The sequence below is a fragment of the Rhodopseudomonas sp. NSM genome, assembly GCF_052445935.1.
In the GTDB taxonomy this organism is placed as follows: Bacteria; Pseudomonadota; Alphaproteobacteria; order Rhizobiales; family Xanthobacteraceae; genus Rhodopseudomonas.
In genome coordinates this window covers 114,321-227,764 of sequence record NZ_JBQTCH010000009.1, presented here as the reverse complement: position 1 = coordinate 227,764, position 113,444 = coordinate 114,321, and the positions used below count along the sequence as shown (strand labels likewise).

Below are 113,444 nucleotides of genomic sequence, written 5' to 3'. Positions count from 1 at the left end.
GATATCCTGGCCGCCTGCGGCCAGTTGAAGTCGGAGACCGAAAAGCTCTCGGTCCGCGAACGCGACGCGCTCCGCGCCATGGCGATGACGGATTGATGCGGGCGCGCCCTGACCAGCGTCATCCTGAGGTGCGCGCCGCGCTTGCGGTGCGCCTCGAAGGATGCGCGTGCGAAGTCATCCTTCGAGGCTCGCAAGAGCTCGCACCTCAGGATGACGGCGAAGCCTCGTGGAGATCGTGGTGTCGCTGATCGGCCGGCTGTTCGCCATCGCCTTCGGCTTCCTGTTCGCCAGCCTCGCGGCCGGGCTCGTGGTGGTCGGCACGATGCTGTTTCCCGAACTGAGCGACCTCGCCGGCGGCCCGCTCGATCCCGATGCGCTCAATATCGTCATGGGGTTCGGCTTCATCTTCGTATCCGGATTCGCATTGCTGCCGGCGCTGATCGTCGTGCTGGTGACCGAAGCGTTTTCGATCCGCAGCGCACTGGCCTATGCGATCGGCGGCGGCCTGGTCGGCGTCGGCTGCTATCTCGGGCTGGTGCCGTTCGACCCCGGCACGCTGCAGTTCGACGGCATCGTGCGGCGGCATCTCGAAATCATGACCGGCGCCGGCATCATCGGCGGGCTGGTCTACTGGCTGATCGCCGGCCGCAATGCCGGCCTGTGGCGCGACCCGCCGCGGCGGCCGCTGCCGCAGCATGACCGTCCGCCGGCCCCACCGGCTCCGGCGCCGCAAGTCCCGCCATCTCCACCGGCGCCCTGAGACCGCGAGCCGCAGCCGCAGCTTCGCGAACGCCGGCCGCCCGCCTTTTCATCCCCCGCCGCCTCGGTTAAACCCCCGCCATGAACCGTACGGGACTTGTCATCGCGCTGGCGCTGTTCGCTGCGATCGGATTGGTGTTCGGGCTTTTCCCGGGGCTGGATTTGTGGCTGGCCGGGCTGTTCTACGATCCCGCCGCCAAGACTTTCCCGATGCGTCTGGACCAGGATCTCGAATTCTTGCGCAATCTGGCGATGTGGATCGCCTGGGCGATCGCCGCGCCGTCGATCTTCGCGCTGGTGTTCAAGATGGTGCGCCCGGACCGGCCGCTGGTGATGCCGGGCCGCACCGTCGCGTTCCTGCTGATCTCGATCACGCTGTCGGCCGGCATCCTCACCAATCTGACCTTCAAGACCCATTGGGGCCGGCCGCGCCCCGCCGCGGTCGCCGAATTCAACGGCCCGTGGCAGTTCAAGGCGTGGTGGGACCCGCGCGGCGCCTGCCCGAAGAACTGTTCGTTCTTCTCCGGCGAGGGCGCGACGGCGTACTGGACCTTCGCGCCCGCGGCGCTGACGCCGCCCGCGGTGCGGCCCTACGCCTATGCGGCCGCCTTCGTGTTCGGCACCGTCACCAGCGGATTGCGCATCGCGTTCGGCGGGCATTTCTTCACCGACGTGGCGATCGCGGGCCTCGTCACATTCCTGGTGATCTGGCTGCTCTACGCGCTGATCTATCGCTGGGCCTGGAGCCGGACCACCGATGCCGGTGTCGACGCGGCGCTGACCCGGGCGTTCTGGCCGCTGTATCGGTGGCGGCAGAAGCGCCGCGGCCGCGATGTCGGGCCGGCACCGACGCCCGCGCCCGCGGTCTGAGCGACATTCACCAGGCCCGTCGCAATGAAAACGCGTGCCCGTCGGCACGAAGTTTGATATTCGCGCCGCAAACCGCCCCAGCCGATTGGAAGTCCCATGAGTACGATTCTGAAAAGCCTGCCCAAAGGTGAAAACGTCGGCATCGCGTTTTCGGGCGGGCTCGACACCAGCGCGGCGCTGCTGTGGATGAAGCAGAAGGGCGCCCGTGTGTTCGCCTATACGGCGAATCTCGGACAGCCCGACGAGGCCGACTACGACGAGATTCCGCGCAAGGCGATGGAGTTCGGCGCCGAGAAGGCCCGTCTGGTCGATTGCCGCTCCCAGCTCGTGCACGAGGGCATCGCCGCGATCCAGGCCGGCGCCTTCCATGTCTCGACCGGCGGCATCGCTTATTTCAACACCACGCCGCTCGGCCGCGCCGTCACCGGCACGATGCTGGTGTCGGCCATGAAGGAAGACGGCGTCAACATCTGGGGCGACGGCTCGACCTACAAGGGCAACGACATCGAGCGGTTCTACCGCTACGGGCTGCTGACCAACCCGGAGCTGCGGATCTACAAGCCCTGGCTCGATCAGCAGTTCATCGACGAACTCGGCGGCCGCGCCGAGATGTCGGCGTTCATGACCGCCGCCGGCTTCGCCTACAAGATGAGTTCGGAAAAGGCGTATTCGACCGACAGCAATCTGCTCGGCGCCACCCATGAGGCGAAGGATCTCGAACACCTCGACAGCGGCATCAGGATCGTCAATCCGATCATGGGCGTGCCGTTCTGGCGCGACGATTGCGCCGTCAAGGCCGAGACCGTCAGCGTGCGGTTCGAGGAGGGCCAGCCGGTGGCGCTCAACGGCCAGACCTTCGCCGATCCGGTCGCGCTGTTCCTCGAGGCCAATGCGATCGGCGGCCGCCACGGCCTCGGCATGAGCGACCAGATCGAGAACCGCATCATCGAGGCCAAAAGCCGCGGCATCTACGAGGCGCCCGGCATGGCGCTGCTGCACATCGCCTATGAGCGCCTCGTCACCGGCATCCACAACGAAGACACCATCGAGCAGTACCGCATCAGCGGCATGAAGCTGGGCCGGCTGCTGTATCAGGGCCGCTGGTTCGATTCCCAGGCGCTGATGCTGCGCGAGACCGCGCAGCGCTGGGTGGCGCGCGCCATCACCGGCGAGGTGACGCTGGAACTGCGCCGCGGCAACGACTACTCGATCCTGAATACGCAGAGCCCGAACCTGACCTATGCGCCCGAGCGGCTCAGCATGGAGAAGGTTGAGGACGCGCCGTTCACGCCTGCCGATCGCATCGGCCAGCTGACGATGCGCAACCTCGACATCGCCGACACCCGCGCCAAGCTGGATATCTTCGCCAAAGCCGGCCTGCTGTCGGCCGGCGAGGGCTCGCACATCCCGAAGCTCGAGAACGACAAGGGCTGAGGGCCTTCACAGTCATTCCGGGGTCGCGCTGCGCGCGTCCCGGAATGACTGCCGCTGCTAAACACCGTCATCGAACCGTCATTTGCCGCCCATACGGTCCGCGCTCCGATCCGGAGCCGTTCCCATGATGCGTTTCGTCGCCCCCTTTGTTGCCTTGCTGGTGCTGATTTCGTCCGCCTCGGCGCAGACGATCTATCCGATCGACCGCGCCGAAATTCTCGCCGGCGCGCGGTTCGACCTCAAGGTCGAGTTCCGCGGCGAGGTCGCGCCCGACAAGGCGACGCTCACGATCAACGGCGCGGATGCAGCCACCGTGTTCGGCAAGGCGCCGGAGCTGATCGCGCGCGAGGACGGCCGGCCGCAATCGGCGCTGCTGCTGCGCGATGTCGTGCTGGAGAAGCCCGGCGCCTACACGATCGAGGCCGGCGACGGCGCCAGCCGCCGCAGCGTCGGCTGGACGGTGTACGACACCGGGCCGCGCAAGGCCAAGAACGTCATCCTGTTCATCGGCGACGGGCTGTCGCCGGCGCATCGCGTCGCGGCGCGGCTGCTGTCGAAGGGAATCAAGGAAGGCCGCGCCGGCGGCAAGCTGGCGATCGACGACATGCCGCAGATGGCGCTGGTGTCGACCGCCGGCAGCGATTCGATCATCACCGATTCCGCCAATGCCGCCAGCGCCTATGCGACCGGCCACAAGGCCGCGGTCAATGCGATGGGCGTCTATGCCGACCGCACCGCCAGCCCGCTCGACGATCCCAGGGTCGAGACGCTGGCCTCGCTGGCCAAGCGGCGGCTCGGGCTGTCGATCGGCATCGTCACCAACACCGAGGTCGAAGACGCGACGCCGGCGGCGGTGATCGCCCATACCCGCCGCCGCGCCGCCTACGACGACATCGTCGCGCAATTCCTCGATGCCAAGCCGGAGGTGCTGATGGGCGGCGGCGCCGCGTATTTCCTGCCGAAGAGCGCGCAGGGCAAGCGCAAGGACGACGTCGACTATCTGGCGAAGTTCCGCGACGCCGGCTACGCGGTCGCCACCAGTGCGACCGAGCTGGCCGCGGCCGGCAAGCCCGACACGCGAAAACTGCTCGGCCTGTTCGCGCCCGGCAATATGGACGGCGTGCTCGATCGCCGCTTCCTGAAAGGCGGCGGCGTCGCGAAGAATCCGGATCAGCCCGATCTGACAGAGCAGGTCGCGGTCGCGCTCGATGTGCTGTCGAAGAACGAAGCCGGCTTCTTCCTGATGGTCGAATCCGGCATGATCGACAAATACGCCCACGCGCTCGACATGGAGCGCGCGGTCTACGACACCATCATGCTCGACAATGCGGTGCGGCAAACGCGTGACTGGGCCCGGGCACGCGGCGACGACACGCTGATCCTGGTGGTCGCCGATCACAACCATCCCAACGCGCTGGTCGGCACCGTGCGCGACGACCTCGCCGAGGGCGAGAACGTGCCGCTGCGCGAGCGCATCGGCGTGTATCAGAGGGCCGGGTTCCCGAACTACCCGGCGCCCGACAAGGACGGCTATCCGGACCGCGTCGACGTCAGTCGCCGCTTGGCGATCTTCTCGGCTAGCCTGCCCGATCACTACGAGACGCTGCGGCCGAAGCTCGACGGCCCGAACCAGCCGACCGAAGCCGGCGACAAGCCCGGCACCTTCAAGGCCAACGAGAAGTACAAGGCCGTGCCGGGGGCGGTGCTGCGGCTCGGCAATCTGCCGGCGATGATGAACGCCAGCGTGCATTCCGGCGAGGACGTGATCCTCACCGCGGCGGGGCCGGGCAGCGACCGGGTTCGCGGCTCGATGGAGAACACCGATGTGTTCCGGGTGATGGCCGAAGCGCTCGGGCTCGGCGCGGAACCGGAGCAAAGCCGCTAGTCAGTTGATCGGCGGCGCGAAGATCAGCTTCACGCAGATCCTGAAGGTCAGGATCTGTCGCTCCAGCCGGCGCGGATCGTTCAGTGTCTTCGACATTATGATGCCGCCATCGACCACGCAGGACAGCATGTCGGCGAGGTCGCCGAGCTCGACCGGCTCGCGCGGCGGATGCACCGCGGCGATGCCGTCGAGGATCGCGCGGAAGCGCGCATTCCAGCTCAGCACCGATTGCGCCGTCAGTTCGCGGACCTCGCGGTCGAACAGCCGCTCCTGATAGCAGATGCTGGCGATCAGGCATCCGGGATGGCCGCTCGGCAGATCGGCCATCACTTCGGCGAGCAGCTTCAGCGAGATAAGAAACGCCTGCAGCGGATCGTCGGACAATTGCCGGCCCCGTGCGAACACGTCGTCGAACAGCCGGTCGTTGCTCTCGACATAGCGCCGCAGCATTTCCCGCGCGAGTTCGTTCTTGTCGCGGAAGTGATAGAAGAAGCCGCTCTTGGTGAGCCCGGCTTCGGCGATCACTTCCTCGATCGAGGTCGCGCCGAAGCCCTTGGCGAGCACGGCGGCTTCGGCGATTTCCAGGATGCGCTCGCGAGTGACTGCGCCTTTCGCCATCGCGTCCTCCAGAAAACTTGACCGGCGGTGCGGTTTTCGTGCCGGGCGCTGCGGCCAGTGCCGGCATCGCCGCCGCGGCGTTGGCCCAAGCCTTTGTTCTATGTCGCGTTTCAAGGGCAGCGGTTCAGTGCACCGCGAGTCGGCTGGTTCGCTGCGGCTGATTGCGGCACCAATCCGGTCATTCGAGCCGCGCGCGCCCCGTCGCGCAACTCGGAAATTCACATCCCGGAGGATGCCCATGGCCAAGTATCGACACCGCCTGCCGCAATGTCGCGACGGATTGTTTCTCACCGACGGCGGCATGGAAACCACACTGATCTTCCAGGAGGGGATCGACCTGCCGCATTTCGCCTCTTTCGTCCTGCTCGGTTCGGCCGACGGTCGCGCCCGGCTCGAGCGCTACTACGAGACCTATCTGACGATCGCTCGCGAGCAGCGCACAGGCTTCGTGCTGGACACCCCGACCTGGCGTGCCAATGCCGATTGGGGCGCCCGTCTCGGCTACGACGCCGCCGCGCTGCGCGCCGTCAACCTCGCCGCTGTCGAACTGCTGGCGCCGCTGCGCGCGCGTTGGGAAAGCCCGGACATGCCGTGCGTGTTCAACGGCGCGATCGGCCCGCGCGGCGACGGCTACAAGTCGAGCGCCATCGACGCCGACGAGGCCGAGGCGTATCACCGGCCGCAGATCGAGGCGTTCGCCGCCTCGGAGGTCGACATGGTGACTGCCTACACGCTGACAAGCGTCGGCGAGGCCACCGGCATCGCCCGTGCCGCCAAGGCGGCCGCGATGCCCTGCGTGATTTCCTTCACCGTGGAGACCGACGGCCGGCTGGCCAGCGGGGGCGTGCTCGGCGATGCGATCGAGGCGGTCGACGCCGCCACCGATGCGTCGCCGGCCTACTACATGATCAACTGCGCCCATCCGGCGCACTTCGAACACGCGCTGTCGGCCGACGCGCCGTGGATGCGGCGGGTTCAGGGCGTCCGCGCCAACGCCTCGACCAAAAGCCACGCCGAGCTCGACGATTCGACCACGCTCGATGCCGGCGATCCGGCGGATCTCGGCCGGCGCTACCGGGCGCTGCGGCAGAACTATCCGACCATGCGGGTCCTCGGCGGCTGCTGCGGCACCGATCACCGCCACGTCGCCGAGATCGGCAGGGCCTGCGTCGGCTTTGCGGCCGTCGCCGTCTGAGCGGCCGCGATCGGCGGCGCGTCAGCGCCCGCTGCACCAGCCGTTGCGATGTCCGCCGCCATAGGCGCGGGCGTAACCGGCCTCGATCAGCGCGGCGGAGACATTGGGTGTGCGCCTGGTGGCGACGTCGGCGACGACGCGGCCTTGATATTTGTCGGGACCGATATTGTAGATCGCGACCTCGCCCTGGCGCAGCACCTCGCGCAGCGCGCCGGCCGCGGCCTCGGCCAGCTTCAGCTCCTGCGCGCATTGCGCCTTGAGTTCAGGCGCATCGATGCCGCGCAGCCGGACCCGGGTCGCGAGGTCCGTCCCCGGCCACAGATGCACCCGCGCCTCGAACGTGTCGCCGTCGATCGTGTAGAGCACGTCGACCGGATGCCGCACGCTGGGATTCCCGGCCCGCCGCCACACCGTCTCGCTGTCGTTCCTGATCGCCTGCAAATCGGTCGTCGACCACGGCCACTGCACCCAATGCCGCGCCGGCAGCATCGTCCCGGCCGCGACGCCGAGCACGAACACCCAGGGCCAGATCGACCGCAGCCGCCCGCGCCAGGGCAGTCGCGCGATTCGTGCCGGGTTTGTTCTAAATCGTGGGGACATATTCCTACGATAACGCGAGTCGTCTCGCCCAGCAAGTCACGATCGACAGATCACCGCGATCGGAGATGTGCGACAGCAATGCCGGGTGAATTTGCCCGCGTCAGAAATCCGACGCGATGCCTTTGACTTCCCAGTCGCCGTAGCGGGTCGGCTCGGGGCCCTTCGGACCCTGATACTCCTTCGCGCGCGCCGCGGCGTGTTGCGCGGCTTCGACGCGTCGCGCCTCGGCTTCGGCCAGCGCGCGCTTCGCTGCGTCGGGAAGTTCCTTGCGCGGCGGTTCGGTCGGCGCGGCCGGCATGGTCTGCAGATCAGATTTCGTCATCGGCCTGGCCTTTCATTGCGCGCGGTTCGATCGTTTGGTCTATGTCAGCACAACGCGGCGGCGTCGCGGCGATTCTTAGAATCGGCATATTCACCTGCCATCCATCGCTGGATTCGCGCCGCCTCGCGCGCGGCATCATCCCCTCCAATGTGATACCCTCAATCCATGCCTGCTCCAAGATTCGCACAGCCGTCGGAGGTGCCCGGATTGGCAGCGCGCCGGATCGCCGCCGACATCCTGGACGGCGTCCTGCAGAAGCGCCGGATGCTCGACGACCAGCTCGAAGGTCCCGCCGCACATCCCGGGCTCAAGACGTTGCCGGATCGCGACCGCGCGCTGATGCGCCGGCTGGTGGCGACGATCCTGCGCCGGCTCGGCACGCTCGAACACCTTTTGGCGCGGATGCTCGATCGCGGCGTCCCGACCGATGCGCCGCGCGCCAAGAGCGCGCTCCTGATCGGCGCCGCGCAGATTCTGTGGATGGACGTGCCGGATCACGCCGCCGTCGATCTGTCGGTGCGGCTGGTACAATCCGACCGTCGTGCTGCGAAATATGCCGGCCTCGTCAACGCGGTGCTGCGGCGCTGCGCGCGTGAAGGGCAGCCTTTGATCGACGCCGCGGCCGGTCAGGCGCTCGATGTGCCGGAATGGCTGATGGCGCGGTGGCGCGCGCATTATGGCGAGGACGCCGCCAAGGCGATCGCGCTGGCGATCAGCCACGAACCCTCGCTCGACATCACGGTGAAATCCGATGCCGAGCATTGGGCGGGGCGATTGTATGGCGAAAGGCTGCCGACCGGCACGGTGAGGACGCTGCTGCAGGGCTCGGTGAAGATGCTGCCGGGCTTCGAGGACGGGCAATGGTGGGTACAGGACGCCGCCGCCGCGTTGCCGGTGCGGCTGTTCGGCGATCTTGCCGGCAAATCGGTCGCCGACCTCTGCGCTGCGCCCGGCGGCAAGACCGCCCAACTGGCGCAGGCCGGCGCGCGGGTCAGCGCGATCGACCGCTCGCCGGCGCGGGTGGCGCGGCTGCGGGAGAATCTGGCGCGGCTGGCGCTCGAAGCGGAGACCAGCGTCGCCGACGCCACCGAATGGCGCAGTGATGCGCCCGGCAGTTTCGACGGCGTGCTGATCGACGCGCCCTGCGCCTCGACCGGCACCATCCGCCGCCATCCCGATGTCGCCTGGCTGAAGCAGGAGAGCGACATCGGCGCGTTGTCGGCGGTGCAGGGCCGGCTGCTGCAGAAGGCGGTCGCGCTGCTCAAGCCCGGCGGCACCTTGGTCTATTGCACCTGTTCGCTGGAGCCCGAGGAGGGTGAGCAGGTGGTCGGCGCGCTGCTCGATGCCGAGCCCGGGATGCGACGCGTCCCGGTGGAGCCCGCCGAGGTCGCCGGCCTGGCTGAGATCGTCACCGCGGATGGCGACGTCCGGACGCTGCCGTCGCATCTGCCCCATGCCGATCCGAGGCTCGCGGGGTTCGACGGGTTCTACGCCGCACGTCTGACGAAGTCCCTGTAATCGCTTTGAAATTCGATGCCGGGCGCCCGTCTGGGTGCGCGGAAGGTCGCTCGTCCACACCCCGCCCAACAGCAGGGTGTGTGCATGGTCAATTCCGGATTAAAAGGATTTGAAACGAATTTTCGTTAATCCGAGGTTGCTTTGGTTCACAACACCCTTTCGCCTCCGCCGCGCAGATGCCCGCAGAGCTGTTTCAGACAAAGCCGCTTTGGACCGCGAAGGTCGCGGACGTCTTGCTGAATCTGAAACCCGCAGCCCGACGGCCGCAGCAGGCCGTCGATGCGCTGTATGACCCCGGGGCATTAGCACGCGTGTCACCCGCCCACCGCAGACGGATCTCGAGCCTGATCGTGGGCCGCTTCGCGCGGAACATGGTGGCGCGCGCCTCCGGCGGATCGGTGGCGCTGTCCCGGCTGTGGCCCGGCCGCACCGACCGGCTGATCATCGCCCCGCACGATCTGCGCACCGCCGACGCCACCCGGGCCGCCGAGATCTATGCCGGGCGCTTCGTGTTCGCCGGCAAGATCGTCACCTGCCACGGCCGCTCGATCTTCGATCTGGAGCCGCCGTCGGACGATTGGGAAGCCGCTTTGTTCGGCTTCGGCTGGCTACGCCATCTGCGCGCCGCCGACACCGCGATCACCCGCGCCAACGCCCGCTCGCTGGTCGACGACTGGCTCGGCAACATGGCGCGCAACCGCACCGTCGGCCGCCGCCCGGACGTGATGGCGCGGCGGGTGATCTCGCTGCTGTCGCAGGCGCCGCTGGTGCTCGGCGACACCGACGGCAAATTCTATCGCCGCTATCTGCGCGGCCTGACCCGCGAGATCCGCGCGCTGCGCTACGCGCTGCTCGACGTGCCGGACGGCGTGGCGCGGCTGCAGGTGATGATCGCGCTGTGCTACGCGGCGCTCTGCCTCGCCAATCAGGCGCGCAACATCCGCGCCGCGACCAAGCGGTTGTCCGACGAATTGCAGCGCCAGATCCTGCCGGACGGCGGGCACTTCTCGCGCAATCCCGGCGCGCTGATCGAACTGCTGATCGACCTGTTGCCGTTGCGCCAGACGTTTGCCGCGCGAAACATCGCGCCGCCGCCGGCGCTCCTGAACGCGATCGATCGGATGATGCCGATGCTGCGGTTCTTCCGCCACGGCGACGGCAACATCGCGCTGTTCAACGGCATGAGCGGCACGCCGTCGGATCTGCTGGCGACGCTGCTCGCCTATGACGACAGCCACGGCATTCCGATGCCGAGCATGCCGCATTCCGGCTATCAGCGCATCGACGCCGGTTCGACGCTGGTGATCGCCGACGCCGGACTGCCGCCGCCGGCCAATGTCAGCCAGGACGCCCATGCCGGCTGCCTGTCGTTCGAACTGTCGTCGGGGCAGTGCCGGATCGTCACCAATTGCGGGATGCCGGGCACCAACCGCGAGAGCTGGCGCGGCTTCGCGCGCTCGACCGCGGCGCATTCCACCGTCACCTGCCACGACACCTCGTCCTGCCAATTCGTCGAGCGCTCGTCGATGAAGCGACTGCTGCAGGGCGCACCGATCGTCAGCGGTCCGACGCGGGTCGACAACCGCCGCGAGGCGGTCGCCAACGGGGTTCTGCTGACCACTTCGCATGACGGCTATCGCGACAGGTTCGGAGTGATCCATCAGCGCGTCATCATGGTGAAGCACGACGGCTCCAGGGTCGACGGCGAGGACACGCTGTCGCCGGCGCAGGGCGGCCGCCATCGCGCCGGGCAGGCCGACTACGCGATCCGCTTCCATCTGCACCCGTCGATCAAGGCGAGCCGGCTCGGCGACGCGCATGGCGTGATGCTGGTGCTGCCCAATCGCGAGGTCTGGACCTTCGAGGCGCTCGACGACAAGGTCGATCTCGAAGACAGCGTCTTCCTGGCCGGCAATGACGGGCCGCGCCGCACCACCCAGATCGTGATCCGGCAGAATTCGATCGAGGCGCCGAACATCCGCTGGAGCTTCATCCGCTCCAATACTTCGCCGCAGCAGACTTCCGCCCGTCGCGCCGCCCGCCGCGAGCCGGAATTGCCGCTGTAGCGTCGAATGCCGCAGGCGGGCCCCAGACCCGCCGTTTTGGCCGGTTTCATCGCGCGGAAAACCGTGCTAGGCGGGCGTTTTCCCGCCACAGGACGTTTCCCATGACCGATCTTCCGCGCCGCGTGACCCGCGCTCTGTTGTCCGTTTCCGACAAATCGGGGCTGATCGATTTCGCCCGCGCGCTGGCCGGACATGGTGTCGAGCTGGTTTCGACCGGCGGCACCGCCAAGGCGATCGCGGCGGCCGGGCTGCCCGTCAAGGACGTCTCCGAGATCACCGGCTTTCCCGAGATGATGGACGGCCGGGTCAAGACGCTGCACCCGAAGGTGCATGGCGGCCTGCTCGCGGTCCGCGACAATGACGAGCACAAGCAGGCGATGGCGGCGCACGGCATCGCCCAGATCGACCTGCTGGTGGTCAATCTGTATCCGTTCGAGGCCACCGTCGACAAAGGCGGCTCCTACGAGGACTGCATCGAGAATATCGACATCGGCGGCCCGGCGATGATCCGCGCGGCGGCGAAGAACCACGACGACGTCGCCGTGGTGGTGGAGTCCTCCGACTATCAGGCGGTGCTCGACGAGCTCGCGGCCAATGGCGGCGCCACCTCGCACGGCTTGCGCAAGCGGCTCGCCGCCAAGGCCTATGCCCGCACCGCGGCCTATGACGCCGCGATCTCCAACTGGTTCGCGCAGCAATTGAAGACCGACGCGCCGGATTTCCGCGCCGTCGGCGGCCGGCTGATCCAGAGCCTGCGCTACGGCGAGAACCCGCATCAGACCGCGGCGTTCTACGCCACGCCGGAGAAGCGCCCGGGCGTCGCCACCGCGCGGCAGGTGCAGGGCAAGGAACTGTCCTACAACAACATCAACGACACCGACGCGGCCTATGAATGCGTCGGCGAATTCGACGCCAAGCGCACCGCAGCCTGCGTCATCGTCAAGCACGCCAATCCCTGCGGCGTCGCCGAAGGCTCAAACCTGCTCGACGCCTATCGCAAGGCGCTGGCCTGCGATTCGACGTCGGCGTTCGGCGGCATCGTCGCGCTGAACCGCACGCTCGACGCCGAAGCCGCGCGCGCGATTGTCGAGATATTCACCGAAGTGATCATCGCGCCCGAGGCGACCGAGGAAGCGATCGCGATCGTCGCGGCGAAGAAGAATCTGCGGCTGCTGCTGGCCGGCAGCCTGCCGAATCCGCGCGCCGCCGGCCTGACCTACAAGAGCGTATCCGGCGGGCTGCTGGTGCAGTCGCGCGACAATGCCGTGGTCGACGACATGGCGCTCAAGGTCGTCACCAAACGGCAGCCGACCGAGGCCGAGCTGCGCGACCTGAAATTCGCGTTCCGGGTCGCCAAGCACGTCAAGTCCAACACCATCATCTACGCCAAGGATCTCGCCACCGTCGGCATCGGCGCCGGCCAGATGAGCCGTGTCGATTCCGCCCGCATCGCCGCGCGTAAAGCCCAGGATGCAGCCGCCGAGCTGAAGCTGGCCGCGCCGATGACCAAGGGGTCGGTGGTGGCCTCGGACGCGTTCTTCCCGTTCGCGGACGGCATGCTGGCCTGCATCGAAGCCGGCGCCACCGCGGTGATCCAGCCCGGCGGCTCGGTGCGCGACGACGAAGTGATCAAGGCCGCGGACGAAGCCGGCATCGCGATGGTGTTCACCGGGACCAGGCATTTCCGGCACTGAGCATCCTTCACCTCTCCCCGCGCGCGGGGAGAGGTCGGCCGGCGAAGCGCAGCGTAGCCGGTCGGGTGAGGGGGCGTCTCCGCGCAGCCGAGCCTCAGTGCCCGCGTCGCCCCTCACCCCAGCCCTCTCCCCGCAAGCGCGGGGCGAGGGAGCAGGCTGCGGGTGTTGTTAGTTCATCAACTCAACCACCGTCATCGCCCGCGCATGCGGGCGACCCAGTATTCCAGGGCGGTTGCGGTGAATATCGGCGGCGCGCCGCCGGACTGGATCACCAGCCTGCGCGGGTGACGACGATTGTTGTGGGAGAGGCGGTGCCCCTAACTAATCCCGCACCCTCGTCAGCAGCGTCAGGCCGCCGACGAAGAACAGCACCAGTACCGCCATGCCGGCCTTCTGGCTGGCGGTGATGGCGGTGACGGTGGCGATCAGCAAGGGGCCGACGAACGACGTGACTTTTCCGGTCAGCGCGAACAGGCCGAAATATTGCGCGATCCGGTCGCGCGGCGCGATCCGGATCAGCAGCGTGCGCGATGCCGCCTGCAGCGGCCCGCCGGCGATGCCGATCAGGCAGCCGAGCAGCAAATAAGCGCGCTCGGCGGGTGCGGCGAACAGCGCGCCGCCGGGCTGCGGCGGCGTCACCTCGACGAACAGGATGTGCGACGGATCGATCAGCAGGATGCCGCAGATCGCGATCAGCAGCAGCACGATGGATCCGGCGATCACGCGCTTCGATCCGAGCGCGTCGTCGAGCCGGCCGCCGATGAAGGCGCCGAAGGTCGCGGCGATCGCCAGAATCACGCCGAAGCTGCCGATCTGGATAGTGCCCCAGCCGAACGTGCCGGTGGCGTAGATGCCGCCGAACGCGAACAGCGAGACCAGGCCGTCGGTGTAGATCATGTTGGCGAGCAGGAAGGAGGCGAGCGAGCGCCGGTGCGGCAGGTCGCGCAGCGTCTCGCCCAATTCGCGCAGGCCCTCGCGCACCGCCGCCTTCACAGACAGCTTGGCGGGAAAATCCGGCGTCAGCAGAAACATCGGCAGCACGAACACCATGAACCACAGCCCGGTGAGCGGGCCGGTGATGCGGTCGCCCTCGTGGCTCGCGGCGTCGAGCCCGAACAGCGGTGTGACGCCGATCAGGGTCTTGCCGGTCTGCGGATTGGCGGCGAGGAAGCCGAGCACGAGAATCAGCGCGAGAATGCCACCGACATAGCCGGTGGCCCAGCCGGTGCCGGACAGGCGGCCGATCTTCTCCGGCGGCACCAGATTGGGCATCATCGCATTGTTGAACACGGTGGCGAATTCGACCCCGATGGTCGCGATCGCGTAGGCGATCAGCAGCGGCAGGATCACGTCGGCATCGCCCGGCCGGCCGAACCACATCAGTGACGAACCAATCACCAGCATCGCGCCGAACACCGCGATCCAAGGCTTGCGTCGGCCGCTCGCATCAGCGACCGCGCCGAGGATCGGCGAGGCCAAGGCGATCAGGAGGCCGCTCGCCGCCGTCGCGAAGCCCCACAGCGATTGCCCGGTGGCCGGGTCGGGCGCGACGTAAGTGGCGAAATAGGGCGCGAAGATGAAGGTGGTGATCAGCGTGAAATAGGGCTGCGCCGCCCAGTCGAACAGGATCCAGCCGGTGACCGCGGCGCGCGACGGATAGGTCCGCGGCACACTGTCCCGCGAGAGGTGCGAGCCGATCGATGACGTCATGTTGTGTTCCCTGACCCGGCCGGGATTTGGCGGGTCGCGCCGAAACCACTATAGGATTCCGGCATGCAGGACAGCACAACACTTGCCCCGCCACTTACTCCGCCGGAACCCCCGCTCCGCACGATGGCGATGCTTCGTCGCAAGGCTGTGACAGCGCTGGTCGTGATCGTCGCGCTGGTCGTGACGCCGATCGCGACATCGGCGCAGGACATGCGCGGCGGCGCGGCGCGGGCGCCGGGCGTCGCCTCGGCCGTCGTCGCCCGACACGGCATGGTGGTGGCGCAGGAGCGGCTCTCGGCCGAGATCGGCGCGCAGTTTCTCGCGCGCGGCGGCAACGCGATCGATGCCGCCGTGGCGACCGGCTTTGCGATGGCGGTGACCTATCCGCGCGCCGGCAATCTCGGCGGCGGCGGCTTCATGCTGATCCACGCCGCCAAGACCAACGAAGACATCGCGATCGACTATCGCGAGACCGCGCCGCAGGCCGCAACCCGCGAGATGTTCCTCACCGACGGCAAGCCCGATCCGGACAAGTCGCGCCGATCCGCGCTCGGCATCGGCGTGCCCGGTACGGTCGCGGGTCTGGCGCTGGCGCTTCAGAAATACGGCTCCGGCAAGTTCTCGCTCGCCGAGATCGTGCAGCCGGCGATCGCGCTAGCGCGCGATGGCGTCACCATCGCCGCCGACACCGCCGACACGCTGCCGGACTGGCATCCCTGGCTGTCGCGTTGGCCGTCGACGCGGAAGATCTTCGCCCGCCCCGACGGCTCGCCGCTACGCGAGGGTGACCGGCTGGTGCAGCCCGATCTCGCCGCGACCCTGCAGGCGATCGCCGACAAGGGCCCGGACGGTTTCTATCGCGGCGAGGTCGCCGACAAATTGGCGCGCGGCATTCGGGACGCCGGCGGAATCGTCACCACGGACGATCTGGCGAACTATCAGGCGGTCGTCCGCGCGCCGGTCCGTGGAACCTATCGCGGCTACGACATCGTGGCGATGCCGCAGCCGTCGTCGGGCGGCGTGGTGCTGATCGAGACGCTGAACATCCTCGAAGGCTATCCGATGCCGTCGCTGGCGCAGGGCAGCGCGCCATCGCTGCATCTGCTGATCGAGGCGATGAAGCGCGCCTATGCCGATCGTGCCCGCTATCTCGGCGATCCGGCCTATGTCGACGCGCCACTGTCGACGCTGCTGTCGAAGGACTATGCGGCGACACTGCGGGCGGGCATCGACGCCGACCGGGCGACCCCCGCGACGCAGGCGCTGCCGCAGCCGAAGGAGGGCGAGAACACCACGCACTATTCGGTGGCCGACGATCAGGGCAATGCCGTCAGCAACACCTATACGCTGAATTTCTCCTACGGCGTCGGGCTGGTCGCCGACGGCACCGGCGTGCTGCTCAACAACGAACTCGACGATTTCACCGCCGCGCCGGGCGCGTCGAACGCCTACGGGCTGGTCGGCTTCGGCGCCAACCTGCCGGCGCCCGGCAAGCGGCCATTGTCGTCGATGTCGCCGACCATCGTGCTGAAGGACGGCCGCCCGGTGCTGGTCACCGGCTCGCCGGGCGGCAGCCGGATCATCTCGGCGGTGCTGCAGGTGATCGTCGATGTGCTCGATTATCGCATGAACGTCGCCGCCGCCGTCGGCGCGCCGCGGCTGCATCATCAATGGCTGCCGGACGAAGTCCGCGTCGAGCACGGCTTTCCGGACGCGACGCTGAATGCGTTGCGCGCGATGGGGCACCGCATCGCCACCCCGCTCGGCCAGACTTCGGCGAACAGCATCGTCATCGATGCGGTGGGCTTCCACGGCGCCCCCGACCCCCGCACCCGCGGCGCGACGGCGGCGGGGAACTAGAGCAGTTCTGATTTTGATGGAATCACAGCTTGCTATCCGATTGCCGCCGTCATCCTGAGGTGCCCGCCGGGCCGCGCTGTACGCGGCGCGGCGGGCCTCGAAGATGGGCCGCAGGCACCTCGGGCCGCATCCTTCGAGGCGCGCTACGCGCGCACCTCAGGATGACGACTCTGCACGCGAGAAGGCCGCATTGCTTGAATCAGTCGAGTTTCGCCGGCGCGGCGCGCCCGGGTCACGCCGCGACCAGCAGCGCGACGCCGAGCACGATCAGCGCGATGCCGCCGAGTTCGCGGGCCGACATCGGCTGCTTGAACGAGTAGTACGCGACGGCCTGCGCGAACAGCACTTCGACCAGCGCCAGGGTGCGGACATTGGCGGCGGCGGTGAGCGCGAAGGCGAGGAACCAGAACTGCGACGCCGCGGCGCCGACGAAGCCCGCCAACATCGACGGCTTCCACAGATGCAGGATGTCGCGCAGCACCTGCGGCGCGCGCGCCAGCAGATAGATCGTCAGCACCAGCGTCTGGACGCCGAGGGCGAAGACGAGGGTGAACGTCGCCGCGGTGACGAAGCTGACGCCCGGCACCACGATGATCGCGCCGCGAAACCCGACCGCCGACAGCGCGAAACCGGCGGCGGCGGCCAGCCCGAGCGCCGTCGGCCGCAGGCTGGCGAGGCTGCGCGCGCTGCCGGGCCGCAATGCGGTGATCACCACGCCGAAGGTGGCGATCAGGATCGCGCCGACTTTCAGCACGGTCAGACGATCGCCGAGGAACACGAAGCCGAAGACCGCGGTCTGGATCGCCTCGGTCTTCAGATAGGCGGTGGTGACGACGAAGGAGCGCTCGTTCATCGCCGCGAGCATCAGGCCGGTGGCGGCGATCTGCGACAGCGCGCCGAGCAGCAGCCACGGCCAGAAATCGAGGCCCGGCCAAGGCAGCGCATCGCCGGTGGCGGCGATCACCACGATCAGGAACAGGATCGAGAATGGAAACCCGAACAGGAAGCGGATGTTGGTCGCGCCCCAGGTGCCGAGCGGCCCGGTCAGCGAGCGCTGCATCGCATTGCGCGCGACCTGACCGAGGGCGGCGACGAGCGCGAACGGAATCCAGAGCGAGGCGGTGCTGAGCATGAAATGATCGGGGCTGGAAGGGCGCGGCACCGTGGCCGCCCGGGTCGCCGCGGTCAACCGGAACCGGATCATGCCAGCGTTGCGCGGTGGCGTCGCGCTGGCGTCGGCGCGATTCGGCGCTAAACTCCCCGCCGGAGCCCGACCGGGAGTGACGCCATGCTGCGCTGCCTTGCCGCCTTCGTCGCGCTGTTCGCCGCGCTGCTGTCGCCGGCGCAGGCCGAGGACGGCTTCCGCGGCAGCGAGTGTCTGGCGATGGCGCAAGCGCCGCCGCGCGCGATTCCGGTCAGTCTGCGGCGGACGGCTGCGGCCGAGCAGGTGCTGATCACCTATCGCGGGCACTCGACCTATACGATCGAAACCCCCGGCGGCGTGATGGTCGCGACCGACTACAACGGCGCCTACGACACCGGCCGCGTGCCGGACATCGTCACCATGAACCGCGCGCATTCGACGCACTACACGCTGGCGCCCGATCCGAAGATCGCCCACGTGCTGCACGGCTGGGGCGACGACGGCCAGCCGGCGCATGTCCGGCTGCGGGTCGGCGACGTGATGATCCGCAATGTCACCACCGACATCCGCCGCTATATGTTCGACGACGGCAATGCCGGCATGATCAAGGACGGCAATTCGATCTTCATCTTCGAGGTCGCCGGCCTGTGCATCGGCCATCTCGGCCATCTGCACACCACGCTCGACGACAGCCATTTCGCCGCGATCGGCCGGATCGACATTCTGATGGTGCCGATCGACGGCAGCTACACGATGTCGCTCGACGGCATCTCGCAGATCACCAAGCGGCTGCGCGCCTCGGTGGTGCTGCCGATGCACCGCTTCATGACGCCGCTCGACGAGTTCATGCGCCGCATCGGCGGTTCGTTCGCGATCGACCAGCGCGGCGACAGCGCGCTCCGCATCTCGCGCGACGCGCTACCGGGCGCGCCGACGGTGATCATCCTGAGAGGCGTGTGACGTTGCGGCAGAGGCGCAAAATGCCGTGCCCACGCATCAAACGTTTCGACCTTGGGCACGGCGCGCTTGCCCACTCGGCGAGGTCGCGCCCCGGAATGGCAGTCCCGTCTCAGCTCTGGAACGGCGGCTTGTCGAGTTGCTTCGGCGACAGCGTGAAGATCTCGCAGCCGTCCTTGGTGACGCCGATCGAGTGCTCGAACTGCGCCGACAGCGAGCGGTCGCGGGTCACCGCGGTCCAGCCGTCGGACAGGATCTTCACATAAGGTTTGCCGAGATTGATCATCGGCTCGATGGTGAAGAACATCCCGGGCTTCAGCACCGCGCCCTGGCCCGGGCTGCCGACATGGATGATGTTCGGCTCGTCGTGGAACAGCCGGCCGAGACCATGTCCGCAGAAATCCCGCACCACGCTCATCTGCTGCGGCTCGACGAAGCTCTGGATCGCGTGGCCGATGTCGCCGGTGGTGGCGCCGGGCTTGACCGCGGCGATGCCGCGCAGCAGCGACTCGTAGGTGACGTCGATCAGCCGCTCGGCTTTGCGCGCGATCGGGCCGATCGGATACATCCGGCTGGAATCGCCGTACCAGCCGTCGACGATCATGGTGACGTCGACATTGACGATGTCGCCTTCCTTCAGCGGCCGGTCGCCCGGCATGCCGTGGCAGACCACGTGGTTGATCGAGGTGCAGGTCGAATAGCGATAGCCGCGATACATCAGCGTCGCCGGGAAGGCGCCGTGGCTGAAGGCGAAGTCGCGGACGAAGTCGTCGATCCGCGAGGTCGGCACCCCGGGTTTGACGATGTCGACCAGTTCGTCGAGGCATTGCGCCACGATTTGCCCGGCCTTGCGCATGCCGGCGAAACCGGCGGCGCCGTGCAATTTGATCTGCCCGGTCTTGCGCAGGGCGGTGTCGGAGGCGTCCACGTAGCTCATCGGGCCGGTCTGGTTCGGGAAAACGGAGGATGTGTGGCCAATCTAGTCATCGCAGCGGTTCGCGCAAGCGAAAGCCCGCCATGCGGGCATGGAACGGCTCGACGCGGCTCTCGAACGCTTCTCCGTGCACGGCGCGCTCCCGCAAGCGGGCGAGGGAGCGCGCCGTGCACGGATTGAGCGCCCCCCTCTCCCGCCCTTGCACCCTTGCGGGGGAGGGTCGGGTGGGGCTCCCGGGCCGGGTTGAACCCTCCGGCAAACAACGAGCAGCGCACGCGTCAATTTGATCACCCGGCGAGAATGCAGGTGGCGATGCAGCAATCGCGGCGCTAAGGATGCGACAGCGGTGATTTGCTCGTCTAAACAGAGGCAATGGACTCTCTCGACACGGTCAGCATAGCCATCCTGCTTGGCGCCGTTCTGGTGATGGCAGGCATTCTGTCGAGCCTGCTAGCGCTGCGGTTCGGCGCGCCTTTGCTGCTGGTCTTTCTCGTGCTCGGCATGCTGGCCGGCGAGGCCGGGCCGGGCGGCCTGAAATTCGACGATCTCTCCACCACCTATCTGGTCGGCTCGGTGGCGCTGGCGCTGATCCTGTTCGACGGCGGGCTGCGGACGCGGTTCTCGACCATCAAGGCCGTGCTGGCGCCGTCGATGGGGCTGGCGACGGTCGGCGTGCTGCTGACCGCGCTGATCACCGCCCCGGTCGCGTTCTACGTGCTCGACCTGAACTGGACCGAGGCGCTGTTGGCCGGCGCCGTGATTGCCTCCACCGACGCCGCCGCGGTGTTCCTGCTGGTGCATTCGCAGGGACTGCGGCTGAGGCCGCGCGTCGGCGCGACGCTGGAGGTCGAATCCGGCACCAACGATCCGTTCGCGGTGTTCCTGACGCTGATGCTGGTCGGGCTGATTACCCGCGGCGAGGCCTCGACCTGGTACGTGGTGTTCGAATTCCTCTGGGAGGCCACGCTCGGCACCGCGATCGGCGTCGTCGGCGGCCGCGTCGTGGTGATGGCGCTGAATCGGGTGGCGCTGCCGCAGGGGCTGCATGCGCCGTTCGTCGCCACCGCGGCGCTGGTGGTGTTCGGCGCCGCGCAGATCTCGCACGCTTCGGGCTTCCTCGCCGTCTATCTCGCAGGCATGATCATCGGCAACCAGCCCACCCGCGCGCATAATTCGGTGGTGGCGTTTCTCGATGCCGCGACCTGGCTGGCGCAGATCGTGATGTTCGTGCTGCTCGGCCTCCTGGTGTCGCCGCAGCGGCTGATGTCGAGCATCGGGCCCGCGGTGGTGGTGGCGCTGGCGCTGATGCTGGTGGCGCGGCCGCTCGCCGTGTTCCTGTGCCTGGCGCCGTTCCGCTTCAACTGGCGGGAGCGGCTGTTCATCGCCTGGGTCGGCCTGCGCGGCGCGGTCGCGATCTTCCTGGCCTCGATCCCGATGCTGGTCGGGCTGCCGAAGGCGTATCTGTATTTCGACGTCGCCTTCGTCGTGGTGATCATCTCGCTGCTGCTGCAGGGCTGGACGCTGGGGCCGGCGGCGCGGAAGCTGCACGTCGCCCTGCAGCGCACCGATCGCGGCCCGCGCCGGATCGAGCTAGATCTGCCCGGCCAGCTCGAGCAGCAACTGGTCGGTTACGCGGTGCGGCCGAAGAGCCTGTTCCTGCGCCGCGGGCTGATCCCGTCCTGGTCGAAGCCGACGCTGGTGATCCGCGACGAGCGCATCCTGACGCCGGAGGAGGCCGATCCGGTCGCGCCCGGCGACTATCTCTATCTGCTGGCGCCGCCCGAAAAGGCCGAGGTGCTCGATCGCTTCTTCGTCGACATGCCGCCCTCGACCGCGCCCGACCCGCATCTGCTCGGCGACTTCATCGTGCCGGGCGAGACCACGCTCGGCGATCTTGCCGCCGCCTACGGCGTCAACGTGCCGACCGGCGAGGAAGCGCTGACGCTGGCGGACTATTTCGATATCCATCTGGACCGCGCGCCGACCCTCAATGCCACGGTTCAGCTCGATAGCATCGTGCTGGTGGCGCGCAGCCTCGGCGGCGGTCGGGTCAATGTCGTTGGCCTGCGGCTGCCGGAAGAGGAAGACGACGCCCCGCCATCGACGCGTCGGCAGAGAGCCAAGCGCAAGCTGTCGAAGATCTGGTCGCAATTGTCGGGGGTCTGATCAGTCCGGCTTGCGGTCCGGCGCGTTCAGCACGGCGCGGCATTCCGCCGGCAGCTCGGCGAGGGTGAGCTGGCGCTTCGGCTTCGGCGGCACTTTCGGCGGCTTCGGATGCAGCACCGCGTCGGAGAACCAGTAAGCGAGGTCGGCGGGCGCGCAGCCCTCGGCTTGCTGCGGTTCCGGCTGCGCCTCGCAGCCGATGCTGCCGGGCGGGCATTTGATCCGGATGTGGAAGTGATAATCGTGGCCGTACATCGGCCGGACCTTATTCAGCCAGCTGCGGTCGCCTTTGGCCTCGCGGCACAGCGCCTTCTTGATGGCGGCGTTGACGAAGATCCGCTCGACCGCCGGCTCCTGCGCGGCGGCGCGGATCACTTTCCAATGCGTCGGCGTCCAGGCGGCGGGGTCGATATCGAGCCGGTCGCGGCGCACCATCATCACCGCCGACATCTCCTCGCGCTCGTTGCGCGACAATTGCCGGTTCGGCATCGGCGTCAGCCAGATGTCGGCGTCGAGCCCGACCTGATGGCTGGCATGGCCGGTCAGCATCGGTCCGCCGCGCGGCTGCGACATGTCACCGACCAGAATGCCGGGCCAGCCGGCCTCGTTGTGCGCCCGTTTCGACAGCCGCTCGACCAGATCGACCAATGACGGATAGGCATAGAAGCGGTTGCGCGACAGCCGCATCACCTGCCAGGTCTTTCCGGTGATCGGCAGCGCCTCGCCGCCGGCGAGGCAGCCGCGGGCGTAGAATCCGACCGGCCGCGGCGGCAGCGCCGCGGGGAGATACCGGCGGCCGAACAGTTCACGCGCGGCGAGCTCGGGATCGTCGGGATTGCCGAGCGGCGGCAGCGGCTTCGGATGGACCGTGCCCTTGTCCTGCGTCCACGCAAATGTCGCCGAAGCGCTGAGCAGCGCGGCGGCGAGCAGCCATCGGGCGGGAATCGATCGGCGACGCATATTCACCTTATATAGCCGACTCGGGAAGCCGGTGAAATCGGCGGCGCCGCGACCGCGCCATTTCGGATCGATCCGGCGGCCGCGGGTCGCGATGTTAACGCCATACTAACCCTCCGTGTAGTTGGCGCGAATTCGAGCCGACGATTCGTCTCCGCACAAGCCTTGTGCAGATCGCGCCGAAACGGCAACGGGATGCCGTATTCCGGTTCCCGGCGGCGTTGATCGGGCGCTCCGCGCGATTCGCGCGTGCCTCATCAACGGGCACCTTGCGGCGATCCTACCTGCCGGCTGCAAATGCCGCTGAAACCGTTACACTTTTTTTTCAGACACATCTTGCACAACCGGTTCGCAGATTGGGTGTGGGGCGTGGGAATGCCGCAGTTTCGGCTGAAGACGAGCAAGACATCGAAAAGATGCGCGGTCAAACGTGAGCCGAAGCAGAGCCGCTCCGGCACGACAGGCCACAAGCCATCGCCATGTCCGAAGCGGCCGTCGCGCGCGGCGGCGCTGGCCGAACGCGAGCGCGCCGTCGCCGATGCGCTGGCCGAAGCCCGCAAGTCGCACGAGCGGCTGCGCGAGGCGATCGACATCCTGCCGCAGGGCATCGTGTTTCTCGACTCCGAGGGCCGTTACATCCTCTGGAACAAGCGCTATGCCGAGATCTACAAGGCCAGCGCCGATCTGTTCAAACCCGGCGCCAGGATTCAGGACACGATGCGCGTCGGCGTCGCGCGCGGCGACTATCCCGAGGCCATCGGCCGCGAGGACGAATGGATCGCCGAGCGGATGCAGCGGTTGTTCGACCCCGGCCACAGCCACGAGCAGTTTCTCGCCGACGGCCGCTGCATCCGGATCGAGGAACGCACCACCTCCGACGGCGGCGTGATCGGCCTGCGCGTCGACATCACCGAATTGAAGCAGCGCGAGGCGTCGTTCCGGCTGATGTTCGAAGGCAATCCGGTGCCGATGATCGTATGCTCGTTGCGGGACGAGCGCATCGCCGCGGTCAATGATGCCGCCGTGGCGCATTACGGCTACTCGCCATCCGAATTCGCCGCGCTGACGATCCGCCGGCTGCAGGCGTTCGAGACCGATCTGCCATGGGGCGGCAATGCCACCAGCGAGGAGCGCGCGGCGCGGACCTGGACGCACGTCAAGGCCGATGGCTCGCTGATCGATCTGGCGATCTATGCGCGGCAGCTCAGCTATGATGGCGAGCCGGCGGTGCTGCTGGCGCTGATGGACATCACCGAACGCAAGCGCGCCGAGATGCGACTGGCCTTCATGGCGCATCATGACGGACTGACCGGGCTGCCGAACCGCAGCCTGCTGCGCAAACGGCTCGACGAGCTGCTGAGCCAGACCCGGCGCACCGGCGAGAAGATCGCGGTGCTGTTCGTCGGTGTCGATCACTTCAAGGCGGTCAACGACACGCTCGGCCACGCCGTCGGCGACAAGCTGCTTCGCGCCATCGCCCGCCGGCTGCGCTCCACGCTGCGCGAGGAAGACCCGCTGGCGCGGCTCAACTCCGACGAATTCGCGGTGGTCCAGACCGGGATCAAGCGGCCCGAGGACGTCACGCTGCTGGCCAAGCGGCTGCTCAATGCGATCGCCGAGCCGTTTCTGCTCGAGGGCCATTCGGTGGTGGCCGGCGCCAGCATCGGCATCGCGGTGGCGCCGCTCGACGGCGACGATTCCGAAAAGCTGTTGATGAACGCCGACATGGCGCTGTCGCGCGCCAAGAAAGATGCACGTGGCAGCTTCAGCTTCTTCGAGCCGGGCATGGATGCCCGCGCCCAGGCGCGGCGCAAGATCGAGACCGAGCTGCGCGCGGCGCTGCGCAACGATGTGTTGCAGCCCTACTACCAGCCGCTGATGTGCCTCGGGAACGGCAGGATCGCCGGCTGCGAGGCGCTGGTGCGCTGGCCGCATCCGGAGCGCGGCATGGTCTCGCCGGCGGAATTCATCCCGGTCGCCGAGGACACCGGCCTGATCAACGCGATCGGCGCGCAGGTGCTGCGTCAGGCCTGCCGCGACGCCGCGCGCTGGCCCGGCGACATCGGCGTCGCGGTCAATCTGTCGCCGCTGCAATTCCGGGTCGGCAATCTGCTGGCGACGGTGATGGATGCGCTGAAGCAGTCCGGCCTGCCGGCGCGCCGGCTTGAGCTCGAGATCACCGAGACGCTGCTGCTGGAAAAGAGCAGCCAGGTGATCGCCACGCTGCACGCGCTGCGCGCGCTCGGCGTGCGGATCTCGATGGACGATTTCGGCACCGGCTATTCGAGCCTCAGCTATCTGCGCAGTTTTCCGTTCGACAAGATCAAGATCGACCAGTCGTTCGTGCGCGGCGTCGGCGACAATCGCGAGGCCCAGGCGATCGTCCGCGCCATCATCAGCCTCGGCATGGGCCTCGGCGTCACCATCACGGCCGAAGGCGTCGAGACCGAAGCCGAGCTGAACTGGCTGCGCGCCGAAGGCTGCCACGAGGCGCAGGGCTTTCTGTTCAGCCCGGCGCGGCCGAACGACGAGATCAGGGGCCTGCTCGACCTGCAAGGCGCCGCCGATGGCGCCGCAGCCTCCCGCTCGACTCGATGCGCGTAGCGTAGCGGGCAGGCTCGCCTGTCGTCGCCGTCGCCATCCTTCGAGGCGCGCGCCTCGAAGGATGACGTCAGTGCATATAGCCGACGCGCGTCACTTCTGAATGAGGCGCCGCCGCTTGCGCGTCAGCCGGCGCAGGAACGAGCGGCGGCGTCTGGTCCAGCCCGTCCTGAAACGTACTGAACGGGCCCGCTACCTCCGCGAGCGGCTTCTGTTTGTCGGCCCAGTGCAGCGCGGTGTAGTCGAAGCCGCTGACGATGGTCGGCTTCACCACTTCGAAATACGGCGAGATGTCGAAGTCGCGCGGCATGTACAGCGACGAATCGCGGATGTGCAGGATCTCGCGGCGCGCCGCGCGGCTGCCGGCCCTGGTGATCTTCGGCAGGATCGGATAGCGCACCGCGTCGAAGGCCTGCGCGATCAGCGCGGAGCAGATGATCTTGGTCGGATCGCCGGAGCCGAGCGCGATCATCCGCCGCCGCCAGCGTTGCGGCACCGGCATCGGCACCAGATAGCGCATCAGGTCGATGATGTTCTTGGTGTCGTAGCCGAAGCCGATGCGGTTGATGGCGTAGCGGCACACGGTGTGGCGGTCCTCGAACGACAGGCCGACCGGGCGGCAGATCCGGGTGTGATAGCTGAGATGCCGCGACAGCGGCGACGACGAGACGCCCTCGCCGATATTGGCCTCGATCAGCACGTGCGGCTCGCCGTCGGGCTCGGCGGCGCCGTCGATCGGCCCGACATAGAGCGCGGCGTGCGACCAGGTCGATTGCGTCAGGTATTTGATGATGCCGGAGATCCGCGCATTGCCCTCGACCAGCAGCACGTCGCCGGGCTGCATGATGTGGCGCAGATGGTCGGGATCGCTCGGCGTGAAAGGCTCGTAGCCAGGCTCCTCCTTCTGCAGATAGCCGGCGATGACCTTGCCGATGGCATCGAACACAATGCCCATCCGTTCACTCCCGCGACGTCGTCACGTTGCTCTTGGCCGACTCATCATCGTCGAGAGCCGTTGCAATTTAGTTCATCGGTTCCGCGCCGCGGACACTGTTCGTTCACCATGACCGTTGCCGCAGTGCAGCGATTGAGGCAGGTTGCTAGGCGAAGATGGGCATTCTGCGGCGTCGCGACGCAACCGGGCGCCGCCCGGAAATCGGGCGAAGTCCGAGGTTTTTGACGGCGTTTGCGTTAGACTGGCGATGGCGCCCCGGCGCGTGACAACGCGGGGTCGTTCGGCCTTCGTCGCGGCCCGGCGCAGACATTTTCGGAAACCATGACATGACAATCTCCCGACGCCGCTTTCTCGGAGCCACCGCCGGCCTCGCCGTCGCGCCGATGTTCGGGACAAGCGTCGCCTGGGCGGCGCTGCCGCGCGAGGTCGATATCGTCGTGGTCGGCGCCGGTGCGGCCGGGATCGCCGCGGCGCGGCGGATCGCGGCGGCAGGTCGCAAGGTGATGGTGGTCGAGGCCGCGGCGCAGATCGGCGGCCGCTGCCTCACCGACACCACCAGCTTCGATGCGCCGTTCGATCGCGGCGCGCGGTTTCTGCACAATCCGGACAGCAATCCGCTGGTCCGGCTGGCGCGCAGCGAAGGCCTCGACATCGCGCCGACGCCGCCGGGTCAGAAGATCCGGATCGGCCGCCGCAACGCCCGGGCGCGCGAAACCGAGGATTTCCTCGCCACGCTGGTGCGCGCCGGCCGCGCCATCGGCGATGCGTCGCGCGGCCGGGTCGACGTCTCCTGCGCGGCGGCGCTGCCGAAGGATCTCGGCGACTGGACCGCGACCACCGAATTCGTGATCGGCCCGGTCGCCACCGGCAAGGACGTCAGGGGCCTGTCGGCGGTCGACGGCTTCCGCGCCCAGGACCGCATCGCCGTCATCGGCTGCCGGCAGGGGCTGGGCGTGCTGCTGACCAGGCTCGCAGCGGCGCTGCCGGTGACGCTGTCGACGCCGGTGACGCGCATCGTCTGGAGCGGCCGCGACATCGGCGTGGAGACCGCGGCCGGCAAGATCGCGGCGCGCGCGATCATCCTCACCGCCTCGACCAATGTGCTGACCTCGGGCGCGATCGCGTTTTCGCCGGAACTGCCGAAGCGCCAGCTCGACGCGGCATCCAGGCTCGGGCTCGGGAGCTACGACCGGATCGCGCTGCAGTTCAAGGGCAACCCGCTCGGCCTGTCGCGCGACGAGATGATGATCGAGCAGAGCAGCGACGCTCGCACCGCGGTGCTGTCCGCCAACGTCAACGGCTCGTCGCTGTGCACGGTGGACGTCGCCGGAAGCTTCGGCCGTGAATTGTCGGCGCAGGGCGAGGCGGCGATGCAGGCGTTCGCGGTCGAGTGGCTCGGCAAGCTGTTCGGCAGCGATATCGCCGCCGCGGTCGAACGCAAGGCGGCGACGCGGTGGAACGCGGCGCCCTTCGTGCAGGGCGCGATGTCGGCGGCGTCGCCCGGCGGCGCTCCGTCGCGCAAGGTGCTGGCCGAGCCGCTCGGCAATCTGTTCATCGCCGGCGAAGCCACCAGCGAATTGATGTGGGGCACCGTGCTGGGCGCATGGGAATCCGGCGAGGCCGCAGCCGACGCTGCGCTGAAACGGATCGGCCCGGCAAAGCCCGCGGCCGCCGCGGAGAAGCCGCAGCGCAAGCCGAAGCAGCGCCGCCGCAACCAGGAAGCCTCCGGCTCCGCCGATCGCTGGCCGGGCAGCCGATGATCACAAGCACGGCGTCACCCTGAGGTGCCCGTTTGTCCGCGCGCAGCGCGGGCGAACGGGCCTCGAAGGATGGCCGCAGGCACCCGTTGCGCATCCTTCGAGGCGCGCAACAGCGCGCACCTCAGGATGACGGCCGTGCGTGCGGCATCGGACGGAGCGGAATGAGCGACTTCGTAGGGTGGGCAAAAGGCGCGAAGCACCGAGCCCACGCGTGGCGCGATGCGCTCATATGGGTGGGCGCACGCCTCGCTTTGCCCACCCTACTGATTGATGCTACCCGCGCAGCGTGCCGCCGGTCTTCTTGGTGACTTCGGCGACGATTTTCTCGCCGACGGCGTCGATTTCCTGGTCGGTCATGGTCTTGTCGCGCGGCTGCAGCGTCACCGCGATCGCGATCGACTTCTTGTCCGGGTCGATGCCCTTGCCCTCGTAGACGTCGAACACGCCCACTGACGTGATCAGCTTCTTGTCGATTCCCTGCGCGGCGCGGACGAGGTCGGCGGCCGCGACCTTGCGGTCGACGATGAAGGCGAAGTCGCGCGACACCGGCTGGAACGCCGACAATTCCAGCGCCGGCTTGGCGCGGGTCGGGCGCTGCTTGGCGTCGGGGATCCGGTCGAGGATCACCTCGAATGCAACCAGCGGGCCGTCGGCGTGCAACTGTTCGAGCACGCGCGGATGCAGCTCGCCGAAGTGACCCAGCACGTTCTGCGGCCCGATCTGGATCGCGCCGGAGCGGCCGGGATGCAGCCAGGCCGGCAGCTTGTTGGTTGCGATCTGCAGCCCCGCCATCGGCGCGCCGGCGGCGGCCAGCACCGCGAAGGCATCGGCCTTGGCGTCGAGCGCGCTCGCCTGCGCCGAGCCCGACCAGTGCCGGCCGAGGCCCTGCGCGGAGGCGACGCCGCGGCGCACGCCGCTGGCGGCGATGAACTGATCCTGCGGCTGGTCGCCCTTGAAGATCTGCCCGACCTCGAACAGCGCCAGATCGGGCGTGCCGCGATCGGCATTGGCCTGCGCGGCGGCGATCAGGCCCGGCAGCAGGCTCGGCCGCATGTCGGACAGATCCGACGCGATCGGATTGGCCAGCGCCAGCTCCGGCTGGCCGCCGCCGAAGGCTTCGGCGCTGGGTTTGGAAATGAACGACCAGGTCACCGCCTCGGTCAGGCCGCGCGCGGCCAGCGCGCGCTTGGCGCGGCGGGTGCGGGTCTGGATCTGGGTCAGCACCGGCTTGCGCGGGGCGTCGCCGCGTTCGAACGGCGTCATCGGCACCTTGTCGACGCCGACGATGCGGACGATTTCCTCGACGATGTCGGCCTTGCCGTGGACGTCGCTGCGCCACGACGGCACCGCAACCTTCACCACCGCGCCGGACCCTGCGACCATGAAGCCGAGATGCGTCAGGATGCGGCGGACCTCGGTGAACGGCACTTCGATGCCGGCGAGCCGCTTCACCTCGCTGAGCGGGAAATCGATGACGCGGTCTTCGCCGAACGCATTGCCGACGACGATCGCCTCCGACGGCGTGCCGCCGCAGAATTGCATCACCAGATGCGTCGCGAGGTCGAGCCCCGGCAGCATGAAGGCGGGATCGACGCCGCGCTCGAAGCGATAGCGCGCGTCGGTGTTGATGCCGAGCCTGCGGCCGGACTGCGCGATATTGATCTCGTTCCACAGCGCGGATTCGATCAGCACGTCGGTGGTGTCGTCCGAGCAGCCGGAGGCTTCGCCGCCCATGATGCCGGCGAGCGATTCGACGCCGTGCGCATCGGCGATCACGCAGACGTTGCTGTCGAGCGTGTAGGTACGGCCGTCGAGCGCCAGCAGCGTCTCGCCGTCTTTGGCACGGCGCACGACGAGATCGCCCTCGACCTTCGCGGCGTCGAACACGTGCAGCGGGCGCGAGCGATCGAAGGTGAGGAAGTTGGTGATGTCGACCAGCGCGTTGATCGGGCGCAGGCCGATGGCCGTGAGCCGCTGCTGCAGCCAGTCCGGCGACGGCCCGTTCTTGACGCCGCGCACCAGCCGCAGCGCGAAGCCGGGGCACAGCTTGTCGTCTTCGACGCTGACCTTCACCGGGCAGGGGAAGTCGCCCTTGACCGGCTTGATCGACGGGTTCTTGAATTTGCCCATGCCGGCGGCGGCGAGATCGCGCGCGATGCCGGAAATGCCGGCGCAGTCCTGCCGGTTCGGCGTCAGATTGATGTCGAGCACCGGATCGCCGAGCCCGGCCCATTCCGCAAAGCCCTGGCCGACCGGCGCGTCCGCCGGCAGCTCGATGATGCCGTCGTGGTCCTCGGAGAGCTCCAGCTCGGCGGCCGAGCACAGCATGCCGCGGCTCTCGACGCCGCGGATATTGCCGATTCCGAGCGTGATGTTCTTGGCCGGAATGAAGGTGCCGGGCGGTGCGAACACGGTGACGAGGCCGGCGCGCGCATTCGGCGCGCCGCACACCACCTGCACCGGCGCGCCGTTTCCGACATCGACGCTGCAGACCTGCAGCTTGTCGGCGTTGGGATGCTTCTCGGCGCTGATCACGCGGGCGATGGTGAACGGCGCCAGCGCCTTGGCCTTGTCCTCGATGCCCTCGACCTCGAGCCCGATCATGGTGAGCTTGTCGGCGAGTGCGTCGAGCGGCTCGTCGGTGTCGAGATGGTCTTTCAGCCAGGAGAGGGTGAGTTTCATGGGTTGTTACTTCCGTCTGGCGCAGTGCGTGGATCGTTCTTTGTCGAGAAGCTGTGCCGCGCGTCGCCCTCACCCCACCCCTCTCCCGCAAGCGGGAGAGGGAGCCGGCCGTGCCGGATGGAGGGGTTGCGGGTCATGCTGTTAGTCCGAACTATCTGGTGTAGGCCGCTGCTTGGCCGCACGCTCGGCGCGCTCCCTCTCCCGCTTGCGGGAGAGGGTTGGGGTGAGGGCCCTTGCGGCAAGCTCGGCCGCGATGCTCTGCAGCACCCCGTCGCGATTACTCATCACGTCGTGATTGCCGAAGCGCAGGATGCGAAAGCCCCGAGCCTCGATCGCCGCCGCCCGCGACGCATCGGTGCGTTCGCCGTCGTCGGAAAAATGCTGGCCGCCGTCGATCTCGACCACCAGCTTCACCGAGTGGCAGGCGAAGTCGGCGATGAACGGGCCGATCGGCACCTGGCGGCGAAACGAGAATCCATTGAGCTGCTTGTCGCGCAGCGCCGCCCACATCAGCCGCTCGGCGTCGGTGGATGCCTTCCGCGGCTCGCGCGCATTGCGGCGCAGGCTGGGAGAGACCTTCCAGGTCGGCTGCTTCGGATCGTTCATCGCCAGCTCCGTGCCCGTGTCGCCCTCACCCCGGCCCTCTCCCGCAGGCGGGAGAGGGAGTTCGCCGTGCGGCGTTGCGAGGCTTTGAATCATCTCATTACAAATCTGCTTCAACTAACGACGCCCGTTCTTCGGCTAACGACGGCTGCGTTCAGGCGATGCGCTCCCGCAAGCCGCGGCCTGCTCCCTCTCCCGCTTGCGGGAGAGGGCTGGGGTGAGGGCTCTTGCCCCACGCACCGCGCCTGCCACGTCGCGCCTCACGAACTCAATCCCCCCGCCAACGTCGGAACGTCGAGCGGCTTGAAGCCGTAATGCGACAGCCACCTTGCGTCGGCCTCGAACAACTGGCGCAGATCGCTCATGCCGTATTTCAGCATCGCGATGCGGTCGATGCCCATGCCCCAGGCGAAGCCCTGATACACGTCCGGATCGAGGCCGCAGGCGGTGAGCACGTTGGGGTGCACCATGCCGCAGCCGAGAATCTCCAGCCAGTCCTCGCCCTCGCCGAAGCGGATTTCGTCCTTGCCGCGGCGGCACTGGATGTCGACTTCCAGCGACGGCTCGGTGAACGGGAAGAACGACGGCCGGAATCGCATGTTGATGTTGTCGACCTCGAAGAACGCCTTGCAGAATTCGTGCAGGATCCACTTCAGGTGGCCGAGATGCGACCCCTTGTCGATGACGAGGCCCTCGACCTGATGGAATTGCGGCGTATGCGTCGCATCCGAATCGATCCGGTAAGTACGTCCAGGACAGATCACCCTGATCGGCGGCTTCTGGCTCAGCATGGTCCGCACCTGCACCGGCGAGGTGTGGGTGCGCAGCAGCATCCGCGAGCCGTCTTCCTTCGGATTGAAGAAGAACGTGTCGTGCATCTCGCGGGCCGGATGGCCCTCGGGGAAGTTCAGCTTGGTGAAATTGTAGTCGTCGGTCTCGATGTCCGGACCTTCGGCGATGGCGAAGCCCATGTCGGCGAAGATCGCGGTGAGTTCATCCCAGACCTGGCTGAGCGGATGAATCCGCCCCTGCTCGGCCAAAGGCTCGCGCAGCGGCAGGGTGACGTCGATGGTCTCGGACGCGAGTCTCGCATCGAGCGCTGCGGCCTTGAGCACGTCGCGGCGCGCGGTCAGCGCTTGCGTGACGGCCTCCTTGGCGAGGTTGATCGCCGCGCCCTCGGTCTTGCGGCTCTCGGGGTCCATCTTGCCGAGCGTGGCGAGCAGCGCCGAGATCGAGCCCTTCTTGCCGAGCGCGCCGACGCGCACCGCTTCGAGCGCGGCCTCGTCGGAGGCGGCGGCGATGTCGGCGAGGATTTGGGTTTGCAGGTTTTCGAGATTGGTCATGAGCCGCCGTTCCCCTCAAGAAGTCATGCCCGGGCTTGACCCGGGCATCCATCGCTTCTCGAAATGATGGATCGCCGGGTCAAGCCCGGCGATGACGGTCAACCCGGTGGCAGGTCGGGCCGCGGACGCGGCCTCGACTGAACCTCAGGCCGCGAGAGCGGCCTTGGCCTTCTCGGCAATCGCCTGAAACGCCGCCGGTTCGGTGATCGCGAGGTCCGACAGCACCTTGCGGTCGACGATCACGCCCGATTTGGCGAGGCCGTTGATGAACACGCTGTAGGTCATGCCGAGCGGGCGCACCGCGGCGTTGATGCGCTGGATCCACAGCGCGCGGAACGTCCGCTTCTTGCGCTTGCGATCGCGGAAGGCGTATTGGCCGGCCTTGTCGACCGCGGCCTTGGCGGCGCGGATGGTGTTCTTGCGGCGGCCGCGGAAACCCTTGGCTGCCTTGTAGACCTTCTTATGCTTGGCGTGAGCCGTCACACCGCGTTTGACGCGAGCCATGACTGATCTCCTTCATCTGAAATTGGTTTGCTTGGCCGCGCGGACGCGGCCCGATGAGGCTGCCGCGCAAAGGCGCGGCGTGAACGGTCAGGCGTTCGGCAAGAAATACTTCTTGATGTTGTCGCCGTCGGTCTTGAAGATCACGCGGGTGCCGCGAAGCTGACGGATCTGCTTCTTGGTGCGCTTGATCATGCCGTGGCGCTTGCCGCGCTGGGCGGACATCACCTTGCCGGTGGCGGTGACTTTGAAGCGCTTTTTGGCGCCCGATTTGGTCTTCAGCTTGGGCATTTGGCTCTCCTATGCCACGCGCAAAATGCGCCGATGAGGCGCTGCGCAGGCTCAAAATGCTCGTTAGAGCGTTGAAGTTGCTCGGTTTATTCCCTTGCGGGAAAAACCGGCAGGCTCATCGCCACGGCAGCCCTTGATCAGCCGGGCGACGAAGGTTGCGCTTATGGCAGAGCGCGGCCGGATTGGCAACGCATAACGCCGCGCAGCGGGCGACCCGCCCGGCCGGGATCGCCCTCGGCGGGCGAAATGGCCCCGGCGGCCGAACCTTTCGGCGCGCAGCCTCGTCGCATACTCGGTAGACACACTTTTGGGCGATACTTGGCAGGATATCTTGGCAGGATATGCGCCGGGGCCGGCCGTTCGCATCCCCGGTCGCCGCTTCATTGTCGGAGACTCCCATGACGTGCTCTGTCAGTTCACCTTCCGGACGGTTCGTCGGCATCGCCCGGACCGGCCTCGTTGCCGCCGCCGCTCTGGGTCTGGGGCTGGTCGCGGCCGCCGGCGACGCCGAGGCGGCGAAACGGCGTGCCGGCCAATTCGACGGCATCTGGAACGTTGTGTTTGCAACCAGGGCCGGCAATTGCAGCCCGACCTACAACGCGCCGTTCGCCGTGCAGGGCCGCCGCGTTTCCTCTGCCGGCGGCGGCAAGGTCACGGGCGGGATCACCGGCGGCGGCAATGTCGCGGTTAAGATCTCGGTCGGCGCCTCGGTCGCCAGAGGCCGCGGCCGGCTGTCGGGCAATTCCGGCTCCGGCATCTGGAGCGGCCTGATCCAGGGCGACCGCTGCCGCGGCGTCTGGCAGGCGACGCGGAGCTGAGGTCCCAACGCGGTCGTCGCGAGCATCAACCCTCCCCTCCAGGGAAGGGTGAAGAGAGCGCCGCCGCAATCCTCGATATCAGGTTGAGGGTCGGGGCTCGCGGGCACTGCGTCCGACCTTGGGTGACCGAGGCTATCGTCCGAACAGCCGGTCCATCAGCCAGCCGTCGAGGCCGCTGTCGGCTTCGGGGCGGACATTGGCGCGGGCGGGTTGCGGGCGGGCGGCGGAGGCTGCCGGGACGTTGACGATCTGGGTCTCGCCGCGCGGGCCGGCCTGCGCGATCGTGCCGCCGGGCGATGCCGCGCCGGCGACCAGCGGGCCGCCGCTCCAGCCGCCGCCGGGCAGCGGCTGCGGCGCGGTGCCCTGCAGCGCGGCGCGCATGAAGCGGGTCCAGACGTCGACCGGCAGGCCGCCGCCGGTCGCCTTCCGGGTCGGCGAATTGTCGTCATTGCCGAGCCAGACGCCGGTGACCAGCGCCCCGGTGTAGCCGATGAACCAGGCGTCGCGGAAATCCTGGCTGGTGCCGGTCTTGCCGGCGGCGATCCAGCCCGGCAGGTCGGCCTTCTTGGCGGTGCCGGATTGCAGCGTCTCCCGCATCATGGTGTTCATCATCGCCACCGCACGCGGATCGACGATGCGGTTCGGCGGATCGTTCGGCCGCGCATACAGCAGCTTGTTGCCGCTCGCGGTGCGGATGCGGTCGACGACATGCGGCGACGCCGCCAGCCCGCCATTGGCGAACGGCGCGTAGGCGCCGACCAACTCCAGCACCGACACTTCCGAGGTGCCGAGCGCGATCGAGGCGTTGGCCTCGAGCTTGGAGGCGATGCCGAGCCGATGCGCGGTGCGCACTACGTTCTTCGGTCCGACCTCGAGGCCGAGCCGCACCGCCACGGTGTTGAGCGACATCGACAGCGCCTGGGTCAGCGTCACCGACCCGAAATATTCGTGGGTGTAGTTCTCCGGACGCCAGCCCTTGACGTCGAGCGGCGCGTCCTGCCGGATCGTCTCCGGCGTCAGCCCGGCCTCGATCGCCGTGAGATACACGAACGGCTTGAACGCCGAGCCCGGCTGCCGCTTGGCGGTGACGGCGCGATTGAACTGGCTGTCGGCGTAGTTGCGGCCGCCGATCATCGCCCGCACCGCGCCGTCCGGCGTCATCGCCACCAGCGCGCCCTGCGAGACCTTGAACTTCACGCTCTTGGCCGCGAGTTCATCGATGATCGCGGCTTCCGCCTCGGATTGCAGCTTCGGATCGATCGAGGTCTCGACCACGATCGACTGGTCGATCTGTCCGACCAGATCGTCGAGCACCTCGCCGATCCAGTCGGCGACGTAGTTGATGGTGCCGGCGCCGGTCGGCTTGACGGTGTAGACCGGATTGGCGATCGCGGTGCGGGCCTGCTTGTCGTTGATGAAGCCGGCGTCGGCCATCGCCGCGAGTACGAGCTGGGCGCGCTTCTCGGCGCCCTCCGGATTGCGGTTCGGCGCCAGCCGCGACGGCGATTTGACCAGACCCGCGAGCATCGCCGCCTCGACCAGCGTCACCTCCCTGGCCGATTTGCCGAAATATCTCTGTGACGCCGCCTCGACGCCATAGGCGCCGGAGCCGAAATACACCCGGTTGAGATACAGTTCGAGAATCTCGGTCTTGGAATGCTTGCGCTCCAGCCACAGCGCCAGCTCGACCTCCTGCAGCTTGCGCATCAGGGTGCGGTCCTGGGTCAGGAACAGGTTCTTGGCGAGCTGCTGGGTCAGCGTCGAGCCGCCCTGCGACACGCCGCGATGCAGCACGTTGGCGACCGCGGCGCGCGCGATGCCGATCGGGTCGACGCCGAAATGCTGATAGAAGCGCCGGTCCTCGATGGCGATGAACGCCTTCGGCAGATAAGGCGGCAATTCCTTCAGCGCCACATTGGTGCCGGCCATCTCGCCGCGCACCGCGAGCTGACTGCCGTCGGCGCCGACGATGGTGATGGTCGGCGGCCGCTTCGGAACCGCCAGCGACTGGATCGGCGGCAGGTGCGCGCCGACCCACACCATCAGGCCGACCACCGCCAGCACCGCCCAGATGCCGGCGACCGCGGTCCAGTACACGGTGCGGGCGACGAGCCGGCGCAGCCCGCCTTTGCGGCGGGATTTGCCGCGCGGCTTGCGCGACCCGCCGCCGCCGGTTCTGGCGGCCTGCGGTTTGGCCTGAGTTTTGGGCTTTTTCGGACGGTCGTCGTCGGCCACGCTGACCCGATCCTGCGGACTGAGGCGCAGGCCGGACAGCGATTCGGCAAAGCCGAATTTCGGCTCCCGCCGTTCGCCGGCTTTGTTCTTGCCCACCGCCATTCGCAACGCCCACGCCGACCGATGCGGGACCGTAGCGGAGCGGGTTTAAGGCCCGGTAAAGCCATGGTTAAGGTCGGGTTCCGGGGTTCCGGCGAAGTCGTCGACATTCGGTCGGGCCCCGCTTGAGGCATCTCAAACGGCCTTTCCGGCGGCCTGCGATAGATCGGCCGCCAGCGAGCAACATGAGAGCGATGGATGACCCGGGTGCTGAAGACCGCCGATGAGATCGAAACCCTGCTGCTGCGGGACGTCCGCCAGCAGCGCCATTGCGACAAGGTCGAGGCGATCAGGATTCGCCCGTGCCCGCCCGATGACGACAGCAACGGCGCCAACTGGAAGGTGGCCTCGGTCGATCCCGGCCAGGCAAGCCGGGAATTCGCCGGCGCCGCCGTGATGATCGCAATGGACCGGCTGCAGCGCGAGGTCAGCGTCGTTTCCGGCGAATGAGGTCTGCCCGGGGAACGGGCCGCGGTCGCGGCGGCCTCAGTGGTAATCGCGCCGAGGCGGGGTGATGCCGATCTCGCCCATCAGCCAGCTCTTCATCTTCGCACGACTGGCGAAGCGCTTGGCTTCCTGGAGCAGTTCTTCGCGCTCGTCGCCCTCCGGCGTCAGCGCCGCCTCGATGTATTTGGCGACCGCGAGTTCTTCGAGTTGTTCGACGGTGAAATAACGATTGGATTCTGCTCTCATCGTGATCTCGCCGCGCAAGCGGCGCTCCCGGAATCGTCCGTGTCCAGCGATGGTCGCCGCGATCAAATTCGATGATTCGGCGGAACCTGTCTGTCACGTTTTGACCGACATCGGGACGATCGGCGGGAACCAGCGATCAAGATCACTGATTGGGTTACCGATTAGTTGTGCGTAGTTCTACGGTGCCTGTGAATTTACCGGCGCCGGAAAGAGTCCGCGCGTCGTCCCGGGCGGCGATCTGCATCGCGCCCGGGACGACGTTCAGGTCGCGCCGCTTCACATCGCGGCGTCGTCCTCGAGGATCGGGCCGAACAGCTCCCAGCGCTCGCCGTTGAACTTCATCATCCGCAACTGCTTGTTGACGCGGAAGTCGGTCGGCGAGGTATTGATCGACATGCCCGGCAGCGACAAATCGAGCGTGACGTTCTTCAGATTGGCGGCCTGCTTCATGATGTTGTCGCGGGTGAGATTGTCGCCGCACTGCTTCAGGATGGTGATCAGCAGTTCCGCGGTGGAATAGCCGTAGCTGTTGACGGTGTTCATTTTGTCGCCTTCCGGATAGTACTTGTCCATGAAGGCGAAGTACTTCTTGACGCCGGGGTCGTCGGCCCATTGCGGGTCGGCAGGGTCCTTGCCGTAATTGACGCTGATGATGCCCTTGGAGATGTCGAGGCCGGCGGGCTTCAGCGTCGCCGACACCGGGCTGGCGTTGATGTCGAGGATGTGCACCGGGTTCCAGCCGAGATCCGCGACCTTCTTGATCGCCTGCGCGGCGAAGCGCGGCGTCGATGCGTCGTACAGCAGCGTGGCGCCGGCGGATTTCAGCTTGACGATCTGCGAGTCGACGGTCGGGTCGGTGAGTTCGTAGGACGTCTCCGCCACGATCATCTTGTCGGCCTTGTCGCCGAGGCCCGCCCTGAGCCCGGTGACGTAGTCGCGCCCGAGATCGTCGTTCTGGAACAGCACGCCGATCTTGGCGTCGGGGTGGTTCTTCAGAATGTAGCGCGCGTAGATCCGGCCCTCGGTCTGGTAGTTCGGGTTGTAGCCCATCGTCCAGGGGAAATTCTTCGGATCGGTGAACCGCGTCGCGCCGGTCGCCGCGAGCAGTTGCGGCACCTTCTTGGCGTTGAGATATTTCTGCACCGCGGCGTTGGACGGCGTGCCGATGATCTGGAAGGTCAGCAGCACCTCGTCGCTCTCGACCAGCTTGCGGACCTGCTCGACCGCCTTCGGGGGCGAATAGGCGTCGTCGTACTGGATCAGGTTGACCTTGCGGCCGTTGATGCCGCCCTGGTCGTTGATCATCCGCATATAGGCGGCCTGGGTCTTGCCGATGCCGGCATAGGCCGAGGCGGGACCGGAGAACGGCACGGTCTGGCCGATCTTGATCTCGATATCGGTGGCGCCGGTGTCGTATTTCTTCTGTGCCGCAGCCGGGGCGGCAGTGAGCACAATCGCAGCAACAGCCGCCGTGGCGGCCTGAAACAGGCTCTTCATCGGTCGTCGACTCCCTGTGGCTCGTGACCGGCGGTCTTCTGTGAAGCCGCCGTTAGCAGGGAGTGTGGATCAGCACCGCAACTCTGGCAATGGCGCCGTGACTTGCGAATCGGCGCGGGGCACGCGCGTGCGGTGCAACTAAGCCTTCGCCAGCCAGGCCAGGATCAGCGCCAGCGCCGCCGGCGCGGCCTGCACATAGAGGATGCGCCGGCTGACGCTCCAGCCGCCGTACAGGCCGGCGACGATCACGCAGCCCAGGAAGAACGTCGCGAGCTGCAGCGCGACGGCGGGATCGGGTTGCAGCAGACTCCAGATCAGGCCGGCGGCGAGAAAGCCGTTGTAGAGGCCCTGATTGGCGGCGAGCACGGCGGAGCCGGCCGCCTTCTCGGGCGTGTTGCGGAAGGTCTTCAGCCCGAGCGGCCGGGTCCAGAGAAACATCTCGACGATCAGGAAATAGACGTGCAGCGCCGCGACCAGCGCGATCAGGGTGTTGGCGACAGCGATCACGGCAGCCCTCCGAAATGCAGACAACAGCGCCGACGGCGTGATAGTAGCACAGCCAAACGAGGCCGGCGCAATGGGGAGGGATGAATGACCGGGCATATCGATCCGACCAAGGAAGTGTTTGCGCAGTTTCGCGAGAACGATCGCGACGGCCCGATCCACATGCTCAATCTGGTGCGGCTGAAGCCGCGCGCCGCCTATCGCGACGGCCGCGAGGCGAGCGGGGCGGAGGCCTATGCGGCCTATGGCCGTGAGTCGCAGCCGGTGTTTTCGCGGCTCGGCGGCAAGGTGGTCTGGCAGGGCGCGTTCGAGCTGATGCTGATCGGTCCGCAGCAGGAGCACTGGGACCACGTCTTCATCGCCGAATATCCGAACGTGGCGGCGTTCGTCGAGATGATCCGCGATCCGGCCTATCGCGAGGCGGTCAAGCATCGTCAGGCGGCGGTCGAGGATTCCCGGCTGATCCGCCTGAAGCCACTGCCGGCGGGTGAGGGGTTCGGCCAGATCCCGGAGTAGTTTCGAAGCACGGCGCGGCTGCAAGGCGTTGCGCCGCCGCAGAGGCAATACCACCATCGGCTAAAGCGGCTCGATTCGGTGGCGCTCGGGGCGCCCATCGGATAGCGTGCCGTGCGCCGATTGCAATTCCATCGGCAGGAGAAGCGGCGCGTGCGTTTGTCGGTGCGTCTGACGTTGGCGATGACGGCGCTGGTGCTGTGTGCAGTGGCGGCGGTCGGCGTCCTGGCTTACTACAATATCGGTCGCGCCGTGGTGCCGGCCGAGCTCGCGCGCCTCGCCGGTCAGGCCAAGGCGCGGCTGGGCGGGTTCGATGCAATCCTGCGGTCGCTGCATAATGAAATTCTCGCCGCGCGGACCCTGCCGGCGCATCAGGGCGTCGTCCGTGCCGTCCTCAATAACGGCGTCGATCCGCAGGACGGACTGACCGAGGCGAAGTGGCTGCGGCATCTCGGCGAAGTCTATGCCGGCCAGATGCGGGTGAAGCCGGGCATCGTCCATTTCAGTCTGATCGGCATTGCCGATGGCGGTCGCGAATTGCTGCGCGTCGATCGCGGCGGACCTGCAGGCGAGGCCCGCATCGTGCCGGCCGGGGAACTGGGGCGGTTCGACGATCGCGAGTTGTTCGAGCGGACGATGGCGCTGTCCGACCAGCAGATCTACGCCTCGCCGATCCGGGCCGGGCCGGACCGCCATGGTGACGCGACGCCGACGCCGATGATCTCGATCTCGACCCAATTGCGGACGCCGGCGGGCGAGCCGTTCGGCATGATCGTGCTCGACTTCGACCTGCGACCGACCTTCGAGCGGATCCGCGCCGCGCTCGACAACAACACCAAGGTGTATTTCGTCGACTCCCGCGGGGGCTATCTGCTGGATCTGCTCGACGGGCGGGTGATGCCGTCGGGCAAGACCGGCCGCTGGCAGGACGATTATCCCGATCTGGCGAAGGCACTGGGCGACAGGCCCGGCACCGCCACGGTGCTCACCGCGCCCGATGGCGAGCGGGTCGCGGCGGCGATCGTAACCGCGAAGCTGGTCGGCGGCCTGGGCGTCGGGGTGATCGAGACCGAGGATTTCGAGCGCATCATCGCGCCGGCGACGGCGCTGCAGACCACCAGCGTCACGGTCGCGCTGGTCGCCGCGGTGGTGGCGGTGCTGCTGTCGGCGCTGCTGTCGCGCTCGCTGGCCCATCCCGTGGCGCAGATCACCGCCGCGGTCGCAGGCTTCACCCGGACCGGACGGCTGGCATTGCCGACCGGGCTGAAAGGCGAGCCCAGGATCCTGGCCGCCGCGTTCGCGCAGATGGTCGACGAGATCGACGAGGCCACCGCGGCGCTGCGCGCCAAGTCGGAGGTGCTCGATAAAACCATCGCCAGCATGGCCGATGCGGTGCTGGTGATCGACGCCGAAGGGCGCCGGGTCTTCGCCAATCCCCCCGCCAATGCGATCTTCGGTGATTTCCGGGACATCGGATCGGAGGCCTGGAGACGCGAGTATCAGCGCTTTCGCGCCGACGGCGTCACGCCGATGCCGGAGACGGAATGCCCGGCGCGCCGCGCCTCCATGGGCGAGAGCTTCGACAATGTCGAGATCGGGATCAGGCGCGGCGGCGGGCCGCTGCTGCAGCTCGCCGCCAGCGCCCGCACCATGCACAAGGCCGACGGCGCGTTCGACGGCGCTGTGATCGTCTATCGCAACGTCACCGCGCTGAAGGAGACCGAACGGCAACTGCGGCAGGCGCAGAAGATGCAGGTGATCGGCCAGCTCACCGGCGGCGTCGCGCACGATCTCAACAACATCCTCACCGTGCTGACCGGCGGCGTCGAGATCCTCGCCGACGGCGTCAGCGACCGTCCCGCCCTCAAGGACGTGGCGCTGATGGTCGATCAGGCGGTGACCCGCGCCAGCGACCTGACTCACGGACTGCTGTCGTTCGCGCGCAAGCAGCCGCTGCAGCCGCGCAGCATCGACGTCAACGCGCTGATGCAGGAAACCGCGCGGCTGCTGCGCTCGACCCTCGGCGGCGACATCGAGGTCGAATTCGATCCCGCGCCCGGCGTGCGCCCGGCGCTGGCAGACCCGTCGCAGCTTTCCAGCGCCCTGATCAATCTGGCGATCAACGCCCGCGATGCGATGCCGAACGGCGGCAGGTTGCGGCTCGCTTCCGGCAATGCCGATCTCGACCAGCGCTATGCCGATCAGCACGACGAGGTCAGTCCCGGCCGCTACGTGGTGCTGGCGGTGACCGACACCGGGACCGGCATCCCGGCCGCGATCCGCGACCGGGTGTTCGAGCCGTTCTTCACGACGAAGGCGGTCGGCGAAGGCACCGGGCTCGGGCTCAGCATGGTGTACGGCTTCGTCAAGCAGTCCAACGGCCACATCGAGATCTGCAGCGACGAGGGCGCCGGCACCACGATCCGGTTGTATCTGCCCTGCGCCGCTGCGCAGGACGATGCCGGCGATGCCGGCACCCCGCGGCAGGCGGAAGGCGGTCGCGAGACCATCCTGGTAGTCGAGGACGATCTGCTGGTGCGCAGCTATGTGATGACCGATCTGGCGGCGCTCGGCTACACCGCGCATGCCGCCGCGACCGCCGCACAGGCGATGGCGCTGGTGTATGACGATCTCGAATTCGATCTGCTGTTCACCGACGTGAAGCTGTCGGGCGGTATCGACGGCCGTCAACTCGCCGATGCGTTGCGCAAACACAGACCCCGTCTCAAGGTGCTGTTCACGTCCGGTTACACCGACGACACGCCGGGGCAGTCGGGGGGATCCGCCGACGCGGAACTGCTGTTGGAGAAGCCCTATCGCCGCGCCGAACTGGCGCGGATGCTGCGGCTCGCGCTCGGCGGCGAGGCGGCATCCGCGCAGGCTGGCGACGGCGAGGTCCGCTTGCGCGGCACGTAGTTATCGCGTCAAGCCCGCGCCGGCGCGAAGCGGCGGGTCAGTCTGAAGCCGTCGCGGATGTTGAGGCCGAGCAGCGCGAGGTTGACCGCGCCTGCCACGAGTTCGAGCGCCTGCACCGCGGTGAAGGTCTGGTCGAACAGCCCGGCGCTCGCCCGCTGCTGCAGAAAGATCGCGCACGGCACCAGCACGACGACGCCGTTGAGGGCGATGAAAGGCATCCGCTTGCGCTTCCCCACGACGTCGGGGTGTTGCGACTTGCCGCCGAGCCTGAAGCCGCTGGCGCCGGCGAGCGCGATCGACGGCACCAGCAGCAGCAGGCCCCACAGGATCGCCAGCTTGACGGCGGCGATGCTCTCCGGATCGCCGCCGAGTTCGACGGCGACGGTCGACAGCCAGAAGCAGAGGATGGTGAGAAAGGCGATGATCCCGGCGACCGGGTGAAGCGTCCTGATCATTCTGAACTCCCGTTCTCGGTGTGTTGTTCGAGCCGGCCCCGCAGGGCCGCGAGGTTGTCGGTGGTCTTGCGGAGTTCGCGGAGCGCCAGCGCCGAGGCCATCGCGTCGGCGACCGGATGCCACAGCTCGGTAGCGCGGGCGAAGGCGCGCCGGCCGCGCGGCGTCATCACCACGAGCCTGGCGCGCTTGTGCGCAGGGTTGGGCTCGAAGCCGACCAGGCCGGCCTCGGCCAGTTCGTCGACGATGCGCTGCACCGACTGGCGGGCGAGCCCCATATTGTCGGCGAGCCGGGCGACCGAAAACGCACCTCGGCCGTGCGCGATCGATCCCAGCACCTGCCAGCGCGCACTGGTGAGGCCGAGCGGCTTCACCAGCGCATCGCCGAACCGGATCAGCGCACCGTTGAGCCGGAACACTTCCAGCACCAGCGCATTGGCGGGATGATCGAAAGGTGCTTGGGGCTCGTCTTTCATGACATCATACTGCCATATTGGCAGCATGCTGTCAAATAATTTCGGTCTTGCGGCCCCGCGGATTGGCCTTGTGGGGCTCGAGAGATCGGGTAAAACGCCGCTAACACAGGACCTTTGGAGTTCCGTTGGAACCGCCGGACTACACCTTCGACCGCGACAGGCTGACGGCTCTTTCCCGGTTCGCCATCCTCGACACGCCCCCCGAGCGCGGCTTCGACGATATCGTCGAACTGGCGACGCTGATCTGCGAGACGCCGGTCGCTCTGGTCAGCCTGGTGTTGGAGGATCGCCAATGGTTCAAGGCGCGGATCGGGTTCGACGCCTGCCAGACCGATCTGAACAGTTCGGTGTGCGCCCACGCGCTGATCGAGCCCGATCTCCTCGTGGTTCCCGATCTCACTTGCGACGCGCGTACACGGAATAATCCGCTGGTCACCGGCGATCCGCTCATCCGGTTCTACGCGGGCGCGCCGCTGCGCACGGCGGATGGTCATGTGCTGGGCAGCCTCTGCGTGATCGATACCAGAATCCGGCCCGGCGGCCTCACCGATGCCCAGGCCAACGCGTTGCGCAACCTGGCGCGCCAGGTCGTGGCGCAACTCGAACTCCGCCTTGCGGTCGCGCAGCGCGATGCGCTGCTGGCCGAGCAGAAGGATGCGGAGATCCGCCGCAACGGCCTGCTCGAAATCGGCGACCGGCTGCGCGACGCCACCACGGTCGGCGAGGTGACCCGCGCCGCCGCCAAGGTCGTCGGCGAAACGCTGCAGGTCGCGCGCGCCGCGTTCGGCCGGTTCGACGAATCCGGCGAGGGCGTCGAGATCGAACCGGACTGGACCGCCGACGGCGTGGTGTCCGCGGCCGGCCGGCACCGGCTCGCCGATTACGGCGACAATCTGCTGGCGGGTGTGCTGAAGGGGCAGCCGCTGGTCATCACCGACGTCACCACCGATTCCGCCACGGCCGGGCACATCGAGGCGCTGCTGGCGCTCGATGTCCGGTCGCTGGTCAACGTGCCGGTGATCGAACACGGCCGCACCGTGGCGATGCTGATCGTCCACGCCAGCGAGCCACGGGTGTGGTCGCCGGAAGTGCTGGCCTATCTCGGCAACATCGCCGACCGGATCGAGACCGCCGTCGCCCGGCTGCGCGCCGAGGCGCAGCAGCGCCTGCTGAACGACGAACTCAGCCATCGCATGAAGAACACCATGGCGCTGGTGCAGGCGGTCGCGTCGCAGACGCTGAAGAACGTTCCCGACAAGGCGCCCGTCAAGGCGTTTTCCGACCGGCTGCTCGCGCTCAGCATGGCCCACGACGTGTTGCTGCAGCAGGACTGGCGCGCCGCCCCGGTGCGGAGCATCGTCGAAACGGCGATCTGCATCTTCGACGATGTCGGCCGGTTCGACGTCTCGGGGGGCAGCGTCCCGCTGGGATCGCGGTCGGCGCTTTCGCTCGCGCTGCTGCTGCACGAGCTGACCACCAACGCCGTGAAATACGGCGCGCTGGCCAACGACAGCGGGCGCGTGCAGATTGCCTGGACGATCGAAGACGCGGACGGCGAAGCCGAGCTTCGGCTGCGGTGGCGTGAGTCCGGCGGCCCCGCCGTCGCTCCGCCGTCGCGCCAGGGTTTCGGCTCGCGACTGCTGAAGATGGGGCTGGCGGGCACCGGCGGCGCGCAGCTTCATTATCATCCGGCGGGCGTCGAGGCGGAATTCAGGGTTTCGCTCGCCGAATTGCAGACCTAGCCGGGGCAGGACCAATGCTGGATCGAGAAACTGTCGTACTGGTCGTCGAGGACGAGCCCGTTCTGCGCATGAACGTGGTCGACCTCGTCGAAGATGCCGGCTTCGTCGCCGTCGAGGCGGCGAACGCCACGCAGGCCCTCGGCGTGCTCGAAAGCCGCTCCGACATTGGCATCATCCTGAGCGACATCGACATGCCGCCCGGCATCGACGGCACGGCGCTGGCCGCCATCGTCCACGATCGATGGCCACCGATCGCGATCATTCTGGTGTCCGGGCACGCCGCCGCCGAAGACGTCCGGATTCCGGGCGGCGGCGAGTTCTTCAGCAAGCCCTATCGTGGGGCCGATATCGTCGATGCGCTCAACCGGCTGGCGGCCTGAACTATCGCGCCGCGCCGCGGCGTCGTCACGCCGCCGGCTGCTGCTCGGCGTCGCCATTGGCGAGCAGGTGCACCAGCGCGCGCTTGATCGCGGCCTGCCGGGTCGGCGCGGTGATCTGGGCGCCGAGCAGATCGGTGACGTAGAACACGTCGCGGGCGCGTTCGCCGAAGGTGGCGACATGGGCCGAGGCGATGTTGAGGTTCAGCTTCGAGATCGCGGTAGTGAGCTGATACAACAGGCCGGGGCGGTCGAGGCCCGAGACCTCGATCACGGTGTAGCGGTCCGACCAGTTGTTGTTGATCGAGACTTCCGGCTCGACCACGAAGGCGCGCAGCTTGGTCCGGCCGTTGGTGGCGCGGCGGGCGACCGCTTCGGGCAGCCGCAGCTTGCCTTCCAGCACGTCCTCGATCATCTCGCCGATCCGGGTGGCTCTGCGGCCCTCGTCCTCGTCGCGGTCGTATTCGCGGCGGATCGAGATCGTGTCCAGCGCGCGGCCGTCGGTGGTGGTGTAGATCTGGGCGTCGACGATGTTGGCGCCGGCCGAGGCGCAGGCTCCGGCGATGATCGACAGCAGCCAGGGATGGTCGACCGCCAGGATGGTCAGTTCGGTGACACCGCGCGCCTCGTCGAAGCCGACATTGACCGCGAGCTTGTGGCCGGCCTGTTCGGAGGCGCGCAGGAAGCGAGCGTGGCGGATCTTGCGCGCCAGCTCGACCTTGAGCCAGTAGGCCGGATAGTGCCGCGCCACATAGGCGTCGAGTTCGGCCTCCGGCCATTCGGTGAAACTGGCGCGGAATTCCGCCTGCGCGGCGCGGATGCGCTCGGCGCGGTTGACCTCGGAGAAGCCGCCGGTCAGCACCGGCTCGGTCTCGTAATACAGCGTGCGGATCAGCTGCGCCTTCCAGCCGTTCCAGACGCCGGGGCCGACGCCGCGGATGTCGGCGGTGGTGAGGATGGTCAGGAGCTTCATCTGCTCGACCGATTCGACCACGGCGGCGAAATTCTCGATCGTCTTGCGGTCCGATAGATCGCGCGACTGCGCCACCGTCGACATCACCAGGTGCTTGTCGATCAGCCAGGCGATCAGTTCGGTGTCGGCGGCGTTGAAGCCGAACCGCGGACACAGCCGCCGCGCCACCTTGGCGCCGGCGGTGGAGTGATCCTCGGGCTGGCCCTTGGCGATGTCGTGCAGCAGCACCGCGACGTACAGCACCGCGCGATGGTCGGGCCGGATTTTGCGGATGAGGTCGGACGACAGGATGAATTCGTCGTTGCCGCCGCGCTCGATCTCCTGGAGATTGCCGACGCAGCGCAGCAGGTGCTCGTCCACCGTGTAGCTGTGATACATGTTGAACTGCATCATCGAGACGATGCGGCCGAAGGCGCGGATGAAGCGGCCGAGCACGCCGGTCTCGTTCATCCGCCGCAGCACCGGCTCGGCATTGTCCGAGGTCAGGATCTCGATGAACAGCCGGTTGGCCTCGGGATCGTCGCGGAGCTGGGCGTTGATCAGTTGCAGCGAGCGCGTCACCGTCCGCATCGCGTCGGGATGGAAGGCGAGGCTGTTCTTCTGCGCCAGCCGGAAGATCCGGATCAGATTGACCGGGTCGTGCTTGAACACGTCCGGCATCGCGCAATTGATGCGGTTGTTGTCGATGACGAAGTCGTCGCTCTCGGGCACCCGGCGGCGCGTCGTGCCGGGCCGCAGCCGCGCCATCATCCGCGACAGCGCCGGCGCCGGCTTGGCCTGCTGGTCCTCGAGCTTGGCGCACAGGATCGCGGTCAGATTGCCGACCTTCTTGGCGATCAGGAAGTAGTGCTTCATGAAGCGCTCGACGTCCTGCATCCCGGGATGCGAGGTGTAGCCGAGCCGCACCCCGATCTCGCGCTGCAGGTCGAACGACAGCCGCTCCTCGGCGCGCCGCGTCAGGAAGTGCAGGTTGCAGCGCACCGACCAGAGGAAATCCTCGCAGCGGCGGAAGGTGCGGAATTCGATCTGGTCGAACACGCCGTGTTCGAGCAGTTCGCTGGTGCCGCGGACGCGGTAGACGTATTTGGCGATCCAGAACAGCGTGTGCAGGTCGCGCAAGCCGCCCTTGCCGTCCTTGACGTTGGGCTCGACCAGATAGCGCGACTGGCCGGAGCGGCGGTGGCGCTCCTCGCGCTCGGCGAGCTTGGCGGTGACGAATTCGGCGGCGGTGCCCTCGACCACTTCCTTGTCGAAGCGGTCGACCAGTTCCTGATACAGCGCCTTGTCGCCGGTCAGGAACCGGGTCTCCAGAATCGCGGTCCGGATCGTCATGTCGGCGCGCGCCTGGCGGATCGATTCGTCGACCGAGCGTGTGGCGTGGCCGACCTTGAGGCCGATGTCCCACAGGCAATACAGGATCACCTCGGCGACCTGCTCGCCCCAGGCGGTCTGCTTGTAGGGCAGGATGAACAACAGATCGATGTCGGATTCCGGCGCCATGAGCCCGCGGCCGTAGCCGCCGGTGGCGACCACCGACATCCGCTCCGAACTCGACGGCGTCGGCGAATTGTAAAGATACTGCGTCGCCGCCATGAACAGCAGGCGGATGATCTCGTCCTGGACGAAGCACAGCCGCTCTGCGCAGCGCCGGCCGTGGCGGTCGCGCAGCAACTGTGCCTCGGCCTCGGCGCGCGATTTCGCCAGCTCGGCCTTCATCAGCATCGCCAGCGCGGTGCGGAAGCCCTGGCCGTTGCCGGCGTGCTGCCCGGCCAGCACCGCGATCTCGGCGGTGATCCGCGGGGTATCGAACCGCTCGTCGGCGGCCGGCCGTTGAGGTGTCACGACTTTGTCCATGCGACTCCGGATATCGGACGCCGCCTGCGCTGTCACGAAATTCCGCGTGAACAGCCGCCCCGGCCGATCGCCCGCCGGTCGACTTTGGTTCCGGCCGACGGCCGCCGGCGAGGTGACAGCCGTCGAATTCCGGCATTAGATACCAAAAACAAGGGAGGGAGAGAACCATGGATGCCGCCACGCTGCGCGCCACCCAGGCGCCGCTCAAGGAGCGCTTCAAGTCCGACCCGGACGCCGCGCTGATCACGCTGACGGCCAAAGGTGCGGTCGACGGCCCGGGCATCGCCTGCCGGCTTGAGACCGGCCGCGGGCTGGCGCAGGCCGGGCTGCATCCGTCGGCCGGCGGCTCCGGGCTCGATCTGTGCTCCGGCGACATGCTGCTGGAGGCGCTGGTGGCCTGTGCGGGGGTGACGCTGAAGACGGTCGCCACCGCGATCGAGCTGCCGCTGAGCGATGGCCGCGTAACCGCCGAGGGCGATCTCGACGTGCGCGGCGCGCTCGGCATCGACAAGGATGCGCCGGTCGGCTTCCGCGAAATCCGCCTCCGCTTCGAGGTCGGCACCGACGCGCCGCAGGACAGGCTCGATCTGCTGCTCAAGCTCACCGAGCGCTATTGCGTGGTGTACCAGACCATCAGGAACGGCCCGAAGGTCTCGGTGTCGCTGCAGCGGGTGTGAGCGGCTCCGGGCTTTTCCGCCGCCAGCGGGGCGGAAGTCCCGCAAGCGATCGATGAGCGATCCGGCGTTGCCTATCCAGATGTCGTCCCCGCGCAGGCGGGGACCCATACGCCGCAGCAGTTCGTTTGAAGTGCTGTGGCAGAGGCATCCCTCAACTTGAAGCTCCAGGGGCTATGGGTCCCCGCCTGCGCGGGGACGACTCTGCGCGGCCGGAATTTTTCTTCTCAACGCCATGCGCTTGTGAGACAGGGGTGAGGCTCCCGCGTCGCGGGGGTCGCCTCACATGCCGAAAGCGTCCCGATGTCCACTTCCGTCTCTCCGCTCGCGCCGACCAACGTTCCCACGCTGCCGGAGCTCGCCGGCGTCCGCCTCGCCACCGCCGCCGCCGGCATCCGCTACAAGAACCGCACCGACGTCCTGCTGGTGGCGCTCGACCCCGGCACCACGGTGGCGGGCGTGTTCACGACGTCGAAGTGCCCGTCGGCGCCGGTCGAATGGTGCCGCGACAACCTCAAGGGCGGCACCGCGCGGGTGCTGGTGGTCAATTCCGGCAACGCCAATGCCTTCACCGGCAAGACCGGCCGCAAGGCGACGACGCTGACCGCGTCGATCGCCGCCAAGGCGATCGGCTGCAAGCCGGCCGAGGTGTTCCTCGCCTCCACCGGCGTGATCGGCGAGCCGCTCGACGCCACCAAATTCGACGGCGTGCTGGGCACGCTCGCCGAGACCGCCGCGCCCGGCGGCTGGCTGGACGCCGCCAAGGCGATCATGACCACCGATACGTTCCCGAAGGTCGCGACCAAGACCGTGAAGCTCGGCAACGCCAAGGTGACGATCAACGGCATGGCCAAGGGCGCCGGCATGATCGCGCCCGACATGGCGACGATGCTGTCCTTCGTCTTCACCGACGCGCCGCTGTCGGCGTCGTGCCTGCAGGCGCTGCTCAAGGCCGGCGTCGCCGACACCTTCAACGCGGTGACGATCGACGGCGATACCTCGACCTCCGATACGCTGCTGGCATTCGCCACCGGCGCGGCGGCGAAAAACGGCGCGCCGAAAATTTCGCGCGCCTCCGATCCGCGGCTGAAGGCATTCGTCAAAGCCTTCAATGCGGTGCTGGCCGATCTCGCCGAGCAGGTCGCGCGCGACGGCGAGGGCGCCCGCAAGCTGGTCGAGATCATCGTCGACGGCGCGACTTCGAAAGCCAGCGCGCGGAAAATCGCGATGTCGATCGCCAATTCGCCGCTGGTGAAGACCGCGATCGCCGGCGAGGACGCCAATTGGGGCCGCGTGGTGATGGCGGTCGGCAAGGCCGGCGAGCCGGCCGATCGCGACAAGCTCTCGATCGCGTTCAACGGCATCCGCGTCGCCAAGAGCGGCGCGCGCGATCCGTCCTACGACGAGAAGGAAGTCTCGGCGGCGATGAAGAAGCCGGAGATCCAGATCAAGGTCGGCCTCGGCCTCGGCAAGGGCCGCGACCGCGTGCTGACCTGCGATCTCACCAAGGAATACGTCGCGATCAACGGCGACTATCGGTCGTGATCTCCCACCCTCCCCTGGAGGGGGAGGGTCGGACGGCGTAGCCGTCCGGGGTGGGGTGGCGTCAAGTTGGAACGCAGCGCTCATCACACCCGCTTTCACCCCACCCCGACCGCGCCTGACGGCGCGCTCGACCCTCCCCCTCCAGGGGAGGGTGAAGAAAGCGCTGACGGCCATGGCTGATATCAACCTCCTCCTCGTCGTCGCCGTCGCACTGATCGACGCCGACAACCGCGTGCTGATCGCGCAGCGGCCGAAGCACAAGCAGCTCGGCGGGCTGTGGGAGTTTCCCGGCGGCAAGGTCGATCCCGGCGAGCGGCCGGAGGGCGCGCTGATCCGCGAACTGCACGAGGAGCTCGGCATCGCGGTGAAGGAAGCCTGCCTCGCCCCGCTGACCTTCGCCAGCCACGCCTATGAGGACTTCCATCTGCTGATGCCGCTGTATGTCTGCCGGCGCTGGGGGGGGCAGGTGATGCCGCGCGAGGGCCAGGAACTGGCCTGGGTCCGCGCCAACAAGCTGCGCGACTACCCGATGCCGCCCGCCGACATCCCGCTGATCCCGCCGCTGATCGAGCTGCTGATGTAGAGCACGGCGTGGCAACAGATATCGTCGTCATGCGCGGGCTTGACCCGCGCATCCATCACCCTTTCGAAGAAGATGGATTGCCGGGTCGAGCCCGGCAATGACGATGAGTTGCGAACCGCGCAGCGTCCGGAACACGAGGCTTCGCTATTCCGGCGTCTTCCCCTTCACCGCCTCCGCCAAACTGGCTTTCGCCGAGCCGGGCTTCAACGGCTGCTGCTGGCTTTCGTGCGGGGACCAGCCGGACAGCCAGATGATTTCGAAGGTGGCGCGGATGCGGCCGTCGGGGTCACTGAAGCGTTCGGCGTAGATGTTCGCCATCCGCAGAAGTGTGGCGCGGCGCAGCGGCGTGCGGCGGCGCTCGACCAGCACATTGCCGGCGCCCATCCGCCGCAGGTCCTGCATCAGCGCGAAGGCGTGGTCGTAGCGCACCACCACGCGGTCGACGTCGGTGACCGGCAGCGCGAAGCCGGCGCGTTGCAGCAGCGCGCCGAGGTCGCGCAGATCGGCGGTGGGCGCGACCCGCGGCGACACGCCGCCCTCGATCTCGGCCTCGGCGGCGGCGAAGGCCTGGCGCAATTCGGTCAGCGTGTCGCCGCCGGTCAGCGCCGCGAGCAGCAGCCCGTCCGGCTTCAGCGCGCGGCGGATCTGCGCCAGTACGCCGGGCAGATCATTGGCAAACTGCAGCGCCAGCGCCGATACCGCGAGATCGAGCGAGCCGGGCGCGAGATTCAGCGCCTCGTCGCCGGAAGGATCGATCCCGACATGCGCGACGCCCGGAAAGCGCTCGGGCGGCAGCGCCGCGCCGGGCGTCCAGATATCGGCGATCGCATTGAACTCGCGCAGCACCGCGTGCAGCCGCTCGGCCATCTCCTCCTTGACGCGGTCGAGCAGGAACGGCGCGGGGCCGAGCGTGCCGGCGCGGGCGAGCCTTGCTGCGAGCAGGCGGCGATCGAACAGGATGGGCGTGGGCTCGGTCATGCGCGGCAGCTAGCGACACGGACGCCGCCGGGCAAGCGCCGCGCCGGCATCGTTGCCATGCTCAGTTCAGCTTCGAGGCCGCGGCCGGGCTCTGCTGCGAGGCCTCGAACATCTTCAGCACCGCGTCGAGCGCGTTGCGCAGATGCAGCGCGCCGGCCTGGCTGCAACGCAGCCGCGCGGTGGTGACGAACTTCACCTCGACCGAGCCGTCGGCGAGCGGGTTCAGCGTCCGCGCCGCGAGTTCGACTTCGACATTGTTGGCGATCACGCCATGCGCCGGCGCGATGTCGAAATAGACGTGCGACGCGGTCGGGATGTCGACATAGGTGATGGTGTCGGCGGATTTGTCGTCTGGCTCGGACACGGCGATCTCCTGAAGTTGCGCGGCGCGAGCCGCCCTTGTGCGCCATTCCCGCGCCGGACACTACCCGGTAGTTGCCCTTGACGCCGGTCGGGGTCGCGCTAGCCTTCCGGGATGCAGTCAGAGGCGATGACAGCTTCGGATGCGACAGCGGACGGTAGCGGCGTTTCCAGGGTGATGGGCGCGCTGCGTCGGCTGTGGTCGCGTGCCGCGCATCTGGCGCTCGACATCGCGCTGCCGACGCTGTGCGTCGCCTGCCGCGAGCCGGTGTCGGGCGAGGGGCTGTGCCCGCAATGCTGGTCGCAATTGTCGTTCATCGCGCCGCCTTATTGCGAGAAGCTCGGCATCCCTTTCGTCTATGATCCCGGTCCCGGCATCCTGTCGATGCAGGCGATCGCCGATCCGCCGGCCTATGCGCGCGCCCGCGCCGCGGTGCGCTACGACGAGGTCGCCAAGACGCTGGTGCATGCGCTGAAGTTCCATGACGGCGTCGATCTGGCGCCCACCATGGGGCGGTGGATGGCGCATGCCGGCGAGCCGCTGCTGCGCGATGCGGATCTGCTGATCCCGGTGCCGCTGCATTGGCGGCGCGGCTTTTCCCGGCGCTATAATCAGTCCGGCGCGCTGGCCCGGGCGATCGGCAGGCAGACGAAATTGCCGGTGGCGATCGAGGCGCTGAAGCGGGTGCGGCCGACCGCGCACCAGATCGGGCTGTCGCGGGCGGAGCGCGCCGCCAATGTGCAGGGCGCCTTCAAGGTTCCGCCGGACCGCAGGGCGGAGGTGCAGGGCCGGCGCATCGTCTTGATCGACGACGTGCTGACCTCGGGCGCCACGGTCGACGCCTGCGCCCGGGCGCTGCTGCGGGCGAAGGCCCGCTCGGTCGATGTGCTGGTCTTCGCCCGGGTTGTGGATACCCTGAAATCTCCCATATAATCCGGGTCTTGCTTCCACCGCCCAGCTTTGGAGCTGCGATGTCCGCTGCGATCGAAATCTTCACGCGCCCCGGCTGCGGTTATTGCAGCGCCGCCAAGTCGCTGCTGAACCGCAAGAAGGCGGCGTTCACCGAATACGACGTCGCGGTCGATCGGGATTTTCAGGCGAAGATGGACGCGCGCGTCGGCCGCGGCGCGACCTATCCGCAGATCTTCATCGGCGGCACCCACGTCGGCGGCTGCGACGACCTCTATGCGCTCGACCGCGAAGGCAAGCTCGACGCGCTGCTGGCCGTCGAGAAAGCCACGTCATGACCGAAGCCGCGCCGTTCAACGCCGCACTGGTCCAGATGCGCACCGGGCTGTTGCCCGGGCCGAGCCTCGAACAGGGCACGAAGCTGATCCGCGAGGCGGCGGCGGCCGGCGCCGACTACGTGCTCACCCCGGAGGTGAGCAACATGATGCAGCTCAACCGCGAGGCGCTGTTCGAACAGCTCGCCGACGAGGACAGCGACGCCTCGCTGAAGGCCTATCGGGCTCTGGCGCGCGAACTGAAGATCCATCTGCATATCGGCTCGCTGGCGCTGCGCGCGAGCCCGGACCGCGCGGTCAACCGCTCTTTCCTGATCGATCCGTCGGGCACGATTCTGGCGAGCTACGACAAGATCCACATGTTCGACATCGATCTCGGCAATGGCGAGAGCTATCGCGAATCGGCCAACTACCAGCCCGGCGAGACCGCGGTGATCTCCGATCTGCCGTGGGGACGGATCGGGCTGACGATCTGCTACGATGTGCGCTTCCCGGCGCTGTATCGCGCGCTGGCCGAGGCCGGCGCGTCGTTCATCACCGTGCCGGCGGCCTTCACCAGACCGACCGGCGAGGCGCATTGGCACGTGCTGCTGCGCGCCCGCGCCATCGAGAACGGCTGCTTCGTGTTCGCCGCCGCGCAAGGCGGGCTGCACGAGAACAAGCGCGAGACCTACGGCCATTCGCTGATCGTCGATCCTTGGGGCGTGGTGCTGGCGGAAGGCGGCGTCGATCCGGGCTTCGTGATGGCGCGGATCGATCCGGCCGAGGTCGGCAAGGCGCGCGGCAAGATTCCGTCGTTGCAGCACGGCCGTCGCTTCACCGTCGTCGACGCCAAACATACCCCGGACTATCTGCATCTCGTGCGGGAGCAGACATGATCCGCTACACCCTGCGCTGCGAACGCGGTCACTCCTTCGAGAGCTGGTTCCAGAGCTCGTCGGCTTACGATTCGCAGGTGCGGCGCAAGCTTGTGGAGTGCCCGTCCTGCGGCTCGGTGAAGGTCGAGAAGGCGATCATGGCGCCGCAGATCGTCGGCAAGAAGGGCCGCGGCCGGGCGCCGGAGCCGGCGACCAACGAGGCCGCCGCGAGCGACGCGCCGGCGGCGGCGCCGGACAATTCGGCGACTGAGAATTCGGCGCCGCCTTTGCTGATGGCGCAGGAGCGCGAACTGCGCGCCAAGCTCAAGGAATTGCGCGACCACATCGTCAAGACCGCCGACAATGTCGGCGAACGCTTCCCCAACGAAGCCCGCAAGATGCATTACGGCGATATCGAACACCGCCCGATCTTCGGCGAAGCCTCGCCCGCCGAGGCCAAGGCGCTGATCGAGGAGGGCATCGACGTCGCCCCGCTCCCGATGCTGCCGGAAGACCGGAATTAGCGCCTCCTCCGAAGTCGCTTCGATCCGGTCGCGTCCCGCGCTACAACGGGACCAAGGGCCGGTCGGCGCAAAGGGAGGGAATTCATGTCGTCACTCGCGGGCAAGACGCTATTCATCACCGGGGCCAGCCGCGGCATCGGGCTGGCGATCGCGCTGCGGGCGGCGCGCGACGGTGCGAATATTGCGATCGCCGCCAAGACTGCCGAGCCGCATCCGAAGCTGCAGGGCACCATCTACACCGCGGCCGACGAGATCCGCGCCGCCGGCGGGCAGGCGCTGCCGCTGATCTGCGACATCCGCGACGAGGCGCAGGTGATCGACGCGATCGACAGGACGGTGGCCGAATTCGGCGGCATCGACATCTGCGTCAACAATGCCAGCGCGATCAGCCTGACCAATTCGCAGGCGACCGACATGAAGCGCTACGACCTGATGATGGGGATCAACAGCCGCGGCACCTTCATGGTGTCGAAATATTGCATCCCGCATCTGAAGAAGGCGCAGAACCCGCACATCCTGATGCTGTCGCCGCCGCTCGACATGAAGGCGAAATGGTTCGCGGCCTCCACCGCCTACACGATGGCGAAATTCGGCATGAGCATGGTGGTGCTCGGGCTGTCGGGCGAACTGAAGGGCGCCGGCATCGCCGTCAACGCGCTGTGGCCGCGCACCACCATCGCCACCGCGGCGGTCGGCAATCTGCTCGGCGGCGACGCGATGATGCGCGCCAGCCGCACGCCGGAGATCATGGGCGACGCCGCGCATGCGATCCTGACCAAGCCGTCGCGCGACTTCACCGGGCAATTCTGCATCGACGACAAGGTGCTGTTCGAGTCCGGCGTTACTGACTTCGAACGCTACCGCGTCGACCCGAGCGTGCAACTGATGTCGGACTTCTTCGTGCCGGATGACGACGTGCCCCCGCCCGGCGTCACCGTCGCGTCGCTGCCGGGCGCGAAGGGGTAGCGCTTCATTTTGAGGTGCGCTGCCTGTTCCAGGCACAGCGAACTCCCTCTCCCGCGTGCGGGAGAGGGTTGGGGTGAGGGCGACGCGAGCGATCACCTCTCGGTGTCGTTCAGGGGAGTTGTAACAAGCGCTGTGCTTGGGGCGCCCTCACCCCCGCCCTCTCCCGCAAGCGGGAGAGGGGCTGCCGTGCTCTACGTATGCGATCATTGCTTGAAGCGAGGCTGTCCGACGCTATGGAGCCTGTTACCTACGCCTTGCCGATCTCGTACGGCCCGCCCTTTTCCAAGGCACGCTTGTAGGCCGGACGGGCGTGGATGCGGGCGAGCCAGGCTTGCGCGTTCGGATAGCTCTGGTCGAGCCCGGCGCGCGAGGAGGCGGCCTCCAGCGGGAAGCTCATCTGGATGTCGGCGGCGGTGAAGTCGGCGCCGGCGAAGTAATCGCTCTTCGCCAGCTCGCTGTCCCAGAACGCCATGTGCTGCTTGAGTTGCGGGTCGACGAAGCCGGTCAGCGCGCCGCCGGCGACCAGCTTCACCAGCGGCCGCAGCAGCGCCGGCGCGCGCTGCGGCATCATGGTGAACAGCAGCTTCAGCAGCAGCGGCGGCATCGCCGAGCCTTCGGCGTAGTGCAGCCAGTAGGTGTAGCGCAGCCGCTCCGGCGTCTTCGGGGGCGGGATCAGGCGGCCGTCGCCATAGGTGTCGATGATGTACTCGACGATCGCGCCGGATTCGGCGATGGTGGCGCCGTTGTCGGTGATCACCGGCGATTTGCCGAGCGGATGCACGGCGCGCAATTCCTTCGGCGCCATCATGTCGGGCTGGCGCTGGTAGCGCCTGATCTCGTAGGGCAGGCCGAGCTCCTCGAGCAGCCACAGCACCCGTTGCGAACGCGAATTGTTGAGATGGTGGACGGTGATCATGTCTCGAAATGTCCGTTTTTGCGCGACGGCGCGCCGCCGCAGGGCAGGCCACCCGCCCATAGCAGACTTCGTGCCGGTTCGGGCATCACAGTTCCGAAGCCGATCCCGCCGCCGGCCGGGTACCGGCCCCGGCGCTGCTGCCCGGTCGCCGTCGCGCGCCGGTTGATTGCCCGCCGCCGACCGGCTAGGCTGCGATGGCATGACGATAATCATATAAGGCGCGCCGCACGCGCCGCGACCGGGAGAGACCATGACCCAGCCCGCCCCGCAATTCCTGTTCGATTTCGGCAGTCCCAACGCGTTTCTCAGCCACCGGGCGATCCCGGCGATCGAGCGGCGCATCGGCGTCAAGTTCGACTACGTCCCGGTGCTGCTCGGCGGCATCTTCAAGGCCACCAACAACCGATCGCCGGCCGAGACGCTGGCCGGCATCCGGAACAAGAGCGAATTCATGGCGCTGGAGACCGAGCGCTTCCTGAAGCGGTTCGACGTCGCGCCCTATGTGTGGAATCCGAACTTTCCGGTCAACACGCTCAACCTGATGCGCGCGGCGGTGGCGGCGCAGCTCGAGGGCGTGTTCGCGCAATATGCCGAGGCCGCCTTCCATCACATGTGGGTCGAGCCCAAGAAGATGGACGATCCGCAGATCGCAGCCCAGGCGCTGGCGTCGTCGGGGCTCGATGCGGCAAAGCTGTTCGCCCGCGCGCAGGAGCCGGAGGTCAAGGCGAAGCTGATCGCCAATACCGAGGACGCCGTCGCCCGCGGCGCGTTCGGCTCCCCGACCTTCTTCGTGGGCTCCGAGATGTTCTTCGGCAAGGAGCAACTCCGCGACGTCGAGGAGATGTACGGCTGAGTCCGCGATCTCAACGAGCCCGACACCTCCGTCATGGCCGGGCTCGTCCCGGCCATCCACGGCACGGGCGCAGCGGTTGCGTCATCGTGGATGCCCGGGACGAGCCCGGGCATGACGAACTCATAACGCGGTTCAATTCGGAGACGCCAGCATGACGCCACGCAACGCAACGGTCGCGGTGATCGGCGCCGGCGACTACATCGGCGCCGAGATTGCCAAGAAATTCGCCGCCGAAGGCTTCACGGTGTTCGCTGGCCGGCGCGACGGCGCCAAGCTGGAGCCGCTGGTGCGGGAGATCGAGGCCGCCGGTGGCCGCATCGTCGCGCGCACGCTGGATGCCCGCAAGGAGGACGAGGTCGCGGCGTTTCTCGACGCCGCCGACGCCCATGCGCCGCTCGAAGTGACGATCTTCAACGTCGGCGCCAACGTCAATTTCCCGATTCTGGAGACCACTGACCGGGTGTTTCGCAAGGTCTGGGAGATGGCGTGCTGGGCCGGCTTCCTCGCCGGCCGCGAATCGGCGCGGCTGATGCTGCCGCGCGGACGGGGCAACATCTTCTTCACCGGCGCGACCGCGTCGCTCCGCGGCGGCTCGGGTTTCGCGGCCTTCGCCAGCGCCAAATTCGGGCTGCGCGCGGTGGCGCAATCGATGGCGCGCGAACTGATGCCGCAGAACATCCACGTCGCGCATCTGATCATCGATTCCGGCGTCGACACCGCCTGGGTCCGCGAGCGCCGCGAGCAGCTCTGGGGCAAGGATGCGCTCGACAATCCCGACCTCTTGATGCCGCCGGCCTCGGTCGCCGGCGCCTATTGGCAGCTCTATCAGCAGCCGAAAAGCGCCTGGACCTTCGAGATGGAGATTCGTCCGTTCGGGGAGAAGTGGTAGCAAGAACACCAGGTTCGTCGTGCCCGGGCTTGTCCCGGGCATCCACGAATCGGGTCGAAGATCCAAGGAAGACGTGGATGGCCGGGACAAGCCCGGCCACGACGACAATAATGCCGTCGCTGTCGGATCGGCCGAGCCTCCGTCTGTCGCTGGACTGAAGCAGAAACGGGAGTGAAAAATGCGGATTCTGATCGTCGGCGCCGGTGCGATCGGTGGCTATTTCGGCGGCCGGCTGCTGCAGATCGGCCGCGACGTCACCTTCCTGGTGCGGCCCAAGCGCGCCGACGAGCTGGCGCGCGACGGGCTGGTGATCAAAAGCCCGCATGGCGACCTCACGATTCCGAACCCGCCGGTGGTGCAGGCCGCCGATCTCGGGCCGGTCTACGATCTGGTGCTGCTGAGCTGCAAGGCGTTCGACCTCGACGATGCCATCGCCTCGTTCGCCGCCGCGGTCGGGCCGCAGACCGCGGTGCTGCCGCTGCTCAACGGAATGAAGCATCTCGACGTGCTCGACGCGGCGTTCGGCCGCGACCGGGTGCTCGGCGGCCAGTGCGTGATCGCGGCGACGCTGGACGCGCAGCGCCACGTCGTGCAGCTCGCACCGATGAATGCGATCACCTTCGGCGAGCGCGCCGGCGGCATCTCGGACCGCGTCGGCGCGATCGCGCAAGCGCTCGGCGGCTCCTCCTTCGAGGTCAACCCGACCGCCGAGATCATGCAGGAGATGTGGGAGAAGTGGGTGTTTCTCGCCTCGCTCGCCGGCTCCACCTGCCTGATGCGCGCGCCGGTCGGCGATATTCTGGCGGCGCCGGGCGGCGCCGATTTCATGCTCGGCGTCGTCGACGAGATCTCGTCGATCGCCGCCGTGGCGGGCCATCCGCCGCGCGAGGCGTTCGTCGATCGCGCCCGCGGCACGCTGCTGGCGGAAGGCTCGAAGCTCACCGCCTCGATGTTTCGCGACATCCAGGCCGGCGCCAGGATCGAGGCCGACCACGTCATCGGTGACCTGATCGCGCGCGGCGATGCCGCCAAGCGCCCGGTGGCACGGCTGCGGGTGATCTACACCCACCTCAAAGCCTACGAGCGGCAGCGCGGCTGAGGCGGATCCGGCGCGGGCCGGCATCTGTCCGGTCTTGCATCGTTCGCGCGCCGGGCACGCGCGCGGCGCCCAGGCGGCATGTCCTTGCGTCCAAGCTGCGGTTTCGCGGAGCCTCCTCCAGGCGGCGAGCAGGCCCGAATATCATTCATAAAAGCGAATGAATCGCATTCGCACTCAAAGCCCTCATCCTTTCGTCTAGCGGCATCCCAAATCGCAATGAAAATGCCTCGTAGTCGTCCGAGTTCGACGCCGCGAAGCCGTTTGAATCTTGCACATTTGACGCGTTTCAATGACAACCGCGGCGACGCGACCCGAGGTGCCGCAAATTTATGCAATTTGATTTCGATCAAATGGCCTTTTTGGTTTCCGGGTTTGGTGCGACCAACTGCCCCGCCGAGAAAAGATTGATCAGATGAATCAAGCTCTCACAACCAAACGGATCACCTTCGGCGAGGGTGGTCTGACGCTCGTGTTCACGCTGACCACGGTGCTCTGCATCTACGCGTCGATCTTCGCCAAGGATGCGCCGTTCGCCTTCCATGCCGCTCTCGGCGCTGCATTCAGCGCCTGGGCCGTGTTCGCGATCATCACGCGCTACAGCCGCCGCAACGGCGTTGCGCCGCAGGAAATCAACGGCGTGCCGAACTACAATCTCGGCCCGATCAAGTTTCTGTCGTTCATGGCGATGTTCTGGGGCATCGCCGGCTTCTCGGTGGGCCTCTACATCGCGCTAGAGCTGGCCTATCCGGGGCTCAACGTCGCGCAATGGGTCAATTTCGGCCGGCTGCGGCCGCTGCACACCTCCGCGGTGGTGTTCGCGTTCGGCGGCAACGTACTGCTGGCGACCTCGTTCTACGTGGTGCAGCGGACGACGCGGGCGCGCCTCGCGGGCGATCTGGCTCCGTGGTTCGTGGCGATCGGCTACAACTTCTTCATCGTCATCGCCGGCACCGGCTATCTGCTCGGTGTGACGCAGTCGAAAGAATACGCAGAGCCCGAGTGGTACGCCGATCTGTGGCTGACCATCGTCTGGGTCACCTATCTGCTGGTGTTCGTCGCGACATTGATGAAGCGCAAAGAGCCGCACATCTACGTGGCGAACTGGTTCTACCTCGCCTTCATCCTGACCATCGCGGTGCTGCACCTCGGCAACAACCCGACGCTGCCGGTCTCGCTGCTCGGCTCGAAATCCTACATCGCCTGGGCCGGCGTGCAGGACGCGATGTTCCAGTGGTGGTACGGCCACAACGCGGTCGGCTTCTTCCTCACCGCCGGCTTCCTCGCGATCATGTACTACTTCATTCCGAAGCGCGCGGAACGGCCGGTGTATTCGTACCGGCTGTCGATCATCCACTTCTGGGCGCTGATCTTCCTCTACATCTGGGCCGGCCCGCACCATCTGCACTACACCGCGCTGCCGGACTGGACGCAGACGCTGGGCATGACGTTCTCGATCATGCTGTGGATGCCGTCCTGGGGCGGCATGATCAACGGCCTGATGACGCTGTCGGGCGCCTGGGACAAGCTGCGCACCGACCCGGTGCTCCGCATGATGGTGGTGTCGGTCGCGTTCTACGGCATGTCGACCTTCGAAGGCCCGATGATGGCCATCAAGGCCGTCAACTCGCTCAGCCACTACACCGACTGGACCGTCGGCCACGTCCACTCCGGCGCGCTCGGCTGGGTCGGCTTCGTCTCGTTCGGCGCGCTGTACTGCCTGGTGCCGTGGATCTGGGGCCGCAAGGAGCTCTACAGCCTCCGGTTGGTGAACTGGCACTTCTGGATCGCGACGCTCGGCATCGTGCTCTACATCTCGGCGATGTGGGTGTCGGGAATCCTGCAGGGCCTGATGTGGCGTGCCTACACCTCGCTCGGCTTCCTCGAATACTCGTTCATCGAATCCGTAGAGGCGATGCATCCCTTCTATGCCATCCGCGCCGCGGGCGGCGGACTGTTCCTGATCGGCGCCCTGATCATGGCCTACAACCTCTGGATGACGGTTCGCGTCGGCGAATCGTCGGAGGCCCAGCCGCGCGTCGCCCTGCAGGCCGCCGAGTAAGGAACCGACCGATGTCTTTCTGGAATCGTCACAAGATCTTCGAGACGAACTCGATCGTCCTGATCGTCGGCATCCTGCTCGTGATCTCGATCGGCGGCCTGGTCGAGATCCTGCCGCTGTTCTACCTCAAGAGCACGATCGAGAAGGTCGACGGGATGCGTCCCTATACGCCGCTCGAACTGGCCGGCCGCAACGTCTACATCCGCGAGGGCTGCTACCTCTGCCACTCGCAGATGATCCGCCCGCTGCGCGACGAGATCGAGCGCTACGGCCACTACTCGCTCGCCGCCGAAAGCATGTACGACCATCCGTTCCAGTGGGGCTCCAAGCGCACCGGTCCGGACCTGGCGCGGGTCGGCGGCAAGTACTCCGACGACTGGCACGTCGCGCATCTGAAGGACCCGCGATCGATCGTGCCGCAGTCGGTGATGCCGGGTTATGCGTTCCTCGCCAGCACCACGGTCGACGCCGCGAGCCTGTCAGACCACCTGCGCACCAATCGCACCCTAGGCGTGCCCTACAGCGAAGAAGACGTCGCCAAGGCCGCCGAGGACCTCAGGACCCAGGTCGATCCCGACAGCGCCGCCGCGGCCGACCTGCTGAAGCGCTATCCGAAGGCCGTGCTGCGCAATTTCGACGGCCAGGACGGCGCTCCGACCGAGCTCGACGCGCTGGTCGCCTATCTGCAGATGCTCGGCACGCTCGTCGACTTCAAACTCTACAACGAAAAAGCCAATTTGCGCTGAGGCCGGGACATGAAAGCGATCCTCTCCGTCGAGAACTTCGTCTCCAGCTTCGTCACCATGTGGTGGACGCCGCTGTTCGTGGTGATCTTCCTCGCCATCGTGGCCTACGCGTTGTGGCCGCAAAACAAAGCGACGTTCGACGACGCCGCCCGCATGCCGCTGCGAGAGGATTGATACGACCATGGCTGACCACGCACATCACGCCGAGATCGACAAGGTCACCGGCACCAGCACCACCGGCCATGAATGGGACGGCATCAAGGAACTGAACACGCCGCTGCCGCGGTGGTGGATCTGGACCTTCTATGCCTGCATCGTCTGGTCGCTCGGCTACTTCCTGGTCTATCCGGCCTGGCCGTTGGTCAACGGCTACACCACCGGGTTCTTCAACTACTCCTCGCGCGCCGAGCTCGCGGTCGACCTCGCCAAGCTCGACGTGGTCCGCGGCGACAAGATGGCGGCGCTCGCCGCGGCGCCGCTCGGCGACATCGAGAAGGATCCGGCGCTGCTGGCGCTCGCCCGCGCCAAGGGCAAGGTGGTGTTCGGCGACAATTGCGCGGCCTGCCACGGCTCCGGCGGCGCCGGCGCCAAGGGCTACCCCAACCTCAACGACGACGACTGGCTGTGGGGCGGCACCCTCGAGCAGATCGAGAAGACCATCCTGTACGGCGCCCGCTCCGGCCACGACGACGCCCATCTGGGCAATATGCCGGCGTTCGGCAAGGACGGCCTGCTGGAGAAGGACCAGATCCCGCTGCTCGCGAATTACGTGCGCTCGCTGGCCGGTCTGTCGGTCCGTCCCGGCACCGATCTCGTCGCCGCCAAGCAGTTGTTCGCCGACAATTGCTCGTCCTGTCACGGCGACGATGCCAAGGGCAATCCCGAGCTCGGCGCGCCCAATCTGACCGACCGGATATGGCTCTATGGCTCGGATGAGGCTACTCTGATCGAGACCCTGACCAACGGCCGCGGCGGCGTGATGCCGGCCTGGAACGAGCGTCTCGATCCGGCCACCATCAAGGCGATGGCGGTGTACGTGCACTCGCTCGGCGGCGGCAAATAGCCGCCGTCCGCCGGACGGGATCCTCGACGTGTTGGGGGGCACGCGAGGTTCGACAGAAGCGCCGGACGCAGAGCCGCGGCGCAGCGACGGAACGAAGAAGAACCCCGATATGAACAAGCCCCTGCGCGACACCGATCTGGTTCCGGACGACGACGGAGGCCCGCTCTACGCCGCCGGGAAGAAGATCTATCCGCAGCGGGTGTCGGGATCGTTCCGCCGCATCAAATGGATCCTGATGGCGGTGTGCCTCGGGATCTACTACTTCCTGCCGTTCGTGCGCTGGAACCGCGGCCTCGGCGCGCCCGACCAGGCGGTGCTGATCGATCTGGCCAACAACCGGTTCTACTTCTTCTTCATCGAGCTGTGGCCGCAGGAGATCTATTACTTCACCGGCCTGCTGATCGTCGCCGCGATCACGCTGTTTCTGATGAATGCGCTCGGCGGCCGGGTGTGGTGCGGCTATCTCTGCCCGCAGACGGTGTGGACCGATTTGTTCTTCGCGGTCGAGAGGCTGATCGAGGGCGACCGTCGCGAGCGGATGCGCAAGGCGGGAGAAGGCTGGTCGCTGCAGCGCGGCGCCGAGCTGGTGCTGAAGCACTCGATCTGGCTGATGATCGCGTGGTGGACCGGCGGCGCCTGGGTGCTGTATTTCGCCGACGCGCCGACGCTGATCAAGGAGCTCGTCACCTTCCAGGCGCCGATGGTCGCCTATATCTGGATCGGCATCCTGACCTTCACCACCTACACGCTCGCCGGCTTCATGCGCGAGCAGGTCTGCGTCTACATGTGCCCGTGGCCGCGGATCCAGGCGGCGCTGACCGACGAATGGGCCCTCAACGTCACCTACAAATACGATCGCGGCGAGACCCGCACGTCGCTGAAGAAGGCCGCGCAGGCGCGCGCGCTCGGCGAGCAGGTCGGCGACTGCGTCGACTGCAACCAGTGCGTCGCGGTGTGCCCGACCGGGATCGACATCCGCAACGGGCCGCAGCTCGACTGCATCCAGTGCGGCCTGTGCATCGACGCCTGCGACAACGTCATGACCAAGATCGGCCGCCCGACCCGGCTGATCGGCTACGACAACGACATCAACATCCATCGCCGGATGGAGGGCAAGCCGGAGGTCTTCAAGCCGCTGCGCGCCCGCACCGTGGTGTATTCGGCGCTGATCGCCGGCATCGGCGCGATCATGCTTTACGCATTGCTGAACCGCAGCCTGCTCGACCTCAACGTGCTGCACGACCGCAATCCGGTCGCGGTGCGGCTCAGCGACGGCTCGATCCGCAACGGCTACACCATCCGCTTCCTCAACAAGCGCGGCTTCGACCGCGTCGTCGCGGTCGATGTCGACGGGCCGCCGAACGCGGTGATCCACGTCGTCGGCGCGGATTCGATCACGCCCGACCGGCCGATGATCATCCTGGCCCGCGACGCCACCACCGAACTGCGCGTGCTGGTGGATTCCCGGCCGTCTTCAGAGGACGATCTCGCCCCGTCGACGCCCGTGAAGTTTCACGTCACCGATATCGGCCTCGGCGAAGTCGCATCCGCCAAGGACGTCTTCGTCAAGCCCTGAACCGCCACCGGAGCCGTTCCATGAATCGTCCAATCTCCAAGCCTCGGCAACTCACCGGCAAGGTCGTGTTCGTCTCGCTGATCGCCTTCTTCGGCGTGGTGTTCGGCGTCAACGGGCTGATGATGACGCTGGCGATCAAGACGCTGCCGGGCACCGAGGTCGACAGTGCCTATGCGGCGAGCCTCGCTTACGAAAACGAGATCGTCGCGGCGCGCGATCAGGAGAAGCGCGGCTGGAAGGTGGACGCCAGGGTCGAGCGCCGGCCCGACGGCCGCGCGACGCTGCGGGTCGAGGCGCGCGACCGCGCCGGCCTGCCGCTGTCCGGGCTGAAATTCTTCGGCCGGCTCGAGCGCCCGGCCGACAAGGCCGGGGACCACGAACTGGTGCTCGCCGAGATCGACAGCGGGGTGTTTCAGGGCGATGCCGACGGCGTCTTGCCCGGGCGCTGGGATCTGGTGCTGGAAGGCGATCAGGACGGCAACCGCATGTTCCTGTCCAAGAACCGCCTGATGCTGAACTGATGATTGGTCCGGACGAGGACCAAGAGGTCGCCTGATGTTGATGACCCGGGACTACTCGCATTACGTCAAGGACGTCGATCCGCAGATCGCGCATCTCGACCTCGCGGTCGAAGGCGTGAGCTGCGCCGGCTGCATGGCCAAGATCGAGCGCGGCCTGTCCGCGATCCCGGACGTGACGCTGGCCCGCGTCAACCTCACCGACCGCCGCCTCGCGGTGGAGTGGAAGAAGGGCGCGCTGGAGCCGGCGCTGTTCATCGATCGGCTCGCCGAGCTCGGCTACAAGGCCTATCCGTACGAGCCGGTCCGCGCTGAGGTCGAAGAGGCCGAGCGCAGCAAGTTCCTGCTGCGCTGTCTCGGCGTCGCCGCCTTCGCGACGATGAACGTGATGATGCTGTCGGTGCCGGTGTGGTTCGGCGGCGATCTCAGCCCCGAAGCGCGCGATTTCTTCCACTGGCTGTCGGCGCTGGTGGTGCTGCCCTGCGCCGCCTATGCGGGCCAGCCGTTCTTCCAGTCCGCCTGGCGTGCGCTGAAGGCCAAGAGCGTCAATATGGACGTGCCGATCACGATCGGTGTGGTGCTGGCGCTCGGCATGTCGCTGGTGGAGACCATCCATCACGCCGAGCACACTTACTTCGACGCCGCGATCATGTTGATCACCTTCCTCCTGGCGGGGCGCTTCCTCGACCAGAAGATGCGGCAGCGGACCCGTGCGGTCGCCGGCAATCTCGCCGCGCTGAAGGCCGAGACCGCGACCAAATTCGTCGGGCCCGACGAGATCAGCGAAGTGCCGATCGCCGCGGTGCGGACGGGTGACCTCGTGCTGCTGCGGCCCGGCGAGCGCTGCGCGGTCGACGGCAGCGTGGTCGAAGGCCGCTCCGAGATCGATCAGAGCCTGATCACCGGCGAGACGCTGTATGTGAAGGCCGAGCGCGGCACCCAGGTCTATGCCGGCACGCTGAACATCTCCGGCACGCTGCGCGTCCGCGTCGCCGCGGCCGCCGAAGGCACGCTGCTCGCCGAGATCACCCGGCTGCTCGACCACGCCCTGCAGGCGCGCTCGCGCTACGTCCGGCTCGCCGACCGCGCCTCGCAATACTATGCGCCGGTGGTGCACGCCACCGCGCTGCTCACCATGATCGGCTGGGTGCTGGCCGGGGCGAGCTGGCACGACGCCATCGTCATCGGCATCGCGGTGCTGATCATCACCTGTCCCTGCGCGCTCGGGCTGGCGATCCCCGCGGTGCAGACCGTGGCGTCGGGCGCGATGTTCCGCGCCGGCGTGCTGCTCAATGCCGGCGACGCGATCGAGCGCGCCGCCGCGGTCGACACCATCGTGTTCGACAAGACCGGCACGCTGACGCTGCCGGAGCTCGACGTCGTCAACGGCGCCGGCGTGCCCGACGAGGTCTTCCAGCTCGCCGGGCGCCTCGCGCTCGCCAGCCATCATCCGGTCGCCGCCGCGGTGGCGCGCGCCGCCCAGGCCAAGGCGCCGCTCCCCGGCGTCACCGAGGAGCCCGGCCGCGGCGTCCGCGCGCTGTTCGAGGGCGAGGAGCTGCGGCTCGGCAGCCCGGCCTTCTGCGGCGCCGATGTCGAGGCCAATGCCATTCTCAGCGCCGATCCCGAAGTCTCGGTGGTCGCCTTCAGCCGCGGCAATCAGCACACGGTGTTGGCGGTCCGGCAGCTGCTGCGGCCGGACGCCGCCCGGACGATCGACGCGCTGGTCAATCGCGGCATCAGCGTCGAATTGCTGTCGGGCGACCGCGAGCCGGCGGTGCGGCATGCCGCCGATGCGCTCGGCGTCAGCGCCTGGCGCGCCGGCGTCACTCCGGCGGAGAAGATCGCGCATATCGAGGCGCTGAAGGCGCAGGGGCGCGTGGTGATGATGGTCGGCGACGGCATGAACGACGCGCCGTCGCTCGCCGCGGCGCATGTGTCGATGTCGCCGATCAGCGCCACCCATCTCAGCCAGGCCACCGCCGATCTGGTGTTTCTTGGCAAGGAACTTGCACCGGTATTGGCCGCGATCGACTATTCGCGCAAGGCGATGGCGGTGATGCGGCAGAACCTGACGCTGGCGATCGGCTACAATGTTCTCGCGGTGCCGATTGCGATCGCGGGTCTCGCTACGCCATTGATCGCGGCGCTGGCGATGTCCGGCTCGTCGATCCTGGTGATGCTGAATGCGATGCGCGCCCGTCGGGTCCGCCTGGGGAGCGCGTCATGGAAGTGATGGTCATTCTGGTGCCGCTGGCGCTGATGCTGGGGCTGCTCGGCCTGGCGGCGTTCCTGTGGTCGCTGAAGAGCGGCCAGTACGAGGATCTGGACGGCGCCGCCTGGCGCGCGATTTCCGACGACGACCAATCGCCGCCGGCGAAGGAACGAAGCTGACGGACGCGAGGCCGGAGAGAGGCAGGCTGATATGGCGATGCTCACTTACCACGACCCGGATGCGCTGATCGCGCCGAAGTCTGCGCCGGTCGATCCGCGACCCGAAAGCGCCACGGACGACGATGTCGACGCGCGCTGGCTGCAGTCGCTGTCGCTGCCGCACCGGCTGTTCGTGCGGTTCTACCGGGCGCTGCGCAAGCTGCAGCCGATGTTCCCGCCGCTGTCCTGCTGCTGAGTGGCCGCAGGGCAAAGCGTCGCGCCACCAAAGCGTTAAGTCGATTTCATCCGGCTGATACAGACCGCGGCTATCAGGCCGGCGTACCGTTGACGCGAATCGCCCGCCTCGAATCAAAGAGCCGTCATGCCCCAAGCCAACGCGTCCCAAGCCACTGCGTCCAAAGCGTTCATCATCGAAGTGAATTCGCGCGCCGCCGGCATTGTCGTCCGTGATGGCCGCGGCTTCCGTTTTCATGCCGCGACCGACGACTTCACCGGGCTGGAGGGCCGCGGCTTCCGCTCGCCGGGCGATGCCCACAAGGCGGCGCTGCGGCTGTTCGAAAGCCTGCGCGTCGGCCGAAACCTCAAGCTGGGAGCGGCCTGACCGGACCGCCGTCGGCCCGTCTCCTCCGCTCCGGGCGGAGGGGACGCTTGCATGAAAAAATCTTCCAACTAGAATGGTTGAAATCGTTCGATTTGGAAGAATGTTCTATCATGACTGATGTTGAGATTCCCGTCGCCGAGCCGGCCCGCCGGCTCGATGCGATCGACCGCAAGATTCTGACCGTGCTGCAACAGGATGCCTCGCTGTCGGTGGCCGAGATCGGCGACCGCGTCGGGCTGTCGTCGACGCCGTGCTGGAAGCGGATCCAGCGGCTCGAAGCCGACGGCGTCATCACCCGCCGGGTGGCGCTGGTCGATCAGGACAAGATCGGGCTCGGCCTCTCGGTGTTCGTCTCGATCGAGAGCGGCGATCATTCCGAGGCCTGGCTGAAGACCTTCGCCGACGCCGTCAGCGCGATGCCGGAAGTGATCGAGTTCTACCGGATGGCCGGCGACGTCGACTACATGCTGCGCGTCGTCGTCGCCGACATGCGCGCCTACGACATCTTCTACAAGCGGCTGATCGGGACGGTGCCGCTGAAGAACGTCACCTCGCGATTCGCGATGGAGAAGATCAAGTCGGTCACCGCGCTCCCGGTGCCGCCGATGAGCGCGGCCTGAGAGCTCCAGTCGGATCGTCCCGAGGGCTGGTCGCCCCGCCGAACGTAGCCGGCGGAGTATCGATCCGACGGAACCGGGACACGCGCCTAATCAGCAGATCGCAATCCCGCAATGCAAAATGCGATCATAATTGATCATCTGCACAAACTAACAGCGGCTCGCGCCGGCCTAAATTCCGAACTCCCCGACTTTAGTTTAGTCCTAATTAGGAAAAATCACGCAGATTCCTTCCCGGCGCGTGCGACGCCGGGGCGGAAGCAGAATGCAGACAGTGGTCATTCGAAAAGACGGGTCGGCTGATCATGCCGCTCCCGCGGATCACGACGATATCTCGGCACTGGTGGCGCGGCTGACTTCCGAGGTCAACGAGATCGCCTGCGGCAAGACCCGGTCGATCCAGAAGATCACCAGCCAGATGAAGATCCTGGCGCTCAACGCGCTGATCGAAAGCGCCCGTGCCGGCAAGCAGGGCGCCGGCTTCGCGATCGTGGCTCAGGAGGTGCGCAATGTCGGCGCCCAGATCGAGGAGATCGCGCGCGACCTCGAAAGCCAGCTCACCCGCCGCACCGGGGACCTGATCAGTTCGATCGGCAGCATGACCGCGCGTTCGCGCGGCGACAGGCTGGTCGATCTGTCGCTCAACGCCGTCGAACTGATCGACCGCAATCTTTACGAGCGCACCTGCGACGTGCGCTGGTGGGCGACCGATTCCGCGGTGGTCGATTGCGCCGCGAATCCCGATGCCGCCTCGACCTCCTACGCCGCCGAGCGGCTCGCGGTGATCCTCGGCGCCTACACCGTGTATCTCGATCTGTGGCTGTGCAGCCTCGACGGCACCGTGCTGGCCAATGGTCGGCCGGACCGGTTCGGCGTGGTCGGCAGCAGCGTCGCCGGCTGCGACTGGTTCAAGGACGCGCTGCGGCTGCGGTCGGGCGACGACTACGTCGCCGGCAATGTCGAGCGAATGCCGCAACTCGGCAATGCGCAGGTCGCGACCTATTGCGCCAGCGTGCGTAGCAACGGCCGCAGCAACGGCGCGCCGATCGGCATCCTGGCGATTCATTTCGATTGGGAGGCGCAGGCCCGGGCGATCGTGCAGGGGGTGCGGCTCGATCCGCAGGACAACGCCCGCGTGCTGCTGATCGACTCCCGCTTCCGGGTGATCGCCGCCTCCGACGGTCGCGGCCTGCTCGAAGAGCGCTTCCCTCTGAAGGTCGCCGGCCGGCGCAGCGGCACCTACCAGGACACGTCGGGCGCGCTGGTCGGCTTTCATCTGACGCCGGGATACGAGACCTATCAGGGGCTCGGCTGGTACGGCGTCATCGTGAGCCGCGCCGAGTAGCGCCTTCGATCGCGCCGCGCGTCGCTCTCATATCATTTGATATCAATAATGCGGCAATTTCGCGCACGTCTGCTTGACGCCGCCCCCTTGGAATCGTGACGCGTATAACGCAGGTCGTCTTTGCGAGTTCCGGCGCGGCGCAGAATCATTTTCCTGCGAGGTCCCCTAGCCAGCCGGTTCCTGTTCAAATACAAAGTCCGAGTAACGTAACTCGGATTGATATGACCGACGGTATTGCCAAGTCGCGCACCGGCATTGACGGCTTCGACGAACTCACGCTCGGCGGATTGCCCACCGGGCGTCCGAGTCTGATCTGCGGCTCGGCCGGCTGTGGCAAGACATTGTTCGCCTCCACCTTTCTGATCAACGGTGCGCGCCATTACGGCGAGCCCGGCGTGTTCGTCACGTTCGAGGAGCGAGCGGTCGATATCGTCGACAACGTCGAGTCGCTCGGCTTCGGCCTGCAGCAATTGATCGACGATTCGCGCGTCCTGATCGAGCACATCGCGATCGATCCCAGCGAAGTCGCCGAGGTCGGCGATTACGATCTCGAGGCGTTGTTCCTCCGGCTGGAATATGCGGTCGACCAGATCGGCGCCAAGCGGATCGTGCTCGACACCATCGAGAGCCTGTTCTCGGCGTTCCAGAATCCGGCGGTGTTGCGCGCGGAAATCCGCCGGCTGTTCGACTGGCTGAAGCAGAAAGGCCTGACCGCCGTCATCACCGGAGAGCGCGGCGACGGCACGCTGACCCGCCAGGGGCTCGAGGAATACGTCTCCGATTGCGTGATCCTGCTCGACCATCGCGTCGACCAGCAGATTTCCACCCGGCGGCTGCGGATCGTCAAGTATCGTGGTACCGCGCACGGCACCAACGAATATCCGTTCCTGATCGACGAGGACGGCTTCAGCGTGCTGCCGGTGTCGTCGCTCGGCCTCGGCCACATGGTGTTCGAGGATCGCATCTCGACCGGCGTGGCGGACCTCGACGCGATGCTGAGCGGCGGCGGTTTCTATCGCGGCAACAGCATTCTGGTCTCGGGCGTCGCGGGCTCCGGCAAGAGTTCGCTCGCCTGCATGATGGCCGACGCGGCCTGCCGTCGCGGCGAGAAGGCGCTGTATCTGTCGTTCGAGGAATCCGAGGCGCAGGCCGTCCGCAACATGAAGTCGATCGGCACCGATCTCGGCCGATGGCTGACGAGCCGCCAGTTGCGCTATATCGCCGCAAGGCCGACCTTCTACAGCCTGGAAATGCATCTGGCCGTGATCCTGCGCGAGGTCGGCCGGTTCAGGCCCGACGTCGTGGTGCTCGATCCGATTTCGGCCTTCCTCGGCAACGGCCAGCTCGGCGAAGTGCAGTCGATGCTGTTGCGGATCGTCGACTATCTGAAATCGACCGGCATCACCGGCGTCTTCACCCATCTCGCCCACGGCCAGGAAACCCAGACCGACGCCGGGCTGTCGTCGTTGATGGACGCCTGGATCCTGCTGTTGAACCGGGAGGCCCATGGCGAGTTCAATCGTGAGCTCTATCTTCTGAAGGCGCGGGGCATATCCCACTCCAATCAGGTCCGGGAATTCGTGATGTCGAACGACGGCATTCATCTGCTCGCGCCCTATCTCGGCGCCAACGGAGCCTTGACCGGGTCGGCGCGGCGAAGCGAAGAGGCGCGGCTGCGCCGCGCCGAGAGCGAGCGCAGGGTCGAGGTGGCGCGGCTGCAAGGCGAGATCGCACAACGCCGGGCGCGGGCGCTGGCGCAGATCGAGGCGCTCCGCGCCGAGATCGACGCCGACGCCTCCGAACTGCAGCGGCTGGCCGACGTTGAGAACGACTACCTCCGGCAGGCCGCGATCGACGCGGAAGCGATGGCGCAGAGCAGGGGCATCGACCACGCTCCCGGCATCACCAAGTAGGAAGCTGACATGGCCGAGCCGATCAAGCTGGTTCTCTACGTCGCCGGCGAAACGCCGAAGTCACTCGCCGCGATTCGCAACCTGGAGAAGATCTGCGCCGATCATCTCGCCGGCAAGTACAAGGTCGAGGTGGTCGATCTGAAGAAGTCGCCGCAGCTCGCGCGCGAGCACGGCATCGTCGCGATCCCGACGCTGGTGAAGGAGCTGCCGGTGCCGATCCGCAAGATCATCGGCGATCTGTCCGACACCCCGAAGGTCCTGGTGCATCTGTCGGTCGAAGGGGCCTGAAAGTGGGCTCGGCGGTCGCAGCGCTGAGCAGGCAGGAGCTGGAAGCCAGGCTCGAAGAGGCCGAAGACACGTTGCGGGCGATCCGCGAAGGCGAGATCGACGCGCTGGTCGTCAAGGGCGGCGGCGACGAGAAGGTGTTCACGCTCGAAGGCGGCGGCCATTCCTACCGCACCTTCATGGAAGCGATGGATGTCGGCGCCGCGGCGTACGATTCGGACGGGCAGTTGCTGTACGCCAATCAGGCGCTGTGCTCCCTGCTCGGTCGGGCGCCCGGCTCGTTGACCGGTCCCGTGCTGGTCGGGCTGCTCGACGCCGTCAACCAGGCCAAGTTTCGCCGGCTGCTGGCGCAGGCGATGCGGGAGCGGCAGTCGGCCGAAATCCATCTGCGCGTAGGCGATGTCGAACGCAGCATCCTGCTCGCCGGCTCGCCGCTCGATTTCGGCATCGTGCACGGCACCGCGATCACCTTCACGGATATCAGCGAACGCGAACAGGCCGCCGTCGCCAAGGAGTCCGAGCGGCTGGCGCGCGCGATCCTCGCCTCCGCCAACGAGGCGGTGATCGTCTGCGACCGCGCCGGCCGCGTCACCCATCTCAACGGCGCCGCGATCCGGATCTGCGCGGAAACGCCGGTCGGCAAAACCTTCCCCGAGGCGATCGATCTGACCTTCACCGAAGCGTCCGAACTGATGAGCGGGGCCGACATCGTCTCGATGGCGACCGCCGGCATGCCGGTGCAGGGACTGGAGGCCGCGGTGCGATCGCCGTCGGCCGCGATCACCGACGTGCTGATCAGCGCCGCGCCACTGATGGTGTCCGGCGAGCGGACGCAGGGCTGCGTCGTCACGCTGATCAACCTGTCGCAGCGCAAGGCCGCCGAGCGCCAACAGGCGCTGCTGATGGGCGAGCTCGATCACCGCGTCAAGAACACGCTGGCGATGGTGATGGCGATCTGCACGCGCACCGCCGCCTACGAACGCACCATCGAGGATTTTCAGAGGGCGTTTTCCGGCCGGATCCAGGCGCTGGCCGCGACCCACACGCTGCTGTCGAACGCGTCGTGGCAGAACCTGCAGGTCAAGGACGTGCTCGGCGCCGAACTCGCGCCGTTCGCGTCGCTGTCGAGCGGCCGGATTGCGACCGACGGGCTCGATATCGCGGTGGACGCCAAGACCGCGGTGTCGCTCGGCCTGGTGTTTCACGAACTGACCACCAATGCGGTGAAATACGGCGCGCTGTCGGTGCCGGGCGGCAAGATCGCGGTGCGCCGGACGGGTGTCGCGCAGGACGGCGCGCTGATGATCGAATGGGAGGAATTCGACGGGCCACTGGTGACCAAGCCGGGGGCGTCCGGCTTCGGCCAGACGCTGATCTCGCGCAGCCTCGGCAACGGCGCCGCCACGCTGGACTTTCGCCCCGAAGGCATCGTCTGCAGAATGTCGATTCCGAGCTACGGTCACTTTCACGGCACCGCCGGCGGCCCCGAGAGCTGACACCGATCGAAGCTGACACCGATCGAATCGGAAACGGGCTCGAGATTCGTCGCGCTACACGTCCACCGTCGCCTGCAGCGAGTTCTCCTGGATGAATTCGCGGCGGGGTTCGACGACGTCGCCCATCAGCTTGGTGAAGATGTCGTCGGCTTCGTCGACCTCGCGCACCCTGACCTGCAACAGCGAGCGGGCGTTGGTGTCGAGCGTGGTTTCCCAGAGCTGGCTCGGGTTCATCTCGCCGAGGCCTTTGTAGCGCTGCAGCGCCACGCCCTTGCGGCCGGCGTCGGTCACCGCCTCGAACAGGCTGACCGGGCCGTGGATCGCGGTCTCCGCATCCTTGCGGCGGAGCACGCCGGGGCGCGGATAGACCTCCTGCAGCACCGCGGCGTATTCGTCGAGCTTGCGGGCGTCGGCGGAGCCGAGCAGCGCGTCGTCGATCATGGCGACGTCCTTGACGCCGCGCACGGTGCGCTCGAAGTGGAAACCTTCGCCCTCGGCGAATCGCCCGATCCAGCCGCGCTCGACCTCGTCGGCCAGCGCGTCGAGCCGGCGCGCGATGTAGTCGGCGGCGGCGTTCGCCTTTTCGGTGTCCTTGCTGATCTCGGTGTTGAGCACCCCGGCGATCGCCGCCTGTTCGACCACCGAGCGGTTGTAGCGGCCGTGCAGATTGTGCAGCGTCTGGCGGATCACGCGGGCGTCCTCGACCAGCGCCAGCAGATCCCGGCCGCCGCGGACTTCGCCGGAGGCGATCTTGAAGGCGCAATCGTCGAGCCCGGTCGCGATCAGATATTCCTCGAGCGCGCGCTCGTCCTTCAGATACTGCTCGGACTTGCCGCGCGTCACCTTGTAGAGCGGCGGCTGCGCGATGTAGAGGAAGCCGCCCTCGATCAGCGCCGGCATCTGCCGGAAGAAGAACGTCAGCAGCAGCGTGCGGATATGCGCGCCGTCGACGTCGGCGTCGGTCATCAGGATGATCTTGTGATAGCGCAGTTTGGCGATATCGAAATCGTCGCGGCCGATGCCGGTGCCGAGCGCGGTGATCAGTGTGCCGATCTGCTCGGAGCCCAGCATCTTGTCGAAGCGCGCGCGCTCGACGTTCAGGATCTTGCCGCGCAGCGGCAGCACGGCCTGGAATTCGCGGTTGCGGCCCTGCTTGGCGGAGCCGCCTGCGGAGTCACCCTCGACGATGAACAGTTCGGATTTCGACGGATCGCGCTCCTGGCAGTCGGCGAGCTTGCCGGGCAGCGAGGCGATGTCCAGCGCGCCCTTGCGCCGCGTCAGCTCGCGCGCTTTTCGCGCGGCTTCGCGGGCGGCGGCGGCTTCGATCACCTTGCCGACGATCACCTTGGCTTCGGCGGGATGTTCCTCGAACCAGGCTGCGAGCGCCTCGTTCAGCACGTTCTCGACCACCGGGCGGACTTCCGAGGACACCAGCTTGTCCTTGGTCTGCGACGAGAATTTCGGGTCCGGCACCTTCACCGACAGCACCGCGGTGAGGCCTTCGCGGCAATCGTCGCCGGTCAGCGCGATCTTTTCCTTCTTGGCGTTGCCATCCGCATAGCCGTTGACCTGCCGCGTCAGCGCGGCGCGGAAGCCGGCCAGATGCGTGCCGCCGTCGCGCTGCGGGATGTTGTTGGTGAAGCACAGCACGTTCTCGTGGTAGGTCTCGTTCCACCACAATGCGGCTTCGACGCCGATGCCGTTGAGGTCGGCGGCGAGCACGATCGGCGCCGGCACGATCGGCTTCTTGTTGCGGTCGAGATACTTCACGAATTCGGTGACGCCGCCCTCGTAGCGCATCTCTTCGCGCTTCTCGACCGGGTGGCGCATGTCCGACAGCACGATGTTGACGCCGGAATTCAGGAAGGCGAGTTCGCGCAAGCGATGCTCGAGCGTGGCGAAGTCATATTCGATGTGGGTGAAGGTTTCCGGCGATGCAAAAAACGTCACCTCGGTGCCGCGCCGGCCATTGGCGTCGCCGACCACGCTGAGCGGCGCCACCGCGTCGCCATGGGCGAATTCGATGATGTGCTCCTTGCCGCCCCGCCAGACGCGCAGGATCAGCTTGCTCGACAGCGCATTGACCACCGAGACGCCGACGCCGTGCAGGCCGCCGGAGACCTTGTAGGAATTCTGGTCGAATTTTCCGCCGGCGTGGAGCTGGGTCATGATGACCTCGGCCGCCGAGATGCCTTCGCCCTTGTGGATGTCGACCGGAATGCCGCGACCGTCGTCGCGCACCGTCACCGAGCCGTCGGCGTTGAGCACCACTTCCACCGCGGTGGCGTGGCCGGCCAGCGCCTCGTCGATAGCGTTGTCGACGACTTCGTACACCATATGGTGCAGGCCGGACCCGTCGTCGGTGTCGCCGATATACATGCCCGGCCGCTTGCGCACGGCGTCGAGCCCCTTCAGCACCCGGATCGATTCCGCGCCGTATTCGACCGGAACGGAAGACGGGGTTTCGGCGATCGGCTGCCGGGCGGGTTCAGTCATGCAACAACCTTTGAAGGATGAAAATCGAATCGGCGGGCAACCGCGCGATGAGGCGTCATTTGTGCCATGAAAGACGGGTTGCGCCTAGCCCAAAGTGGCATGCGGCAAGTTATTGAAGAAATAGGATTTTTAAGACGTTTGGCAAGCCCCGAAACGGTCGATTCGAAGGCGCCGGAAAGACCGCGCGCCGGGGCCGGTTCCGGCCGCGTTTCGGCGCGCGACGCGCTCACGATGGCGGCGCGATCCGGCCGGATTCGACGGTGAAAATCTCGGCGCCGGGGCCGATCTCGGCGAACGCCGCGGGGTCGGCGCCGGTCATCCAGACCTGCGCGCCGAGCCTGGCCAACTCGCTGAACAATGCGGCGCGGCGCGACGGGTCGAGATGCGCCACCACCTCGTCGAGCAGCAGCAGCGGGGTGATGCCGGTCATCTCCGAGACCAGCTGCGCGTGCGCGAGCACCAGGCCGATCAGCAGCGCCTTCTGCTCGCCGGTGGAGGCGTCGCGCGCCGGCATCGCCTTCGGCGCGTACAGCACGTCGAGATCGGTCAGATGCGGGCCGTCGAGGGTGCGGCCGGCGGCGGCGTCGCGCGGGCGGCCCTCGCGCAGGATGGTGCGGTAGCGATCTTCCACGGCTGTGGCGGGTTCGGTGAGCAGCGCGCTCTCCATCCAGCCGTCGAGCATGATCTTCGCCGACGGGAACGCCGAGGCCGCGCCGCGGGCGTCGAGCATCGCGGCGAGGCGCGTCGCGGTCTGGCCGCGCATCGCCGCGACCGCGACCGCGAGTTCGGCGGTTTCGCGCTCGATCGCATCGAGCCAATGCGAGTCCGCGTTGCGATAATCCTCGAGCAGCCGGTTGCGCGACCTGAGGCTGCGGTCGAGCGCCGAGACGCGGCTGGAATGCTGGCTGTCGATCGCCAGCACCAGCCGATCGAAGAACCGCCGCCGTTCCGAGGCCGCGCCCATGAACAGCCCGTCCATCGCCGGCGTCAGCCACACCATGCGCAAGTGATCGCCGAATGCGGTGGCGGAGCCGACCGGCTCGCGGTCGATCCGGCAGCGCCGCGAGGTGGCAGTGTCGGCGCGCGGCGGATCGATTCCGGTGCCGAGCGTCGCCAGCCCGAGCGCCCCCTCGACCTCGGCCGACACCGCCCAGGAGCCGTCGCCCTCATTGTCGGCGACGTCGTCGAGCGTCGCCCGCCGCAACCCGCGCCCCGGCGACAGAAACGAGATCGCCTCGAGGCAATTGGTCTTGCCCGCGCCGTTGGCGCCCACCAGCACCACCACATCGCCGCGCGTATGCAACGCCGCCGCCCGATAATTGCGGAAATGCGTCAGCGTCAGGCGGGTGATGCGGGAGGCGGTCATGTGATTACAGCGAGAACAGCGCCGAGTGACCCTCTCCCCTTGTGGGAGAGGGTGGCGCCGAACGAAGTGAGGCGCCGGGTGAGGGGTTATTCGTCCGTTTCGGAAAGCTTCGCAAGGATATCTTCAAGCACCGCTGTGCGACGCTGCAGCACGTCGTTGTTCCAGTAGCGCAGCACGCGAAAGCCCGCAGCGCGGAGCGCGGCATCGCGGATCTGGTCGCGCGATTGCTCTGCATGCTGACTGCCGTCGATCTCGATCACCAGGCGCTGCTCGAAGCAGACGAAGTCGAGAATGTAGTTCTGGAACGGTACCTGCCGACGAAATTTCAACTGGGCGAAACGGCGATCGCGCAGCAACTTCCAGATCGCCGATTCCGCATCAGTGGGCGCGTGCCGCATCGTCTTGGCGAAGGCACGGAGTCTCGCTGGGGTTGAAACGTGACGCGGGCGCTGCGGCATGACCCCTCACCCGGCTTCGCTTCGCGAAGCCACCCTCTCCCACAAGGGGAGAGGGTATCAAACCCGCTTGCTCGGGTTTGGGTCAAGCCCGGCAATGACAATCTATTCTGTTGGTCGAATCTCCGGTCAAGCCGGGCGATGACCGCTGGACTCGCTGCGGGCGGAACTACACCCGCATCGGCATCAGCACATACAGCGCGTTGTTCTTGTCGCGGTCCTGGATCAGGGTGGGCGAGCCGGGGTCGGCGAGGCGCAGCACCGCGACTTCGCCTTCGATCTGGGCGGCGATGTCGAGCAGATAGCGCGAGTTGAAGCCGATATCGAGCGGGTCGGAGGCGTATTCGACTTCGAGTTCCTCGGTGGCGCTGCCGGAATCCGGATTGGTCACCGACAGCACCAGCCGTCCGGCGCTCAAGGCCAGCTTCACCGCGCGGCCGCGCTCGCTCGAGATCGTCGAGACGCGATCGACCGCGGCCTCGAAGTCCTTCTTGTCGACCACCAACTCCTTGTCGTTGTTCTGCGGAATCACGCGGCCGTAATCCGGGAAGGTGCCGTCGATCAGCTTCGAGGTCAGCACCACATTGCCGATGGTGAAGCGGATCTTGCCGGCCGACAGTTCGAGGCCGATCTCTGCGTCGTTGTCCTCGATCAGCCGCTGCACTTCGCCGACGGTCTTGCGCGGCACGATCACGCCCGGCATCCCGGCCGCGCCGGCGGGCTGCGCCAGATCGACCTGCGCCAGGCGATGGCCGTCGGTCGCGACCGCGCGCAGCCTGGCGTCCTTGCCCGAGCCCGCGGTGTGCAGATAGATGCCGTTGAGATAGTAGCGGGTCTCCTCGGTGGAGATCGCGAATTGCGTGCGGTCGATCAGCCGCTTGACGTCGGAGGCGGTGAGCGAGAATGCGTGCGACATCTCGCCGGCGGCCAGATCCGGGAAGTCGCTCTCCGGCAGGGTCTGTAGCGTGAAGCGCGAGCGCCCGGCGCGGATCGCCAGCACCGAGCGGTCGCCGTCGCTTTCCAGCACGATCTGCGAGCCGTCGGGCAATTTGCGCACGATGTCGTAGAACATGTGCGCCGGCACCGTGGTCGAGCCCGCCGTTGCGGTGTCGGCCGGCAGCGTCTCGGTGACCTCGAGGTCGAGGTCGGTCGCCTTCAATGCGAGCTGGGCGTTTTCGGCGCGCACCAGCACGTTGCCGAGGATCGGAATGGTGTTGCGGCGCTCGACCACGCGATGGACGTGGCCCAGCGACTTCAGAAGTTGCGCGCGTTCGACCGTGACCTTCATTGCAAAACCCGCCTGATCCGAACCCGCATCGTGTGATGGAGCTTCCGGAGGTACTGGAGAAGCCGGGCGGCCTGAGACGGCGCCACGGCAATGGGGACCCTGCGGATGTCGCCCGAACCCGCGGGGGGTCCGCAGGGTGGCGTGGTTAGGCGGCGGACGCAAGGGTGCGTGGCCGGTACGGCTCCGAATTTCCCCGTGTTTCGGCCGGCCGGCGCCCGCGACCGGGCGACGCGCCTGCCGTCGTGCCGGCGATCGCGCCGGCTATTGCCCCGACTATTCCTGGAGCTGGCGCTTGAGCGATTCCACCTCGTCGGACAGCGTGGTGTCCTTGGACACCAGCCCTTCGATCTTGCGCACGGCGTGCAACACCGTGGTGTGGTCGCGTCCGCCGAAACGGCGGCCGATCTCCGGCAGCGAGCGCAGCGTCAGCGTCTTGGCCAGATACATCGCCACCTGGCGCGGGCGCACCACATTGGCGGTGCGGCGCGACGACAGCAGGTCGGAGCGGCTGACATTGTACTGCCGCGCGACGATGCGCTGGATGTCCTCGATCTTGATCCGCTTCGGCTCTTGCGGCCGGATCAGGTCGCGCACCTCGTGCTCGGCCATCTCCAGCGTCACCGGCTGGGCGTTGAGCTTGGAATGCGCCAGCAGCCGGTTGATCGCGCCTTCGAGGTCGCGGCCGTTATGGGTGATGGCGCGGGCGAGATATTCCAGCACCGGAGCCGGCACGTCGAAGCTCGCATGATGTGCGCGCGCCGCGACCACGCGCGACTTCAGGATGCCGAGCCGCAGATCTTCGCCGAGCGGCGCCATCTCGACGACGAGACCGCCGGCGAGCCGTGAGCGCACGCGCTCGTCGAGGCTTTCGAGATCGGACGGCGGACGATCGGCCGCGACCACGACCTGGCGGCCGGCGTCGATCAGCGCGTTCAGCGTGTGGCAGAATTCGGCCTGGGTGGTCTTGCCCTGCAGGAATTGCAGATCGTCGATCACCAGCACGTCGATGCCGCGCAGCGCTTCCTTGAAGGCGAGCGAGGTCTGCGTCTTCAGCGCGGCGACGAAGCCGTACATGAATTTTTCGGCGGTGAGATACAGCACCTTGCGCTCGTTGCCGGAATTGCCCGACCAGGTCACCGCCTGCAGCAGATGCGTCTTGCCGAGGCCGACGCCGGAATGAATGTAGAGCGGGTTGAACATCACCGGATCGCCGCGGCGGCCTTCCGCCACCTGCCTCGCGGCGGCATGCGCCAGCGTGTTGGAGCGGCCGACCACGAAGCTCGCGAATGTCAGCCGCGGATCGAGCGGCGAGCCGCCGAGCGCGTCGTGATTGGAGGATGCGGGCACCGTCGCATGGCTGCGCATCTCGGTCGCCGGACGATGCTCGTCGCGGCGATGCTCGACCGGCGCCGGTGCTTCCTTCGCCACCGCGGCGCGCATCGGCGAGCGCACGGTGAGATCGATGCGGCAGACCTCCGGCAGCTCCGCCTGCCAGCAGGTCAGCACTTTGTCGGAATAGTGGGTCTGGATCCAGCTTTTCAGAAACCGCGTCGGCACCGACAGATGCACGCTCTCCGGCTGAACGGCTTCGAGGTCCATGCGCGCGAACCAGCTCGAATACACGTCTTCCCCGACGCTCGAGCGCAGACGGCCTTTTACGCGAGACCAGCGATCATGTTCCATGTTCGTCATTTCAGCAGCTTTTCAGATTGAGTGATGATCAACGCAGCGGGCGAAACCATGACGGCTCGCGCCCCGCAGCGGCGTCGCGAAGCAAACTCCGGACACGGCTCCGCCGTTCGGCAACGCGCCGACGTCAGCCCAGGGTCCGATTAATGTGGTTGCTTCAGGTCAGCGCGGACTCGACGGATGCACCGGAGTTCGAGCGCTGCAGCGACTGGCGATGGTGGTGGATGTCTTGAAATAATCTCTGGCCGAAACCTCGGCGTCCCGGAATGAAACGTTGAATTCGTCGCTCATGAAACCTCCCCCTCCTGACGCGCTTGCACGCGGCAAGATGTCGTCAAATCCCGTGTCACTTCCAATCCCGCTGCGCCGTTTTCGTGACGCCCCGATTGTCGCGCGCCTTGCCATCGCCCGCCTGAACGTTTGCAAGCAAACGTTCCCAACGAATTCAGACACGGCTTCGCCGGTCTCATATTGCTATGAGTGACAATCTCTCTGTCATTTGAAAAACGCCACTAACACGCACACCGCCGCCGATCTGCATGCCCGCCCCTGGTTCTCAAACCGCGCTGATCTGAAGAACCGTGGGCGTCGCGGGCGATCTAAGAAATACACGACCTCCCTTTTCCCGCAACGAATATGATTCGATCGGAGCGGCGCGAAACGCGGCGCGGGGTGCGAGCGATTAGGCAGCGGCGCGTCCCGGCGAAGGCAAGATTTTGAATCTGTGCACAGATTCGACGAGTGAACCGTGCGTGACAATTCCATCGCACGCCTAAAAGTTTTTCATGAATCCTTTACCTTTGACGGTCGCGCGACGGCGGATTCAAAGCGCTCGCTTTCGCTTTGTCGATAAGTGTCTCGCTGGCCGGGTTTTTTCGTGAGCGTTCCGACAGGGTAACCCACGCATTGTTGTTACTACGTAGAGTCCCGAGGCGTGATGGCGCGATCTCGTCACGCAACGAGTTCCGGTTGTGCCCCAGTACTTTTTTAAACCTCGCCCGGACAGCCCGACACCGCGCACGATGCACTGAACAGCGTTGCCGCGATCGACTCCGGCGACGCGTGCGCTGCGTTCGTCACGATGCGGGATTGCGATCGCCGCTCGTCCCATCGTTCGACACAAGAGGCGTCGGCCGGAGAAGATCTACGCGGAGTGGATTCGAAGACGGCGTCTTCTGCGTCGATGGCAATGCAGTGCGCGGATCGCTGGCGCGCATCGAGGCGCGCATCTCGCGCGCGAAAAATCGGTCAGCCGTGCAAAAAAAATGCCCGGCTCAGCCGGGCATTTGATTCTCTTCTGAACTTGAGAATTACTTCCCGAGTTGCGCGATCCGGTGCGCGAGGCGCGACACCTTTCGGCTCGCGGCGTTCTTGTGAACGATGTTGCGCTGGGCGGCGCGCATCAGCGCAGGCTCGGCATTCGCCATCGCCTTCAGCGCTGCGTCGCGGTCGCCGCTGGCGATCGCTTCTTCGACGGTCCGGACCGAACCGCGCATCTGGGTGCGGCGCGACTTGTTGACCGCGGTGCGCCGGGCAATCTTGCGAGTCGCTTTCTTCGCGGAAGACGTATTGGCCATGTTCTCTCAAATCCTGCGGCGGCCTCCGCTGCGGAGGGCCGGGCTGATGACGGAGCCGCCGATGATCGGAGCCTCGCCGTGTGTTCCGGATGTCCTGAAGCTTGTTCCTGGAGCCGACGGGCCGAAAACGCGACGCCGCTTCAAAGAACAGCGGCGGCAGGGAGACCCCACCGCCAATCCGCGCCTTATAAAGCCACAGCTTTCCAGCGTCAACGGTTGCGGTGGCCCATTGTCGGGCGGGGCTCGCATCGGTGAGCGGCGGGGTTTCACCGCAAAGCCGCTCCGCGGGCAGGGATAAGTCGCTGGTGAGGTTGTGTTTTGTGCGCCGGACCGGTAGACGCGGCGAAGGGGCCGGTCAATTCCATCGGGGTGGGCGATGATCCGCGGGTTCTTTCGACTGATCGGCTTGCTGCTGCTGACCGGAGGATTCATCTTCCTGGTCTATGACGGCGCCCGTTCGGTCGCCGACAGTTCCCTGCAATGGACTCCGCTCGGGGAAGTCTGGAACGACGTCCATCAGTCCAGCCAGCATGCCTTCCGGGTCTGGATCGAGCAGGTCGCGCCCTGGCTCTGGACCCATGTCGTCAAGCTGCTGCTGGCGCAGCCGACCTTCGCGGTGCTCGGCGTCGCCGGCCTGCTGCTGCTGCTGCTGTTCCGGCCGCGCAAGCCGCTGATCGGCTACGCCCGCTGACGGTCGGTCGGGCGGGCTCTGCGTAACAACCCTGTCGGTCGGCGCGTAAAACCCTATATCCAGACTTCACTCGAGAGCCGGTGGCGACAGCGTTAGGCTGCCCGCCAGCATCATCCAGCAAACGGGCGCCCGGGCGAGCTTGACCGCCGCGGCGCGCCGGGAGGTGTCCATGTTCTTCACGCGTAAAACGACCTCGATGCCGAGCGCCAGCGAGGCGCTGCCGGGCCGCGCCACGCCGATCCCGACCGCGCGCAGCCATTTCGTCAACGGCCATCGCATCCAGCCGCCTTATCCCGAGGGGCTGCAACGGGCGGTGTTCGGGCTCGGCTGCTTCTGGGGGGCGGAGCGCAAATTCTGGGAGCTCGGCGACGCCGTCTACACCACCGCGGTCGGCTATGCCGGCGGCTACACGCCGAACCCGACCTATCAGGAAGTCTGCTCCGGCCGCACCGGCCACACCGAAGCGGTGCTGGTGGTGTTCGACCCGACGAAGATCTCCTACGAGGCGCTGCTGAAGACGTTCTGGGAAAGCCACGACCCGACCCAGGGGATGCGCCAGGGCAACGATGTCGGCTCGCAATATCGCTCCGCGATCTACACTTTCGGCGAGGCGCAGGCGCGCGCCGCCGACGCGTCGCGCGAGGCGTATCAGCAGGCGCTCGGCGCCAGGCGCTTCGGGTCGATCACCACCGAGATCGCGCCGGCCGGCGAGTTCTATTTCGCCGAGGACGATCACCAGCAATATCTGGCGAAGAATCCCGGCGGCTATTGCGGCCTCGGCGGCACCGGCGTGTCGTGCCCGGTCGGCGCCGGCGTCACCGCCTGAGCATCGTTCCCGCTTGCCTGTAACGCATGCTTTGCGATCCGGCACGGCGCAACCTCTCCCGCTTGCGGGCAGGGATATCGCAGATGGATCGGATGTCAGCCGCTGCACCCGCCGCGAGTCGTCCCCGCGCAGGCGGGGACCCATAACCCCTGGCTTTTCAAGTAAAAGAAAGCCTCTGCCACCGGCTTCAATCGAGACGCTGCGGCGTATGGGTCCCCGCCTGCGCGGGGACGACATGCGGATAGGCAAGGCCAAAATCGGTATCATCGACACCTCGCGTGGCGAAGCGCGCCCCTGCGGAACTACGCACCGCCAACAATTTGTTAACCCTAACAGGGCATAAACGGAGCCATCTCGTGGAGAGGGAATGGCTCCTGTGCGTTTGGACCACGCGTTTCGATTGTCGATGATTGCCGTGATGGCAGCGCTCGCGCTGGGCGGCTGCATGCGGCGGTCGGGTCCGGTCGCGGTTCAGCCATCCAACACCCTCGACAGCATGGCCTATGGCGGTTCTGCCGGGCCGGGTCGGGTTGCCTATGCGCCCGCGCCGATGCCCACTCCGCATTCGGAATATCGCCTCGATGCCGGCGACCGGCTGCGCATCGTGGTCTACGGCCAGGAAGGTCTCACCAACACCTACGCGATCGACGCATCCGGCTCGATCACCATGCCGCTGATCGGCAGCGTGCCCGCGCGCGGCCGCACCCCGGCCGGTCTGGCCGCCGCGATCTCCGCGCGGCTGCGCAACGGCTTCATCCGCGAGCCTTCGGTGGCGGTCGAAATCGATCAGTATCGGCCGTTCTACATTCTCGGCGAGGTGCTCGCGCCCGGCCAGTATCCCTATGTGCCGGGCATGACGGTGGAGAGCGCGGTCGCGATTGCCGGGGGCTTCTCGCCGCGCGCCCGCCGTGACAGCGTGACGCTGACGCACCCCGATGGCGGCGCGATGGTCCGTGCCGTCGTCCCGCTTGTCACCCCGCTGACGCCGGGCGACACCGTGATGGTGAGCGAACGCTGGTTCTGAGTCGAGGCGCCGCGGTCGACCGGCGGCTAATCCCACATCCAGTTGCGGCCCCAGTCGCCCTTCCAGCCGGTCAGCCGGCCGTGGCGGAATTGCAGATACAGCCGGTCGCGGCGATTGAAGAAGCCGCTGCCGCCGCCGGTGCGGATCGCCAGGAAGATTTCGTCGCCGCGCCGGCCGCTGACGTAGTTCAGCGGCATGCCGAGCGCGCGTTCCGCCTGCAGCGCATCCATTCCGAATGCCAGCGGCGTGGTGTTGGACAGCGTCGCGATGAACGGCGGTGCGACGACGACCGGCCCCCGTTGCTGCGCCGAGGCCGGCAGCGCGAGTGAGGATGCCGAGATCAGCGATCCGGCCATCGCCGCCGCGAGCCGCACGCTTCTCGCGCGGCTGCGTGCTGGTCGCCTGTCGTTGCCGTCGATCAGGGTCGGTGCGGTCTTTGCCATCATCTTCCTTCCGGTCGCCGTATCATAGCCGCGGCCTGTCCCGAAGCCGAGCGCGCAGCCGCTCGAATTCGCACAATACCAATCAAATCCGCGCGGAAAAAACACCGATCGTTAAGAATGCCCATTAAGCAGTGGGAACCACTTTCCCGGTAGGGATGGCGCAGGCCTATGTCACACCCATCCGGTGATCCATGAACTCATTAGCCCGACAATCGGCGCCCCAGACCGAGCCGCGGCGACGGCTGATCCTGGCGTCCGACCGCCGCGATCAGAGCGCGGATCTCGCGCGCATCCTCGCCGGCGTCGCCGAGGTCCAGATCGTCTCGACCGCGGAATTGCCGGAAGCCCCGTCGCGCGACCTGTCCGGGATCGTCGTCGATATCAATCTGCGCTCCGCCGACAGCGTGCAGCGCGTCAAGCAACGGTTGCTCGGCGGCGGTTACCAGCCCTTCCCCCGGCTGTTCGTGCTGGCCGACGAGCTGCACCACGGCTCGATGCAGGCCTGGGCGCTCGGTGCCACCGACACCATCGCCCGCCCGTTCGATTCGCGCGACCTGCTGGCGCGGATCCGCGCGGCGTTTCCGGATGCGTCGGAGATCACCGCCGACGCCCGCGCCGAGGCGATGAGCCAGGGCATCGCCGCGGCGCACGGCGTGCTCGTCAAGATGTTCGAGCGGCTGCCGGCCGGCCGGCCGCTCAGCTATCAGGACGTGCTTCAGGCCGAGGGTTCGATCCTCAGGGCGATCCGGCGCACCTCGCTGCGCGAATGGCTCGCCGCGGTCGGCCGCCACCACAATGAGAGCTATCGGCTGGCGCTGTTCGCGACCGGCTATGCGGTCGCCTTCGCGCAGCACCTCGGCATGCGCGAGGAGGACCAGCGCCGCCTGACCCGCGCCGCGCTGCTGTTCGACGTCGGCAAGGCGTTCGTCGAGGTCGGCGTGCTCGACCATATCGACGCCCTGCAAGGCGAACGCCTGCGCAAATTCCGCGAGCATCCGCGGCTCGGCTACGATGCGCTGGCCGCCGAAGGCAGTTTCCCGCGCGAGACCCTCGACGTCGTGCTGCATCACCACGAACTGCTCGACGGCTCCGGCTATCCCGACGCGCTGCACGGCGACCAGATCAGCGACATCGTCCGCATCACCACCATCGTCGACATCTTCACGTCGCAGGTGGCGCAGCGCAAGAACCACGTCCCGCTGATGCCGCTGCAGGCGTTCTGCCGGATGGAGGAGATGGCCGGCAGGATCGACCAGCGCCTGCTGCAGGCGTTCCGCCCGGTGGCGATGGGCGGTTAGTTTACCCGGTCGTTCCGGGGCGCGCGTTGCGCGTGCCCGGAATGACGAGAAGGACGCGACTACTCCGCCAGCATCTTGCGCAGTTCCGCCTTCGCCACCTTCTCCAGCGTCGAGCGCGGCATGTCGTCGACCAGACGGACTTCGCGCGGGCGCTTGAAATCGGCGAGCGACCGGCTGCACGCCGCCAGGATCTGGTCGGCGAGGTCGGGCGATGCCTTGTCGACGCCGGCGGCGGGGATCACGAACACCACCGGCACCTCGTCGAGCATCGGGTGCTTCTTCGCCACCACCGCGGCCTCGCGCACGCCCGGCACGGTGACCACCACCTGCTCGATCTCGGAGGCCGCGACGTTCTCGCCGCCGACCTTGAGCATGTCCTTGGCGCGGTCGCCGAACCGGATCGCGCCGTGCTCCAGCAGCGTGACGCGGTCGCCGGTGATGAAGTAACCGTGCGCGTCGAAGCTGTCGCGCGTCGCCTGATCGTTGTGGAGATATTCCTTGAACAGCGACAGGCCGGGCACGCCCTTGATCAGCAGGTTGCCGGTGTCGCCGACCTGCGTCGGCGCGCCGTCGTCGCCGACGATGCGAAGGCTGTATTCTGGCGCGGCGCGGCCGATCGACATCGGCGTGTTGGGCTGGTCGGCCTCGGCGATGATGCCGTGGGTGATGGTCTCGGTCATGCCCCACCAGCCGATGATCTTGATGCCGAACGACGCGAAGGCCGGCGGCTCCGCGACCGCGGTGCCCCACATCCGGAAGGCGTGATCCTTCGGCGTCTCCTGGTCCATCAGCGCCTTCAGGCAGAACGCGATGTTGGAGTTCCAGGTGCAGCGGTGCTCGACCGCGACGTTCCAGAACCGGCTCGAGGAGAACCGCGGCTGCACCACGCATGTGCCGCCGACCCACAGGCTCGCCAGCATCGAATAGGCCAGCGCGTTGGTGTGGAACAGCGGCAGGTAAGCGAGGTGGACGTCGTCGGCGCGCAGCGTCTGGTGCGCGGCGTTGATCTTGGCGCCCCACAGCGCGTTGGCGTGGGTCCACAGCACCGCCTTCGGCCGCGACGTGGTGCCCGAAGTGTACTGCACGCTGCACGGCGCGAACGGATCCGTCGGCCGCCGCGGCCGGTTCGCGCTGTCGCCGAACAGGCTCTCGAACGAGTCGGCGTTGGCGACCTTCTGGGCCGGCAGCGGCGAGCCGGGATCGTGCGAGATCACCGCGATCCAGCGCAGTTTCTTGCAGTTCGCCGCGACCAGCTCGGCATAGGCCGGCTGGGTGATCGCGGCGACGGCGTTGCAATGATCGGCGAAGTAGTCGATCTCGGCCGCGGCCGAGCGGGTGTTGGTGGTGACGGCGAGCGCGCCGAGCTCGACGCAGGCGAACCAGGCGAGCAGGAATTCGGCGCAATTGTCGAGATGGATCAGCACTGCGTCGCCGGGCTTGACGCCGCGCGCGACGAGGCCGGCGGCGAGCGCGCCGACCCGGTCGTGGAATTCGCCGTAGCGCCAGACCCGCGCCGGGGCGTCGAACGGCGCCCAGATCACGAAGGGATGATTGGGCCGCGCCTGCGCGTGCAGCCGCAGCAGCCATGGCACGTCCATTCCGGCGAACGGACTGACGATCCCCGGCGCGTCGCTGAGTGGCGGCATGGTCTCTCCCCTTTTTTGCGGCGTTTTCCGCGCGGCGGCAAATCGCCGCGGCGCGATTGCGCGTCTGTTGTTGCTTGCCCCGCCCTTGTGCCACCCGCCGCGGCGTCGCGCAATTCAGTCCGCTCCGCAGCGTCCGGGGCACGATCCTGTTAGTTCCCCCGTCACGACGCTGATTTGCCCATTCCCGCAGTGCACCTCGCCGCGATCCGGGCTGCGCGCCTGCGACAATGCAGCGTCGACCGGGCGCCGGAACGTTCGCTGCAACGCATGGTTGGATTTGCATGTCGGCACGATGACATGGTCAACCACGAAAGGAGACAGCACGATGAGAACTCTGGTTCTGGCGACGATGGCGCTCGGTGCGCTCGGAGCGACCCAATTGATGACCGCGAAGCCCGCCGCGGCGCAGGTCGAATACCCTTACTGCAAGCAGGGTGCGCAGCAGGGCTATCCCGGCAACTGCAATTTCGTCAGCTTCGAATCCTGCCGCTACTCGGCGCGGGGCACGGGCGGCAATTGCGTGGCGAACCCGCGCTACAGCGCCGGCGGATACGGCGACGCGTACGGCTATGCGCCGTCTTATGGTCCTTCGGCCTATTGATTGAACGACAGCGGCGCTGGCGTCACGGCGTCAGCCGCCGCGTTCCTTGCGGCTGAAATTCGACAGATGGCCCTCGCGCGCGGCCCGCGCGCGGGCGGCCTTGACCAGCGACTTGCTCTTGCCCGGCGCGGCGACGCGCGACACCAGCCGCTGCATCTTCCGGCTGTCGCAGTTTGGACAGCGCGGCTTGTCGGAAAACCCGACCAGCAGCTCGCTGTCCTTGTCGCAATCCCCACAATGAAAGCCGTAAAGCGGCATTGACGCATCTCCTGATAGGCGATCTGGCCGTAAACTAAGCGTTTCCGCCGCGTCGGCCGTTCGGCTGAACTGATTGTCGGCGGCAATGCAGGAATTGAACCAGTCGCCGAGTGCAGATTCGGGTGCGGGTCGCAGCGTCATGACGCCGCCGGGCGCCGCGATACTCCTTCGCGGCCCCCTTTTTCGTAATCGCGGTGATTCGACCTCCCGTGCCCCGGGTGCAGTGCAACGCTCGGCGCTTGCGGCGTGGTGCGCTGCAGAGCCGGGCCCCGGTGATCGGCGCAAAGCGGGGTCCCGGTTCTGCGGAGCCGCACTGCGTGCTGCGCCGCGCCCGGGACGCGGATGCTTGGTGGTCGATGGCCGATCGCCGGCTAACGCTTCAGCGCGGCGGGCGGATCGGCGCCGATTCCTGGATTGATCGTGAGCCTCGCCCCGGCGCTGCCGCCGGCCTCATAGGCCGTCATCGACACCGTCCGGCCGGTGCCGCGCGACGCGCGCAGCTTGAGGTCGAGCTTGCAGAACTCCTCGTCGACCACCGCGGATTTCAGCACCACGAGGCCGCGGCCGGCGCCGTCATTGACCTTGTCGCGCGCGGCCTTCATCGCCATCAGCTTGTCGCCGATCGACACCACCATGCCGAAGCTGAAGGAGGCGTTGGCGAGATGACGGTCCTGATGGCGGAACCGGCGATAATCGGCACTGGTCTTGTAGCGGCCGAGTTCGGCGCGCACCGCGGCGTCGATCAGCTCGGTCAGATAATGTGCGACCTCGATGTCGGAACGCAGCCCGAAATACACGTAGCGGTTTTCGCCGGCGGGATTCTTCTCGCGCCAGACCCGGCAATCGCAAAAATGCGCGATCGCGCCGACGCAATCGTCGAGCGGAATCCGCTTCTTGCGAAACGTCTCGAAGCTGATCTGCTCGCACGGGGTCTCGCGGATCTCGACGTCGCTCAGCGACAGATCGTGCCGATCGAGCAACTCGGCGACCTTGGCGGCCGCCGACAGGGCCTCATCCTCGGTACAGCCATTGGCGGTGGTCTTGCCGCGCAACGCCTGGATCCGGGTCTTGAGCTTGTCGAGCGCGGCAAGATGGGATGGGCTGGACACCGATACCCTTTCTCTGAAAATCGGTGATCGCGGCGAGCGCCCGCGCGGCAGCCGGTTCAGCTGCCTGAAGCATTTATCAGGGCGAGCAATTCCTGGCCATAATGCTCCAGCTTTTTGTCGCCGATGCCCGGGATGCCGCGCAGTTCGTCGAGCGAGCGTGGGCGCGCTGCGGCGATGCCGTCCATGGTGGCGTCGTGCAGCACCACATAGGCCGGCACGCCACGGCTCTTCGCCACCTCGGAGCGCCACGCCTTCAGCGCCGCGAACAGTTCGGGATCGCCCGTCGACTCGCGCGGCGCGCCGCCGACCAGATCGCCGCGGCGGGATTTCGCCCGCGGCGGCCGGCCGCCGGTCTGCTCGCGCAGCATCACCTGCGCCTCGCCCTTCAGCACGGTGCGCGAACTCTCGGTGAATTTCAGCGCGCCGAACGCCTCGCTGTCCGGCGCGAGGTGCCCGAGCGACACCAATTGCCGGATCATCGCCCGCCATTGCTTCTCGTTGAACTCGCCGCCGATGCCGAACACCGAGAGCTTGTCGTGGCTGAACTGGCCGACGCGTTCGGTCAGCCGGCCGAGCAGCACGTCGATCAGATGCTGGGCGCCGAAGCGCTGCCCGGTGCGATAGGCGCAGGACAGCAGCTTCTGCGCCGCCACCGTGCCGTCGATCACCTTCGGTGGCGACAGGCAGTTGTCGCAATTGCCGCAATGGGGCTGGTCCGGCGTTTCGCCGAAATAGCCGAGCAGCCGGGTGCGGCGGCAGCCGGTGGATTCGCACAGGCCGACCAGTGCGTCCAGCTTGCCCATCGACACCCGCTTGAAGGCGTCCGAGCCGGAGGATTCGTCGATCATCCGCCGCTGCTGCACGATGTCGCTGAGGCCGTAGGCCATCCAGGCGTCCGACGGCTTGCCGTCGCGGCCGGCGCGGCCGGTTTCCTGATAATAGGCCTCGATGCTCTTCGGCAGATCGAGATGCGCGACGAAGCGGACGTCGGGCTTGTCGATCCCCATGCCGAACGCGATGGTGGCGACGATCACGACGGCGTCCTCGTTGATGAAGCGGTCCTGGTTGCGGGCGCGAATCTCCGCCGGCAGCCCGGCGTGATAGGGCAGCGCGTCGATGCCGGCCTTGCACAGCGTGTCGGCCACGTCCTCGACCTTGGCGCGCGACAGGCAATACACCACGCCGGAATGGCCCGTATGCTTGTCGGCGATGAAGGCCTTGAGCTGCGCCGGCGCGTTCTGCTTGTCGACGATGGCGTAGCGGATGTTCGGCCGGTCGAAGCTCGACACGAAGCAGGGCGCGTCGGTGAGGCCGAGGCGCTCGCTGATCTCGCGGCGGGTCAAGGCATCCGCGGTGGCGGTCAGGGCGATCCGCGGCACGTTGGGGAATTTCTCGGCGATCGCCGACAGGCCGACATATTCCGGCCGGAAGTCGTGGCCCCATTGCGACACGCAATGCGCCTCGTCGATCGCGAACAGCGCGATCCTGGCGCGCGCCAGCATCGACAGACAACGCGGCGTCAGCAGCCGCTCCGGCGCGACGTACAAGAGATCCAGTTCGCCGGCGAGCAATTGCCGCTCGATCGCGTCGGCCTCCGCATAGGACAGCGACGAATTCAGCGCCGCGGCGCGCACGCCGGCCTCCAGCAGCCCCGCCACCTGGTCGCGCATCAGCGCGATCAGCGGCGACACCACGATGCCGCAGCCGTCGCGCAGCAGGGAGGGCAACTGGTAGCACAGCGACTTGCCGCCGCCTGTCGGCATCAGCACCAGACAATCGCCGCCATCGGCGACATGGCGGATGATCGCCTCCTGATGGCCGCGAAAGCCGGGCAGGCCGAACACGTGATTCAGCACCGACAGCGCGCGGGCGTCGAGGTCGGCGGCGGTTTCGCGAGGGGCGGAGCGGGTCATACGGATCGGTGGGCGACAGGGGACATGCGCAGCCTATACCCCAACGCAGGCGATTCTTCTCGCCAAGGCGCGAGAATGTTCGCCGGTCAAGCCGTCTCGGTTGGAAAAGACCTGCGCGCGCGCACTGAGCAACCTCTCCCGCTTGCGGGGGAGGTCGGATCGCGAAGCGATCCGGGTGGGGGAAAGCCCCTCCGAACAACGCAGAGTCAGTGCCTCGCGTCGCCCTCACCCCAGCCCTCTCCCGCAAGCGGGAGAGGGAGCGCGCCGTGCCGGTTGGCCAGCCTCACACGAACAGACCTCACACTCACACGATCCGCGACTCGCCCTTGCCCCAATATTTGTCGCGCAGCAGCCTCTTGTAGAGCTTGCCGGTCGGCAGCCGCGGCAGTTCTTCGAGAAAGTCGATCGAGCGCGGCACCTTCTGCCGGGACAGCGACTGGCCGCAGAACGCGATCAGTTCCTGCGCCAGATCGAGGTCCGGGTCGACGCCCGGCATCGGCTGGATCACCGCCTTGACCTCCTCACCCAGATCCTCGTTCGGCACCCCGAACACCGCGGCGTCGGCGACCTTGGGGTGGGTGATCAGCAGATTCTCGCATTCCTGTGGATAGATGTTCACACCGCCGGAGATGATCATGAAGGTGGCGCGGTCGGTGAGGTGCAGAAAGCCGTCGTCGTCGACATAGCCGACGTCGCCGACGGTGCTCATGCTGCCGTCGGCCGAGCGTGCCTCGTTCGTCTTGGCCGGATCGTTGAAATATTCGAACGGCGTCGCGGTCTTGAACCAGATCTGCCCCGGCGTGCCCTTGGGGCAGGGCTGCATCCGGTCGTCGAGGATGTGCAGGTCGCCGAACATCACCTTGCCGACGGTGCCGCGATGCGCCAGCCACTCCTCACTGTTGCAGGCGGTGAAGCCGAGCCCTTCGGTGGCGCCGTAATATTCGTGGATGATCGGCCCCCACCATTTGATCATCTGCTCTTTCACCTGCGGCGGACAGGGCGCGGCGGCGTGGATCGCGACTTCCAGCGTCGAGAGGTCGTATTTGTTGCGCACGTCCTCGGGCAGCTTCAGCATCCGCGAGAACATCGTCGGCACCAGCTGGCTGTGCGTGACCTTGTACTTCTCGATCAGCGCCAGATAGTTCTCCGGATCGAAATGCTCCATCAGGATCACAGTGCCGCCGTCGCGGATGGTGAGGCCCACCGCGGCCTGCGGCGCGGAGTGATACAGCGGCGCCGGCGACAGATAGATCATGTCGTTGCGATATTTCCACAGCATGTTGAGGAAGTGGAACAGCGGCAGCGGCTGCGACGGCGGCTGCTCCGGCAGCGGCCGCAGGATGCCCTTGGGCCGGCCGGTGGTGCCGGACGAATACAGCATCGCGGTGCCGAGGCTCTCGTCATCGACCGGCGTGTCGGGCAGGCCTTTGGTGGCCTCGGCGAGGCCGACGATGCGCTCACTCTCGCCGTCGCCATCGGCCACCACGCACAGCGTCACGTTGGGGCAGTCCTTCAGCGCCTCGCGGGCGATGTCGAGTTTGGCTTTCGAGGTGATCAGCGCCTTGGAGTCGCTGTTGGTCAGGATGTAGACCAGCTCGGCCGCGGTGAGATACGAATTGACGCAGGTGTAGTACGAGCCGGTGCGCTCGCCGGCGCCGCAGGCTTCGAGGTAGCGGTCGTTGTTCTCCATGAAGATCGAGAAATGATCGAGCCGCTTCAGGCCGTGGTTGCGCAGCAGATGCGCGAGACGATTACTGCGAGCCTCGAGCTCGGCATAGCTCACGGCCGCGCCGGTCGAGGCCATGATGAAAGCGGGGCGGTCGGGATGGGTCTTGGCGAACTGTCCGGTGTACATCGTGTCCCTCGTGCTGATGCGTGCCTGAGCTTCTGATCTTCCGTCGTCATTGCGAGGAGCGGAGCGACGAAGCAATCCAGCGACGTGCACTGAGCTTCTGGATTGCTTCGCTGCGCTCGCAATGACGGAGTCATCGTTGTTCGTCCCGAGGGGAGCATGCGCGCGTCGCTTACGCCGCCAGCTCCAGTATCTCGCGCACCTGCGCGGGACCGTCGATCTGGCGGGGGTTGCGCGGCACCCATGGCGTGCCCATCGCCTGATTGGCGATGCGCTCGAAATGTTCGGGGCCGACATTCACCTCGCGCAGGCTGCGCGGCATCCCGAGCACGCGGATCAGCGCGTCGAGCACATCGCCGGCGTCCTGGCCGGGATGGCCCATCGCGGCGGCGACCAGCGCCTGGCGCTCGCGGTTGGCGGTCTTGTTCCAGCGCATCACCGCCGGCAGCATGATGCAGGAGGTGTGGCCGTGCGGCACATCGAACACCGCGCCGAGCACGTAGCCGATGCCGTGGCTGGCGCCCATTGGAACTCCTGACGACAGCGCGCCCATCGACAGCCAGGTGCCGATCTGGCAGTCGAGCCGGGCGTCGAGATCGGTCGGATCGGCCTTCACCCGCGGCAGCGATTGCGCCAGCATCGATAGCCCCTTCAGCGCCTGCGCGTCGCCATAGGGATGCGCCTCGCGCGAACAGATCGCCTCGACGCAATGGTCGACCGCGCGGATCCCGGTCGACAGGAACAGCCATTCGGGCGTGTGCAGCGTGATCGCGGGATCGAGGATGGCGGCGCGCGGCATCACCAAAGGATGCGCGAATTTCTCCTTGACCCGCGTCGCCTCGTTGGTGACGCCCGCCATGGCGCTGAACTCGCCGCCGGAGATCGTGGTCGGCACGCTGATCTGCCGAACGGTCGGCGCGATCGGCGACGGCCGATTGGCGACGCGGTCCATCTCCGCCACGGTGCTGATATTGTTGGCGAGGCAGATCTGCACCGCCTTGGCGCCGTCGGTGATCGAGCCGCCGCCGACCGTGACGATCAGGTCGGCATCGATGCCGCGCGCCTGATTGGTCGCGGCGATCACCGCCGCGCGCGGCGTATGCGCCGGCATCGCGTCGAACAACCCGGCGCAGCGGGCGCCGAGCGCGTCCCGCACCTTGGCGATTTCGTCAGTGGTTCTGTTGAGGGTACCGGAGACCATCAGCAGCGCGCGACGCGCGCCGATCCGGTCAATCTGGGCAGCGACCGCCGCCGCCGCCGGCTGCCCGTAAACGACTTCCTCCATGGCGCCGAACACGACGCGTCCCGTTTGCACGTTTTTTCACTCCCAAGCTGGCCGCTTTTGCGAGGCCTTGGCGCCGATCCTAGCAGCCGCGCGGCGATCCGGAACAAGAAAAATCGTCGCGCGTCCGGTAGCTTGCTGACGCAAGTCGTCGGTAACATGAGACGTTTGGCGGATACGCCGGATATGGGGGTTGTCGATCACCCGCGCCCATGTTGAATGCGCCCGGAACGTGGTGGGAGACAGGGCATGACCAGGGCGGTACTCGGCATCATCGGCGGATCCGGCATTTATGATTTGCCGGGGCTGGAGGACGTCCGCGAGGAGGCGATCGCGAGCCCGTGGGGCGAGCCGTCCTCGGCGGTGCGGCGCGGCAATATCGCGGGTCTGCCGATCGTGTTCATGCCGCGCCACGACAAGGGCCATCGGCTGTCGCCCTCCGACATCAACTACCGCGCCAATATCGACGTGCTGAAACGCGCCGGCGTCACCGACCTGATCTCGCTGTCGGCCTGCGGCTCGTTCAAGGAAGAACTGCCGCCCGGCACCTTCGTGCTGGTCGATCAGTTCGTCGACCGCACCTACAAGCGCGAGAGTTCGTTCTTCGGACGCGGCTGCGTCGCCCACGTCTCGATGGCGCATCCGGTGAGCCCGCGGCTGCGCATCCATCTCGCCGCCGCCGCCGAGGCCGAAGGCATCGCTTTCGCGCGCGGCGGCACCTACCTCTGCATGGAAGGCCCGCAATTCTCCAGCTACGCCGAGAGCGTCACCTACAAGCAGCTCGGCTATTCGGTGATCGGCATGACCAACATGCCGGAGGCCAAGCTCGCCCGCGAGGCGGAGATCTGCTACGCGACCGTGGCGATGGTGACCGATTTCGACTGCTGGCACCCCGACCACGACGCCGTCACGGTGCAGGACATCATCCGGGTGCTGACCACCAATGCCGAGAAGGCCAAGAGCCTGGTGGCGCGGTTGGCCCAGGACTTCCCGCGCGAGCATGAGGAATGCCCGATCGGCTCCGACCGCGCGCTCGACACCGCTTTGATCACCCAGCCGGATGCGCGCGATCCGGAACTGCTGAAGAAACTCGATGCAGTGGCGGGGCGGATCCTGAAGACGTAGAGTCCGACGTCATATGCGGGAATGGTAAGCCATGACCGAGCCCAGCCAGGCTGCGAAGAATGAACTGCTCAAGTTCTCGGCAGGATTCATCAGCAATCTCGGCATCGGCCTGATCGCCGCAGGCGTCTTCGCGCCCGGCCTGTCGCTGCTGTCGACGAACCCGATTCTGTCCAAGGCGGAATTCCTCGTCGTGGGGTTCGGTTGTATCTGCGTCGCCTTCCTCCTACATTTGATCGGAAGAGGCTTTCTGAGGCAGATCCGATGAGCGACGTGCTTTATCTCCTGGCGGTCCCTTCGATGGTCTTGGTTGCGGCGCTGTTGCTGGCTTGGCATGTCAGGCGGGTCGATGCCTCGTGGCGGTCGCGCCCGAAGCCGTAATCCGGATCATTGGACCAAGATGAAAGTCGACGGCACTCATACCCGCTCCATCTGGCTCCAGCCCGACGGCTGGACCGTCGCGGCGATTGATCAGCGCCGGTTGCCGCATGAGTATGTCGTCGCGAAACTCACCAATAGCGACCGCGCGGCCGACGCGATCCGCTCGATGCTGGTGCGCGGCGCGCCGCTGATCGGGGCGACCGCGGCCTACGGCGTGGCGCTGGCGATGCGCGAGGACGCCTCCGACGCGGCGCTGGACATCGCCTACAACAAGCTGATCGCGACGCGGCCGACCGCGATCAACCTGAAATGGGCGCTCGACGAAATGCGCCGCGCGCTCGCCCCGGTGAAGCCGGCCGATCGCGTTGCCGCCGCCTATGCCCGCGCCAGTGCTATCGCCGACGAGGACGTCGCCATCAACCGGGCGATCGGCGCCCACGGGCTGAAGCTGATCGAGGCCATCGCCGCGACCAAGAAGCCCGGCGAGCGCGTCAACGTGCTGACGCATTGCAACGCCGGCTGGCTCGCCACCGTCGACTGGGGCACCGCGACCGCGCCGATCTATCAGGCGTTCGACAAGGGCATCGCGATCCACGTCTACGCCGACGAGACCCGGCCGCGCAATCAGGGCGCCTCGCTCACCGCCTGGGAGCTCGGCCATCACGGCGTCGATCACACGGTGATCCCGGACAACACCGGCGGCCATCTGATGCAGCACGGCATGGTCGATCTCTGCATCGTCGGCACCGACCGCGTCACCGCCGACGGCGACGTCTGCAACAAGATCGGCACCTACCTCAAGGCGCTCGCGGCGCGCGACAACGATGTGCCGTTCTACGTGGCATTGCCGTCGCCGACGATCGACTTCACCATCCATGACGGCGTGCGCGAGATTCCGATCGAGCAGCGCGACGCCGCCGAGGTCACCGACATGACCGGGCGCACCGCCGACGGCCGGATCGAGACCGTGCGGATCGTGCCGCAGGGTTCGAAGGTCGCCAATTACGGCTTCGACGTCACGCCCTCCCGCCTCGTCACCGGCCTGATCACCGAGCGCGGCGTGCTGAAGCCGGACCGCGCGTCGCTGGCGGCGGCATTCCCGGAGCGGGTGGCGCGCGATCAGGAACCGTTGCCGGCGTCGTGAGTTCATCTCACGAACCCGGAGCCGCAGCCCGATACCCGATGTGACGCCCGTCGCCTGCGCGCGGCCGAAGGTCACGCACGGTTCTGACGAAACCGCTCGCTCCCGCCGCCCAAGCGGCTATTCTCGGCGCTCGTGCCGGGGAAGCGATCCCGGCGCGCAAGGACGTTGCACATGACCGACCAACCCAAACAGCCGGAGCGGCCGCGCTTCGAGCCCGAGATCATTCCGCCCGGCGAGTCCCACGATCCGCGGGGCACGCGGGTGTTCATCGACCAGACCACCACAGAACAGATTTTCGTCGGCAAGATCGGCCCGTTCGGCCTGTTCATGCTGGCGCTGGGGATCGGCGCGGTGATCGCCGTGGTGCTGGTGCTGCTGCTCGGCGCCTTCCTGCTGTGGATCCCGGTCGTCGGTCTGTTGATCGCCGCCGGCCTGGTCGCCGGCGTGCTGCGGCCGCTGTTCGCGGGCAAGGGCCGTTAGCCGCTGCCTTGTCCTGATCGCCGCGCCCGGCGTTGATCGATGTCAGCGAGCCGTCAGCCGCCTTGGCCGATGCTGCCGCCCGATCGACATTTTCAGAAGGATAGCGACGTGGCGATGGTGCGGTTTCGTCCGCTGGTGGCCGGGCTGATGCTGGCGGCGATGGCCGGCGGCGCGCTGGCGCACGACCACGGCCACGATCATGGCCGCCACGACCACGACGAGGCCCGGCTCGCGGTGCAGCGCGGCGAAATCCGCCCGCTCGCCGAATTGCTGACGATGGTTCGCGACAAGCTCCCCGGCGAGATCACCGGCGTCGAAATCGAGCGCCGCCACGGCCAGTGGCTGTACGAATTTATCGTGGTCGACAAGAATGGGCGGCTGTTCGAGGTCTATGTCGACCCGCAGAGCGGCGAGATCCGGAAGACCAGGGAAAAGTGATGCGGTTGCTGGTGGCGGAGGATGATCGCCGGATCGCGGCGGATCTCGCGCGCGGACTCACCGAGGCCGGCTATATCGCCGAATGCGTCGCCGACGGCGAGGAGGCGTGGTTTCGCGGCGATACCGAGGATTACGCCGCGATCATCCTCGACCTCGGCCTGCCGCGGCTCGACGGGCTGACCATCCTCAAGCGCTGGCGCGAAGCCGGCCGCCTCACCCCGGTGCTGATCCTGACCGCGCGGGGAAGCTGGGCCGAGCGCGTCGACGGCATCGACGCCGGCGCCGACGATTATCTGCCGAAGCCGTTCCAGATGGAGGAGCTGCTGGCGCGGCTGCGCTCGATCGTGCGGCGCTCGGCCGGTCACGCCTCCTCGGTGGTCTGCATCGGCGACCTCACCCTCGACGAGCGCCAGATGCAGGTCAGCCTGCGCGGCCAGAAGGTGGCGCTGTCGCCGCTGGAATATCGGCTCGCGTCGTATCTGGTGCTGCATCGCGGCCGGGTGGTGTCGCAGTTCGAGCTCAACGAGAACATCTACGGCCAGGACGACGCGCATGATTCCAACGCCATCGAGGTGCTGGTAGGCCGCGTCCGCAAGAAGCTCGGCCCCGAGCTGATCGAGACGAGGCGCGGCTTCGGCTACATCGTGCCCGGGGACGGCACGTGACGCGGCATTCGCTGCGGCTGCGGCTGATCGCCGGCGGCGCCGCGGCGATCCTGATCGCGCTCAGCATCGCCGGCATCGCGCTCACCATCCTGTTCGAACGCCACGTCACCCGCACCATCGCCGATGACCTCGATGTCTCGCTGAAGCAACTGATCGCCGGCGTCGAGGCCGGACCGGACGGCCGGCTGGTGCTGGCGCGGTCGCCGACCGATCCGCGCTTCGCCGAGCCGCTGTCGGGGCTGTACTGGCAGGTCGGCGACGACCACGACCGGCTGCTGCGCTCGCGCTCGCTGTGGGACGACCGGCTGACGGTGCCGATCGATCAGCCCGGCCCGGGCGAGATCCATCATCACGACATCGCCGGCCCGGCCGGCGCGCGGCTGTCGATCGTCGAGCGCCAGGTGATTCTCACCATCGCCGGCAAGCCGGTGCCGATCCGTGCCGCGGTCGCGGTCGATCTGGCGCGGGTCAACGCCGCCGGCCGGGCGTTCGCGCGCGACCTGATGATCGCGCTCGGGATTCTCGGCGCGGTGCTGGCGCTCGCGACGTCGGTGCAGGTGGTGCTCGGGCTGCGGCCGCTCGGGGCGTTGCGCGACGGCATCGCCGACATCCGCTCCGGCCGGCGGCATCGGCTGCCCGCCGCGGTGCCGGACGAGGTGCGGCCGCTGGTCGAGGAGGTCAACGCGCTGCTCGACGCCCAGGCGCGCGAGATCGAGCGTTCGCGCGACCGCGCCGCCGATCTCGCCCACGGACTGAAGACGCCGCTCGCGGCGCTCGCCGCCGACGCCGCGCGGCTGCGCGACCGCGGCGAGGACAAGCTCGCCCGCGACATCGAGGCGGTCGGCAGCGCGATGAGCCGCCATGTCGATCGCGAGCTGGCGCGCGCCCGGCTGCGCGGCGACGCCCGCCGCGGCGAAAGCGTCACTGTCGACCTCGCGCCGCTGGTGCGCTCATTGGTGACGATCCAGTCGCGCACCCCGGCCGGCCGGCGGATCGCGTTCGACGCGCAGATCGCCAACTATGTTTCGGTGCCGCTCGACCGCGCCGATCTCGCCGAGGTGCTCGGCAATCTGCTCGACAATGCGGTGCGCCACGCCCGCAGCCGCGTCCGCATCGGCACCGCCTGCGACTCGGACGGCTTCCGCATCGAGATCGAGGATGACGGCGACGGCATCGACGAGGCCGCCTGCGCCACGGTGCTGGGGCGCGGCATCCGCCTCGACCAGCGCGGCGAAGGCGCCGGCCTCGGCCTCGCGATCGTGCAGGACGTGCTCGAAGCCTATGGCTGGACGCTGCAGCTCACGCGCTCCGACCTCGGCGGCCTGAAAGCGAGCTGCGGCGCGGCGGTGGCGAGCGCGTAGTTCGCCTCGCAACCCGTTTCCCGGGCGCGATGCGGCATCCTTATGCCGCTTCGCAGACCCGGGATCCCGGTTGCTTCTGCGACCTCGCCAAACCGGGGCCCCGGATCTGCAGCGCACCACGTCGCGAAGGGGGCGGCGCGCTGCGCAGCGTCCGGGGCACGGCGTTGATCCCCCAACACCCCCGCCTTGCCATCATCCTTCCGCGCGCTATATCCGGGTCTTCCCATTCACCTTTGTTCAGGATCGAGCGTCCCTCATGACCACGATTGATACCGCCAGCGAGACGAAGCCGTTCCAGGCCGAAGTGGCCGAGCTTTTGAACCTGATGGTGCACTCGGTCTATTCCGAGACCGACATCTTCCTGCGCGAACTGATCTCCAATGCCTCCGACGCGCTCGACAAGCTGCGTTACGAGTCGATCGCAAACCCTGCGCTGATGCAGGACGGCGGCGAGCCGAAGATCCGGATCGTGCCGAAGAAGGCCCCGGACACGCTGACCGTGATCGACAACGGCATCGGCATGGACCGCCAGGAGCTGATCGACAATCTCGGCACCATCGCCAAATCCGGCACCAAATCGTTCCTCACCAAGCTGACCGAGGCCAAGGACGGCGCCGGGCTGATCGGCCAGTTCGGCGTCGGCTTCTACGCCGCCTTCATGGTCGCCGACAGCATCGTCGTCACCAGCCGCCGCGCCGGCTCGGCCGAGGCCTGGACCTGGTCGTCGTCGGGCGGCTCCGGCTTCGAGATCGCGCCGGCCTCCGAGGAAGCCGCGGCCCGCGTCGAGCGCGGCACCGAGATCGTGCTGCATCTGAAGCCCGAGGCCGCCAAATATCTCGAAGCGTATCAGATCGAGCGGATCGTCTCCGAGTACTCCGACAACATCCAGTTTCCGATCGAGCTGGTGCCCGAAGAGGGCGAGCCGCGCCAGATCAATTCGGCCAGCGCGTTGTGGCAGCGCTCGAAATCCGAACTGACCGAAGAGGACTACAAGCAGGCCTACAAGCAGATCGCCGGCGCCTTCGACGAGCCGGCGATGACGCTGCACTACCGCGCCGAGGGCCGGCAGTCCTATGCGGTGATGCTGTTCGCGCCGTCGTCCAAGCCGTTCGACCTGTTCGAGCCGGAGCGCAAGGGCAAGATCAAGCTCTATGTCCGCCGCGTCTTCATCACCGCAGACGCCGATCTGCTGCCGCCCTATCTGCGCTTCCTGCGCGGCGTGATCGACAGCGAAGACCTGCCGCTGAACCTGTCGCGCGAGATGCTGCAGAACAATCCGCAGCTCGCGCAGATCCGCAAGGCGGTCACCGGCAAGGTGATCGGCGAACTCGACAGTCTCGCCGACAAGCAGCCCGAGCAATTCGCCAAGATCTGGGACGCGTTCGGTCCGGTGATCAAGGAAGGCCTGTACGAGGACTACGAGCGCCGCGAGAAACTGCTGTCGCTGGCGCGCTTCACCACGACGGCCGGCGAGAACCGCACCCTGTCGCAATATGTCGAGGCGATGAAGGAGAACCAGACCGAGATCTATTATCTGGTCGGCGATTCGATCGAGCGGCTGAAGTCCAACCCGAAGCTGGAGTCCGCGACCGCGCGCGGCATCGAGGTGCTGCTGCTGACCGACGCGGTCGATGCGTTCTGGACCTCCGGCCAGCTCGATTTCGGCGGCAAGCCGCTGAAGTCGCTGAGCCAGGGCGACATCAATTTCGACCTGATCCCGAAACTCGACTCCGACAAGGAGGCCGAGACCAAGGACGAGGCCAAGGCCGACGAGGCGACCGTGATTGCGGTGGTCAAGGACGCGCTCGGCGATCGCGTCAGCGACGTCAAGGCGTCGCAGCGGCTGACGTCGAGCGCGTCGTGCCTCGTCGCCGGCGGCTTCGGCCCGGATCGCGAGTTGGAGAAGATGCTGGCCCGCGCCAACAAGGGCGCCGGCACCAAACCGGTGCTCGAAATCAATCTCGGCCATCCGCTGGTCGCTGCCCTGGCCGACACCAGGGCCGACAAGGCCGACGCCACCGACCTGTCGTTCCTGCTGCTGGAACAGGCGCAGATCCTCGACGGCGAATTGCCCGATGACCCCGCCGCCTTTGCCGGCCGCCTCAACCGGCTGGTGCTGCGCGGGCTTGTTGCGCATGGTTAGCTGCTAGCTAATAAACAGGGTTACCGGATTTTTAATCCCTGGGTTGCATTTTGGTCGGCATTGTAACGCTGACCAGTTGTGTGAACCCATGCGTCTTTTCGCTTCGACCACGGCCATGCTGATGCTGGCCGCAGGAACCGCAGCCGCCGCCGATCTGCCGCGGCTGCCTCTACCCTCCGCCGCGCCGGTGCTGTGGAGCTGGACCGGCCTGTATTGGGGCGCCCATCTCGGCGGCAGCTTCGGGCAGACCAGCTTCAGCGATCCCGCCGGCCCCGGCCTCTATGGCGGCAGCGTCCGCAGCCCGGCGGCGCTCGCCGGCATTCAGCTCGGCTACAATTATCAGCCGAACGCCAATTGGCTGGTCGGCGTCGAGGCCGATCTCAGCGCGATGAACGGCAACGGTACCCAAAGCTGCATGGTGTCGTCCGGCCTGTTCATCTCGGCGAACTGCCGCGTCAGGCAGGATGCGATGGCAACCTTGACGGGCCGCGCCGGCCTCGTGACCGGTCCCGGTGGCCGCACGCTGCTCTACGCCAAAGGCGGCGCAGCCTTTCTCCGCGAGCGGCTCGACATCACCACCGGCTATCCGATCGGATGGTCGACCGAGAACAATGACGGCCGCTGGGGCTGGACCGCGGGCGCCGGCATCGAGCGGGCGCTGGCGCCGGCCTGGTCGGTCAAGTTCGAATACGACTATGCGAATTTCGGCAGCAGCGAGACGGCGACGCCTGCGAGCTACCGGCTGTTGCCGGGCGTCGGCTATTTCGCCACGCCGCAAGGCGTCAGCAAGGTCGCCCAGGATCTGCATGCGGTGAAGGTCGGCCTCAACCTCAAATTCGGCGGAGACGTCGATGCGCGCTTCGACGACTACCACTTGCGTGGCACGCAGGTGGCCGACGACAACGTCGAGCGCGGCGCGATCGAGATCGGCGGCCGGGTCTGGTACAGCTCGGGACGCTTCCAGAAAGACCTCGGCGCGACCTACGATCAGGGCCAGCAGAACATCCTGATCTCGCGGCTGACCTATCAGAGCACGGCGGCGTCGGGCGAAGTCTTCGGTCGCGTCGATGGTCCCTACGACACCTTCCTCAAGGGCTTCGCCGGCGGCGGGACTCTGACGAGCGGCCACATGAACGACGAGGACTGGATCGCCACCGACGGCATCCCCTATTCCAACACGTTCCACGATCCGGTGAAGGGCAGCATCGCCTATGCGACGCTCGACGTCGGCTACAATCTGCTGCGCGGGCCGGATTACAAATTCGGCGGCTTCGTCGGCTACAATTACTATCGCGAGAACAAATCCGCCTATGGCTGCGTGCAGACCGCCGGCGCGACCGCGTCGCAGATCTGCGGCTCGCCGATCTCGAATACCGTTCTGGCCATGACCGAAAACGACACCTGGCATTCGCTCCGGGTCGGCTTCAACGGCGAGCTCGGACTCGGCCGCGGACTGAAGCTGTCGGCGGACGCGGCCTATCTGCCCTATGTGAAGATGTTCGGCACCGACAACCACGTGATGCGCACCGATGTGACCGATACCGTCTCGCCGGAGCAGGGAACCGGGCAGGGCGTGCAGCTCGAGGCGATCCTGTCGTATCAGGTCACGAACGCCTTCAGCGTCGGCGCCGGCGCGCGCTATTGGGCGATGTGGGCGACCACCAATGCCTACACCAACATTTTCGGCTCGGAGTGTCCGTGCCAGACCCTGCCGACGCGGACCGAACGCTACGGAACTTTCCTGCAGGCGGCCTACAAGTTCGACGCGGCGAGATGGTGACGACGCGGCTCGGGCTCGTAGTCCCGCCGCGCCGCCGCAAGCCAGAATCCGCTGGGCAGCCGCCGGCTTCTTGAATAGTGTGCCGCCAACCAAAAAAGTCCGGGAGGTACACGCGATGAACGTCAAGCTGTTGTCGGCCGCGCTGGCGGCCAGCGCCCTGTTCGCCCTCGAGCCGGCGTCCGCGCAGGGCGTCAAGATCGGCATCCTCAACGATCAGTCGGGCGTCTATGCGGACTACGGCGGCAAGTGGTCGCTCGAAGCCGCCAGGATGGCGGTCGAGGATTTCGGCGGCGAGGTGCTCGGCCAGAAGATTGAAATCGTCTCCGCCGACCATCAGAACAAACCCGACAACGCGGTCGCGATCGCGCGCAAATGGTACGACGTCGATGGCGTCGACATGATCACCGAGCTGACCACGTCATCGGTGGCGCTGGCGATCCAGGACCTCTCGAAGGAAAAGAAGAAAATCGACATCGTGGTCGGCGCCGCGACCTCGCGCATCACCGGCGACGCCTGCCAGCCCTACGGTTTCCACTGGGCCTATGATACGCATGCGCTCGCGGTGGGCACCGGCGGCGCGCTGGTGAAGGCGGGCGGCGACTCGTGGTTCTTCCTCACCGCGGACTATGCCTTCGGCTATGCGCTGGAAAAGGACACCAGCGAAGTCGTCAAGGCCAATGGCGGCAAGGTGCTCGGCTCGGTCCGCCACCCGCTGAATTCGTCGGACTTCTCGTCGTTCCTGCTGCAGGCGCAGAGCTCGCAGGCCAAGATCGTCGGCCTCGCCAATGCCGGCCTCGACACCGCCAATTCGATCAAGCAGGCGTCGGAATTCGGCATCGTCGCCGGCGGCCAGAAGCTCGCCGGCCTGCTGCTGACGGTCGCCGAGGTGCACGGCCTGGGGCTCAAGGCGGCGCAGGGCCTGGTGCTGACCGAGGCGTATTACTGGGACCGCGACGACAAGTCCCGCGAATTCGCCGAGCGCTTTTTCAAGCGCACCAACCGGATGCCGAACATGATCCAGGCCGGCACCTATTCGGCGACGCTGTCCTATCTCAAGGCGGTGAAGGCCGCCGGCACCAAGGACACCGAAGCGGTGGCGGCGAAACTCAAGAAGCTCCCGGTCGACGACGCCTTCGCCAAGGGCAAGGTGCTGGCCAACGGCCGCTTCGTCCACGATCTATATCTGTTCGAGGTGAAGAAGCCGGAGGAGTCCAAGAAGCCGTGGGATTACTACAAGCTGATCTCGACGGTGGAGGGCTACATGGCGTTCCCGAGCGCGGCCGAGAGCGGCTGCCCGCTGACCAGGTAATCACCCGATCCATTGCGGGGGCCGGCGTCCGGCAACGGGCGCCGGCCTTTTCGTTCGCTTCGTGGTTCAAGAGTCGTCATGGCCGGGCTCGACCCGGCCATCCATCCTTCTGGAGAGAGTCTTGCGAAGTTGATGGATGCGCGGGTCGAGCCCGCGCATGACGACATATTGCGGGGTGTGACTATGCCCCCAGCATCTGATGCACGACGCCGTAGACCGAGCCGCCCCACAGGGCGGCGACGGCGACCATCTGCACCGCGAAGCCCGCGCCACGCTTCGGCGCCGCATCGGCGTAGCCGATCATGTACATGATGCGGCCGATGATCCAGACGCCGCCGATCGCTGCGGCGAAGGCGTCGCTGAGATAATAGGCGAACAGCCACAGCGACGGCAGAAAGATCGGCATCCATTCCAGCGTGTTGGCCTGAACCCGGAAGATGCGCTCGAAATCGGGATGGCCCGAGATCGCCGGCGCCTTGACGCCGTAGAGCATTCGCGCGCGGGCGACGTTCACCGAGGTGTAGAAATAGAACATCAACGCCAGCAGGGTCGCGATCGTCGTGTAGTGAAACATCCCAGGGCTCCCAACGCTATGATTTGTTCTGTCCGGCTGAAGCCGCCGGTTGCCGCCAGATTGAACTCAATAGCCCGTCATCTCAAGATATCCGTTGCCGCTCTGGCTGCCGCTGAACGCGATCGGCCCCTCCCAATAAGGAAAGCTGGTGCCCATCCAGGCGTTCGGGTTGAGCGGAATGGTCTCGATCGCAAGACCGCGCGCCGGCACACGGACACTCCAGGATGTCGGCAGCTTGCGTCCGGCGGTATCGGTGAAGCCGGTCGGCTCCAGCTTGATGGCGTCCGGGGCGAGCTGTTCTGAGCGGCCGTCGAGCCCGATCCAGTTGCCGGCGAAATAGGCGTCGCCGTCGCTCTGCCGCAACCGGAACAGCATCACCTTCTCGCCGGAGGCCAGATGCAGCGAGAACCAGTCCCAGCCGGTCTGGTCGGAGGCGAGCGGCTGGCTCGACCATTCGCGATCCATCCAGGCGGTGCCGTTGACCTCGATCGGCCGGCCGTCGATCGTCAGCGTCCCGCGCGCGGCGAAATACGGCTGGCTGTAGTAATACGAGGCCTGGCCGCGGTCGGATTTGCGCGAAAAGCCTTTGTCGCCCTGCAGCACCAGCGGCCGCTCGGCAGTCAGCCGCAGCCGGTAGCTGAAGTCCGATCCCGCGGCGTTGACCTCGAGCGGCGCCAGCGTGGATGCGTTCATCGCCTCGCCGCCTTGCATCGCCCAGTCGTCGATCGCCGCGCGAAACGGTGCGGCAGTGACCCCGGCCTGTCCGATGCCACCGCGGGAAAATTTCTCGGCGTAGCGATGCGTCTCGGCGCTGGTGAGCCCCGCATGCGCCATCCAGACCTGCTGATTGGCCCAGCCGTCGCGTTGCGGGCCGGGCGTCATCGCCTGCCGGAACAGCGTCCATTGCACGCCGTAAGCCTTGCCGCCGGCGTCCTGCAGATTCGCGGTGAGGTACCACCACTCGATGCGGAAATCCGGATGCGCGCCGTGGTCGGCCGGAAAGCTCAGTATCCGTCCCGGCACGACAGGCGCAAACTCGCCGGCGTCGCTGCCGAGCCCGGCAAAACCCTGCGCCAGCGCGCGCGGACCACCGAGGCCGAGCGCGAGCAGGCCGCCGGCGACGGCGCGGCGTGAGATCGGGCGGCTAGCGCTCATCGGCGAACACCTTCACCAGTTGCGCCGGCTGCATCCGCAGCAGCTTCAGGATCGGCAGCGCCGCCGCGATCAGCGACGCCAGCAAGGCGACGCCGAGCAGTTTCAAGAGCTCCCACGGGAAGACCTCGAACGGCAGCCGCCAGCCGAAGGCCTTGACGTTGACCACCGCGATCAGACACCACGCCACCAGCAGCCCGAGCGGCAGCGCCAGCAGCGCGGTGAGCGCGGCCATCGACAGCGTCTTCATCAATTCAATGAAGGCGAGCTTGCGCCGGGTGATGCCGATCGCCCACAGCGGCGCGACCTGCGGCAGCCGCGAATTGCCGAGCGTCAGGAGACTCGTCAGCAGCGCCACGCCGGCGATGCCGAGCGTGAAGGCGTTCAGCGCCGCCGTCACCGCGAAGGTGCGGTTGAAGATCCGCTTCGATTCGGTCTTCAGCGTCGCCTGATCGGCGAGGCTGCGATTGTCGAGCCTGAACGTCGCGCGCAGATCGTCGACCAGCGCCGGCACGCGGGAAGGATCGACCCGCAGCCCGAACCGGGTCTGCGCCACGTCGGGAAAGCGCGCGATCAGCGCCTCATAGGCGACGCCGATCTGGCCGCGCGGATTGCCGTAATCCGCGTAGATCGCCGCGACGGTGAGCGGCCACGGCCCCTTGCCGGTCGGCACCGCGATGCGATCGCCGAGGCTGAGCTTCATCCGCCGCGACAATTGCTCGCTGATCAAGGCCGCTTCGCCGCGTGCGACCGCGTCCCAGACGTCGCGGCTCTGTTCGAGCAACGGCCAGTGGTCGCGATAGGTCGGATCATCGGCGAAGCCGATGACCTCTGCCGGCCAGCCGTCGAGCTTCACCTCGGCGCGCGCGCCGGGCAGCAGCGCGGTCACTTCCGGCCGCTGCTTCACCCACGCCTTGATCTCGGTCGCCTGCGCATCATTGGCGGCGTTGAGATAGACCTCGGCGGTGAGCCGGCCGTCGAGCCAGCGCACGAAGGTGCGGCTGAAGCTCTCCACCATGGTGCCGACGCCGATATTGACGCCGAGCGCCAGCAGCAGCGCCATCAAAGCGAGCGACAGGCCGGAGAGCTGCAGCCGGTTGTCGGCCCAGAACCATTTGATCAGCGGGCGTTGCGCGCCGCGTTCGCCGAGCGCCAGCGCCAGGCCGAGCACCGCCGGCAATCCCAATGCGGCGCCGAGCAGGATCGCGGCGAGCACGGCGAAGCCGGAGACCAGTGAATCGCCGAACAGCAGGAAGCCGGCCGCCGCGGCGAAGACGAGAAGCGCCACGCTGCCCTGGATCAGCAGCCAGCGCTGCTGCGCCTGCTGCCAGGCGAACGCCTGCGCGGCGGCGAGCACCGGCATCCGCGCCGCCTTGATCAGGCTCGCGGAGGCGGCGGCCAGCGCGCCGAGGATACTGATCGCGATGCCGGCCAGCCACCATTGCGGCTTCAGCGACAACTCGCCCGGGATCTGAGCGCCATACAGGCCGCGCAGGCTGGCGGCGACGTCGGGTAGCAGCGTCGCGGCGATGATGTAGCCGCAGACCAGCCCGATCAGGCCGGCGATGAGCGCGATCAGCGTCAGCTCGATCACCATCACGCTGTTCAGCATCCGCGCCGAGGCGCCGCAGGCGCGCAGCGTCCGCAGCATCGGCCGGCGCTGCTCGAAGGCGAGACCGATCGCCGAATTGACGATGAAAAGTCCGACCAGAAACGACAGCAGGCCGAAGGCGGTGAGGTTGAGATGAAAACTGTCGGTCAGGCGTTCGAGGTCGGTCTCGGTGTCGGGCTCGACCTGCTTGAGCTTGTCGCCCACGACGTCATGCAGCGGCGTTCGCGAAGCCGCCGGCTTATTGCCGATCAGCAGCCGCGACACCTGGTCGGGCAGGCCGAGCAGGGTCTGCGCGAAGCCGATGTCGACCACCAGCACGCCCGGCGCGACTTCGGCCTGCGGTTTCAGCGGCGGCAGTCGGCCGCCATTGCTGATCGACGGCGTCGCACCCTCGGCCAGCTGCAGCGCGGCGAGCGTGTCCGGCGACAGCAGCGTCTGGCCGGGCGGCAGGATGAAGCCCTGCAGATTGGCGGTGCCGATCGCCGGCGCGGCGCTGGCTTCGACCGGCATCGACAGCGGCTCGATCCCGAGCAGCCGCAGCGTGCGCCCGCCGACCCGGACCTGTCCTTCGATCACCGGCGACACCGGCCAGCCGGCACGGCGCAGGTCGACGAATAATTGCTGGGGGAAGTGTTCGCTGTCGGGCGCGACCAGCGTCGCGGTGCGGGCGCCGCCGAGCGTCGCCGCGGCGCGGTCGTAGCTGGTCCGCGCCTGCGCGTTCAGCGCCTGCACGCCGCTCCACAGCGCGGTCGCGGAAATCAGGCCGATCAGCAATGTGGCGAGTTGCAGCGGATGGCGCCGCCAGTGGCTGAGCAGCACCGCGAGGATCCACAGCGACCGCCTCAACGGATCAGCCCCGCATGCAGATGCACCCTTCGGTCCAGCATGGCGGCGAGCCGCTCGCTGTGCGTCACCATCAGGAAGCCGCAGCCGGTGCGGCGGACCAGATCGTTGGCGAGCGCCATCACGTCGTCGGCGGTGGCCTCGTCGAGATTGCCGGTCGGCTCGTCGGCGAGCAGCAGCACGGGCTTGACCGCGAGCGCGCGGCCGATCGCGACGCGCTGCTGCTGGCCGCCGGAGAGCTGCTCCGGATAGCGCTTCTGCAACGCGCCGAGCCCCAGCCGCTCGATCAGTTCGGCCTGCCATTGCGCGTCGTGGCGGCCGGCGAGCCGCGACTGGAACGACAGATTGTCGGCGACGGTGAGACTCGGGATCAGGTTGAACTGCTGAAACACCAGACCCAGCCGCTCGCGGCGGAACGCGGCGCGCCCGGCATCCGCCAGAGTCGAGATCGTCACGTCCCCGTAGGCGATCCGGCCGCCGTCGGGCTGGTCGAGTCCGGCGATCAGATGCAGCAGCGTACTTTTGCCGCTGCCGGATTCGCCGGTCAGCGCCACGCTCTCGCCGGCGGCGAGCGCGAAATCCACGCCGCGCAGCACCGCGACGCTGTCCTGTCCGGAGCGATAGGATTTTGTCAGGTCGGAAACGGTCAGCATCAGGCGATGGTCCGGTCGGCTGGGCGTGTCATCGTGCAATATTGCTCTTGCTGCGAAGGAAGTTCTCGAGCGCTTCGCGGGGACGCCGCGCGGCGGTGAACTGATCCGCGTGCTGCCCCGCCCGGATGCCTCCGTCGATATGGTGCACTCGCTCACACGACTCAATGACCGCGTGCGCAGTTTGTTGCCGTGCAATGCAGCGAGGAGACTTGCCGTGCGGGCCGGCGACGGCGCGATTGCTTTCCGGTTCGATCGACGGCAGCATTGCGACTGGTTCGTAACAAAGAATGGCGACGATAACGAGAACCGGGAGGCCGCGCTTGGACGGACAATCCACGCCGAAGGGCGCCTGGAGGATCACCTTCCTCCTGTTTCTGTTCATGGTGGTGAACTTCGCCGACAAGATCGTGGTCGGCCTCGCCGGCGTGCCGATCACCAGGGAGCTGAACCTCACGCCCGAGCAGTTCGGCCTGCTCGGCTCGTCGTTTTTCTTCCTGTTCTCGACCACCGCAGTCATCGTCGGCTTCATCGTCAACCGGATCGACACCCGCTGGGTGCTGCTGGTGCTGGCGCTGGTTTGGGCGGTGGCGCAGTTTCCGATGGTCGGCACCGTCAGCTTCACCACACTGCTGATCTGCCGCATCGTTCTCGGCGCCGGCGAGGGGCCGGCTTTTGCGGTCGCGGCGCATGCGATCTACAAATGGTTTCCCGATCACAAGCGCACGCTGCCGACCGCGATCCTGTCGCAGGGCTCGGCGTTCGGCGTGATCCTGGCGGTGCCGGCGCTGAACTGGATCATCGTCAATCATTCCTGGCACTACGCGTTCGGCGCGCTCGGCATCGTCGGGCTGATGTGGGCGGCGGCGTGGATCGCGCTCGGCCGCGAAGGTCCGCTGGTTCCGACCGCGGCGATGACCGCGGCCGAGACGCGGATTCCCTATGCGCGGCTGCTGACCTCACGGACTTTCGTCGGCTGCGTCGCGGCGACCTTCGGGGCGTATTGGGCGCTGTCGCTCGGGCTCACCTGGTTCACCACCTACATCATCAACGGGCTCGGCTTCAGCCAGCATGAAGCGGGGCTGATCTCGATCACCCCCTGGGTGTTCGGCGCCGCCATCGTGCTGCTGTCCGGCTGGCTGTCGCAGTTGCTGATGGCGCGCGGCGCCTCGACCCGGATGGCGCGCGGCGTGCTCGGCTCGGCGCCGCTGGTGCTCGGCGGCCTGATCCTGCTGACGATGCCGTTCATCGACAACCCGACCGGGCAGATCGCCGCGCTGGTGATCGGCGCGGGGCTGTGCGGAGC

The 113,444-nt window shown here is 67.2% G+C and carries 103 protein-coding genes and 1 pseudogene (2 of these 104 cut by a window edge); 62 read left to right on the top strand and 42 right to left on the bottom strand.

Translation table 11 applies throughout. The features are described 5' to 3' along the window. The 5 genes from rlmN to ACTZWT_RS21490 form a co-directional block, all read left to right on the top strand. Positions 1–96 carry the final stretch of a 23S rRNA (adenine(2503)-C(2))-methyltransferase RlmN gene (gene rlmN, locus ACTZWT_RS21510; protein ID WP_444771714.1) on the top strand. The gene continues 1,104 nt to the left of window position 1, outside the view, so the window shows 96 of its 1,200 coding nt (coding positions 1,105–1,200); the start codon falls outside the window, past its left edge; its stop codon occupies positions 94–96. A gap of 142 nt (positions 97–238) precedes the next feature. Continuing rightward, a complete protein-coding gene (locus ACTZWT_RS21505) occupies positions 239–760 on the top strand; it encodes a hypothetical protein (protein WP_444771736.1) in 522 nt (173 codons plus the stop codon). Positions 761–840: 80 nt separating this feature from the next. Then, positions 841–1,629 (top strand): phosphatase PAP2 family protein, encoded by a 789-nt coding sequence (locus ACTZWT_RS21500; protein ID WP_444771713.1) that lies wholly within the window; start codon positions 841–843, stop codon positions 1,627–1,629. A 96-nt stretch (positions 1,630–1,725) separates the two neighbouring features. Continuing rightward, positions 1,726–3,063 carry an argininosuccinate synthase gene (gene argG / locus ACTZWT_RS21495; protein WP_444771712.1) on the top strand — a complete coding sequence of 446 codons (1,338 nt, stop codon included), beginning with the start codon at positions 1,726–1,728 and terminating at the stop codon, positions 3,061–3,063. Positions 3,064–3,187: 124 nt separating this feature from the next. After that, complete coding sequence (locus ACTZWT_RS21490) at positions 3,188–4,948, top strand: alkaline phosphatase (RefSeq protein WP_444771711.1); 1,761 nt, start codon at positions 3,188–3,190, stop codon at positions 4,946–4,948. On the opposite strand, the gene ACTZWT_RS21485 is transcribed toward ACTZWT_RS21490, so the two are convergent. Then, complete coding sequence (locus ACTZWT_RS21485) at positions 4,949–5,566, bottom strand: TetR/AcrR family transcriptional regulator (RefSeq protein ID WP_444771710.1); 618 nt, start codon at positions 5,564–5,566, stop codon at positions 4,949–4,951. It lies immediately after the preceding gene. A gap of 238 nt (positions 5,567–5,804) precedes the next feature. On the opposite strand from ACTZWT_RS21485, the gene ACTZWT_RS21480 reads away from it, so the two are divergent. Further along, entirely contained in the window at positions 5,805–6,761 is a 957-nt protein-coding gene (locus tag ACTZWT_RS21480) for a homocysteine S-methyltransferase family protein (protein ID WP_444771709.1), read from the top strand. A 21-nt stretch (positions 6,762–6,782) separates the two neighbouring features. Here ACTZWT_RS21480 and ACTZWT_RS21475 read toward each other — a convergent pair whose 3' ends face one another. Both ACTZWT_RS21475 and ACTZWT_RS21470 read right to left on the bottom strand, forming a co-directional pair. Then, complete coding sequence (locus ACTZWT_RS21475; protein WP_444771708.1) at positions 6,783–7,361, bottom strand: thermonuclease family protein; 579 nt, start codon at positions 7,359–7,361, stop codon at positions 6,783–6,785. Between the two features lie 100 nt (positions 7,362–7,461). Next, positions 7,462–7,683 carry a DUF1674 domain-containing protein gene (locus ACTZWT_RS21470; protein ID WP_444771707.1) on the bottom strand — a complete coding sequence of 74 codons (222 nt, stop codon included), beginning with the start codon at positions 7,681–7,683 and terminating at the stop codon, positions 7,462–7,464. A 165-nt stretch (positions 7,684–7,848) separates the two neighbouring features. Here ACTZWT_RS21470 and ACTZWT_RS21465 point away from each other — a divergent pair, with 165 nt between their 5' ends. The 3 genes from ACTZWT_RS21465 to purH all read left to right on the top strand — a co-directional run bounded on the left by ACTZWT_RS21465 (position 7,849) and on the right by purH (position 12,961). Beyond that, the gene (locus ACTZWT_RS21465; protein ID WP_444771706.1) at positions 7,849–9,201 is read left to right on the top strand and encodes an RsmB/NOP family class I SAM-dependent RNA methyltransferase; all 1,353 of its coding nucleotides are present in this window, start codon (positions 7,849–7,851) and stop codon (positions 9,199–9,201) included. 311 nt (positions 9,202–9,512) lie between these two features. After that, complete coding sequence (locus tag ACTZWT_RS21460; protein ID WP_444771705.1) at positions 9,513–11,267, top strand: heparinase II/III family protein; 1,755 nt, start codon at positions 9,513–9,515, stop codon at positions 11,265–11,267. A gap of 101 nt (positions 11,268–11,368) precedes the next feature. Further along, positions 11,369–12,961 (top strand): bifunctional phosphoribosylaminoimidazolecarboxamide formyltransferase/IMP cyclohydrolase, encoded by a 1,593-nt coding sequence (gene purH / locus ACTZWT_RS21455; protein ID WP_444771704.1) that lies wholly within the window; start codon positions 11,369–11,371, stop codon positions 12,959–12,961. Between the two features lie 321 nt (positions 12,962–13,282). Here purH and ACTZWT_RS21450 read toward each other — a convergent pair. After that, positions 13,283–14,707, bottom strand: a pseudogene (locus tag ACTZWT_RS21450) (MFS transporter); the annotation flags it as partial. A gap of 87 nt (positions 14,708–14,794) precedes the next feature. Between ACTZWT_RS21450 and ggt the strand changes: the two are divergent. After that, positions 14,795–16,531 carry a gamma-glutamyltransferase gene (gene ggt / locus ACTZWT_RS21445; RefSeq protein WP_444771703.1) on the top strand — a complete coding sequence of 579 codons (1,737 nt, stop codon included), beginning with the start codon at positions 14,795–14,797 and terminating at the stop codon, positions 16,529–16,531. Between the two features lie 232 nt (positions 16,532–16,763). On the opposite strand, the gene ACTZWT_RS21440 is transcribed toward ggt, so the two are convergent. Next, entirely contained in the window at positions 16,764–17,663 is a 900-nt protein-coding gene (locus ACTZWT_RS21440) for an EamA family transporter (RefSeq protein WP_444771702.1), read from the bottom strand. A 156-nt stretch (positions 17,664–17,819) separates the two neighbouring features. On the opposite strand from ACTZWT_RS21440, the gene ACTZWT_RS21435 reads away from it, so the two are divergent. After that, positions 17,820–18,635 (top strand): MBL fold metallo-hydrolase, encoded by an 816-nt coding sequence (locus ACTZWT_RS21435; RefSeq protein WP_444771701.1) that lies wholly within the window; start codon positions 17,820–17,822, stop codon positions 18,633–18,635. A gap of 109 nt (positions 18,636–18,744) precedes the next feature. Here ACTZWT_RS21435 and map read toward each other — a convergent pair whose 3' ends face one another. After that, on the bottom strand, positions 18,745–19,569 hold the full coding sequence (gene map, locus ACTZWT_RS21430) for a type I methionyl aminopeptidase (RefSeq protein WP_444771700.1): 825 nt from the start codon (positions 19,567–19,569) through the stop codon (positions 18,745–18,747). Positions 19,570–19,938: 369 nt separating this feature from the next. Between map and ACTZWT_RS21425 the strand changes: the two genes are divergently transcribed. After that, positions 19,939–21,732 carry a potassium/proton antiporter gene (locus ACTZWT_RS21425; RefSeq protein ID WP_444771699.1) on the top strand — a complete coding sequence of 598 codons (1,794 nt, stop codon included), beginning with the start codon at positions 19,939–19,941 and terminating at the stop codon, positions 21,730–21,732. Here the strand turns inward: ACTZWT_RS21425 and mepA are convergent, their stop codons facing one another. Further along, a complete protein-coding gene (gene mepA / locus ACTZWT_RS21420) occupies positions 21,733–22,689 on the bottom strand; it encodes a penicillin-insensitive murein endopeptidase (protein ID WP_444771698.1) in 957 nt (318 codons plus the stop codon). It lies immediately after the preceding gene. Positions 22,690–23,061: 372 nt separating this feature from the next. On the opposite strand from mepA, the gene ACTZWT_RS21415 reads away from it, so the two are divergent. After that, positions 23,062–25,290 carry a putative bifunctional diguanylate cyclase/phosphodiesterase gene (locus ACTZWT_RS21415; RefSeq protein ID WP_444771697.1) on the top strand — a complete coding sequence of 743 codons (2,229 nt, stop codon included), beginning with the start codon at positions 23,062–23,064 and terminating at the stop codon, positions 25,288–25,290. A gap of 67 nt (positions 25,291–25,357) precedes the next feature. Here the strand turns inward: ACTZWT_RS21415 and ACTZWT_RS21410 are convergent, their stop codons facing one another. Then, complete coding sequence (locus tag ACTZWT_RS21410) at positions 25,358–26,242, bottom strand: YiiX/YebB-like N1pC/P60 family cysteine hydrolase (protein ID WP_444771696.1); 885 nt, start codon at positions 26,240–26,242, stop codon at positions 25,358–25,360. A gap of 326 nt (positions 26,243–26,568) precedes the next feature. Here ACTZWT_RS21410 and ACTZWT_RS21405 point away from each other — a divergent pair, with 326 nt between their 5' ends. Next, positions 26,569–28,002, top strand: a complete 1,434-nt coding sequence (locus ACTZWT_RS21405) for a flavin monoamine oxidase family protein (protein ID WP_444771695.1) — start codon at positions 26,569–26,571, stop codon at positions 28,000–28,002. 273 nt (positions 28,003–28,275) lie between these two features. Here ACTZWT_RS21405 and pheT read toward each other — a convergent pair whose 3' ends face one another. From pheT to rpmI, 5 genes are all read right to left on the bottom strand, one after another. Then, positions 28,276–30,684: a phenylalanine--tRNA ligase subunit beta gene (gene pheT / locus ACTZWT_RS21400; protein WP_444771694.1), complete on the bottom strand. Its 2,409-nt coding sequence runs from the start codon at positions 30,682–30,684 to the stop codon at positions 28,276–28,278. A 141-nt stretch (positions 30,685–30,825) separates the two neighbouring features. After that, positions 30,826–31,404 (bottom strand): endonuclease domain-containing protein, encoded by a 579-nt coding sequence (locus ACTZWT_RS21395; protein WP_444771693.1) that lies wholly within the window; start codon positions 31,402–31,404, stop codon positions 30,826–30,828. A gap of 143 nt (positions 31,405–31,547) precedes the next feature. Further along, positions 31,548–32,630 (bottom strand): phenylalanine--tRNA ligase subunit alpha, encoded by a 1,083-nt coding sequence (pheS, locus tag ACTZWT_RS21390; RefSeq protein ID WP_444771692.1) that lies wholly within the window; start codon positions 32,628–32,630, stop codon positions 31,548–31,550. A gap of 144 nt (positions 32,631–32,774) precedes the next feature. After that, the gene (gene rplT / locus ACTZWT_RS21385; RefSeq protein WP_322514687.1) at positions 32,775–33,134 is read right to left on the bottom strand and encodes a 50S ribosomal protein L20; all 360 of its coding nucleotides are present in this window, start codon (positions 33,132–33,134) and stop codon (positions 32,775–32,777) included. Positions 33,135–33,221: 87 nt separating this feature from the next. Further along, positions 33,222–33,422 (bottom strand): 50S ribosomal protein L35, encoded by a 201-nt coding sequence (gene rpmI / locus ACTZWT_RS21380; RefSeq protein WP_011438945.1) that lies wholly within the window; start codon positions 33,420–33,422, stop codon positions 33,222–33,224. 398 nt (positions 33,423–33,820) lie between these two features. Here rpmI and ACTZWT_RS21375 point away from each other — a divergent pair, with 398 nt between their 5' ends. Further along, positions 33,821–34,240, top strand: coding sequence for a hypothetical protein (locus ACTZWT_RS21375; protein WP_444771691.1), 420 nt, complete (start codon positions 33,821–33,823; stop codon positions 34,238–34,240). A gap of 132 nt (positions 34,241–34,372) precedes the next feature. On the opposite strand, the gene ACTZWT_RS21370 is transcribed toward ACTZWT_RS21375, so the two are convergent. Beyond that, complete coding sequence (locus ACTZWT_RS21370; RefSeq protein ID WP_444771690.1) at positions 34,373–36,577, bottom strand: transglycosylase domain-containing protein; 2,205 nt, start codon at positions 36,575–36,577, stop codon at positions 34,373–34,375. A 195-nt stretch (positions 36,578–36,772) separates the two neighbouring features. Here ACTZWT_RS21370 and ACTZWT_RS21365 point away from each other — a divergent pair, with 195 nt between their 5' ends. Beyond that, positions 36,773–37,024 carry a hypothetical protein gene (locus ACTZWT_RS21365; RefSeq protein ID WP_444771689.1) on the top strand — a complete coding sequence of 84 codons (252 nt, stop codon included), beginning with the start codon at positions 36,773–36,775 and terminating at the stop codon, positions 37,022–37,024. A gap of 36 nt (positions 37,025–37,060) precedes the next feature. On the opposite strand, the gene ACTZWT_RS21360 is transcribed toward ACTZWT_RS21365, so the two are convergent. From ACTZWT_RS21360 to ACTZWT_RS21350, 3 genes are all read right to left on the bottom strand, one after another. Beyond that, on the bottom strand, positions 37,061–37,267 hold the full coding sequence (locus ACTZWT_RS21360) for a hypothetical protein (RefSeq protein WP_444771688.1): 207 nt from the start codon (positions 37,265–37,267) through the stop codon (positions 37,061–37,063). A 276-nt stretch (positions 37,268–37,543) separates the two neighbouring features. Then, positions 37,544–38,764 carry an ABC transporter substrate-binding protein gene (locus ACTZWT_RS21355; protein ID WP_444771687.1) on the bottom strand — a complete coding sequence of 407 codons (1,221 nt, stop codon included), beginning with the start codon at positions 38,762–38,764 and terminating at the stop codon, positions 37,544–37,546. Positions 38,765–38,902: 138 nt separating this feature from the next. Further along, positions 38,903–39,271: a DUF1304 domain-containing protein gene (locus ACTZWT_RS21350; RefSeq protein ID WP_444771686.1), complete on the bottom strand. Its 369-nt coding sequence runs from the start codon at positions 39,269–39,271 to the stop codon at positions 38,903–38,905. 84 nt (positions 39,272–39,355) lie between these two features. Between ACTZWT_RS21350 and ACTZWT_RS21345 the strand changes: the two genes are divergently transcribed. Together ACTZWT_RS21345 and ACTZWT_RS21340 are read left to right on the top strand one after the other, a co-directional pair. Next, complete coding sequence (locus ACTZWT_RS21345) at positions 39,356–39,784, top strand: DUF1330 domain-containing protein (protein ID WP_444771685.1); 429 nt, start codon at positions 39,356–39,358, stop codon at positions 39,782–39,784. A 150-nt stretch (positions 39,785–39,934) separates the two neighbouring features. Continuing rightward, positions 39,935–42,697: an ATP-binding protein gene (locus tag ACTZWT_RS21340; protein ID WP_444771684.1), complete on the top strand. Its 2,763-nt coding sequence runs from the start codon at positions 39,935–39,937 to the stop codon at positions 42,695–42,697. An 8-nt stretch (positions 42,698–42,705) separates the two neighbouring features. Here ACTZWT_RS21340 and ACTZWT_RS21335 read toward each other — a convergent pair whose 3' ends face one another. Together ACTZWT_RS21335 and ACTZWT_RS21330 are read right to left on the bottom strand one after the other, a co-directional pair. Further along, positions 42,706–43,152, bottom strand: a complete 447-nt coding sequence (locus ACTZWT_RS21335) for a hypothetical protein (RefSeq protein WP_444771683.1) — start codon at positions 43,150–43,152, stop codon at positions 42,706–42,708. Further along, positions 43,149–43,625, bottom strand: coding sequence for a MarR family winged helix-turn-helix transcriptional regulator (locus ACTZWT_RS21330; protein WP_444771682.1), 477 nt, complete (start codon positions 43,623–43,625; stop codon positions 43,149–43,151). Before ACTZWT_RS21330 ends, ACTZWT_RS21335 begins: the two co-directional genes overlap by 4 nt. Before the next feature lie 125 nt (positions 43,626–43,750). Here ACTZWT_RS21330 and ACTZWT_RS21325 point away from each other — a divergent pair, with 125 nt between their 5' ends. Continuing rightward, positions 43,751–45,367 (top strand): GAF domain-containing protein, encoded by a 1,617-nt coding sequence (locus ACTZWT_RS21325; RefSeq protein WP_444771681.1) that lies wholly within the window; start codon positions 43,751–43,753, stop codon positions 45,365–45,367. A 14-nt stretch (positions 45,368–45,381) separates the two neighbouring features. Beyond that, a complete protein-coding gene (locus tag ACTZWT_RS21320) occupies positions 45,382–45,747 on the top strand; it encodes a response regulator (RefSeq protein ID WP_444771680.1) in 366 nt (121 codons plus the stop codon). Positions 45,748–45,772: 25 nt separating this feature from the next. Here the strand turns inward: ACTZWT_RS21320 and ACTZWT_RS21315 are convergent, their stop codons facing one another. After that, positions 45,773–48,571, bottom strand: a complete 2,799-nt coding sequence (locus ACTZWT_RS21315; protein ID WP_444771679.1) for a [protein-PII] uridylyltransferase — start codon at positions 48,569–48,571, stop codon at positions 45,773–45,775. 167 nt (positions 48,572–48,738) lie between these two features. Between ACTZWT_RS21315 and ACTZWT_RS21310 the strand changes: the two genes are divergently transcribed. The 3 genes from ACTZWT_RS21310 (at position 48,739) to ACTZWT_RS21300 (ending at position 51,373) form a co-directional block, all read left to right on the top strand. Beyond that, complete coding sequence (locus ACTZWT_RS21310; RefSeq protein ID WP_444771678.1) at positions 48,739–49,248, top strand: OsmC family protein; 510 nt, start codon at positions 48,739–48,741, stop codon at positions 49,246–49,248. A gap of 300 nt (positions 49,249–49,548) precedes the next feature. Continuing rightward, on the top strand, positions 49,549–50,790 hold the full coding sequence (gene argJ / locus ACTZWT_RS21305; protein WP_444771677.1) for a bifunctional glutamate N-acetyltransferase/amino-acid acetyltransferase ArgJ: 1,242 nt from the start codon (positions 49,549–49,551) through the stop codon (positions 50,788–50,790). A gap of 172 nt (positions 50,791–50,962) precedes the next feature. Beyond that, entirely contained in the window at positions 50,963–51,373 is a 411-nt protein-coding gene (locus ACTZWT_RS21300) for a (deoxy)nucleoside triphosphate pyrophosphohydrolase (RefSeq protein ID WP_444771676.1), read from the top strand. Between the two features lie 144 nt (positions 51,374–51,517). Here the strand turns inward: ACTZWT_RS21300 and ACTZWT_RS21295 are convergent, their stop codons facing one another. Both ACTZWT_RS21295 and ACTZWT_RS21290 read right to left on the bottom strand, forming a co-directional pair. Next, positions 51,518–52,351, bottom strand: a complete 834-nt coding sequence (locus ACTZWT_RS21295) for a methyltransferase domain-containing protein (RefSeq protein ID WP_444771675.1) — start codon at positions 52,349–52,351, stop codon at positions 51,518–51,520. 61 nt (positions 52,352–52,412) lie between these two features. After that, positions 52,413–52,715 carry a hypothetical protein gene (locus tag ACTZWT_RS21290; protein WP_444771674.1) on the bottom strand — a complete coding sequence of 101 codons (303 nt, stop codon included), beginning with the start codon at positions 52,713–52,715 and terminating at the stop codon, positions 52,413–52,415. A 126-nt stretch (positions 52,716–52,841) separates the two neighbouring features. Between ACTZWT_RS21290 and ACTZWT_RS21285 the strand changes: the two genes are divergently transcribed. From ACTZWT_RS21285 to ACTZWT_RS21265, 5 genes are all read left to right on the top strand, one after another. Further along, complete coding sequence (locus ACTZWT_RS21285) at positions 52,842–53,645, top strand: ComF family protein (RefSeq protein ID WP_444771673.1); 804 nt, start codon at positions 52,842–52,844, stop codon at positions 53,643–53,645. 38 nt (positions 53,646–53,683) lie between these two features. Beyond that, on the top strand, positions 53,684–53,959 hold the full coding sequence (gene grxC / locus ACTZWT_RS21280) for a glutaredoxin 3 (protein ID WP_444771672.1): 276 nt from the start codon (positions 53,684–53,686) through the stop codon (positions 53,957–53,959). Beyond that, a complete protein-coding gene (locus ACTZWT_RS21275; protein WP_444771671.1) occupies positions 53,956–54,834 on the top strand; it encodes a carbon-nitrogen hydrolase family protein in 879 nt (292 codons plus the stop codon). Before grxC ends, ACTZWT_RS21275 begins: the two co-directional genes overlap by 4 nt. Then, a complete protein-coding gene (locus ACTZWT_RS21270; protein ID WP_444771670.1) occupies positions 54,831–55,337 on the top strand; it encodes a DUF1178 family protein in 507 nt (168 codons plus the stop codon). Before ACTZWT_RS21275 ends, ACTZWT_RS21270 begins: the two co-directional genes overlap by 4 nt. A gap of 84 nt (positions 55,338–55,421) precedes the next feature. Next, on the top strand, positions 55,422–56,303 hold the full coding sequence (locus ACTZWT_RS21265) for an SDR family oxidoreductase (protein ID WP_444771669.1): 882 nt from the start codon (positions 55,422–55,424) through the stop codon (positions 56,301–56,303). Positions 56,304–56,550: 247 nt separating this feature from the next. Here ACTZWT_RS21265 and ACTZWT_RS21260 read toward each other — a convergent pair whose 3' ends face one another. Next, positions 56,551–57,219, bottom strand: coding sequence for a glutathione S-transferase (locus tag ACTZWT_RS21260; protein ID WP_444771668.1), 669 nt, complete (start codon positions 57,217–57,219; stop codon positions 56,551–56,553). Between the two features lie 250 nt (positions 57,220–57,469). On the opposite strand from ACTZWT_RS21260, the gene ACTZWT_RS21255 reads away from it, so the two are divergent. From ACTZWT_RS21255 to ACTZWT_RS21170, 18 genes are all read left to right on the top strand, one after another. Beyond that, complete coding sequence (locus tag ACTZWT_RS21255) at positions 57,470–58,072, top strand: 2-hydroxychromene-2-carboxylate isomerase (RefSeq protein ID WP_444771667.1); 603 nt, start codon at positions 57,470–57,472, stop codon at positions 58,070–58,072. A 151-nt stretch (positions 58,073–58,223) separates the two neighbouring features. After that, the gene (locus ACTZWT_RS21250) at positions 58,224–58,961 is read left to right on the top strand and encodes an SDR family oxidoreductase (protein WP_444771666.1); all 738 of its coding nucleotides are present in this window, start codon (positions 58,224–58,226) and stop codon (positions 58,959–58,961) included. A gap of 178 nt (positions 58,962–59,139) precedes the next feature. Continuing rightward, a complete protein-coding gene (gene panE, locus ACTZWT_RS21245; protein ID WP_444771665.1) occupies positions 59,140–60,060 on the top strand; it encodes a 2-dehydropantoate 2-reductase in 921 nt (306 codons plus the stop codon). A 412-nt stretch (positions 60,061–60,472) separates the two neighbouring features. Beyond that, positions 60,473–62,119 carry a cytochrome-c oxidase, cbb3-type subunit I gene (gene ccoN / locus ACTZWT_RS21240; RefSeq protein WP_444771664.1) on the top strand — a complete coding sequence of 549 codons (1,647 nt, stop codon included), beginning with the start codon at positions 60,473–60,475 and terminating at the stop codon, positions 62,117–62,119. An 11-nt stretch (positions 62,120–62,130) separates the two neighbouring features. Beyond that, positions 62,131–62,865 (top strand): cytochrome-c oxidase, cbb3-type subunit II, encoded by a 735-nt coding sequence (gene ccoO / locus ACTZWT_RS21235; protein WP_444771663.1) that lies wholly within the window; start codon positions 62,131–62,133, stop codon positions 62,863–62,865. A gap of 9 nt (positions 62,866–62,874) precedes the next feature. Continuing rightward, on the top strand, positions 62,875–63,039 hold the full coding sequence (locus ACTZWT_RS21230; protein ID WP_444771662.1) for a cbb3-type cytochrome c oxidase subunit 3: 165 nt from the start codon (positions 62,875–62,877) through the stop codon (positions 63,037–63,039). Positions 63,040–63,046: 7 nt separating this feature from the next. After that, positions 63,047–63,928: a cytochrome-c oxidase, cbb3-type subunit III gene (ccoP, locus tag ACTZWT_RS21225; protein WP_444771661.1), complete on the top strand. Its 882-nt coding sequence runs from the start codon at positions 63,047–63,049 to the stop codon at positions 63,926–63,928. 109 nt (positions 63,929–64,037) lie between these two features. Continuing rightward, positions 64,038–65,504, top strand: coding sequence for a cytochrome c oxidase accessory protein CcoG (gene ccoG, locus ACTZWT_RS21220; protein WP_444771660.1), 1,467 nt, complete (start codon positions 64,038–64,040; stop codon positions 65,502–65,504). Between the two features lie 20 nt (positions 65,505–65,524). After that, positions 65,525–66,025 carry a FixH family protein gene (locus tag ACTZWT_RS21215; protein WP_444771659.1) on the top strand — a complete coding sequence of 167 codons (501 nt, stop codon included), beginning with the start codon at positions 65,525–65,527 and terminating at the stop codon, positions 66,023–66,025. Between the two features lie 34 nt (positions 66,026–66,059). Then, on the top strand, positions 66,060–68,255 hold the full coding sequence (locus ACTZWT_RS21210; protein WP_444771658.1) for a heavy metal translocating P-type ATPase: 2,196 nt from the start codon (positions 66,060–66,062) through the stop codon (positions 68,253–68,255). Beyond that, a complete protein-coding gene (ccoS, locus tag ACTZWT_RS21205) occupies positions 68,246–68,413 on the top strand; it encodes a cbb3-type cytochrome oxidase assembly protein CcoS (RefSeq protein WP_444771657.1) in 168 nt (55 codons plus the stop codon). The genes ACTZWT_RS21210 and ccoS overlap by 10 nt, the downstream gene beginning before the upstream one ends. Before the next feature lie 31 nt (positions 68,414–68,444). After that, positions 68,445–68,648 (top strand): hypothetical protein, encoded by a 204-nt coding sequence (locus ACTZWT_RS21200; RefSeq protein ID WP_444771656.1) that lies wholly within the window; start codon positions 68,445–68,447, stop codon positions 68,646–68,648. Between the two features lie 126 nt (positions 68,649–68,774). Further along, a complete protein-coding gene (locus ACTZWT_RS21195) occupies positions 68,775–69,014 on the top strand; it encodes a hypothetical protein (RefSeq protein WP_444771655.1) in 240 nt (79 codons plus the stop codon). A 110-nt stretch (positions 69,015–69,124) separates the two neighbouring features. Beyond that, the gene (locus ACTZWT_RS21190) at positions 69,125–69,634 is read left to right on the top strand and encodes an Lrp/AsnC family transcriptional regulator (protein WP_444771654.1); all 510 of its coding nucleotides are present in this window, start codon (positions 69,125–69,127) and stop codon (positions 69,632–69,634) included. Positions 69,635–69,896: 262 nt separating this feature from the next. Continuing rightward, the gene (locus ACTZWT_RS21185; protein WP_444771653.1) at positions 69,897–70,976 is read left to right on the top strand and encodes a methyl-accepting chemotaxis protein; all 1,080 of its coding nucleotides are present in this window, start codon (positions 69,897–69,899) and stop codon (positions 70,974–70,976) included. 221 nt (positions 70,977–71,197) lie between these two features. After that, positions 71,198–72,889, top strand: a complete 1,692-nt coding sequence (gene kaiC, locus ACTZWT_RS21180) for a circadian clock protein KaiC (protein ID WP_444771652.1) — start codon at positions 71,198–71,200, stop codon at positions 72,887–72,889. 9 nt (positions 72,890–72,898) lie between these two features. Continuing rightward, positions 72,899–73,177 carry a circadian clock KaiB family protein gene (locus tag ACTZWT_RS21175; RefSeq protein WP_322515253.1) on the top strand — a complete coding sequence of 93 codons (279 nt, stop codon included), beginning with the start codon at positions 72,899–72,901 and terminating at the stop codon, positions 73,175–73,177. A gap of 2 nt (positions 73,178–73,179) precedes the next feature. Beyond that, positions 73,180–74,670, top strand: a complete 1,491-nt coding sequence (locus ACTZWT_RS21170; RefSeq protein ID WP_444771651.1) for an HWE histidine kinase domain-containing protein — start codon at positions 73,180–73,182, stop codon at positions 74,668–74,670. Positions 74,671–74,724: 54 nt separating this feature from the next. Here ACTZWT_RS21170 and gyrB read toward each other — a convergent pair whose 3' ends face one another. From gyrB to rpsT, 7 genes are all read right to left on the bottom strand, one after another. After that, on the bottom strand, positions 74,725–77,166 hold the full coding sequence (gyrB, locus tag ACTZWT_RS21165; RefSeq protein ID WP_444771650.1) for a DNA topoisomerase (ATP-hydrolyzing) subunit B: 2,442 nt from the start codon (positions 77,164–77,166) through the stop codon (positions 74,725–74,727). A 226-nt stretch (positions 77,167–77,392) separates the two neighbouring features. Then, complete coding sequence (recF, locus tag ACTZWT_RS21160; protein ID WP_444771649.1) at positions 77,393–78,532, bottom strand: DNA replication/repair protein RecF; 1,140 nt, start codon at positions 78,530–78,532, stop codon at positions 77,393–77,395. 86 nt (positions 78,533–78,618) lie between these two features. After that, entirely contained in the window at positions 78,619–78,990 is a 372-nt protein-coding gene (locus tag ACTZWT_RS21155) for an endonuclease domain-containing protein (RefSeq protein WP_444771648.1), read from the bottom strand. Between the two features lie 166 nt (positions 78,991–79,156). Beyond that, on the bottom strand, positions 79,157–80,275 hold the full coding sequence (gene dnaN, locus ACTZWT_RS21150; RefSeq protein ID WP_444771647.1) for a DNA polymerase III subunit beta: 1,119 nt from the start codon (positions 80,273–80,275) through the stop codon (positions 79,157–79,159). Between the two features lie 273 nt (positions 80,276–80,548). After that, complete coding sequence (dnaA, locus tag ACTZWT_RS21145) at positions 80,549–81,967, bottom strand: chromosomal replication initiator protein DnaA (protein WP_444771646.1); 1,419 nt, start codon at positions 81,965–81,967, stop codon at positions 80,549–80,551. 159 nt (positions 81,968–82,126) lie between these two features. Then, positions 82,127–82,255: a hypothetical protein gene (locus ACTZWT_RS21140; RefSeq protein WP_444771645.1), complete on the bottom strand. Its 129-nt coding sequence runs from the start codon at positions 82,253–82,255 to the stop codon at positions 82,127–82,129. A gap of 1,019 nt (positions 82,256–83,274) precedes the next feature. Continuing rightward, entirely contained in the window at positions 83,275–83,541 is a 267-nt protein-coding gene (rpsT, locus tag ACTZWT_RS21135) for a 30S ribosomal protein S20 (protein WP_322515260.1), read from the bottom strand. Positions 83,542–83,917: 376 nt separating this feature from the next. Here rpsT and ACTZWT_RS21130 point away from each other — a divergent pair, with 376 nt between their 5' ends. The 3 genes from ACTZWT_RS21130 to ACTZWT_RS21120 all read left to right on the top strand — a co-directional run bounded on the left by ACTZWT_RS21130 (position 83,918) and on the right by ACTZWT_RS21120 (position 86,082). Further along, positions 83,918–84,232, top strand: a complete 315-nt coding sequence (locus ACTZWT_RS21130) for a hypothetical protein (protein ID WP_444771644.1) — start codon at positions 83,918–83,920, stop codon at positions 84,230–84,232. A 169-nt stretch (positions 84,233–84,401) separates the two neighbouring features. After that, positions 84,402–85,058: a peptide-methionine (S)-S-oxide reductase MsrA gene (gene msrA / locus ACTZWT_RS21125; protein ID WP_444771643.1), complete on the top strand. Its 657-nt coding sequence runs from the start codon at positions 84,402–84,404 to the stop codon at positions 85,056–85,058. 367 nt (positions 85,059–85,425) lie between these two features. Continuing rightward, a complete protein-coding gene (locus ACTZWT_RS21120) occupies positions 85,426–86,082 on the top strand; it encodes a polysaccharide biosynthesis/export family protein (protein ID WP_444771642.1) in 657 nt (218 codons plus the stop codon). A 26-nt stretch (positions 86,083–86,108) separates the two neighbouring features. Here ACTZWT_RS21120 and ACTZWT_RS21115 read toward each other — a convergent pair whose 3' ends face one another. Next, complete coding sequence (locus ACTZWT_RS21115) at positions 86,109–86,525, bottom strand: hypothetical protein (protein WP_444771641.1); 417 nt, start codon at positions 86,523–86,525, stop codon at positions 86,109–86,111. A 191-nt stretch (positions 86,526–86,716) separates the two neighbouring features. Here ACTZWT_RS21115 and ACTZWT_RS21110 point away from each other — a divergent pair, with 191 nt between their 5' ends. Further along, positions 86,717–87,823, top strand: coding sequence for an HD-GYP domain-containing protein (locus ACTZWT_RS21110; protein WP_444771640.1), 1,107 nt, complete (start codon positions 86,717–86,719; stop codon positions 87,821–87,823). 59 nt (positions 87,824–87,882) lie between these two features. Here the strand turns inward: ACTZWT_RS21110 and ACTZWT_RS21105 are convergent, their stop codons facing one another. Beyond that, positions 87,883–89,469 (bottom strand): AMP-binding protein, encoded by a 1,587-nt coding sequence (locus ACTZWT_RS21105; protein ID WP_444771639.1) that lies wholly within the window; start codon positions 89,467–89,469, stop codon positions 87,883–87,885. A gap of 325 nt (positions 89,470–89,794) precedes the next feature. On the opposite strand from ACTZWT_RS21105, the gene ACTZWT_RS21100 reads away from it, so the two are divergent. After that, positions 89,795–90,070 (top strand): DUF3551 domain-containing protein, encoded by a 276-nt coding sequence (locus ACTZWT_RS21100; protein ID WP_444771638.1) that lies wholly within the window; start codon positions 89,795–89,797, stop codon positions 90,068–90,070. A 30-nt stretch (positions 90,071–90,100) separates the two neighbouring features. Here ACTZWT_RS21100 and ACTZWT_RS21095 read toward each other — a convergent pair whose 3' ends face one another. The 5 genes from ACTZWT_RS21095 to ACTZWT_RS21075 form a co-directional block, all read right to left on the bottom strand. After that, positions 90,101–90,328, bottom strand: a complete 228-nt coding sequence (locus ACTZWT_RS21095; protein WP_444771637.1) for an FmdB family zinc ribbon protein — start codon at positions 90,326–90,328, stop codon at positions 90,101–90,103. A gap of 371 nt (positions 90,329–90,699) precedes the next feature. After that, a complete protein-coding gene (locus ACTZWT_RS21090; RefSeq protein ID WP_444771636.1) occupies positions 90,700–91,437 on the bottom strand; it encodes a DUF7168 domain-containing protein in 738 nt (245 codons plus the stop codon). Positions 91,438–91,493: 56 nt separating this feature from the next. Continuing rightward, the gene (gene recQ, locus ACTZWT_RS21085; RefSeq protein ID WP_444771635.1) at positions 91,494–93,350 is read right to left on the bottom strand and encodes a DNA helicase RecQ; all 1,857 of its coding nucleotides are present in this window, start codon (positions 93,348–93,350) and stop codon (positions 91,494–91,496) included. 304 nt (positions 93,351–93,654) lie between these two features. Beyond that, complete coding sequence (locus ACTZWT_RS21080; protein ID WP_444771634.1) at positions 93,655–95,205, bottom strand: AMP-binding protein; 1,551 nt, start codon at positions 95,203–95,205, stop codon at positions 93,655–93,657. Between the two features lie 169 nt (positions 95,206–95,374). Beyond that, entirely contained in the window at positions 95,375–96,487 is a 1,113-nt protein-coding gene (locus tag ACTZWT_RS21075; protein WP_444771735.1) for an iron-containing alcohol dehydrogenase, read from the bottom strand. A gap of 246 nt (positions 96,488–96,733) precedes the next feature. On the opposite strand from ACTZWT_RS21075, the gene ACTZWT_RS21070 reads away from it, so the two are divergent. From ACTZWT_RS21070 to ACTZWT_RS21025, 10 genes are all read left to right on the top strand, one after another. After that, positions 96,734–97,609, top strand: a complete 876-nt coding sequence (locus ACTZWT_RS21070) for an S-methyl-5'-thioadenosine phosphorylase (protein ID WP_444771633.1) — start codon at positions 96,734–96,736, stop codon at positions 97,607–97,609. Positions 97,610–97,640: 31 nt separating this feature from the next. Further along, the gene (locus ACTZWT_RS21065; RefSeq protein ID WP_444771632.1) at positions 97,641–97,874 is read left to right on the top strand and encodes a hypothetical protein; all 234 of its coding nucleotides are present in this window, start codon (positions 97,641–97,643) and stop codon (positions 97,872–97,874) included. A 132-nt stretch (positions 97,875–98,006) separates the two neighbouring features. Next, complete coding sequence (mtnA, locus tag ACTZWT_RS21060) at positions 98,007–99,131, top strand: S-methyl-5-thioribose-1-phosphate isomerase (RefSeq protein ID WP_444771631.1); 1,125 nt, start codon at positions 98,007–98,009, stop codon at positions 99,129–99,131. Between the two features lie 171 nt (positions 99,132–99,302). Continuing rightward, positions 99,303–99,611 carry a hypothetical protein gene (locus tag ACTZWT_RS21055; protein ID WP_444771630.1) on the top strand — a complete coding sequence of 103 codons (309 nt, stop codon included), beginning with the start codon at positions 99,303–99,305 and terminating at the stop codon, positions 99,609–99,611. 147 nt (positions 99,612–99,758) lie between these two features. After that, positions 99,759–100,049, top strand: coding sequence for a PepSY domain-containing protein (locus ACTZWT_RS21050; RefSeq protein WP_444771734.1), 291 nt, complete (start codon positions 99,759–99,761; stop codon positions 100,047–100,049). Then, positions 100,049–100,714, top strand: a complete 666-nt coding sequence (locus ACTZWT_RS21045; RefSeq protein WP_444771629.1) for a response regulator transcription factor — start codon at positions 100,049–100,051, stop codon at positions 100,712–100,714. The genes ACTZWT_RS21050 and ACTZWT_RS21045 overlap by 1 nt, the downstream gene beginning before the upstream one ends. Then, positions 100,711–102,075 (top strand): sensor histidine kinase, encoded by a 1,365-nt coding sequence (locus tag ACTZWT_RS21040; protein WP_444771628.1) that lies wholly within the window; start codon positions 100,711–100,713, stop codon positions 102,073–102,075. Before ACTZWT_RS21045 ends, ACTZWT_RS21040 begins: the two co-directional genes overlap by 4 nt. Positions 102,076–102,331: 256 nt before the next feature. Further along, complete coding sequence (gene htpG, locus ACTZWT_RS21035) at positions 102,332–104,218, top strand: molecular chaperone HtpG (RefSeq protein ID WP_444771627.1); 1,887 nt, start codon at positions 102,332–102,334, stop codon at positions 104,216–104,218. An 88-nt stretch (positions 104,219–104,306) separates the two neighbouring features. Further along, positions 104,307–105,998, top strand: coding sequence for an outer membrane beta-barrel protein (locus ACTZWT_RS21030; RefSeq protein WP_444771626.1), 1,692 nt, complete (start codon positions 104,307–104,309; stop codon positions 105,996–105,998). A gap of 115 nt (positions 105,999–106,113) precedes the next feature. Then, entirely contained in the window at positions 106,114–107,307 is a 1,194-nt protein-coding gene (locus tag ACTZWT_RS21025; RefSeq protein ID WP_444771625.1) for an ABC transporter substrate-binding protein, read from the top strand. A gap of 181 nt (positions 107,308–107,488) precedes the next feature. On the opposite strand, the gene ACTZWT_RS21020 is transcribed toward ACTZWT_RS21025, so the two are convergent. From ACTZWT_RS21020 to ACTZWT_RS21000, 5 genes are all read right to left on the bottom strand, one after another. Beyond that, entirely contained in the window at positions 107,489–107,881 is a 393-nt protein-coding gene (locus ACTZWT_RS21020; RefSeq protein ID WP_444771624.1) for an MAPEG family protein, read from the bottom strand. 66 nt (positions 107,882–107,947) lie between these two features. Continuing rightward, on the bottom strand, positions 107,948–109,036 hold the full coding sequence (locus ACTZWT_RS21015) for a lipocalin-like domain-containing protein (protein ID WP_444771623.1): 1,089 nt from the start codon (positions 109,034–109,036) through the stop codon (positions 107,948–107,950). Beyond that, positions 109,026–111,491, bottom strand: a complete 2,466-nt coding sequence (locus ACTZWT_RS21010; RefSeq protein ID WP_444771622.1) for an FtsX-like permease family protein — start codon at positions 111,489–111,491, stop codon at positions 109,026–109,028. Before ACTZWT_RS21010 ends, ACTZWT_RS21015 begins: the two co-directional genes overlap by 11 nt. Beyond that, on the bottom strand, positions 111,488–112,141 hold the full coding sequence (locus ACTZWT_RS21005; RefSeq protein WP_444771621.1) for an ABC transporter ATP-binding protein: 654 nt from the start codon (positions 112,139–112,141) through the stop codon (positions 111,488–111,490). The genes ACTZWT_RS21010 and ACTZWT_RS21005 overlap by 4 nt, the downstream gene beginning before the upstream one ends. Before the next feature lie 28 nt (positions 112,142–112,169). Continuing rightward, entirely contained in the window at positions 112,170–112,406 is a 237-nt protein-coding gene (locus tag ACTZWT_RS21000; RefSeq protein WP_444771620.1) for a hypothetical protein, read from the bottom strand. Between the two features lie 22 nt (positions 112,407–112,428). Between ACTZWT_RS21000 and ACTZWT_RS20995 the strand changes: the two genes are divergently transcribed. Continuing rightward, positions 112,429–113,444, top strand: the 5' portion of a protein-coding gene (locus ACTZWT_RS20995) for an MFS transporter (protein ID WP_444771619.1). It continues 301 nt past the right edge of the window; the window shows 1,016 of its 1,317 coding nt (coding positions 1–1,016); its start codon is at positions 112,429–112,431; its stop codon lies beyond the right edge, outside the window.

Coding starts and splice junctions, on each gene's coding strand:
- ACTZWT_RS21500 (WP_444771713.1), top strand. CDS start 841: ATGAACCGTACGGGACTTGTCATCGCGCTGGCGCTGTTCGCTGCGATC.
- argG (WP_444771712.1), top strand. CDS start 1,726: ATGAGTACGATTCTGAAAAGCCTGCCCAAAGGTGAAAACGTCGGCATC.
- ACTZWT_RS21490 (WP_444771711.1), top strand. CDS start 3,188: ATGATGCGTTTCGTCGCCCCCTTTGTTGCCTTGCTGGTGCTGATTTCG.
- ACTZWT_RS21485 (WP_444771710.1), bottom strand. CDS start 5,566: ATGGCGAAAGGCGCAGTCACTCGCGAGCGCATCCTGGAAATCGCCGAA.
- ACTZWT_RS21480 (WP_444771709.1), top strand. CDS start 5,805: ATGGCCAAGTATCGACACCGCCTGCCGCAATGTCGCGACGGATTGTTT.
- ACTZWT_RS21475 (WP_444771708.1), bottom strand. CDS start 7,361: ATGTCCCCACGATTTAGAACAAACCCGGCACGAATCGCGCGACTGCCC.
- ACTZWT_RS21470 (WP_444771707.1), bottom strand. CDS start 7,683: ATGACGAAATCTGATCTGCAGACCATGCCGGCCGCGCCGACCGAACCG.
- ACTZWT_RS21465 (WP_444771706.1), top strand. CDS start 7,849: ATGCCTGCTCCAAGATTCGCACAGCCGTCGGAGGTGCCCGGATTGGCA.
- purH (WP_444771704.1), top strand. CDS start 11,369: ATGACCGATCTTCCGCGCCGCGTGACCCGCGCTCTGTTGTCCGTTTCC.
- ggt (WP_444771703.1), top strand. CDS start 14,795: ATGGCGATGCTTCGTCGCAAGGCTGTGACAGCGCTGGTCGTGATCGTC.
- ACTZWT_RS21440 (WP_444771702.1), bottom strand. CDS start 17,663: ATGCTCAGCACCGCCTCGCTCTGGATTCCGTTCGCGCTCGTCGCCGCC.
- ACTZWT_RS21435 (WP_444771701.1), top strand. CDS start 17,820: ATGCTGCGCTGCCTTGCCGCCTTCGTCGCGCTGTTCGCCGCGCTGCTG.
- map (WP_444771700.1), bottom strand. CDS start 19,569: ATGAGCTACGTGGACGCCTCCGACACCGCCCTGCGCAAGACCGGGCAG.
- ACTZWT_RS21425 (WP_444771699.1), top strand. CDS start 19,939: ATGGACTCTCTCGACACGGTCAGCATAGCCATCCTGCTTGGCGCCGTT.
- mepA (WP_444771698.1), bottom strand. CDS start 22,689: ATGCGTCGCCGATCGATTCCCGCCCGATGGCTGCTCGCCGCCGCGCTG.
- ACTZWT_RS21415 (WP_444771697.1), top strand. CDS start 23,062: ATGCCGCAGTTTCGGCTGAAGACGAGCAAGACATCGAAAAGATGCGCG.
- ACTZWT_RS21410 (WP_444771696.1), bottom strand. CDS start 26,242: ATGGGCATTGTGTTCGATGCCATCGGCAAGGTCATCGCCGGCTATCTG.
- ACTZWT_RS21405 (WP_444771695.1), top strand. CDS start 26,569: ATGACAATCTCCCGACGCCGCTTTCTCGGAGCCACCGCCGGCCTCGCC.
- pheT (WP_444771694.1), bottom strand. CDS start 30,684: ATGAAACTCACCCTCTCCTGGCTGAAAGACCATCTCGACACCGACGAG.
- pheS (WP_444771692.1), bottom strand. CDS start 32,630: ATGACCAATCTCGAAAACCTGCAAACCCAAATCCTCGCCGACATCGCC.
- rplT (WP_322514687.1), bottom strand. CDS start 33,134: ATGGCTCGCGTCAAACGCGGTGTGACGGCTCACGCCAAGCATAAGAAG.
- rpmI (WP_011438945.1), bottom strand. CDS start 33,422: ATGCCCAAGCTGAAGACCAAATCGGGCGCCAAAAAGCGCTTCAAAGTC.
- ACTZWT_RS21375 (WP_444771691.1), top strand. CDS start 33,821: ATGACGTGCTCTGTCAGTTCACCTTCCGGACGGTTCGTCGGCATCGCC.
- ACTZWT_RS21370 (WP_444771690.1), bottom strand. CDS start 36,577: ATGGCGGTGGGCAAGAACAAAGCCGGCGAACGGCGGGAGCCGAAATTC.
- ACTZWT_RS21365 (WP_444771689.1), top strand. CDS start 36,773: ATGACCCGGGTGCTGAAGACCGCCGATGAGATCGAAACCCTGCTGCTG.
- ACTZWT_RS21360 (WP_444771688.1), bottom strand. CDS start 37,267: ATGAGAGCAGAATCCAATCGTTATTTCACCGTCGAACAACTCGAAGAA.
- ACTZWT_RS21355 (WP_444771687.1), bottom strand. CDS start 38,764: ATGAAGAGCCTGTTTCAGGCCGCCACGGCGGCTGTTGCTGCGATTGTG.
- ACTZWT_RS21345 (WP_444771685.1), top strand. CDS start 39,356: ATGACCGGGCATATCGATCCGACCAAGGAAGTGTTTGCGCAGTTTCGC.
- ACTZWT_RS21335 (WP_444771683.1), bottom strand. CDS start 43,152: ATGATCAGGACGCTTCACCCGGTCGCCGGGATCATCGCCTTTCTCACC.
- ACTZWT_RS21330 (WP_444771682.1), bottom strand. CDS start 43,625: ATGAAAGACGAGCCCCAAGCACCTTTCGATCATCCCGCCAATGCGCTG.
- ACTZWT_RS21320 (WP_444771680.1), top strand. CDS start 45,382: ATGCTGGATCGAGAAACTGTCGTACTGGTCGTCGAGGACGAGCCCGTT.
- ACTZWT_RS21315 (WP_444771679.1), bottom strand. CDS start 48,571: ATGGACAAAGTCGTGACACCTCAACGGCCGGCCGCCGACGAGCGGTTC.
- ACTZWT_RS21310 (WP_444771678.1), top strand. CDS start 48,739: ATGGATGCCGCCACGCTGCGCGCCACCCAGGCGCCGCTCAAGGAGCGC.
- argJ (WP_444771677.1), top strand. CDS start 49,549: ATGTCCACTTCCGTCTCTCCGCTCGCGCCGACCAACGTTCCCACGCTG.
- ACTZWT_RS21300 (WP_444771676.1), top strand. CDS start 50,963: ATGGCTGATATCAACCTCCTCCTCGTCGTCGCCGTCGCACTGATCGAC.
- ACTZWT_RS21295 (WP_444771675.1), bottom strand. CDS start 52,351: ATGACCGAGCCCACGCCCATCCTGTTCGATCGCCGCCTGCTCGCAGCA.
- ACTZWT_RS21285 (WP_444771673.1), top strand. CDS start 52,842: ATGACAGCTTCGGATGCGACAGCGGACGGTAGCGGCGTTTCCAGGGTG.
- grxC (WP_444771672.1), top strand. CDS start 53,684: ATGTCCGCTGCGATCGAAATCTTCACGCGCCCCGGCTGCGGTTATTGC.
- ACTZWT_RS21275 (WP_444771671.1), top strand. CDS start 53,956: ATGACCGAAGCCGCGCCGTTCAACGCCGCACTGGTCCAGATGCGCACC.
- ACTZWT_RS21270 (WP_444771670.1), top strand. CDS start 54,831: ATGATCCGCTACACCCTGCGCTGCGAACGCGGTCACTCCTTCGAGAGC.
- ACTZWT_RS21265 (WP_444771669.1), top strand. CDS start 55,422: ATGTCGTCACTCGCGGGCAAGACGCTATTCATCACCGGGGCCAGCCGC.
- ACTZWT_RS21260 (WP_444771668.1), bottom strand. CDS start 57,219: ATGATCACCGTCCACCATCTCAACAATTCGCGTTCGCAACGGGTGCTG.
- ACTZWT_RS21255 (WP_444771667.1), top strand. CDS start 57,470: ATGACCCAGCCCGCCCCGCAATTCCTGTTCGATTTCGGCAGTCCCAAC.
- ACTZWT_RS21250 (WP_444771666.1), top strand. CDS start 58,224: ATGACGCCACGCAACGCAACGGTCGCGGTGATCGGCGCCGGCGACTAC.
- panE (WP_444771665.1), top strand. CDS start 59,140: ATGCGGATTCTGATCGTCGGCGCCGGTGCGATCGGTGGCTATTTCGGC.
- ccoN (WP_444771664.1), top strand. CDS start 60,473: ATGAATCAAGCTCTCACAACCAAACGGATCACCTTCGGCGAGGGTGGT.
- ccoO (WP_444771663.1), top strand. CDS start 62,131: ATGTCTTTCTGGAATCGTCACAAGATCTTCGAGACGAACTCGATCGTC.
- ACTZWT_RS21230 (WP_444771662.1), top strand. CDS start 62,875: ATGAAAGCGATCCTCTCCGTCGAGAACTTCGTCTCCAGCTTCGTCACC.
- ccoP (WP_444771661.1), top strand. CDS start 63,047: ATGGCTGACCACGCACATCACGCCGAGATCGACAAGGTCACCGGCACC.
- ccoG (WP_444771660.1), top strand. CDS start 64,038: ATGAACAAGCCCCTGCGCGACACCGATCTGGTTCCGGACGACGACGGA.
- ACTZWT_RS21215 (WP_444771659.1), top strand. CDS start 65,525: ATGAATCGTCCAATCTCCAAGCCTCGGCAACTCACCGGCAAGGTCGTG.
- ACTZWT_RS21210 (WP_444771658.1), top strand. CDS start 66,060: ATGTTGATGACCCGGGACTACTCGCATTACGTCAAGGACGTCGATCCG.
- ccoS (WP_444771657.1), top strand. CDS start 68,246: ATGGAAGTGATGGTCATTCTGGTGCCGCTGGCGCTGATGCTGGGGCTG.
- ACTZWT_RS21200 (WP_444771656.1), top strand. CDS start 68,445: ATGGCGATGCTCACTTACCACGACCCGGATGCGCTGATCGCGCCGAAG.
- ACTZWT_RS21195 (WP_444771655.1), top strand. CDS start 68,775: ATGCCCCAAGCCAACGCGTCCCAAGCCACTGCGTCCAAAGCGTTCATC.
- ACTZWT_RS21190 (WP_444771654.1), top strand. CDS start 69,125: ATGACTGATGTTGAGATTCCCGTCGCCGAGCCGGCCCGCCGGCTCGAT.
- ACTZWT_RS21185 (WP_444771653.1), top strand. CDS start 69,897: ATGCAGACAGTGGTCATTCGAAAAGACGGGTCGGCTGATCATGCCGCT.
- kaiC (WP_444771652.1), top strand. CDS start 71,198: ATGACCGACGGTATTGCCAAGTCGCGCACCGGCATTGACGGCTTCGAC.
- ACTZWT_RS21175 (WP_322515253.1), top strand. CDS start 72,899: ATGGCCGAGCCGATCAAGCTGGTTCTCTACGTCGCCGGCGAAACGCCG.
- gyrB (WP_444771650.1), bottom strand. CDS start 77,166: ATGACTGAACCCGCCCGGCAGCCGATCGCCGAAACCCCGTCTTCCGTT.
- recF (WP_444771649.1), bottom strand. CDS start 78,532: ATGACCGCCTCCCGCATCACCCGCCTGACGCTGACGCATTTCCGCAAT.
- ACTZWT_RS21155 (WP_444771648.1), bottom strand. CDS start 78,990: ATGCCGCAGCGCCCGCGTCACGTTTCAACCCCAGCGAGACTCCGTGCC.
- dnaN (WP_444771647.1), bottom strand. CDS start 80,275: ATGAAGGTCACGGTCGAACGCGCGCAACTTCTGAAGTCGCTGGGCCAC.
- dnaA (WP_444771646.1), bottom strand. CDS start 81,967: ATGACGAACATGGAACATGATCGCTGGTCTCGCGTAAAAGGCCGTCTG.
- ACTZWT_RS21140 (WP_444771645.1), bottom strand. CDS start 82,255: ATGAGCGACGAATTCAACGTTTCATTCCGGGACGCCGAGGTTTCGGCC.
- rpsT (WP_322515260.1), bottom strand. CDS start 83,541: ATGGCCAATACGTCTTCCGCGAAGAAAGCGACTCGCAAGATTGCCCGG.
- ACTZWT_RS21130 (WP_444771644.1), top strand. CDS start 83,918: ATGATCCGCGGGTTCTTTCGACTGATCGGCTTGCTGCTGCTGACCGGA.
- msrA (WP_444771643.1), top strand. CDS start 84,402: ATGTTCTTCACGCGTAAAACGACCTCGATGCCGAGCGCCAGCGAGGCG.
- ACTZWT_RS21120 (WP_444771642.1), top strand. CDS start 85,426: ATGGCTCCTGTGCGTTTGGACCACGCGTTTCGATTGTCGATGATTGCC.
- ACTZWT_RS21115 (WP_444771641.1), bottom strand. CDS start 86,525: ATGGCAAAGACCGCACCGACCCTGATCGACGGCAACGACAGGCGACCA.
- ACTZWT_RS21110 (WP_444771640.1), top strand. CDS start 86,717: ATGAACTCATTAGCCCGACAATCGGCGCCCCAGACCGAGCCGCGGCGA.
- ACTZWT_RS21105 (WP_444771639.1), bottom strand. CDS start 89,469: ATGCCGCCACTCAGCGACGCGCCGGGGATCGTCAGTCCGTTCGCCGGA.
- ACTZWT_RS21100 (WP_444771638.1), top strand. CDS start 89,795: ATGAGAACTCTGGTTCTGGCGACGATGGCGCTCGGTGCGCTCGGAGCG.
- ACTZWT_RS21095 (WP_444771637.1), bottom strand. CDS start 90,328: ATGCCGCTTTACGGCTTTCATTGTGGGGATTGCGACAAGGACAGCGAG.
- recQ (WP_444771635.1), bottom strand. CDS start 93,350: ATGACCCGCTCCGCCCCTCGCGAAACCGCCGCCGACCTCGACGCCCGC.
- ACTZWT_RS21080 (WP_444771634.1), bottom strand. CDS start 95,205: ATGTACACCGGACAGTTCGCCAAGACCCATCCCGACCGCCCCGCTTTC.
- ACTZWT_RS21075 (WP_444771735.1), bottom strand. CDS start 96,487: ATGGAGGAAGTCGTTTACGGGCAGCCGGCGGCGGCGGCGGTCGCTGCC.
- ACTZWT_RS21070 (WP_444771633.1), top strand. CDS start 96,734: ATGACCAGGGCGGTACTCGGCATCATCGGCGGATCCGGCATTTATGAT.
- ACTZWT_RS21065 (WP_444771632.1), top strand. CDS start 97,641: ATGACCGAGCCCAGCCAGGCTGCGAAGAATGAACTGCTCAAGTTCTCG.
- mtnA (WP_444771631.1), top strand. CDS start 98,007: ATGAAAGTCGACGGCACTCATACCCGCTCCATCTGGCTCCAGCCCGAC.
- ACTZWT_RS21055 (WP_444771630.1), top strand. CDS start 99,303: ATGACCGACCAACCCAAACAGCCGGAGCGGCCGCGCTTCGAGCCCGAG.
- ACTZWT_RS21050 (WP_444771734.1), top strand. CDS start 99,759: ATGCTGGCGGCGATGGCCGGCGGCGCGCTGGCGCACGACCACGGCCAC.
- ACTZWT_RS21045 (WP_444771629.1), top strand. CDS start 100,049: ATGCGGTTGCTGGTGGCGGAGGATGATCGCCGGATCGCGGCGGATCTC.
- htpG (WP_444771627.1), top strand. CDS start 102,332: ATGACCACGATTGATACCGCCAGCGAGACGAAGCCGTTCCAGGCCGAA.
- ACTZWT_RS21030 (WP_444771626.1), top strand. CDS start 104,307: ATGCGTCTTTTCGCTTCGACCACGGCCATGCTGATGCTGGCCGCAGGA.
- ACTZWT_RS21025 (WP_444771625.1), top strand. CDS start 106,114: ATGAACGTCAAGCTGTTGTCGGCCGCGCTGGCGGCCAGCGCCCTGTTC.
- ACTZWT_RS21020 (WP_444771624.1), bottom strand. CDS start 107,881: ATGTTTCACTACACGACGATCGCGACCCTGCTGGCGTTGATGTTCTAT.
- ACTZWT_RS21015 (WP_444771623.1), bottom strand. CDS start 109,036: ATGAGCGCTAGCCGCCCGATCTCACGCCGCGCCGTCGCCGGCGGCCTG.
- ACTZWT_RS21005 (WP_444771621.1), bottom strand. CDS start 112,141: ATGCTGACCGTTTCCGACCTGACAAAATCCTATCGCTCCGGACAGGAC.
- ACTZWT_RS21000 (WP_444771620.1), bottom strand. CDS start 112,406: ATGCTGCCGTCGATCGAACCGGAAAGCAATCGCGCCGTCGCCGGCCCG.